This window comes from Eilatimonas milleporae (genome assembly GCF_003688555.1).
Lineage (GTDB): Bacteria > Pseudomonadota > Alphaproteobacteria > Sphingomonadales > Kordiimonadaceae > Eilatimonas > Eilatimonas milleporae.
In genome coordinates this window covers 1-113976 of sequence record NZ_REFR01000015.1, presented here as the reverse complement: position 1 = coordinate 113976, position 113976 = coordinate 1, and the positions used below count along the sequence as shown (strand labels likewise).

General features: G+C 62.1%; 106 protein-coding genes, 1 tRNA gene and 4 pseudogenes (1 of these 111 only partly in view). 66 read left to right on the top strand and 45 right to left on the bottom strand.

All coding sequences use genetic code 11. From position 1 onward, the window contains the following. From BXY39_RS16755 to BXY39_RS16725, 7 genes are all read left to right on the top strand, one after another. Positions 1–2425, top strand: the 3' portion of a protein-coding gene (locus tag BXY39_RS16755; RefSeq protein ID WP_121940044.1) for a [protein-PII] uridylyltransferase. 392 nt of this gene lie to the left of the window's left edge; 2425 of the gene's 2817 nt are visible here — the last part of the coding sequence; its start codon lies off the left edge, out of view; the stop codon is at positions 2423–2425. An 86-nt stretch (positions 2426–2511) separates the two neighbouring features. Next, on the top strand, positions 2512–4083 hold the full coding sequence (gene murJ / locus BXY39_RS16750; protein ID WP_211332309.1) for a murein biosynthesis integral membrane protein MurJ: 1572 nt from the start codon (positions 2512–2514) through the stop codon (positions 4081–4083). Between the two features lie 133 nt (positions 4084–4216). Then, entirely contained in the window at positions 4217–5215 is a 999-nt protein-coding gene (gene trpS / locus BXY39_RS16745) for a tryptophan--tRNA ligase (protein ID WP_121940043.1), read from the top strand. Between the two features lie 368 nt (positions 5216–5583). Further along, positions 5584–6297 carry a DUF4136 domain-containing protein gene (locus BXY39_RS16740; protein WP_170163908.1) on the top strand — a complete coding sequence of 238 codons (714 nt, stop codon included), beginning with the start codon at positions 5584–5586 and terminating at the stop codon, positions 6295–6297. Between the two features lie 309 nt (positions 6298–6606). Next, a complete protein-coding gene (locus BXY39_RS16735; RefSeq protein WP_121940041.1) occupies positions 6607–7830 on the top strand; it encodes a D-alanine--D-alanine ligase in 1224 nt (407 codons plus the stop codon). Positions 7831–7901: 71 nt separating this feature from the next. Then, a complete protein-coding gene (locus BXY39_RS16730) occupies positions 7902–8684 on the top strand; it encodes an alpha/beta fold hydrolase (RefSeq protein ID WP_170163907.1) in 783 nt (260 codons plus the stop codon). A 24-nt stretch (positions 8685–8708) separates the two neighbouring features. Next, positions 8709–10397, top strand: a complete 1689-nt coding sequence (locus tag BXY39_RS16725) for a Mur ligase family protein (protein WP_121940039.1) — start codon at positions 8709–8711, stop codon at positions 10395–10397. Between the two features lie 29 nt (positions 10398–10426). On the opposite strand, the gene BXY39_RS16720 is transcribed toward BXY39_RS16725, so the two are convergent. Further along, positions 10427–11248, bottom strand: coding sequence for a tetratricopeptide repeat protein (locus BXY39_RS16720; RefSeq protein WP_147453617.1), 822 nt, complete (start codon positions 11246–11248; stop codon positions 10427–10429). Between the two features lie 123 nt (positions 11249–11371). Between BXY39_RS16720 and BXY39_RS16715 the strand changes: the two genes are divergently transcribed. Continuing rightward, positions 11372–12310 carry an SDR family oxidoreductase gene (locus BXY39_RS16715; RefSeq protein ID WP_211332308.1) on the top strand — a complete coding sequence of 313 codons (939 nt, stop codon included), beginning with the start codon at positions 11372–11374 and terminating at the stop codon, positions 12308–12310. A 15-nt stretch (positions 12311–12325) separates the two neighbouring features. On the opposite strand, the gene BXY39_RS16710 is transcribed toward BXY39_RS16715, so the two are convergent. Beyond that, positions 12326–12880, bottom strand: coding sequence for a universal stress protein (locus tag BXY39_RS16710; protein WP_121940036.1), 555 nt, complete (start codon positions 12878–12880; stop codon positions 12326–12328). Between the two features lie 105 nt (positions 12881–12985). Continuing rightward, positions 12986–14008 carry a DUF2333 family protein gene (locus tag BXY39_RS16705; protein WP_121940035.1) on the bottom strand — a complete coding sequence of 341 codons (1023 nt, stop codon included), beginning with the start codon at positions 14006–14008 and terminating at the stop codon, positions 12986–12988. Between the two features lie 285 nt (positions 14009–14293). Between BXY39_RS16705 and BXY39_RS16700 the strand changes: the two genes are divergently transcribed. From BXY39_RS16700 to BXY39_RS16690, 3 genes are all read left to right on the top strand, one after another. Next, positions 14294–14797, top strand: a complete 504-nt coding sequence (locus tag BXY39_RS16700; protein WP_147453616.1) for a hypothetical protein — start codon at positions 14294–14296, stop codon at positions 14795–14797. Between the two features lie 112 nt (positions 14798–14909). Beyond that, a complete protein-coding gene (locus tag BXY39_RS16695; protein WP_121940196.1) occupies positions 14910–15338 on the top strand; it encodes a DUF952 domain-containing protein in 429 nt (142 codons plus the stop codon). Then, positions 15335–16444: a quinone-dependent dihydroorotate dehydrogenase gene (locus tag BXY39_RS16690; protein WP_121940033.1), complete on the top strand. Its 1110-nt coding sequence runs from the start codon at positions 15335–15337 to the stop codon at positions 16442–16444. The genes BXY39_RS16695 and BXY39_RS16690 overlap by 4 nt, the downstream gene beginning before the upstream one ends. A 38-nt stretch (positions 16445–16482) precedes the next feature. Here BXY39_RS16690 and BXY39_RS16685 read toward each other — a convergent pair whose 3' ends face one another. Next, positions 16483–17574, bottom strand: a complete 1092-nt coding sequence (locus tag BXY39_RS16685) for a putative metalloprotease CJM1_0395 family protein (RefSeq protein WP_121940032.1) — start codon at positions 17572–17574, stop codon at positions 16483–16485. Positions 17575–17893: 319 nt separating this feature from the next. Between BXY39_RS16685 and BXY39_RS16675 the strand changes: the two genes are divergently transcribed. Then, on the top strand, positions 17894–18442 hold the full coding sequence (locus BXY39_RS16675; protein ID WP_211332321.1) for a sigma-70 family RNA polymerase sigma factor: 549 nt from the start codon (positions 17894–17896) through the stop codon (positions 18440–18442). A gap of 3 nt (positions 18443–18445) precedes the next feature. After that, positions 18446–19129 carry a ChrR family anti-sigma-E factor gene (locus BXY39_RS16670; protein WP_121940029.1) on the top strand — a complete coding sequence of 228 codons (684 nt, stop codon included), beginning with the start codon at positions 18446–18448 and terminating at the stop codon, positions 19127–19129. 45 nt (positions 19130–19174) lie between these two features. Here the strand turns inward: BXY39_RS16670 and BXY39_RS16665 are convergent, their stop codons facing one another. The 3 genes from BXY39_RS16665 to BXY39_RS16655 form a co-directional block, all read right to left on the bottom strand. Next, the gene (locus BXY39_RS16665; protein WP_170163906.1) at positions 19175–19759 is read right to left on the bottom strand and encodes a periplasmic heavy metal sensor; all 585 of its coding nucleotides are present in this window, start codon (positions 19757–19759) and stop codon (positions 19175–19177) included. A gap of 73 nt (positions 19760–19832) precedes the next feature. After that, positions 19833–20366 carry a hypothetical protein gene (locus BXY39_RS16660; protein ID WP_121940027.1) on the bottom strand — a complete coding sequence of 178 codons (534 nt, stop codon included), beginning with the start codon at positions 20364–20366 and terminating at the stop codon, positions 19833–19835. A 39-nt stretch (positions 20367–20405) separates the two neighbouring features. Continuing rightward, positions 20406–20978 (bottom strand): sigma-70 family RNA polymerase sigma factor, encoded by a 573-nt coding sequence (locus BXY39_RS16655; protein WP_170163905.1) that lies wholly within the window; start codon positions 20976–20978, stop codon positions 20406–20408. Between the two features lie 322 nt (positions 20979–21300). Here BXY39_RS16655 and BXY39_RS16650 point away from each other — a divergent pair, with 322 nt between their 5' ends. Then, positions 21301–22605: a UDP-glucose dehydrogenase family protein gene (locus BXY39_RS16650; protein WP_121940025.1), complete on the top strand. Its 1305-nt coding sequence runs from the start codon at positions 21301–21303 to the stop codon at positions 22603–22605. 14 nt (positions 22606–22619) lie between these two features. Further along, the gene (locus BXY39_RS16645) at positions 22620–24005 is read left to right on the top strand and encodes an MATE family efflux transporter (protein WP_170163904.1); all 1386 of its coding nucleotides are present in this window, start codon (positions 22620–22622) and stop codon (positions 24003–24005) included. Positions 24006–24042: 37 nt separating this feature from the next. On the opposite strand, the gene arsC is transcribed toward BXY39_RS16645, so the two are convergent. Next, a complete protein-coding gene (gene arsC / locus BXY39_RS16640; RefSeq protein WP_121940023.1) occupies positions 24043–24387 on the bottom strand; it encodes an arsenate reductase (glutaredoxin) in 345 nt (114 codons plus the stop codon). Positions 24388–24447: 60 nt separating this feature from the next. Further along, a tRNA-Gly gene (locus tag BXY39_RS16635) sits at positions 24448–24522 on the bottom strand. Positions 24523–24793: 271 nt separating this feature from the next. Here BXY39_RS16635 and metZ point away from each other — a divergent pair. The 4 genes from metZ (at position 24794) to BXY39_RS16615 (ending at position 28924) form a co-directional block, all read left to right on the top strand. After that, positions 24794–26002 carry an O-succinylhomoserine sulfhydrylase gene (metZ, locus tag BXY39_RS16630; protein ID WP_121940022.1) on the top strand — a complete coding sequence of 403 codons (1209 nt, stop codon included), beginning with the start codon at positions 24794–24796 and terminating at the stop codon, positions 26000–26002. Positions 26003–26067: 65 nt separating this feature from the next. Further along, positions 26068–26487, top strand: coding sequence for a Co2+/Mg2+ efflux protein ApaG (apaG, locus tag BXY39_RS16625; RefSeq protein ID WP_211332307.1), 420 nt, complete (start codon positions 26068–26070; stop codon positions 26485–26487). 19 nt (positions 26488–26506) lie between these two features. Next, positions 26507–27988 carry a TrkH family potassium uptake protein gene (locus BXY39_RS16620; protein ID WP_121940021.1) on the top strand — a complete coding sequence of 494 codons (1482 nt, stop codon included), beginning with the start codon at positions 26507–26509 and terminating at the stop codon, positions 27986–27988. 105 nt (positions 27989–28093) lie between these two features. Continuing rightward, positions 28094–28924, top strand: coding sequence for a TRAP transporter TatT component family protein (locus BXY39_RS16615; protein WP_147453615.1), 831 nt, complete (start codon positions 28094–28096; stop codon positions 28922–28924). Between the two features lie 53 nt (positions 28925–28977). On the opposite strand, the gene BXY39_RS16610 is transcribed toward BXY39_RS16615, so the two are convergent. The 3 genes from BXY39_RS16610 to BXY39_RS16600 all read right to left on the bottom strand — a co-directional run bounded on the left by BXY39_RS16610 (position 28978) and on the right by BXY39_RS16600 (position 33497). After that, positions 28978–29400 (bottom strand): tellurite resistance TerB family protein, encoded by a 423-nt coding sequence (locus tag BXY39_RS16610; RefSeq protein ID WP_121940019.1) that lies wholly within the window; start codon positions 29398–29400, stop codon positions 28978–28980. Positions 29401–29498: 98 nt separating this feature from the next. Further along, positions 29499–30599, bottom strand: coding sequence for a DUF6492 family protein (locus BXY39_RS16605; protein WP_121940018.1), 1101 nt, complete (start codon positions 30597–30599; stop codon positions 29499–29501). Positions 30600–30629: 30 nt separating this feature from the next. Then, positions 30630–33497, bottom strand: coding sequence for an ATP-dependent DNA helicase (locus BXY39_RS16600; RefSeq protein ID WP_121940017.1), 2868 nt, complete (start codon positions 33495–33497; stop codon positions 30630–30632). Positions 33498–33740: 243 nt separating this feature from the next. Between BXY39_RS16600 and BXY39_RS16595 the strand changes: the two genes are divergently transcribed. Then, on the top strand, positions 33741–35327 hold the full coding sequence (locus tag BXY39_RS16595) for a lysine--tRNA ligase (protein WP_121940016.1): 1587 nt from the start codon (positions 33741–33743) through the stop codon (positions 35325–35327). 17 nt (positions 35328–35344) lie between these two features. On the opposite strand, the gene BXY39_RS16590 is transcribed toward BXY39_RS16595, so the two are convergent. From BXY39_RS16590 to hrcA, 3 genes are all read right to left on the bottom strand, one after another. Then, positions 35345–35872, bottom strand: coding sequence for a MotA/TolQ/ExbB proton channel family protein (locus tag BXY39_RS16590; RefSeq protein ID WP_121940015.1), 528 nt, complete (start codon positions 35870–35872; stop codon positions 35345–35347). A 149-nt stretch (positions 35873–36021) separates the two neighbouring features. Next, the gene (grpE, locus tag BXY39_RS16585; protein WP_121940014.1) at positions 36022–36657 is read right to left on the bottom strand and encodes a nucleotide exchange factor GrpE; all 636 of its coding nucleotides are present in this window, start codon (positions 36655–36657) and stop codon (positions 36022–36024) included. A gap of 62 nt (positions 36658–36719) precedes the next feature. Beyond that, positions 36720–37757 carry a heat-inducible transcriptional repressor HrcA gene (gene hrcA / locus BXY39_RS16580; protein ID WP_121940013.1) on the bottom strand — a complete coding sequence of 346 codons (1038 nt, stop codon included), beginning with the start codon at positions 37755–37757 and terminating at the stop codon, positions 36720–36722. Between the two features lie 218 nt (positions 37758–37975). On the opposite strand from hrcA, the gene rph reads away from it, so the two are divergent. From rph to hemW, 3 genes are read left to right on the top strand one after another with little or no spacing between them, the layout of a single operon-like run. Then, on the top strand, positions 37976–38701 hold the full coding sequence (rph, locus tag BXY39_RS16575) for a ribonuclease PH (protein WP_121940012.1): 726 nt from the start codon (positions 37976–37978) through the stop codon (positions 38699–38701). A 13-nt stretch (positions 38702–38714) separates the two neighbouring features. Beyond that, positions 38715–39314 carry an RdgB/HAM1 family non-canonical purine NTP pyrophosphatase gene (rdgB, locus tag BXY39_RS16570; RefSeq protein ID WP_121940011.1) on the top strand — a complete coding sequence of 200 codons (600 nt, stop codon included), beginning with the start codon at positions 38715–38717 and terminating at the stop codon, positions 39312–39314. Further along, on the top strand, positions 39311–40546 hold the full coding sequence (gene hemW / locus BXY39_RS16565) for a radical SAM family heme chaperone HemW (RefSeq protein WP_121940010.1): 1236 nt from the start codon (positions 39311–39313) through the stop codon (positions 40544–40546). The genes rdgB and hemW overlap by 4 nt, the downstream gene beginning before the upstream one ends. On the opposite strand, the gene BXY39_RS16560 is transcribed toward hemW, so the two are convergent. Beyond that, complete coding sequence (locus tag BXY39_RS16560; RefSeq protein WP_170163903.1) at positions 40515–41894, bottom strand: penicillin-binding protein activator; 1380 nt, start codon at positions 41892–41894, stop codon at positions 40515–40517. The two genes, hemW and BXY39_RS16560, sit on opposite strands and share 32 nt — an antisense overlap. A gap of 259 nt (positions 41895–42153) precedes the next feature. Between BXY39_RS16560 and rsmI the strand changes: the two genes are divergently transcribed. The 3 genes from rsmI to gshB are packed head-to-tail and all read left to right on the top strand — an operon-like array spanning position 42154 to position 44515. Then, positions 42154–43080: a 16S rRNA (cytidine(1402)-2'-O)-methyltransferase gene (gene rsmI, locus BXY39_RS16555; protein ID WP_121940008.1), complete on the top strand. Its 927-nt coding sequence runs from the start codon at positions 42154–42156 to the stop codon at positions 43078–43080. Beyond that, a complete protein-coding gene (locus BXY39_RS16550) occupies positions 43077–43490 on the top strand; it encodes a YraN family protein (protein WP_121940007.1) in 414 nt (137 codons plus the stop codon). Before rsmI ends, BXY39_RS16550 begins: the two co-directional genes overlap by 4 nt. A gap of 59 nt (positions 43491–43549) precedes the next feature. After that, positions 43550–44515 carry a glutathione synthase gene (gene gshB / locus BXY39_RS16545; RefSeq protein WP_121940006.1) on the top strand — a complete coding sequence of 322 codons (966 nt, stop codon included), beginning with the start codon at positions 43550–43552 and terminating at the stop codon, positions 44513–44515. 25 nt (positions 44516–44540) lie between these two features. Here gshB and BXY39_RS16540 read toward each other — a convergent pair whose 3' ends face one another. The 6 genes from BXY39_RS16540 to BXY39_RS16515 form a co-directional block, all read right to left on the bottom strand. Beyond that, positions 44541–45452, bottom strand: a complete 912-nt coding sequence (locus BXY39_RS16540; protein WP_121940005.1) for a ParB/RepB/Spo0J family partition protein — start codon at positions 45450–45452, stop codon at positions 44541–44543. A 75-nt stretch (positions 45453–45527) separates the two neighbouring features. After that, positions 45528–46337, bottom strand: a complete 810-nt coding sequence (locus BXY39_RS16535) for a ParA family protein (RefSeq protein ID WP_121940004.1) — start codon at positions 46335–46337, stop codon at positions 45528–45530. A 103-nt stretch (positions 46338–46440) separates the two neighbouring features. After that, positions 46441–47085 carry a 16S rRNA (guanine(527)-N(7))-methyltransferase RsmG gene (gene rsmG / locus BXY39_RS16530; RefSeq protein WP_211332306.1) on the bottom strand — a complete coding sequence of 215 codons (645 nt, stop codon included), beginning with the start codon at positions 47083–47085 and terminating at the stop codon, positions 46441–46443. An 18-nt stretch (positions 47086–47103) separates the two neighbouring features. Further along, positions 47104–48987 (bottom strand): tRNA uridine-5-carboxymethylaminomethyl(34) synthesis enzyme MnmG, encoded by a 1884-nt coding sequence (gene mnmG, locus BXY39_RS16525; protein WP_121940193.1) that lies wholly within the window; start codon positions 48985–48987, stop codon positions 47104–47106. A gap of 120 nt (positions 48988–49107) precedes the next feature. Further along, the gene (gene mnmE / locus BXY39_RS16520) at positions 49108–50472 is read right to left on the bottom strand and encodes a tRNA uridine-5-carboxymethylaminomethyl(34) synthesis GTPase MnmE (protein WP_121940003.1); all 1365 of its coding nucleotides are present in this window, start codon (positions 50470–50472) and stop codon (positions 49108–49110) included. 16 nt (positions 50473–50488) lie between these two features. Then, on the bottom strand, positions 50489–50752 hold the full coding sequence (locus tag BXY39_RS16515) for a DUF6489 family protein (protein WP_121940002.1): 264 nt from the start codon (positions 50750–50752) through the stop codon (positions 50489–50491). A gap of 119 nt (positions 50753–50871) precedes the next feature. On the opposite strand from BXY39_RS16515, the gene BXY39_RS16510 reads away from it, so the two are divergent. The 3 genes from BXY39_RS16510 to BXY39_RS16500 all read left to right on the top strand — a co-directional run bounded on the left by BXY39_RS16510 (position 50872) and on the right by BXY39_RS16500 (position 53093). Next, entirely contained in the window at positions 50872–51324 is a 453-nt protein-coding gene (locus BXY39_RS16510; RefSeq protein WP_121940001.1) for a methylated-DNA--[protein]-cysteine S-methyltransferase, read from the top strand. A gap of 68 nt (positions 51325–51392) precedes the next feature. Beyond that, complete coding sequence (locus tag BXY39_RS16505) at positions 51393–52109, top strand: dienelactone hydrolase family protein (protein WP_121940000.1); 717 nt, start codon at positions 51393–51395, stop codon at positions 52107–52109. Positions 52110–52112: 3 nt separating this feature from the next. Continuing rightward, positions 52113–53093: a quinone oxidoreductase family protein gene (locus BXY39_RS16500; protein ID WP_121939999.1), complete on the top strand. Its 981-nt coding sequence runs from the start codon at positions 52113–52115 to the stop codon at positions 53091–53093. A 108-nt stretch (positions 53094–53201) separates the two neighbouring features. On the opposite strand, the gene BXY39_RS16495 is transcribed toward BXY39_RS16500, so the two are convergent. The 6 genes from BXY39_RS16495 to hemE all read right to left on the bottom strand — a co-directional run bounded on the left by BXY39_RS16495 (position 53202) and on the right by hemE (position 60371). Beyond that, positions 53202–54563 carry an amidohydrolase gene (locus BXY39_RS16495; RefSeq protein WP_121939998.1) on the bottom strand — a complete coding sequence of 454 codons (1362 nt, stop codon included), beginning with the start codon at positions 54561–54563 and terminating at the stop codon, positions 53202–53204. Positions 54564–54746: 183 nt separating this feature from the next. Beyond that, the gene (locus BXY39_RS16490; protein ID WP_121939997.1) at positions 54747–55571 is read right to left on the bottom strand and encodes a slipin family protein; all 825 of its coding nucleotides are present in this window, start codon (positions 55569–55571) and stop codon (positions 54747–54749) included. Continuing rightward, on the bottom strand, positions 55564–57054 hold the full coding sequence (locus BXY39_RS16485) for an NfeD family protein (RefSeq protein ID WP_121939996.1): 1491 nt from the start codon (positions 57052–57054) through the stop codon (positions 55564–55566). Before BXY39_RS16485 ends, BXY39_RS16490 begins: the two co-directional genes overlap by 8 nt. A 211-nt stretch (positions 57055–57265) precedes the next feature. After that, positions 57266–58522, bottom strand: a complete 1257-nt coding sequence (rho, locus tag BXY39_RS16480; protein ID WP_121939995.1) for a transcription termination factor Rho — start codon at positions 58520–58522, stop codon at positions 57266–57268. 259 nt (positions 58523–58781) lie between these two features. Then, the gene (locus BXY39_RS16475; protein WP_211332305.1) at positions 58782–59225 is read right to left on the bottom strand and encodes a CopD family protein; all 444 of its coding nucleotides are present in this window, start codon (positions 59223–59225) and stop codon (positions 58782–58784) included. An 87-nt stretch (positions 59226–59312) separates the two neighbouring features. After that, a complete protein-coding gene (hemE, locus tag BXY39_RS16470) occupies positions 59313–60371 on the bottom strand; it encodes a uroporphyrinogen decarboxylase (RefSeq protein ID WP_121939994.1) in 1059 nt (352 codons plus the stop codon). 470 nt (positions 60372–60841) lie between these two features. Here hemE and BXY39_RS16465 point away from each other — a divergent pair, with 470 nt between their 5' ends. The 6 genes from BXY39_RS16465 (at position 60842) to BXY39_RS16440 (ending at position 65835) form a co-directional block, all read left to right on the top strand. Beyond that, positions 60842–62002 (top strand): pyruvate, water dikinase regulatory protein, encoded by a 1161-nt coding sequence (locus tag BXY39_RS16465; protein ID WP_245999387.1) that lies wholly within the window; start codon positions 60842–60844, stop codon positions 62000–62002. Between the two features lie 13 nt (positions 62003–62015). Beyond that, positions 62016–62645: a Maf family protein gene (locus BXY39_RS16460; RefSeq protein WP_121939993.1), complete on the top strand. Its 630-nt coding sequence runs from the start codon at positions 62016–62018 to the stop codon at positions 62643–62645. Then, positions 62642–63499 (top strand): shikimate dehydrogenase, encoded by an 858-nt coding sequence (locus BXY39_RS16455; RefSeq protein WP_121939992.1) that lies wholly within the window; start codon positions 62642–62644, stop codon positions 63497–63499. Before BXY39_RS16460 ends, BXY39_RS16455 begins: the two co-directional genes overlap by 4 nt. Continuing rightward, on the top strand, positions 63496–64158 hold the full coding sequence (gene coaE / locus BXY39_RS16450; protein WP_121939991.1) for a dephospho-CoA kinase: 663 nt from the start codon (positions 63496–63498) through the stop codon (positions 64156–64158). The genes BXY39_RS16455 and coaE overlap by 4 nt, the downstream gene beginning before the upstream one ends. Then, complete coding sequence (gene dnaQ / locus BXY39_RS16445; RefSeq protein ID WP_121939990.1) at positions 64155–64829, top strand: DNA polymerase III subunit epsilon; 675 nt, start codon at positions 64155–64157, stop codon at positions 64827–64829. The genes coaE and dnaQ overlap by 4 nt, the downstream gene beginning before the upstream one ends. Before the next feature lie 193 nt (positions 64830–65022). Beyond that, entirely contained in the window at positions 65023–65835 is an 813-nt protein-coding gene (locus tag BXY39_RS16440; RefSeq protein ID WP_121939989.1) for a DUF6338 family protein, read from the top strand. Between the two features lie 515 nt (positions 65836–66350). Here the strand turns inward: BXY39_RS16440 and BXY39_RS16435 are convergent. Further along, entirely contained in the window at positions 66351–67106 is a 756-nt protein-coding gene (locus BXY39_RS16435) for a CPBP family intramembrane glutamic endopeptidase (RefSeq protein WP_121939988.1), read from the bottom strand. An 884-nt stretch (positions 67107–67990) separates the two neighbouring features. On the opposite strand from BXY39_RS16435, the gene BXY39_RS16430 reads away from it, so the two are divergent. Beyond that, a complete protein-coding gene (locus BXY39_RS16430; protein WP_121940190.1) occupies positions 67991–68329 on the top strand; it encodes a winged helix-turn-helix transcriptional regulator in 339 nt (112 codons plus the stop codon). A gap of 88 nt (positions 68330–68417) precedes the next feature. On the opposite strand, the gene lepB is transcribed toward BXY39_RS16430, so the two are convergent. Further along, on the bottom strand, positions 68418–69146 hold the full coding sequence (gene lepB / locus BXY39_RS16425; RefSeq protein ID WP_121939987.1) for a signal peptidase I: 729 nt from the start codon (positions 69144–69146) through the stop codon (positions 68418–68420). A 489-nt stretch (positions 69147–69635) separates the two neighbouring features. On the opposite strand from lepB, the gene dnaK reads away from it, so the two are divergent. The 5 genes from dnaK (at position 69636) to dapB (ending at position 74465) form a co-directional block, all read left to right on the top strand. Continuing rightward, positions 69636–71573, top strand: coding sequence for a molecular chaperone DnaK (gene dnaK, locus BXY39_RS16420; protein ID WP_121940189.1), 1938 nt, complete (start codon positions 69636–69638; stop codon positions 71571–71573). 94 nt (positions 71574–71667) lie between these two features. Continuing rightward, positions 71668–72816, top strand: a complete 1149-nt coding sequence (dnaJ, locus tag BXY39_RS16415) for a molecular chaperone DnaJ (protein ID WP_121939986.1) — start codon at positions 71668–71670, stop codon at positions 72814–72816. A 142-nt stretch (positions 72817–72958) separates the two neighbouring features. Beyond that, a complete protein-coding gene (locus tag BXY39_RS16410) occupies positions 72959–73207 on the top strand; it encodes a type II toxin-antitoxin system ParD family antitoxin (RefSeq protein WP_121939985.1) in 249 nt (82 codons plus the stop codon). Continuing rightward, on the top strand, positions 73204–73512 hold the full coding sequence (locus BXY39_RS16405; protein ID WP_121939984.1) for a type II toxin-antitoxin system RelE/ParE family toxin: 309 nt from the start codon (positions 73204–73206) through the stop codon (positions 73510–73512). The genes BXY39_RS16410 and BXY39_RS16405 overlap by 4 nt, the downstream gene beginning before the upstream one ends. Positions 73513–73721: 209 nt before the next feature. Further along, on the top strand, positions 73722–74465 hold the full coding sequence (dapB, locus tag BXY39_RS16400; RefSeq protein WP_245999381.1) for a 4-hydroxy-tetrahydrodipicolinate reductase: 744 nt from the start codon (positions 73722–73724) through the stop codon (positions 74463–74465). Between the two features lie 45 nt (positions 74466–74510). Here dapB and BXY39_RS16395 read toward each other — a convergent pair whose 3' ends face one another. Beyond that, a complete protein-coding gene (locus tag BXY39_RS16395; protein WP_170163902.1) occupies positions 74511–75077 on the bottom strand; it encodes a DUF2244 domain-containing protein in 567 nt (188 codons plus the stop codon). Continuing rightward, positions 75074–76327 carry a UbiH/UbiF/VisC/COQ6 family ubiquinone biosynthesis hydroxylase gene (locus tag BXY39_RS16390; protein WP_121940188.1) on the bottom strand — a complete coding sequence of 418 codons (1254 nt, stop codon included), beginning with the start codon at positions 76325–76327 and terminating at the stop codon, positions 75074–75076. Before BXY39_RS16390 ends, BXY39_RS16395 begins: the two co-directional genes overlap by 4 nt. 417 nt (positions 76328–76744) lie before the next feature. On the opposite strand from BXY39_RS16390, the gene BXY39_RS16385 reads away from it, so the two are divergent. The 6 genes from BXY39_RS16385 to xth all read left to right on the top strand — a co-directional run bounded on the left by BXY39_RS16385 (position 76745) and on the right by xth (position 83223). Continuing rightward, on the top strand, positions 76745–79150 hold the full coding sequence (locus BXY39_RS16385; RefSeq protein ID WP_170163932.1) for an FtsK/SpoIIIE family DNA translocase: 2406 nt from the start codon (positions 76745–76747) through the stop codon (positions 79148–79150). A gap of 163 nt (positions 79151–79313) precedes the next feature. Then, positions 79314–80102 carry a LolA family protein gene (locus BXY39_RS16380; RefSeq protein WP_147453614.1) on the top strand — a complete coding sequence of 263 codons (789 nt, stop codon included), beginning with the start codon at positions 79314–79316 and terminating at the stop codon, positions 80100–80102. A gap of 486 nt (positions 80103–80588) precedes the next feature. After that, positions 80589–80996 (top strand): putative quinol monooxygenase, encoded by a 408-nt coding sequence (locus tag BXY39_RS16375; protein WP_211332304.1) that lies wholly within the window; start codon positions 80589–80591, stop codon positions 80994–80996. A 14-nt stretch (positions 80997–81010) separates the two neighbouring features. Beyond that, on the top strand, positions 81011–81586 hold the full coding sequence (locus BXY39_RS16370; protein WP_170163901.1) for a DUF1697 domain-containing protein: 576 nt from the start codon (positions 81011–81013) through the stop codon (positions 81584–81586). 175 nt (positions 81587–81761) lie between these two features. Then, positions 81762–82409: a hypothetical protein gene (locus BXY39_RS16365; protein WP_121939979.1), complete on the top strand. Its 648-nt coding sequence runs from the start codon at positions 81762–81764 to the stop codon at positions 82407–82409. 31 nt (positions 82410–82440) lie between these two features. Then, complete coding sequence (gene xth / locus BXY39_RS16360) at positions 82441–83223, top strand: exodeoxyribonuclease III (RefSeq protein ID WP_121939978.1); 783 nt, start codon at positions 82441–82443, stop codon at positions 83221–83223. Positions 83224–83469: 246 nt separating this feature from the next. Here xth and BXY39_RS16355 read toward each other — a convergent pair whose 3' ends face one another. Continuing rightward, positions 83470–84171: a response regulator transcription factor gene (locus BXY39_RS16355; protein ID WP_121939977.1), complete on the bottom strand. Its 702-nt coding sequence runs from the start codon at positions 84169–84171 to the stop codon at positions 83470–83472. Positions 84172–84775: 604 nt separating this feature from the next. Between BXY39_RS16355 and BXY39_RS16350 the strand changes: the two genes are divergently transcribed. Both BXY39_RS16350 and BXY39_RS16345 read left to right on the top strand, forming a co-directional pair. Next, entirely contained in the window at positions 84776–86014 is a 1239-nt protein-coding gene (locus BXY39_RS16350) for a GTP cyclohydrolase II (RefSeq protein WP_170163900.1), read from the top strand. Positions 86015–86026: 12 nt separating this feature from the next. Further along, positions 86027–86605 carry a L,D-transpeptidase family protein gene (locus BXY39_RS16345; protein WP_245999365.1) on the top strand — a complete coding sequence of 193 codons (579 nt, stop codon included), beginning with the start codon at positions 86027–86029 and terminating at the stop codon, positions 86603–86605. Positions 86606–87724: 1119 nt separating this feature from the next. On the opposite strand, the gene BXY39_RS16335 is transcribed toward BXY39_RS16345, so the two are convergent. Beyond that, on the bottom strand, positions 87725–88348 hold the full coding sequence (locus tag BXY39_RS16335) for a YggS family pyridoxal phosphate-dependent enzyme (RefSeq protein ID WP_425458914.1): 624 nt from the start codon (positions 88346–88348) through the stop codon (positions 87725–87727). Between the two features lie 212 nt (positions 88349–88560). Here BXY39_RS16335 and BXY39_RS16330 point away from each other — a divergent pair, with 212 nt between their 5' ends. Next, the gene (locus BXY39_RS16330; protein WP_121939974.1) at positions 88561–89190 is read left to right on the top strand and encodes a thiamine phosphate synthase; all 630 of its coding nucleotides are present in this window, start codon (positions 88561–88563) and stop codon (positions 89188–89190) included. 112 nt (positions 89191–89302) lie between these two features. Here BXY39_RS16330 and BXY39_RS16325 read toward each other — a convergent pair whose 3' ends face one another. Continuing rightward, positions 89303–90343 carry a hypothetical protein gene (locus tag BXY39_RS16325; protein ID WP_121939973.1) on the bottom strand — a complete coding sequence of 347 codons (1041 nt, stop codon included), beginning with the start codon at positions 90341–90343 and terminating at the stop codon, positions 89303–89305. Between the two features lie 469 nt (positions 90344–90812). On the opposite strand from BXY39_RS16325, the gene BXY39_RS16320 reads away from it, so the two are divergent. The 4 genes from BXY39_RS16320 (at position 90813) to holA (ending at position 95625) form a co-directional block, all read left to right on the top strand. Next, the gene (locus BXY39_RS16320) at positions 90813–91247 is read left to right on the top strand and encodes a DUF3576 domain-containing protein (RefSeq protein ID WP_121939972.1); all 435 of its coding nucleotides are present in this window, start codon (positions 90813–90815) and stop codon (positions 91245–91247) included. A gap of 135 nt (positions 91248–91382) precedes the next feature. Then, positions 91383–93950, top strand: coding sequence for a leucine--tRNA ligase (gene leuS, locus BXY39_RS16315; RefSeq protein ID WP_121939971.1), 2568 nt, complete (start codon positions 91383–91385; stop codon positions 93948–93950). A 12-nt stretch (positions 93951–93962) separates the two neighbouring features. After that, positions 93963–94511 carry an LPS assembly lipoprotein LptE gene (lptE, locus tag BXY39_RS16310; protein WP_121939970.1) on the top strand — a complete coding sequence of 183 codons (549 nt, stop codon included), beginning with the start codon at positions 93963–93965 and terminating at the stop codon, positions 94509–94511. A gap of 49 nt (positions 94512–94560) precedes the next feature. Further along, positions 94561–95625: a DNA polymerase III subunit delta gene (gene holA / locus BXY39_RS16305; RefSeq protein ID WP_121939969.1), complete on the top strand. Its 1065-nt coding sequence runs from the start codon at positions 94561–94563 to the stop codon at positions 95623–95625. A 131-nt stretch (positions 95626–95756) separates the two neighbouring features. Here the strand turns inward: holA and secB are convergent, their stop codons facing one another. Together secB and BXY39_RS16295 are read right to left on the bottom strand one after the other, a co-directional pair. Further along, positions 95757–96377 carry a protein-export chaperone SecB gene (secB, locus tag BXY39_RS16300; RefSeq protein WP_121940183.1) on the bottom strand — a complete coding sequence of 207 codons (621 nt, stop codon included), beginning with the start codon at positions 96375–96377 and terminating at the stop codon, positions 95757–95759. Positions 96378–96589: 212 nt separating this feature from the next. Continuing rightward, positions 96590–97066, bottom strand: a complete 477-nt coding sequence (locus BXY39_RS16295) for an FxsA family protein (protein WP_121939968.1) — start codon at positions 97064–97066, stop codon at positions 96590–96592. A gap of 138 nt (positions 97067–97204) precedes the next feature. Here BXY39_RS16295 and BXY39_RS16290 point away from each other — a divergent pair, with 138 nt between their 5' ends. The 6 genes and pseudogenes from BXY39_RS16290 to BXY39_RS20075 all read left to right on the top strand — a co-directional run. Continuing rightward, positions 97205–97888: a Tim44/TimA family putative adaptor protein gene (locus BXY39_RS16290; protein WP_211332303.1), complete on the top strand. Its 684-nt coding sequence runs from the start codon at positions 97205–97207 to the stop codon at positions 97886–97888. A 75-nt stretch (positions 97889–97963) separates the two neighbouring features. Then, positions 97964–99190 (top strand): murein transglycosylase A, encoded by a 1227-nt coding sequence (gene mltA, locus BXY39_RS16285; protein ID WP_121939967.1) that lies wholly within the window; start codon positions 97964–97966, stop codon positions 99188–99190. Further along, positions 99187–99876 carry a Smr/MutS family protein gene (locus tag BXY39_RS16280; protein WP_121939966.1) on the top strand — a complete coding sequence of 230 codons (690 nt, stop codon included), beginning with the start codon at positions 99187–99189 and terminating at the stop codon, positions 99874–99876. The genes mltA and BXY39_RS16280 overlap by 4 nt, the downstream gene beginning before the upstream one ends. Beyond that, positions 99873–100286, top strand: coding sequence for a helix-turn-helix domain-containing protein (locus BXY39_RS16275; RefSeq protein ID WP_121939965.1), 414 nt, complete (start codon positions 99873–99875; stop codon positions 100284–100286). Before BXY39_RS16280 ends, BXY39_RS16275 begins: the two co-directional genes overlap by 4 nt. A 48-nt stretch (positions 100287–100334) precedes the next feature. Beyond that, a complete protein-coding gene (locus BXY39_RS16270) occupies positions 100335–101885 on the top strand; it encodes an alpha/beta hydrolase family protein (protein WP_121939964.1) in 1551 nt (516 codons plus the stop codon). 256 nt (positions 101886–102141) lie between these two features. Beyond that, a pseudogene (locus BXY39_RS20075) lies at positions 102142–102267 on the top strand (IS630 family transposase); the annotation flags it as partial. 514 nt (positions 102268–102781) lie between these two features. On the opposite strand, the pseudogene BXY39_RS19820 reads toward BXY39_RS20075, so the two are convergent. Continuing rightward, positions 102782–103933 (bottom strand): annotated as a pseudogene (locus BXY39_RS19820) (serine hydrolase domain-containing protein). Between the two features lie 403 nt (positions 103934–104336). On the opposite strand from BXY39_RS19820, the pseudogene BXY39_RS20125 reads away from it, so the two are divergent. Together BXY39_RS20125 and BXY39_RS16255 are read left to right on the top strand one after the other, a co-directional pair. Beyond that, positions 104337–104545: pseudogene (locus BXY39_RS20125) on the top strand (hypothetical protein); the annotation flags it as partial. Between the two features lie 134 nt (positions 104546–104679). After that, complete coding sequence (locus BXY39_RS16255; protein ID WP_121939961.1) at positions 104680–106209, top strand: YifB family Mg chelatase-like AAA ATPase; 1530 nt, start codon at positions 104680–104682, stop codon at positions 106207–106209. Positions 106210–106267: 58 nt separating this feature from the next. Here BXY39_RS16255 and BXY39_RS16250 read toward each other — a convergent pair whose 3' ends face one another. Both BXY39_RS16250 and BXY39_RS16245 read right to left on the bottom strand, forming a co-directional pair. Then, positions 106268–106720, bottom strand: coding sequence for an SRPBCC family protein (locus BXY39_RS16250; RefSeq protein WP_170163899.1), 453 nt, complete (start codon positions 106718–106720; stop codon positions 106268–106270). Then, complete coding sequence (locus BXY39_RS16245; RefSeq protein WP_121939959.1) at positions 106689–107045, bottom strand: ArsR/SmtB family transcription factor; 357 nt, start codon at positions 107043–107045, stop codon at positions 106689–106691. The genes BXY39_RS16250 and BXY39_RS16245 overlap by 32 nt, the downstream gene beginning before the upstream one ends. 163 nt (positions 107046–107208) lie before the next feature. On the opposite strand from BXY39_RS16245, the gene BXY39_RS16240 reads away from it, so the two are divergent. Further along, positions 107209–107742, top strand: a complete 534-nt coding sequence (locus BXY39_RS16240; RefSeq protein ID WP_121939958.1) for a RidA family protein — start codon at positions 107209–107211, stop codon at positions 107740–107742. 27 nt (positions 107743–107769) lie between these two features. On the opposite strand, the gene BXY39_RS16235 is transcribed toward BXY39_RS16240, so the two are convergent. From BXY39_RS16235 to hisB, 5 genes and pseudogenes are all read right to left on the bottom strand, one after another. Continuing rightward, positions 107770–108102 carry a phosphoribosyl-ATP diphosphatase gene (locus tag BXY39_RS16235; protein ID WP_121939957.1) on the bottom strand — a complete coding sequence of 111 codons (333 nt, stop codon included), beginning with the start codon at positions 108100–108102 and terminating at the stop codon, positions 107770–107772. After that, complete coding sequence (hisF, locus tag BXY39_RS16230) at positions 108099–108932, bottom strand: imidazole glycerol phosphate synthase subunit HisF (protein ID WP_121939956.1); 834 nt, start codon at positions 108930–108932, stop codon at positions 108099–108101. The genes BXY39_RS16235 and hisF overlap by 4 nt, the downstream gene beginning before the upstream one ends. A gap of 89 nt (positions 108933–109021) precedes the next feature. Further along, positions 109022–109723 (bottom strand): annotated as a pseudogene (hisA, locus tag BXY39_RS16225) (1-(5-phosphoribosyl)-5-[(5-phosphoribosylamino)methylideneamino]imidazole-4-carboxamide isomerase); the annotation flags it as partial. A gap of 34 nt (positions 109724–109757) precedes the next feature. Beyond that, the gene (gene hisH, locus BXY39_RS16220) at positions 109758–110426 is read right to left on the bottom strand and encodes an imidazole glycerol phosphate synthase subunit HisH (RefSeq protein ID WP_121939955.1); all 669 of its coding nucleotides are present in this window, start codon (positions 110424–110426) and stop codon (positions 109758–109760) included. 60 nt (positions 110427–110486) lie between these two features. After that, complete coding sequence (gene hisB, locus BXY39_RS16215; protein ID WP_281270025.1) at positions 110487–111104, bottom strand: imidazoleglycerol-phosphate dehydratase HisB; 618 nt, start codon at positions 111102–111104, stop codon at positions 110487–110489. 208 nt (positions 111105–111312) lie between these two features. Between hisB and hslV the strand changes: the two genes are divergently transcribed. The 3 genes from hslV to BXY39_RS16200 all read left to right on the top strand — a co-directional run bounded on the left by hslV (position 111313) and on the right by BXY39_RS16200 (position 113758). Further along, the gene (gene hslV, locus BXY39_RS16210) at positions 111313–111885 is read left to right on the top strand and encodes an ATP-dependent protease subunit HslV (protein ID WP_121939954.1); all 573 of its coding nucleotides are present in this window, start codon (positions 111313–111315) and stop codon (positions 111883–111885) included. Positions 111886–111922: 37 nt separating this feature from the next. Further along, on the top strand, positions 111923–113230 hold the full coding sequence (gene hslU / locus BXY39_RS16205) for an ATP-dependent protease ATPase subunit HslU (RefSeq protein ID WP_121939953.1): 1308 nt from the start codon (positions 111923–111925) through the stop codon (positions 113228–113230). Positions 113231–113362: 132 nt separating this feature from the next. Then, positions 113363–113758 (top strand): histidine triad nucleotide-binding protein, encoded by a 396-nt coding sequence (locus tag BXY39_RS16200; RefSeq protein ID WP_121939952.1) that lies wholly within the window; start codon positions 113363–113365, stop codon positions 113756–113758. Positions 113759–113976: the final 218 nt, after the last annotated feature.

The following is a 113976-nucleotide window of genomic DNA, read 5'->3' as shown; positions in this document are numbered from 1 at the left end:
CCCCTGGGCGGAATCCGTTGTCGAGACGATCCTGTATGTTCTCTGGGACATCGGGCTGAAAGTGGGCTACGCCACACGCACGGCCGAGGATTGCGTCCGCCTCGCCCGTGAGGACCTGACCATCCGGACCGCTTTTCTGGAGGCGCGGTGTCTGTGCGGCGATGAGGGCCTGTACCGGACGGCCGCCAAACAGTTTGTCCGCCGTGTCATGGCCGGCAGCGGCGCCGACTTTGTCGAACAGAAACTGGCCGAACGGAATGCCCGGCATGCCCGCCTGGGTGACAGCCGCTATGTGGTGGAACCCAATGTGAAGGACGGCAAGGGGGGCCTACGCGATCTTCAGACCATGTGGTGGATCGCCCGGTATCTGTACGGCGGCGCGGACCGGTCCGCGGCCAAGGCCCGCGATGTCCTGACCGTCAGCGAAAACCGCCAGTTCCAGAAAGCCACCCGCTTTTTATGGTCCGTGCGCGTTGCCCTGCATTTCATCGCCGGGCGGGCGGAAGAAAGACTGACCTTCGGGTATCAGCGCCAGCTTGCCGACCTGCTCGGGTATCAGGACAGGCGCGGCACGCTCGGGGTCGAACGGTTCATGAAACATTACTTCCTGACGGCCAAGCAGGTGGGTGATCTGACACGCATTTTCTGCGCCGTCCTCGAAGCGCGCCAGCAGAAAAAAACCCTTCTGCAACGCTTTGCCCGCCGCAGGCACGTGCAGGGCTTTCTGACGGACGGCAACCGCCTGACCGTGACAGACGAAAACGACTTCGCGCAACAGCCGGCCAGAATGGTCAAAATCTTCGCCGTTGCCGACAAACACGGTCTGGATATCCACCCGGACGCGCTTAGACTGATCAAGCAGAATCTCAACCGCATCACCGGGCGGGTCCGCCGCGACCCGGAGGCAAATGCGGATTTCCTGTCCCTGCTGACATCCCGCCGGGCGGCGGAGGTCAATCTGCGCCGCATGAACGAAGCAGGGGTTTTCGGCCGTTTCGTGCCCGATTTCGGCCGCGTCGTGGCCCAGATGCAGTTCGACATGTATCACCATTACACGGTCGATGAGCATACGATTCGCGCCATCGGCCTTGTCACCCAGATCGAGGCCGGCACCCTGAAGGAAGACCATCCGCTGGCCACCGAAATCATCCATAAACTGGTCTCGCGCAGGGTGCTCTATGTGGCTGTGCTGCTGCATGACGTGGCCAAGGGCAGGGGCGGCGATCATTCCGTTCTCGGCGCCGGAGTGGCGGAAAAGCTCTGCCCCCGGCTGGGTATGACAGCGGCTGAAACGGAAATGGTCGCCTGGCTGGTACGCTGGCATCTGCTGATGTCGGCAACCGCCTTCAAACGCGATCTGGCCGACCCGAAGACGGTTCAGGACTTTTGCGAACGGGTCAAAAGCCCCGAAAGGCTGCGCCTGTTGCTGTGCCTGACGGTGGTCGATATCCGCGCCGTCGGACCGGGCGTCTGGAACGGATGGAAGGGACAGCTACTGCGCGACCTTTATTTTCTGGCGGAAGAGGTGCTGGTCGCAGGCCACGCCAATGTGGCCCGCGGCGAACGGGTGAAAGCCAAGAAAAAAGCCCTGCGCCACGCCCTGTCAGACTGGTCCGAAGGGGCCTTCGCCATTCATGCCGAACGCCTGTTTGACGCTTACTGGATCGCCGAAAGCGACGACATCCTTGCCGACAACGCCCGCCTGATCCGCCGGACCGAAGCCGAAGGCGGGCTGCTCGGCGTGGACATTCAGGTATCGCCGGCACAGGACATGACACGGCTGTCCGTCTTTACCGCGGATCATCCGGGCCTGTTCGCGCGCCTTGCAGGCGCCATCAGCGTGGCAGGCGCCAGCATCACAGGCGCCAAAATCCACACCACGGCGGACGGCATGGCAATGGACAATTTCATCGTGCAATCGACGGACGGCACCGCCTTCGATACAGCCGACCTGAAAACCAAGCTGACGGATCTGGTTTTGAAAACACTGAAAGGCAAGGTGCGGCCCAAGGAAAGGCTGGCACGGCAAAGCCTGTTCGGGGACCCGTCCAAAAGTTTTGAAATCGCGCCCGTCGTGCTGATCGACAACAAGGCATCCGGCCGGTCCACCGTCATTGAGGTCAATGCAAAGGACAGACCCGGCCTGCTCTATGATCTGGCCTATTGTCTGTACAGGCTGAAGCTGTCGATTTTTTCAGCCCATGTGGCCACTTACGGCGAACGGGCCGTGGATGTTTTCTATGTGCGGGATCTGGTGGGCCAGAAAATATCGAACAAGGTCCGCCTGAAAAATATCGAAGCCAAACTGCTGGCGGCGACCGTGGGCGAAACAGCGGGCACGGACAAAACGCCGCCAGGCGGTTCGCGGCACGGCAAACGCGGATCAAGGCCGGCTCAAAACCGCAAGACAGAGGCCGCCGAGTGAACACCGGCGGCAAAAAGTCCCCGCCATCGCCGAAGATCGCGGAATCGGACACAACCGGAGACGCAGCGCCAGAGACATCTGCTGGCGTGCCGCGCCGAAACACTCTGGCCCGCCGCTTGGGCACGGTCGGGGGCTGGACATTGCTCAGCCGGGTTTTCGGCTTTCTCCGCGATCTTCTCATGGCGCGCTATCTGGGCGCGGCGGCGGCGGCGGACGCTTTTTTCATCGCTTTCAAACTGCCGAATTTTTTCCGCAGGCTTTTTGCCGAAGGGGCTTTTTCCGCCGGTTTCATCCCCCTTTATGCGGAACGGCTCGGCACCCGCGCGGAGGAAGACGGCCGTGCCCGCGCGGACCGGTTTGCGGGTCGCGTGCTGTCCTGGTTTCTGCCGATCCTTCTTCTCTTTCTCATCCTCATGGAAGCCGCCATGGTGCCGGTGATGCTGGGTTTGACGGGCGGCTTTGCCGACAATCCTGAAAAATTCGCTCTGACGGTCACGTTGGGCCGGCTGACCTTTCCTTATCTGGTTACCATATCGCTTGTTTCCCTCTGGGCGGGCATGTTGAACGGGCTGGACCGCTATGCGGCCGCGGCCTTTGTGCCCGTCATCCTGAACATATTCATGATCGCCGCCCTGCTCGGCCTCGGCGAAACGGAAGAAGACAAGGCGCGCGCCCTTGCCGTTGCCGTATCGCTGTCCGGCCTTGGCCAGTTTCTCTGGCTGTTCGTGGCAGGCCGACGCGCGGGCATCCGCCTTCAACTGTCATGGCCGCGCCTTGATCCCGAAATACGCCGTCTCGGCGCCATTGTCGCACCGGCGGCCGTGGGGGCCGGTGTCATGCAGATCAACCTGCTGGTCGATATATTTCTGGCCGCGCGCTTTCTGCCTGAAGGGTCGGTTTCCTGGATGTTTTATGCGGATCGCCTGAATCAGCTGCCCGTCGGCGTGATCGGCGTCGGGCTCGGGACCGTGCTGCTGCCAACCATCAGCCGTCTGCTGGCGGGCGGACGGATACACGAGGCGATGGCCGAACAGAACCGCGCCCTTGTCCTCGGCCTTGGCCTGACACTGCCCGCGGCGGCGGCGCTCGCCGTTGTGGGCACCCCCATCATCCGCGGTCTTTTTGAACGCGCCGCCTTTACCGGCGCCGACAGTCTGGCAACCGGCGCGGCACTGGGCGCCTATGCCATCGGCCTGCCGGCGTATGTATTGGCCAAGGTCATGCTGCCCGGTTTTCATGCCCGACAGGACACCGTCACCCCGGTCCGTATCGCCCTGGTGGGCATGGGGGTCAATCTGGCCCTCAATCTGCTGCTGATCGGCCCGCTTGCCCATGTCGGCCTCGCCCTGGGCACGGCCGGGGCCGCATGGGTCAGCGTGGCGGCAATGATGGCGGTGCTGTACCGACGCGGGCATTTCCGCATGCTGGCGGGCACCCTGTCGCGCCTCGTACGCCTGATGGCAGCAACACTGCTGATGACAGGCCTGCTGTACGGGCTGAAAGATGTTCTGATGCCCTATTTCGTCACAGACGGTCCGGTGCGGATCGCGGCTCTGGCGGCTTTGATCCTGGCGGGCATGACAAGCTACGGACTTGCGGCTCTCGGCCTGAAGGCCCTCAGCCTGAAGGACGTGAAAAAACTGGGCGGATCACGATGACACACCGCGCGATACTCCTTCTATATCTCTGACGTCCGGCCCGGCTTCTTGACCCTGTGACCGGGCCTTGCCATAAGGCGACGCTGGGACCGAAGCGGGTCCCGCCGTCATACCATTCTCAGGAGCCATCTTCGTGACCAACCGCGTCTTTTCCGGGGCCCAGCCATCCGGCAACATGCATCTTGGCAATTATCTGGGCGCGTTCCGCAACTGGGTCCGTCTCCAGGACGATTACGAGTGTCTGTACTGCGTGGTCGATCTGCATGCCATAACCGTGTGGCAGGAACCGGCCGGACTGACGCACCAGATCCGCGAAGCGGCGGCGGCCTATATGGCGGCGGGCGTGGATCCCGCGCGGTCGATCCTGTTCAATCAAAGCCAGGTGCCGGCCCACAGCGAACTGGCCTGGATTTTCAATTGCGTCGCCCGTCTCGGCTGGCTCAACCGTATGACCCAGTTCAAGGACAAGGCCGGCAAGAACCGTGAAAAAGCCTCTGTCGGACTGTATATCTATCCAAATCTGATGGCCGCCGACATTCTCCTGTACAAGGCCACCCATGTACCGGTCGGTGAGGATCAGAAACAGCATCTGGAACTGACCCGCGATATCGCACAGAAATTCAATCATGATTTCGGGGCCGATCTTTTCCCGGAAGTGGAGCCCATCATTCAGGATGAAGGCGCACGCGTGATGTCACTGCGGGACGGCAGCAAGAAAATGTCAAAATCGGATCCGTCCGATTACAGCCGCATCAATCTGAATGACGATGCAGACACCATCGCGCAGAAAATCCGCAAGGCCCGAACGGATTCAGAACTGATTCCGGAAACCCCCGACGGCCTGACGGGCCGGGCCGAGGCAACCAATCTGATCGGCATATACGCCGCCCTTGCGGATATGGAGCGGACAGCCGTATGCGCCGACTTTGCCGGTAAGGATTTTGCCTCGTTCAAGGCCGCCCTGACCGATCTGGCCGTCGCCAAACTGGCACCCGTCACCGAGGAAATGACCCGTCTGATGAACGATCCGGCTGAAATCGACGCGGTACTCCGCAAGGGGGCGGAGCGGGCACAGGCCCTTGCTGCGCCCATTATGGCGGAAGTGCGTGCAGCCGTCGGCCTGCTGGGGTAAAAGAAAACGGAATGGGGTTTCCCGATAAAACGGGCGGGTCGGTATGACAAGCCTGTGAACAGGCTGCTCATTTTACTTTTTCGAATGTATCATTCAGCTAGGGTTCAGGCGTTTGTCCCTAAAGTGACAGTCATTAAAGTATTGAGTCTGTGGCCTTCGGGCCATGCGATAATGCACCCGGACAGCAAGGGGCATGCGTATCACGACCGGTCATGCCGAACCGTGGCGGCGCCATGCAGCCCGACAGGCAAGGGCCCTTGCAGTCCGGCCATATGAAGGGACCCGATGCGTTGTCCGGACATCCGTACACTTGACGGCCGACGCAAAAGGGCTGACGAATGGTTCGGAGAAATCAAGGAGTTGCCGAAATGCACGCCGCTCAAAGGCTTTTTCTCTGCGCTGGTCTGTTACTGCTGAGCGCCTGTACCAGTTATCTGCGCAGCGATGTTGCCACTTTTCACAAGTTGCCCCTGTCACAGGGTGAAACCATTGCTATCCAGCCTCTTGACCCTACACGGGCCGATAGCCTTGAATTTGCGCGCTACGCCGAAGACATCGCTCCCTTTTTGACACTTCAGGGGTACCGCGTCGTAGAAGGCACGGACGCGGATCTGATTGCCGGGTTTGACGTCGGCGTGTCCCAGGGCCGTGAAAAGACCTATGGCTTTGTCGGCGCGGCTTCACCCTTCTGGGTGGGCTATGGCGGTTTCGGCCCCTGGGGATATCCGTGGGGGTGGGGCGGTTTTGGCCGTTTCGGCGGCTTCGGACCGTGGTGGGATCCATGGTGGGGCGGTGGTGCCTGGGGACCGGGCTTTGGTGCATACGGCACCGGACGACCCCGCGTCTATACCGTCTATACGTCTGAGCTGTCTCTGGAAATCCGTCGCAACAATGGCGAAAAGCTCTATGAAGGGCGCGCCCAGGCGGAAACTCGTTCAAACGCGTTGACGACCATGGTGCCGCTTCTGGCGGAATCCCTGTTCCAGGATTTTCCGGGCACGGATGGTGAAACCCAGCGCGTGAAGATCGAACTGGAAAAACCGATCCGCCCCCCGAAGGAACGCAAAAAAGACGACGCCTGAAAACCGTCTTGGAATGACACAGGCCCGGCCACATGTGGCCGGGCATTGTATTGGCCGACTTTATTTCCGGTCTTCTCAAATCTTGTATTTTTAAAGCAGGGACCGCCATATTGCCGCCGAACTTGGCATGCAGGAAACCATAAAACCGTATTTAAGGCGCCACTGGCTCTGAAAAGGGGGCGCAAGGGGTCCGGTGACGCTTTTCTCTTGGCGGGTCGGGCCGGGATTGGCTAAACGAAAACATCATCCTTGCGGAAACGATACACGCCGGAACCGGTCAACAAGAAAGAAACGAAACGGGGGGTCCCGATGGCCGAAAAAAAGGTCATAGCCGTCATTTTCGGCGGCAGAAGCGTTGAGCACGATGTCAGTATCCTGACAGGCCTGCAGTTTCTGGAAGCGCTTGACCCGACACTCTATGCAGGACTGCCGGTCTATGTTGACCCGCTTGGACAATGGTGGACCGGCGACCGTTTGCGCGGGCGCGGCAACTATCCCCTGGCCGGTGAAAACGGCGATGCGGAAACGCTGACCCAGCTGCATCTCGATCTGGCGACCGGCGCCAGCGGCCGTCCGCGCCTGGTGGCGGACCGGAAAACCCTCATCGGCCTTAAGAGAGAACCGATTGAATTTGATCTGATGGTGCCGGCCATTCACGGTCCGAACGGTGAAGACGGTACCCTGCAGGGGCTTTTGGATTTTGCCGGCATTCCCTATGCCGGCTGTCGTATTCTCGGCGCCGCGGCGACCATGGATAAGGCATTCACAAAAAATGCCGCTGCTGCCCTGGGGTTGCCGGTACTGCCCGGATTGACATTGAAACGTCCCGCAGGCGGCGGATTTCTGGATCAAGCGACGCTGGAGACAGCCCTGTCGGACCGGTTTGGCACCGTTGCTTTCCCCTTTGTGGTCAAGCCCCGGCATCTGGGTTCCAGTGTCGGTGTCGGCAAGGCGGATACCATGGACGATCTCATCGCAGCGGTGATGACGGCCTTTCGCTTCGATGCCGAAGTGCTGGTTGAACCCTGCGTCACGCCGCTTGTGGAATATAATATAGCCGTCCGCCGTACCCGCGACGGCACCTATGTGGCCAGTGCCATAGAACGCCCAAAGAGCGAGGCGGAACTTCTTGATTTTTCAAACAAATACCGCGCAGGCGGTACAGGCGGCGCAAAACAGGCCGGTGGCAGCGAAGGCATGGCCAGCCTGAACCGGACGCTGAACCCCGGCGAGCTGGGGGAAGAGCGCTCCGAACTGATCAGGACCAGCGCCACCCGTATCGCGGAGCATTTTTCACTTGCCGGAAGCGTGCGGGTGGATTTCCTCTGCAATGGCCATACCGGGGAAATCTGGCTGAACGAAGTCAATACGATCCCGGGGTCCTTTGCCTATTTCCTGTGGGAAGCCGCAGAAGAACCGCTCAGCTTCCTTAATCTGACACAACACATGATCAAGGAAGGATTTGCGCTGTCTGCCGCACGGCTTGGCAACACCGATGCAGCGGCGGGCGGCGCCACCCTGTTCGGCGGATAATGGAACAGGCCGTGCCCGGTAACGAGACGCAAAGACAAAACCCGCCCTGTGATGCATGGGCAGGCGAACAGATGGGCGGCGGACCTCTCCCCTTTGTCTGGCTGCACGGCTGGGGCCATGACCGCACGTCCCTGCACCGTCTGAGCCGGCTGTTTCGCAATGACGGCCTGCACTGGCTGTTGGACCAGCCCGGTTTCGGGGCAACACCGCGCCTGTCCGACGGTGTGGACGGACAGGCCGCCGGCAGTGCCGAATACGCGGAAAACCTCGCGGCCATATGGAACAGGCTTTATTCCGACAGTACAGGTCAGGAAGGGGTGGTTCTCATCGGCCACAGCTTCGGCGCACGGGTCGCCATTCAGTTTGCCGCCCGCTATCCGGACAAGGTTGCGGCCCTTATCCTGATTTCAGGGGCCGGCATTCCGCCACGGCGCAGCGCCGCTTTTCGCATCCGGGCTTTTTTCCTGCGCCAGCTGGGACGCGTCGCCCGTTTTACCGACAGCATCGCCGGTACGGCACTGACCGATGCGTACCGGCAGCGCTTTGGCAGTGCCGACTATAGAATGGCTGAGGATATGCGCGGTACGCTGGTGCGCGTCATCCGCGAGGATCTGAGTGCCCGCGCCCGCGAAGTCCGCGCACCGACCCTGCTGTTGTACGGATCCGAAGACAGGGACACACCGCCGGAAATCGGGCGTCGCTATGAGGCCTGCCTGCCCATAGCCCGGTTTCACGAACTGGGGGGCTTTGGCCATCTGGACATATTGGACCGGGGCGCCTATCAGTGCGAAGCGCTGATCCGCGGTTTTCTCGACGATCTGGAGCTTGATCATACCGGGAAACACCGCCTGTAAAGACAGCGATCCGGGAGCTACGCCATGACCGACGCTTTTTCCGCCCTGCCGTCCACATTCTGGATCGTGGCGGGTCCCGCCATAGCCGCTTTTCTATGGCTCGGTATCGCACGCGGCCGTTTTTATCTGCGCTTTTTCCAGCAGGAAGAATATGACGGCCCGCGATTCCTGGCATGGATGGGCACCAACCGCGCTTTTGATGTCACCGCCAGCCTGTGTCTGATTGCAGCATTTGCGCTGCTTGCCGGTGGGGATGCATCCGGTCTGCCCTGGCTGGAGACCCTCGGGGCGATTTTCCTGCCGATTGGCGGGCTGACCGGCATTCTGCGGACACGGGCCTATCGCAATGCCAAAAAGCCTCTGATCATGACACAGCGTGCACGGCGCATCCTGAACGTCTATACCGTTCTGGCGGATCTGTTGCTTCTGGCCGGCACAGCCATGGTCATATATGCCTATGGAAGGATACCGGTATTTACAGGGCCGGCATGGGCCGCGCTGCTCGCTGTTGTCTGGGTCCAGTTTCTGCCCTTTCTGCTGGTACTGGCGAATGCACTGCTGTCGCCTGCGGAAAAACGGGTCAAGGCGGGTTTCCGCGCCGAGGCTGTGGAAAAACTGTCCAGGCTCAATCCGACGGTGATCGGGATCACCGGATCCTTCGGAAAAACATCAACCAAACATATTCTGGGGCATATCCTGTCAGCATATGCACCGACACTGATGACACCGGGCAGCGTGAACACGGAAATGGGAATCACCCGGATCATCCGGGAAAAGCTGACACCTGACATCCGCTACTTCATCGTGGAAATGGGCGCGTACGGACCCGGATCCATCGCCCGGCTTTGCCGGCTGGCGCCTCCGGATACCGCCATAATCACCGCTGTCGGCGACGCCCATTACGAGCGTTTCAAATCGTTGGCGGCCGTCGCCCAGACAAAGTTCGAGTTGGCTGAGGCAACATTTGAAAAAGGCGGAACCGTCACCGTCAACCGGGACGGTGTTCCCGCCTACCTTCTGGCGGAACAGACTGGCAGACGGCAGGGCCATTATCAGTTTGTCGGCCAAGGGCCCGCGCCGGAAAATGACATTACCCTGAAGGATATCGTCCTGACGGCGGACGGTCTCTGCCTTCATCTGATGGACGGGGATGAGGACATCACTCTGGACGTTCCCATTTATGGCCGCCCACAGGCGGGCAATATCGCCGCAGCCGCGGCCGCGGCACGCCGCCTAGGGATGCCGTGGGCGGCGATCAAGGCGGCGCTGAAGACCATGCCGCAGGTCAAGCACAGGCTGGATGTGACGAAAACCCCTGACGGAATCGCAATCATCGATGACGCCTATAATTCCAACCCCATCGGCTTTGCCGCAGGTCTGGAATGCCTTGATGCCCTGCGCAAGGAGGGCGGCCGGCGTATTCTGATCACCCCGGGTATGGTCGAACTCGGCGAACGGCACGACAGCGAGCATGAGCGCCTTGGGCACCTGGCGGCAAAACACTGCGATATTATCGCGGTGGTCACGCCGGAACGGATTCCAAGTTTTGTCGACGCACTGGCCGACGCCGGAAACAGCGGCGCGATTACCGTAAAGAGCTTTACCGAACAGGCGGACGCGGAAAACTGGGTCCGCTCCACTTGGGGCGCAGGGGACGCGGTGCTGTTTGAAAACAATCTGCCCGACCTGTACGAGACGAAAATCCGGCTTTAGCGGAAACCGCCGTCCGAAGCCCTTGGGCGTCAGCCTGCCGCCGCCACATCCGGGTCATTCAGCGTGACATCGAGCCGCTGTATGTTGGCCCGGGCCGCCTCACCGTCGGGACCGTCAGGCGCAAGGTTCAGCACTTTGAGCCATGCCGCGCGGGCGCCGGCAATATCACCCATGGCTTCAAGAAGATTGCCACGTTCCAGATAGCCCACAGGATCATCAGGGAAAATTGCCTGGTAGTCGTCCAGGACAACTAAAGCATCCGCATATGCACCCAGCTCGCGGGCCGCAGACGCGATTAGAATAAGGATATCTTTCCGCCCGGAATCCAGTAACTGAACCTGTTTCAGATCCTCCAGGGCAAGGCCGTAATCACCGTCGGCGGCCGCAATCCGGGCTCGGTCCAGAATCAGGGTGGCATAGAGCGGATCATCGCTTGCACAGATGGCAATGGCGCGGTCGATTGCCGCTTCGGCCCGCACGGTTTCCCCCTGAAGCAGCCAGGCGTTCGCCGCCTGGCTCCATGTGTCCGCAATCATCGTGGGCCCGGCGGCAAAAGCCTTGCCGTCACGTATGGGCATGTCCCGACCCAAACGCATATCCTCGGCCAGACTTTCCAGGCGGATGGCTGCCTCGCCAAATTCCTTACCGTAAAACAGCCCCAGCGCCTCACAATGCCGCGCCGGAACGCCCCCGCCCTGGCTCTGCCATTCCAATGCCAGGTTGATACCGCGATCAGGGGCTTTTTCAGCCATCTCCACGCATCTGCCATAACGGTGTTCCTGCGCCGCCGGGTCATCCATGTCATCGGGCGCGGCGGCTGAAACGACAGCGGCACCGGCAATAAAGGCCATGCCAAATATCGCACGGCTTGCTAATGTGCGGGCTGACAGGCCCTGTCCGTTTATGGTTCGGGCAAAAATCATAATGCGCCGGAGACTGGCGAAGGCGCACGGCAAAATCAAGGCAAACCCGGTATGTCTGATATCCCCTCTCCGCATACTGATACGCGCACGCAAGGGCAGAAGCCCCATCTCTTTGTTTTCGGACCGGGGTACAGCGCGACCGGTGTCATGGACAGGGCACTTGAGGCGGGATGGACCGTCAGCGCCACATGGCGCCGGCCGGAAGCCCGCGACGCCCTGGAAAAACAAGGCATCACCCCCGTTCGTATGGAAGACGGCCATTTTAACCCGTCGTCCCTGGCACCGGTCAGTCACATACTGACCACCATCGCACCTGAGCGGACCGGTGCCGGCGATGATCCGGTGCTGCGCATTGCCGGCGACTGGCTGAAAAGCCTGACCGGACCTGGCTGGATCGGCTATCTGTCCAGCACCAATGTTTACGGCGACCACGCCGGCGCCTGGGTGGATGAAACCAGCACGCTCAAACCGCATCTGGACCGCGGCAAACGACGGCTGAAAGCTGAACATGCCTGGCGCGGGCTGGCTGACAGTCTGGCGGCAAGGCTGCATGTTTTCCGCCTGGCGGGCATATACGGGCCGGGACGCAATGCGGTCAAAAGCCTCATGGCCGGCACCGCCCGCCGGATCATAAAGGAAAATCAGGTGTTCAGCCGCGTCCATGTGTCAGACATCGAACAGGCGCTTTGGGCCGGTATGACATCCACAGCCGGGCATGACATTTTCAATATGGCTGACGACAAACCCTTGCCACCGCAAACGGTTATCGAAATGGCGGCCGAAGCCCTTGGCATGGTACCGCCCCCGGCCATTCCATTCGAACAGGCGGACATCAGCCCGATGGCACGCAGTTTCTACACGGAAAGCAAACGGGTGAAAAACACCCGGGTAAAGGATGTGCTGGGCATACGCTTGCGGTATCCCACTTTTGAATCCGCACTGGACGAGCTTGTCGCGGCGGAAAAACAGGTCGCCGGTAAAGCAGGTTAGCCCATCGGCCCTTCATCAGGCCATGTCATCCACCTGTTCGTAACTCATGGTGCCGGGAATCAGGATAACAGGGCATGGCAGATCATTGACATGGTCGTGGGCAAAATAGTCGACAAGCGGACCGGGGTCCTTGCCTTCACCCGCACCGAGAACAAGGCAAAACAGATCGGGCGTGCGCTCGACAAAGGCTTTCAGCTCTTCCTTGGGATCGCCCTCGACAATGATTTTGTCGGGCTCTACACTCCATTGCTCATAAATACGCGTCGCCATATCGTCAAGCAGCGCTTGGGCTTCTTCGTGGGATTCTTCCCGCATCCGGTCGGCAACGGCAACCCAGTGCTGGAATTCGCCGGGGCGGATGCAATGAAACAGGATCAGACCCCCACCGGTGATATGCGCCGCGCGCGCCGCGGCGAAACGGATCGCCACCTTCGATTCCGGAGAGTCGTCCACCACCACCAGAAACTTGCGAAAACGTTTCTTGATCGGTTTCAGCGGCGAATGAACGACCGGGCTCCCGGAAGAGCCGCCGCCATTTTCCGAAGGCACGTTGTCCGTTTCTCCCAACATCACCGCCTTATCCTTCCCTCAACAGCCGAGAGTGACAGCGCACTTTGACGCTGGCAAGAGATTTGATTGCTCTCACCTGCCTCGGGTACGGCGTTTCGCATATCGTCATTTCAGAAGGATATTCGTCACCTCGCGCAATTGCGTCCGCGCCCTCAGAAGATAAAATCCCTGCATTGACAGATGATTGGCCATAAGACCATCAACCGCACCGTTGGAAACATAAATGGGCTCCAACATTGCTGCGGCACGCATGGACCGCACAAGTTCACCGTAAAGACCGCCCAGTTCACGCGATGACAATATCTCGGCGAAATCCTGTTCAAGGGCGGTCAGCAACAATGCGTAGGCATAAACCTGGCCTTTCACACGGTAGAACAGGTCATCCGACCCATAGTCGACAAACCAGCCGCCGCTGTTTTCGCGGATATAATCATCCAGTGCGGCGGACGACGCGCCCAGATCCAGCGCAATCCGGTCCAGTGTGGCCAGAAGATTGTCCGCGCGGCGTTCGAACACCGCATTTCCCAGGGCCAGACGACCGTTATAGACATGCAGCTGACGGGCCGCATCGCGGAAATACGTGTCGGACGGCGTGGTCGGAAGAAAGGATGTGGAAAAGTCCATCACCCATCGGTCCGGTTCCCGCGCCAGGTTGCCCGCGGCCTTTTCCAGGTCCGGGTCGACGACGCTGGATCCGCGGGTGCGTCCGATCTGATCGCGCAACTCAAAAGCAAAACGGCCAAGCGCTCCCATCATGCCGCGCTGATAATTCGGGGTATTGTCGATCCACCAGCCCGGCAGGAAAAAGGGATCGTTCGGCGTCCAATTGTGGGTTTTGGTCTCGCGTTCGACCAGATATGCCAGCACTGCCACCGTATGCGACCCGCCCGGTGGCACCGTTACAGTCTGGTCCATCCGGTCATCCACCCGTTGAATCACCGCCATACCGACAAGAATATACAGCATGAAGACAACAGGTAAGGTCGCGGCGGCCACACCCCATGTCCGTCCCGGGACGCCGCGCAGAAGACCGCGCGCATAGCGCCACAAAATCCCCAGGACCCTGCCCAGAAATGCCAGAAAAGCCGACAGCTTTTCCTTTATCCACAACCACAACTCGCCGGCCATCCTTATCCACCGCTCCTGTTTTTCAGGCCTTTGTCAGGCCATTTTCATCTGCGTCGCCTGTCCGGTATACCGTGACGGTGCACAGGACACGTGTCTTAATGTCGGAAGACCGGCGTCCCGGTACAAGGGGCCACTCTGCAAGACAGCCACGACAGGAACAGATACATGATCCGCAGTCACAAGGACACAGACAGACTTGCGCAACTATTCATGGTCCGTTCAGACTGCTGGCGCCATCTTCCGGCATATAAAAACCAATAAATACGGAAACTCTAAAGGGCTGGCATGTCAGATATTAGACGATACGATCGCCGCGAAAAAACCGCGTACCATGCGGCAATGGGGCTCTCCGCTTTTTGCACCTTGGCGGCATGCCTTGGCACCGTGGCCGCACAGGATGGACCGCGGGATGCCCCCATCGATCCCCCGCGCCCGGCAATGGTTCAGACACCGGTCATCATGGCGGACACGGCCCTTCAGGAAACGGGGACGGCCAACTGCCTCGACATGCGGCAGGTCGCATCCAGCAGCATCGACACTGCACGGCGTGTGATGTTCTATCTGAAAACCGGCGACAGCGTGCTTTTCGAGCTGGCCGAGGACTGCCCGCCGCTTCCCTTTCACGACTATTTCACATATGTCCCTGTCGGCAACATGCTGTGCGCAGGCCGTGATTCACTGATCAGCCGGACGGGAGAGCGCTGTCCCATTTCCAGGATCACTGTAATGCCATCGGAACAGCCGGAAATGACCGGTATCAGCATGCCTGAAAACGGTAGCGCTTTCTGACCGCAGGACGGGCGTCGGCACATGCCGGCACTGGATGGACCCCATCAGGCCGCATCGGATGGGCATCATGCTTTTCTGGACGCCTGGAAGACCAGGCGCTATGGAAAGCGTCATGACCGGACACGCCTCACGTCAGACAGAAACGGACCCGCAGACGCAGGTCGTTTTTAAAATCCTGCGCCCTCGGGAATGGACGGATTTTTGCACGTCCGGTCGTTTCGAAGGCTCACCGGACGACCAGCGGGACGGCTTTATCCATCTGTCCGCTCGCGATCAGGTGGCCGGCACACTCGCCAAATATTTCGCTGGGGAGGATGAATTGCGGTTGCTCGCAATATCGACCCACCATCTACCGGCAAACAGCCTGAAGTGGGAACCATCACGCGGTGGCGCCCTGTTTCCTCATCTTTACACTGTATTGTACAGCGATACCGTCATCGGCGAGTCCGCGATTGCGCGTCTGCCGGACGGACGGCATGACATACCGGACCATATCCTTTTGCTTGGGTGCGGCGACACGGGCGAGGATACCGGACGATGACCTTTTACGGCCTTCTGAAACCCCTGATCACCCGTCTGCCGGCTGAATTTGCCCACACTGTCAGCCTGCAATGCCTGTCATACTGCCCGGCACTGGCAGGCCCGGCCCGGCCCACGGACAAAATCGGGCCGTGCGGGGACGGCTCCCTTGCCATCAGCGTCTTCGGTTTGAATTTTCCCAGTCCCGTGGGATTGGCCGCAGGTTTTGACAAGGACGGTGTCGCCCTGGAGGCGCTCGGACGTCTGGGTTTCGGATTTGTTGAAGTCGGTACCGTCACGCCCCGTCCACAACCCGGCAACCCCAAACCCCGACTGTTCCGCCTTACCCGTGACCGTGCGGTGATCAACCGTATGGGTTTCAACAATGGCGGTGTCGCGGGACTGGCCGCCCGCCTGAACCGTTACAGGGATCGGCACGGCAGGGGCAGCGGCGGCGTGGTTGTGGGCGCCAACATCGGCGCCAACAAAGACAGTGAAAACCGCCTTGCCGATTACGGTATCGGCCTGACGGCCGTCAGCGCCTCGGCCGACTATATTACCATCAACATCTCCAGCCCCAATACGCCGGGCCTGCGCGATCTTCAGCAGGCCGACACGCTGAAAGACCTGATGGCCGATATCAGAACCGCACAGACGGACCTGAATATTCCGCGCAAACTGCCGCTGGTTGTCAAACTGGCGCCCGATCTCAACGATGAAAGTCTTGCGGATATTGCGGGCCTGGCCGCAAAAGGCGTTATGGACGGTGTCATTCTTGGCAACACCACTGTCACCCGCCCCGACGGGTTATCCCCGATTGCTTACCGTGAATCCGGAGGACTGTCGGGCAGACCGCTTTTTGACCTGTCGACGGACCGCCTCGCCGCTTTTTATCGTGCAACGCATGGGGCCATACCGCTGGTGGGTGTCGGAGGCATCTCCGGACCGGAAGAGGCTTATGCGAAAATTAGGGCCGGCGCCAGTCTGGTACAGCTGTACAGCGCCCTTGTTTTTGAAGGGCCGGAACTGGTCAAACGGATCACCACGGGGCTTGCGGAACGACTGAAGGCGGACGGTTTCACCGGAATTGCCGACGCTGTCGGTGCAGACCACCCCCAATCTTCCTGAAATACCAATCTTTTTGAAACATCGGCCTTTTTGAAATATCAGGCAATCAGGTCGAGCAGGGGCGCCGTCCGCAGACCGTCCGGACCATTCTCCGACCCAGTGACGGCAGAAGCAGGAACCCGACTAAGATCAGTATCGGTGAAAGGGTCACCCGTTTCAAAGACACCCGATGTCCGGGTCAGGGACGACCCGTCATTGGCCGCATTTTCGCCCTCGGCAAAACCGACAAATGTAGGATCGGCCCCATTTTCGGGGGATGATTCGGCCTCGGTGCCAACAGCGTCAGCGGCAACGGTGTTGGTGTCGGGGCTGTCCGAATCACCGCCATCCAGGGCCGCACGGCGTTCTTCAGCCTGCTGGCGGGCCAGTTCGGCGCGGGCTTCACGCTCTCTGGACGATGCTTCGGACGCAACAGCCCTGTCCTGGGCGGACGGCTCGGACGGCGCCAGGGCCGCACGGCGGACCACTTCCATTTTATCGGCCGTGGCTTCCGGGTCATTGGGCACTTCACTGACATCGATGGACACACTGCCGGATACCGCATAGCGGCGCCCGTCCGGTCCGGTAACGAAATCATATTGCGGGGCCCCCGCGTATTGGCCGCCAACGTTGGCGTGGGCCTGTTCATGGGCACGGACCTCGCGGTCCCGGCTTCTCAGTTCACTCACAACCTGACGCTCGCTGTCGGTCAGTTCACCGGCGGCGGAACTGTCCGTGCCGGACCTGCGGGAAACCGAATCAATCGCTGCCTGCGAGACGGACCCGCCTTCCAGCGGGGCGGAAGCAATGGCATTGACCACTGCGGTCCCGGCATTTTCAGTGGCTGTATCCCGGCTTTGGCCGGGTGAATCTGCTGTGGGGCTTGCGGTCAGGCCGCTTAACTGCGCCTGAAGGGCATTGCCGCCGCTGACGGAAAAAACAGCACCCCGTGCGGCAGAAGGGGCAGCCGCCGCATCTTCGGTGGCCGTTCCTGAAGACGTCTGCGAAGAAGAGCCTGTGGCTGCCGGGGCTACCGGTGACGGATCGGATTGCCGGGGCACCTGTACCGATGGCGCCGGCCCCGCCGGGGGCCGCGGCACAAATGGCAGGACACCGGCCCCGCCCGCCGAAAATGACGGACCGTCAAACATTGGGGCCACCTGCTTTAAAAGGCACCCGAACAATCAGCCTGGCGATCATGACTTTCAGTATAACAGGCCCAAAAGTCGGGGTCTGCGACAAAATTTCAATGATTTTGGCAAAATACAGCCCCCTGAACCGGGAAATCTGAAAAACGCAAAGAAAATATGATCCGGACCGCACATCGCATCCGTAAGATTTTTTGAATTTTGCGAAAGACTTGGGCGCATGCAGCTACAGACATTTCCACGGAGTGTGGTAAGACAAGCCGGATGGGGCGGGCGCAACATGCGCCGCGCCGGTAAAACCGGAAAGTCGTCATCCGTGGACATGGCCTTACAGGATGAACATGCCATATGGCTCGAAGCGATCGCCAAGGAGCGGGATCGTGCGGCGTTTGCCAAGCTGTTTCGTTACTATGCACCGCGCCTTAAGGCATTCGCGATGAAGGGTGGCCTCTCTGCGGAAGAAGCGGAAGAGATCATGCAGGAAGCCCTTGTGACCCTTTGGCGGAAAGCCGACCGCTTCGACCGGACCAAAGCAGCCGCATCCACTTGGATTTTTACCATCGTCCGCAATAAAAGGATTGATTACCTACGCAGGGAAAAGCGGCCTGATCTGAAAGCGGAAGATTTTCTGCATATGGAAACGGAAGAACCCGCCGCTGACATATCTTTTGCGGATCGCCAGCAGGCAAATACGATCCGTGACCGGATGACATCCCTGCCCGCGGACCAGTTGGTTGTGATACGCAAGGCCTTTTTCGAGGACAAATCGCACAGCGAAGTCGCTTCGGAACTGGGCTTGCCCCTTGGAACGGTAAAATCCCGCATTCGCCTGGCATTGGCGCGCATGCGGGGCATGATGGAGAAAGAGTAGGCGATGGTTGTCAATGACATCGCAAATGCACTGTTGATGGACCATGCATCGGGCTGTCTGCCCGAACCCATGGCCGTGCTCATGTCCACGCATGTGGCCATAAACCGTGAGGCCCGCGACAAGTATGAAGCGTTTTCCGATCTTGGCGGCGCTCTTCTTGCGGATATGGATCCGGAACAGCTTTCCGCGGATGCTCTCGAAAAAACGCTGCATGCACTGGACTTGCCGGCCGATGATGCCGTCGTTACTGAGAAAAACGGGACCGCATTGCGCCGGGATAACGGTTTCGATACGGAAACCATGGAAAAGGTACCGTCCGTGCTGAGGGCATATCTGCCCGCTTCGCTCGATAAACTGAAATGGCGCCGTCTTGGCGGCGGGGTCATGGAATACGCCCTGCCCATGAAGGTCAAAGGCTACAAGGCCAGCCTGCTGTCAATCGCGCCGGGAAAATCAATCCCCAGCCACACTCATAAAGGCCGGGAATATACCGTTGTTCTCGATGGGGCCTATGACGATAACGGCCTGCAGGTGCAAGCCGGTGATTTCGTCTGCAATGACAGCGAGGACACGCACCGTCCTCTCGCGGACCCCGATCATGGCTGCCTCTGTTTCGCGGTCATCAACGCCCCCCTTAAATTCAATGGGCCGTTTGGCTGGATGGTCAATCCTTTCCTGAAAGTCTGAAGCGGTAGGGGACAAAATTTGTCCCCTCTCACCGGAGGAGATTATTTAGGGGCCGCTCCCCTCTTGAAACTCTGTCGACCCTGTTTCCCCGTCCTTGGCTGGGTCAGCGTTGGGGGTATCTGCTTGCCGGTCACCCTTCGATTTTCTGATGCGCCGCCCCTCAAATGCGCCCATATGCGGGCCGGAAAAAAACAGACGCCCCGCCAGTCTGATACGGGTTTCACGGTCAAGACGGGGAATGACATCCGCCATGATATGCCGGATCGGTGTCTCCAGCTGTCCCCGTAGATCGGCATATTGCGCCATCAGCGCCGACAGTGCTTCAGGGTCGACCGTTTCCGCGGTTATGACGGCGTGCAGTTTTTCCTGCACACGGCGGCGTTCCCGGAAAACGTCTGCAAGCTTCCTGCGCTCAGTGCGAAACCGGGCGCGTAAGGCGTCGCGTTCGGCTTCAGGCAACACGGCCCCCATGCGCCGCAGGCTGAAATCCACGTCGGGACGCATGCCATGGAACGGTTTTGGTCCCCTGAGCAGCCCGCCGATAAAGACGCCGCCTGCAAATATATTCAGTGCCAGCGATACCGCCAGGGCAATCAACAAGGCTTTGGGCAGGGCGTTCCGCGTCCGCATTCGGCCGGGGGTTTCCCTGTCCGGCTTTGCCGGTCCGGCCCTTTCATCCGAGTGCTCACCGGTTGGAGGGTTTTCACTCATAAGTCTGCATGTCCTCCTCTAAACTCAATGTCTCGGTAAACACCATGACACTCAGGTCCACTTCCTCCGTATCCGGCAATGAGCCCGCCATACCGACCCAAAGACCCAAAACCAGAACGCCGCTGGCACAGGCCGCCTGGGCGGCCAGGCCCAATGGCGAGAAAACGCCCTTCGGCCACTCATATGCCGTATCGAACACCCCGGTCAGCTTCCGGTACAGGTGCCTTAGGGGCAGACAGTCGCGCATCGCCGCACCCGCAGGTCTGTAAGCTCTGTCAGGCGCCTGCAAAAGACGCTGCATATAGACATCGGCCCCGCTCGCGCATGCGGTTTCCGCCTGTGCACCGCCTACCGCCGAAAGGCGCGCAAAACTGGTCTCAAGCGCTTCCTCGGCTGCCAAAATAGCCCGTCCGGCAGGTGTCACGGCAAAATCAAGCGCACGGTCCCGTACAGCGTCAGGCCAGTGATCCATATCGGGACCAAAGCGTACGATCAGTTCTTCAAAATCTTCTTCCGTTATCGCCATTGCCCTACCCCATCCTTGCTCATACCCGTCAGTCCGCCTCTACACATGCGGCAACAGAAGGTCGTCCCGGTCATCGCACAAAGCATCGCGCAGGCGTCGCCGCGCCCGGACCAGAAGCGATTCCAGCGCCTTGAGATGCAGGCCGAGCATCTCGGCGGCGGCGGCATTGGACAGCCCTTCGAAATAGCACAACATCACGGCCATACGCTGCCGTTCCGGCAAAGTGTCAAGCACTGCCCTGACCTTTTCGTCCCGCCGGCTCAATGCCAGACCGGCCTCGGCCCCGGGGCGGTCGTCCTCCATGTCAAAACCCTCCGGCAGTGGATCGGCGCGTCTTATACGGCGCATATCCAGCACCCGGTTGACGACGACACGGTAAAACCAGGTGGAAAACCGCGCCTTGGCCGGGTCAAACCTGTCCGCCCTGTGCCATACCGTCGTCCAGGCATCCTGGGTCACATCGTCGGCCAGCGCCGCATCGCCCAGAATGCGGATGGCTAAGGCGCGGAATTTCAGGCCATGCCGGTGCACCAGCAGCGCATAGGCCGCCCTGTCCCCATCGGCAACGGCCGTCATGAGACTTTCGTCACTGCGCTCATCCGCCGTTTTCATTGACGCCTTCATTCGTGCCCGCTGTCATCCGCGTCCCGGTATCCGCATCACCGGACCAGTGGCCTGTTCTACCCGGTTTATCCGACCCGTGCTTTATTCATGATGATGATACGGACCGGCTCTTTTCAATCCTTCGCGTGGGGCAAAAGATTTCGGCGGCCCTGCGGGTGCGGCCAAGCCGCGCGCCTGCCAGGACTTTCCCTTTTGTCATAAAGTCTGTATGACGCGCACGAGACGGATGGATTCTCCAAGCCAGCGCCGGGACCCGGCAAACGGACGGACTAGGCAACGGACTCTAAAGGCGAATATAAAAGGACAGGGTATGAAAATTGCGGTTATCGGTACCGGGTATGTGGGGCTTGTCTCGGGAACCTGCTTTTCCGAGTTCGGTCATGACGTGACATGCGTTGACAAGGACGCAAACAAGATCGAGGCCCTGAAGCGCGGCGAGATTCCCATATATGAGCCGGGGCTTGAAAACATGGTGGCCCGGAACACCGAGGCCGGCCGCTTGTCCTTTACCACCGACCTGGGCGAAGCCATGCAGGGCGCCAAGGCCGCCTTCATCGCGGTCGGTACACCCAGCCGCCGGGGGGATGGACACGCGGACCTGCAATATGTCTTTGCCGCGGCGGAGGAAATCGCCGATCACATCCGCGACTATACCGTCGTTATCACCAAATCCACCGTGCCGGTGGGCACAGGTCTGAAAATCACGACCCTGCTTGGCAACAAACTGGACGACAGCCTGTTCGACGTGGCTTCAAACCCGGAGTTCCTGCGCGAGGGGGCCGCGATCGAGGATTTCATGCGTCCGGACCGCGTTGTTGCCGGCGCGGACACGGAAAAGGCACGCGACGTTCTGCGCGAACTGTACCGACCCCTCAATATCAACGAAACGCCGATCCTGTTCACCAACCGCGAAACGGCGGAAGTGATCAAATATGCGGCCAATGCGTTCCTGGCCACCAAGATCAGCTTCATCAATGAAATTGCCGACCTGTGCGAAAAGGTCGGCGGCGACGTTCAGGAAGTGGCCAAGGGGATCGGTCTGGACAAGCGGATCGGCAACAAATTCCTTCACGCCGGGCCCGGTTTCGGCGGCAGCTGCTTCCCGAAGGATACCCGTGCGCTGGTGGCAACCGCCGATGAAACCGGGGTGCCCATGCGCATTGTGCGATCGGTCGTCGAGGTCAACGAAACCCGCAAGCAGGCCATGGCGGACAAGGTCGTCGCCGCCTGCGGCGGGTCGGTCAGCGGCAAGCGCATAGCCGTTCTGGGCCTGACCTTCAAACCTAACACGGACGACATGCGGGAAAGCCCGTCCCTTGACATCATCCCCAGCCTGCAGGCCGCCGGCGCCGATATTCAGGCCTATGACCCCAAAGGCATGGACGAGGCCGCCAATTTGTTATCTGGCGTTACTTTTTGCGATGACCCGTATGATACCATGAAAGACGCGGACGCCCTGGTGATCGTAACCGAATGGAACCAGTTCCGCGCCCTTGATCTCGACCGCGCGAAATCCCTGATGCGCACGCCCGTGCTGGTGGACCTGCGCAACATCTACGGCCGGTCGGAGGCGCCGGTACGGTCCGGCTTCGCCTACACCGGCGTGGGCCGGTAATACGGCTCCGAATCTTGGGCGGTGCGGCACATAACGGTACCGGCATAGACGCCGAAGACAGCCGTCCACACCGCCGCATCTGGGCCATTGCCGGCCCGACCATCCTGGCCGGATCGGCCACGCCGCTTGTCGGCCTGATCGACACCTGGGCGATCGGGCAGACGGCCGATGCGACCGCCCTGGCGGCCATCGGTGTCGGTGCCACCCTGTTCAACTTTCTGTTTTGGGCCTTCGGGTTCCTGCGCATGGGCACGACCGGCCTGGTCGCCCAGGCCCGCGGCCGCGGCGACCGCAACGACATCGGCGCCGAAATCGTACGAGCCCTGGCGCTCGCCGCTGTCATCGGCTGTGTCCTGCTGCTGGCCCAGGATCCTATTCTGACTGCCGGCAGGGCTGCCCTGGCCCCCCCGCCTCCGGTGGGAGAGACGGTGGAGACCTATGCCAGCATCCGCATCTGGTCGGCCCCGGCAACACTGGCCGTCTATGTGATCCACGGCACGCTGATCGGTCTGGCGCGGGCCCAGGCGGCCCTGGTCGTTCTTGTCAGCCTGAATATTTTGAATGCCGGGTTCAATCTGCTGTTCGTCGTCGGCCTCGGCATGGGGGCCGCCGGCGTCGCCCTTGGCACGCTGATCGCCGAATGGGCCGCCGCCGGTATTGGTATCGTGCTTGTTGCCCTTGCCGTTGGTACAAAACCGCTGGCACTCGTCATCCGCCGACGAACCACATGGCACGTGCAGGCCCTGTTGAAACCGGTCAGGGTCAACGGGTTTCTGTTCCTGCGCACACTGTTTCTGATGGTGACGCTAAGCTGGGTCACACGCATCGCCGGCACATTGGGCGAGGCACCGCTGGCGGCCAGCCACGTACTGGCCACCTTTCTGATGCTGATCAGCCTGGGTCTGGACGGGTTCGCATATGCCGCCGAAAGCCTGGGCGGCGCGGCATGGGGGGCCGGCAACAGGGCCGCTTTTCGCCGCTGGATGTGGCGGACCAGCCTGTGGGCGGGCTTGGCCGCCCTTCTGTACAGCGCGGTCTTTCTGGTATTCGGCAACATGATCGCCGCCGTATTAACGGACCTGCCCGCCGTACGCGCGGCCATAGCGGACGTGATCCCGATACTCGGCCTGCTGCCGGTTCTGGCCGTGCCTGCCTATCAGATGGACGGCCTTTACATCGCGGCGACAGCCACCGGTTCCATGTGCGCGACCATGGCGCTGGCGTTCGGGGTGTTCGCCCTGACGGCGGGACCGCTGACCGATGCCCACGGACTGGCCGGTTTGTGGACGGCGCTCGGGGCGTTCCTGCTGGCACGCGGTCTCGCCCAGATCATCCATTATCCATGGCTGGAACGCGCATTACCGGCCGGCGAGAAAACAGCAGATTTCACCGCGCCATGATCCGTCATATCATGAAGACCGCCGGGACACCGCAGCGTCAAAGAATATCCAGAACCGCTTCCGGCGGACGGCCCAGGGCCGCCCTGTCCTCATGCAGCACAACAGGGCGCTCGATCAGTTTCGGCGTCGCGGCCATGGCGGCGATCAATGCCGCGTCATCGCTTACATCGCCTAAGGCCTGCTCCCTGTAGTCCGCTTCCTTGGTGCGCATCAGGGCCCGGGGCGTCAGCCCCAGCTTGGTCAGAACCGCGCGCAGTTCGTCCACGCTCGGCGCGTTGTCGAGATACAGGCGAATGTCGGGATCCAGCCCCTTGTCCTTCAGAAGCGCCAGTGTCTGCCGGGATTTGCTGCACCGGGGATTGTGCCAGATAACCGTTTTCATGGACGCCTCAACACTGTTTGGACTGTCTGGATATGGTCGCGCCCGTCGCGGGGTACGGCTTGGAGCGGGTGAAGGGAATCGAACCCTCGACACCGAGCTTGGGAAGCTCGTGCTCTACCACTGAGCTACACCCGCCTGGATCCTGTGCCATGCCGGTACCGCGCATGCCGGGCGGAACCAGCGGACGCTAACGCCCCCAAGGGTCAAAATCAAGCGGTGTGATACCGCCTCCAGTGATCAACCCGCTTAGATATCGTCATTACATATCGTCAGTCAGAAGGGTTCAGGGCTTGACGTCAGCCGCGCAGGACGACAACGTGAGCGGCCATATCCGCCCCGATACATCGGTCCGGGCCTTCCACCACCCGTACACCGCACGGTATTCACTATCAAAGAGACCCTCGCCATGAAACGCCAGACCCCGCAGAACCGTGACCTGACCGCCAGGTGGGCACCACAGACGCAAATGGTGCGCGCCGGAACCTATCGCTCGGAACTGGGCGAAATGGCCGAGGCCGTCTATCTGACGTCCGGCTTCGCCTATGAAACGGCGGAAGAGGCCGAGGCCCGTTTCGAGGGCACGGCGGAGGGGTTTACCTATTCCAGGCAAAGCAATCCCGGCCTCGCCATGCTGGAAGAGCGCATGGCCGTTCTGGAGGGGGCGGACATCGGCCGCGCCACCGCCACCGGCATGGCAGCGATGACGGCATCCCTTCTGTGCCAGTTGAAAGCCGGCGATCATGTGGTTGCAGCCCGCGCGCTTTTCGGGTCCTGCCGCTGGCTTGTGGATACGCTGCTGCCGCGCTTCGGAATTGAAACCACGGTGATTGACGGCACCGACGCGGGTGCGTGGGAACGGGCCGTAAAGCCGAACACACGCGTCTTCTTTACCGAAAGCCCGTCCAATCCAACCCTGGAAATCGTCGACCTGAAAACCGTTGCCGACATCGCCCACAGCCATGGCGCCCGGCTCGTGGTGGACAATGTGTTCGCCACGCCCGTCCTGCAAAAGCCGATGGATCTCGGCGCCGACGTGGTGACATATTCCACCACCAAGCATATCGACGGACAGGGCCGCTGTCTGGGCGGCATGGTGCTGGCCAGCCGTGATTTCGATGAGGACCATCTGTTCCCCTATTACCGCCATACCGGCTGCGCGATGTCGCCCTTCAATGCCTGGGTGATGCTCAAAGGGCTGGAAACCCTGTCACTGCGCGTCCATGCCATGTGCGACGGCGCGGAGGCCATCGCGGGTTTTCTGGACGGCCGCGTGCCCGGCGTGCGCCATCCGTCGCTGGCCTCCTTCCCGCAAAAAGCCCTGTCGGATGCACAGATGACCCGCGGCGGGACCATCGTCACCTTCACCCTGGACGGGGGTCGGGATCAGGCGTTCCGTTTTCTCAATGCATTGGAAATCATGGATATTTCCAACAATCTGGGAGATTCACGGTCCATCGCCACCCATCCGTGGAGCACGACGCACAAGGCCCTGGCCGAAGAGGACCGGCTGGCGCTGGGCATCACCCCGGGACTGATCCGCCTGTCAATCGGCCTTGAGGCGCCGCGGGATTTGATCAAGGATATCGACAGGGCCCTTGCCGCAGCGGGCCTTTGAGGCCGGCGGCCAAGGCAGCCCATGCACGCAAACGGTACTGCGGTACACAAGACCGGACAAACCTTATGGAAGATCTGATTGACGGTGTGATGACGTTCGAGGACCAGACGGACGGCGTGCGCGTCCAGGTTCAATCCTATTATCTGTCCGACCAGTCCGAGCCGGACGAAGGCCGCTATGTCTGGGCCTATCGCATCAAGATCAGCAATGACGGCAGCGACACCGTTCAACTGATCAACCGCCACTGGGTTATCACGGACGCCAACGGCAATGTGCAGGAAGTGCGCGGCGCCGGCGTGGTCGGAGAGCAGCCCGTTCTCGAACCCGGGGACCATTTCGTCTATACCAGCGGCACCCCGCTCGACACACCGACGGGCTTTATGACCGGATCCTATGAAATGCAGCGCCCCTCCGGCACCACGCTGACCGTGGCCATTCCGACATTTTCCCTGGACAGTCCGTTTTTTGACAACGGATTGAACTGAGGGTCCCGTGACACCGCGCATGCCGACCGCTTCTGCCACCGTTGCCCCCGCCGCCCTCGACCTGCGGCCCATTCTGTATGCGCTTGGCATTCTCGTTTCCATGTTAGGAACCGGCATGGCCGTGCCGGCCACGGTTGACCTGCTGTCCGGTCATCCGGGCTGGCCCGCCTTCGTCATCGCGCTGGCCGTCACCGTCACGGTGGGCGGCATGATGGCGCTGGCAGCGCGCGGCACGGGGGACAAGCTTACCCTGCGGCAGGCATTCCTGCTGACGGCACTGGCCTGGATCGTCCTGCCGGCTTTTGCCGCCATCCCGCTTGCCTTCTCGAAACTGGGCCTCAGCTATACCGACGCCTATTTCGAAGCCATGAGCGGGCTGACCACCACCGGGGCAACCGTCATTTCCGGGCTGGACGATGCACCGCCGGGCCTGCTGATGTGGCGGGCCATTCTGCAATGGCTGGGCGGGATCGGCATTGTCGTCATGGCCGTTGCGGTGCTGCCCATGCTGCAGGTGGGCGGCATGCAGCTTTTCCGCATGGAAAGCAGCGACACATCGGAGAAAATCCTGCCGCGCGCGGCACAGATTTCCGTCGCCATACTGGGATTGTATCTGGGTCTGACGGCATTGTGCACGCTCTGCCTCATCCTGGCGGGGCTGAATATTTTCGACGCCATCGCCCATGCCATGACCACGATCGCCACCGGCGGGTTTTCCACCCGCGACGGATCGGTCGGACATTTCGACAATGGCGCCGTCGATATGATCGTGCTGACCTTCATGATTGTCGGCTCCATGCCTTTTGTCCTGTATTTGCAGGCCCTGCGGGGACGGCCGCTGGCCCTGTGGCGGGATGAACAGGCACGCACCTTCCTCGCCGTGATCCTGTTTCTCACGGCGGGGACCTGCCTTTGGCTTGTCGTCTGGCTTGACTTTACCCCCTGGCAGGCCTTCCGCTTCGGCAGTTTCAACATCGTTTCCATCATGACCGGCACGGGCTATGCCACCACCGACTATGGCGCCTGGGGCAGCTTTTCGCTGACATTGTTTTTTCTGGTCATGCTGATCGGCGGATGCGCCGGCTCCACCAGTTGCGGCATCAAGATTTTCCGCTTTCAGGTTCTGTTCAAATCCCTCGGCTGCTGGTTGCGGGCCATGGTGCATCCGAACGGCGTTTTCATTCCCCGCTATAATGGCCGGCCCATCGCCGAGGATGTTCAGACCTCGGTCATGACCTTTCTGGTGTTTTTTCTCGGCTGCATGGTCATATTGGCCTTCGCGCTCGCGCTGACCGGACTGGACTGGATGACGGCCTTTTCAGGCGCCGCCACCGCCATGGCCAATGTCGGCCCCGGCCTGGGGGAGACCATCGGCCCCGCCGGCAATTTCGAAACCCTGCCCGACAGCGCCAAATGGTTGCTGTCCTTCGGCATGCTTCTCGGACGGCTGGAACTGTTCACCGTTCTTGTCATGTTGATGCCGTCCTTCTGGCGGGGATAACATGAAAGGCCGCCGAGAACATCGGCTGGCAGATAGTCCGGGGTGCCGGCCGGTACAATCACCGGCCAGTGATGCAAATAGTGCAAGGCCGATAAAATGGGCATCATGAAATCTGTCTGTGTTTCCATGCTCACCGCGCTGGTGATGGTTGCCACCGCGCCGCTCTTTGCGGATGACACCCTGGAGGATGCGGCAGCATCCTTTGCCCTTGGCCATTATGAGGCAGCCATCGGCGCCGGGCGGACGGCAGGCGGCATCGCAGGACTGACCATCGCCTGCCGCGCCGGTCTGACCCTTGGCGGTCTTGTTGAAAACGGCATCGGTGCGGTGGCCCGGCTGCATGATGCCCTGGGCGACTGCATCGCCGCCCACCGGACTGATCCGGACAATGTGGTGGCGCGGGTCAGCCTCGCCCTTGCCATCGGGTTTGAGGGCAAGCGGCTGAAACGCCCCTCCTATGCCCACGCGGCCCGGCGTTTGATCGAAACCGGGCTTGAGCGGAACGGCGACAGCATGCTGCTGCACGGCGCGCTGGCGGGATGGCACGGCGAGGTCAGCGCCGCCGGTGCACTGGCCCGTATGGTCCTGGGCGCCCGGTCAAGTCGTGCGGCCCATCATTTTCAGCAAGCCCTGGCACTGGACGGGAACAACGATCTGCCGCTGCGGTATCAGTATGCCCGCTTTCTTGCCCGGCGCGGCGGCGACGCAGAAACGCGTCAGGCCCGTGCGCTCCTGGAAACGATCATCGCGCAAGTCCCCGCCGACCATCTGGAACGCCTGCTGCAAGACCGCGCCCGCAGCCTTTTACAGGCGCTGGACAGCGGCAAAAAACGCCGGCTTTCCCGCGCACTCAAATCCAGTGGCGCCTTTGTCGGCATTGAAAAGCATCGTGATATCGCAAAAGCGGATATCGACCCCGACGATTTCGGCGCCTGAACCCACACCGGTTGACCCGGCAACACAGGCCCCTTTTTCAGGATCAGGGGCGATTAAATATCGCTGGGCAGGGTTTTCTGCCGCGCGGCAATGCCCCGTTCAATCGCCGCCGCCGTCAGCCGGTCAATCGCGAAATAATGACGGAACATTTCCAGAAGGCGCAATTCCTCCTGGCTGAGGGCACCGTCGGACGCGGCAACCTCGCACGCAATGGCATAAATCAGATCGAAATGGCTTTCCGACACCGATTCCTCGATCAGGCCGAACACCGCGTCCAGGCCTTCTTCGCTGGACAGGATTTCGATACAGCTTTCCGTGTCCGCCCGCAGCCGTTCCACATTGTAATTCTTGAACGCCGGCAAATACCCGACAAGGCCGGTCATCCGGGTCAGTTCGCTATCGGTCATTTCCTCGTCCGAGGCGGCAACAATAACCATGGTGTAAACAAGCGCGGTTTCCGGACTGATGGTCGACATGGAATACGGTCTCCAGAACAGGGGGGAGGGAACGGAAAGCCACCCTATGAGGGGGCGGCACGGTCTTCAAGCCCTTTTGAAATCGGCAGGGGAACCCCTTACCGGAAGAGCCGGGGGCGCCAGCCGAAAAATGATCCGGCAAGGCTGTTGCGGACCGGGGGCACGCTTTGAAAATAACGCACTTCCTCCGCACCATCGACCAGCCCGGCATCCCGCCATATGTCGGCAAAACGGTCAAGAATGGTCCCGTCCCGTGTTTCCAGACGCCGGCGATGCAGGCCCAGACAGTATAAATCCGGCTCCTCAATCCAGGACAGAACCATGCGCTCGTCCTCACCGGGGGCGGGAAAGCGGTGAAAGGCCGTCACCGTCGCGCGCGGACCGGTCACATAATGATCTTCCACCGTGTCATAACGGCCAAGCAGAAACGCGTAATAAAGATAGAATTCAAGAAGATTCAGCGCCCTGTAGGTCCGCACAGTCAAAGGACATCCGATAACCACTTCAAGCGCGGTGGTCATCGCCAGCATTTCATCGGTATGGACAAGAAACGGGGTTGCCGTCGGCAGGGCCCCGTCCAGGCGGCGGTCGGGATCGGACGCACCGAACAGACGGCAGGCCCGATCGAAGTAGCGCCTGTACTGGTCAATGATCCGGTACCGGTGGGTTATCAGCCGGCCGTCATCGGCGAAAAACCGGCTCGCCGTGACCGGGCGGAAAAAATGGTTCTTCGCGTCCAGCAACAGATACTGCGGCTGGCTGACAAATCCGGCGGCCCGGATCTTCAGATATTGCTGGGACCACCAGCCATGCCGCGCGGTGCGCTGCCCCAATGATCCGCCCAGTGACCGGCCCAGCGGTCGGCCCAGTGACCGGGCCAGGGAGCGCGGGTTCAGAAGCGTCACTTTTTCACGAAACAGCCCATAGTCGTCCAGAACAACTTCATTAAAGGCACGCTCAAACCGCTTTGGCTGCGGGTCATTATTGATCACCCAGATCCGCGACACCGCATCGGGCGCCAGAAACCGGGCGAGAGACCGCGCCTGCAATTGCAGCAGACGAATTTCCGGCATGAAGGCGATGGTGACCACATCCAGCTGTCTGGACGCTTGGGCGATGGTTTCGTTTCCGCCATGAAGGGGCGATTGAACTGCCCCTTTACCCTGCTGCCGCAATATCGAATTTGCCTGATGAAACATGGTTGTTATGCAATACCACCAAGCGCTTGCTCAAGCAATTGAAGATTGCGTAATATCAACCGCCTGTTTTAGTCCGACACGCTCGACAGGGACCACCTCGGGCAGTGCCGTCAACAGGCGGCTTGGCGTCTGGCCGTCCAGAATCACGAAAACACCCCGATCGTCCGCCCGGCGGACCAGACGGCCAAAAGCCTGGGCCAGTTTCAGCCGCGTCAGCGTTTCGTCATAGCTTCGCCCGCCAAACGCCGCGCGGCGGGCCCGGTGCAGCAGTGTGGGCCGCGGCCAGGGAACACGGTCCATGACAATCAGGCGAAGGGACCGGCCCGGTACGTCAACCCCGTCGCGCACCGCATCGGTACCCAGAAGACAGCTGTTTTCATCCGCGCGGAACATATCGACCAGTGTCGCGGTATCGATCGGGTCCACATGCTGGCCGTGCAGGGCGATACCGTTCTGTTCAAGCGGTTCGGCCAGACCGGCATGGACGGCACGCAAACGGCGGATGGCCGTGAACAGGCCAAGCGCGCCGCCGCCCGCCGCCAGAAACAACACGCGGTAAGCTGCCGCGATCCGGGCATTGTCGGCCTTGTTCACATCATTGACGACCAGCACCCTGGTCAGGCTGCCATAGTCGAACGCGGACGGCAGATGCAGGCGTTTCGGCGGCACCGCAAGATGCGAGGCACCGACACGCATGTCCGCGCTGCTCCAGTCGTCTTCTCCGGCCCCGTGGTCGCGCAATGTCGCCGAGGTAATGACAATACCGTGTGCCGGTTTCAACACACTGTCGGCAAGCGGGGCGGTCGGGTCCAGAAAATGACGGTGCATGCCCACGTCGATCTCGCGCCCCTCGATCCGGTCGAGGGCAAGCCAGCTCACCGTTTCCAGTTTTTCCGGGATTTCGACGCCCGGCAGGTCCCCGGCGGACGTCTCCGACGTCGCGCCAAGCTCCGACACCATGGCAAGCCAGCCGCGCACAAGGTCGGCGCGCAGGCTCAGGGCGCGGGCGGCCGCATCCAGCCGTCCCCGCGTCTGACTGTCCAGCGTTTCCGCCTCTTCATCCAGAAAATCCACCAGACGCGCGGCAAGGGCCGCCATTGGACGCATCAGTGCGTCAAGCGTGCCGGCCACAGCCTCTGCCCCGGCGAGTAGGCCCTCGCCCGGCCGGTGAGCAGGGGCCTCCAGACCGTAAGGGCCGTCCGCCCCGCTGCGGGCCAGAACGTGCGCCCGCACCGAGGCAAGGAATCGTTCAAACGGTCCGTAAGCGGCAGCCGTCTGCACACGGCCCAGCCAGCCGTCCGACGGCAGATGAAAGGCGGCGTCGATACAGGCATCAAGCTGCTGGCGCGCGGATGTATCGTCACCGATCAGGTCCTCCAGCCTTTGGGCAAGACCGCGTGCCCGCGTGGACCCGCCTGACTCCTTGCCGCGGAGCCAGCGCCGCAACTCGGCCCCTTCCATGCCTGTCAGATGCAGGGCAAAGGCGCTGTCCGCGGCATCGAACAGATGATGGCCCTCATCGAAAACAAACCGCCGCGGCGTTTCGGGGTCATCGCCGCGATTGACCGTCTGCGCCATCACCAGCGCGTGATTGGCCACGACCAGATCGGCATGCCGCGATTTGCGCGCCGCCTTTTCTATGAAACAGCGGCGGTAGTGGGCACAGGCCGCATACAGGCATTCCCCGCGCCGGTCCGTCAGCCCGGCAATGCGGTTGCGGCCGAAATGCGGGCCAAGCCAGCTTGGAAAATCGCCGCCGATCATATCCCCGTCGCGGGTAAAACGCAGCCAGCGCAGCACCAGGCCGATCAGCACGCGGTCCCGGTCCTCGGCTCTGTTGCCGGGCGCGCGACCGATGGCGTCCTGCCGGGACAGTACGGCCCGGGTCGTTTCCTCAATATTCAGAAGGCAGGCATAATTCTCGCGCCCCTTGCGGATGACGGCACGGGCGGCCTTGACACGCGGGTCCGGGTAAAGCCGCGACAATTCCTGATCCAGCTGGCGCTGCAAATTCTTGGTATAGGTTGCCAGCCAGACGGGTCCGCCGTTTTTTTCCGCCCACAGGCTGGACGGGGCGATATACCCCAGTGTCTTTCCCGTGCCCGTGCCGGCTTCAAGCAGATGCAGATTGGGGCCGTCCGCCAGTTCGCGCGGAGCAAAGGCATGGGTGGCGGCACGGGCAAACCGGTCCTGGGTGGCCCGGTCTTCGGCCCCGTCGCCCAGCATGGCTTTCAGGCGGGCGGCCGCTTCATCCGGCAGAACCGGCCGGTCGTCCGGTGGCGGCAGGGGGCCGTGGTCTTCCCATTCATCCAGCTCGTCCCAGACCTGGATGCCGCCCGCGCTTTTTTTTCGCGGCGGACCGTTTTTTCCGGACAGGCCGGCCCCTTCCCGGGGTCCGTGGCCAAACGCATCGATGACATGGGGCCCCCACAGCCAGCCGGCCCGGGCCATCATCGTCGCCGCGGCGCCGGCACCGGCACGGTACCGGTAGGTTTCCGCCGACAGATCCGCCAGCAGACGGGCGGCGCAGGCGCGGATGCGGATGCTTTCCGCTCCCTCGTCGGGTCCCTCTGCGGAAACGCCGAGCGCAGCGGCCAGCCCCGCGCCGGTCGGCAGGCAGAACCGCCCCGGCCGTACAAAGGCAAACAGCTCCAGAAGATCATAGGCACGCAGGCCTTTCAGCCCCAGACGCCGCGCCGTGACCACGCGTGAGATCATCAGGTGCGGCTCGGTGCTGGCGGCCTCCGCGGCAGCGTCCAGGTTCAGCATTGCCGGCGGGGTCTCGCCGTCCCAGCGTTCGGCGGAAGCGGCCCCGACCACAAGCACCGGAAGAGTGTCGAGTCGCGCCGCCGCCGCTTCCGCCGCCAACACCAGATCGTCTGTCGGCGCCTGTGTCATAGGATGGGCGGTATCCCGGGATGTTGGTTGTTTTGCCATGCAGACACACTAGCCCTCTGCCTTCAAAACGCCAGCACCGCTTGACGCGGCGCGGCGATTTGCATAGCGTCCGCCAGCCTGCCGCAGGCAGTCGCGGGTCTTTGAACAGGATCAGGGCCCGAATGGGCCGACCGCATCACAAGGACCCGGCCGCATCGTCTTTAAACCCATACAGATAGTCAGGACGCCCCCATGACAGTGCCGATGACCGACATGGCAGAACTGGCCCTTTCTTCCAAGGCATGGCCCTTTCAGGAAGCCGAAAAACTTTTGAAACGGCTGAAAGGCGGCGCACCGGAAAAAGGCTATGTGCTGTTCGAAACAGGCTATGGCCCGTCCGGTCTCCCGCACATCGGCACCTTTAACGAAGTGGCGCGGACCTCCATGGTCCGCCGCGCCTTCGAGGAGCTGACGGGCCTGCCGACAAAGCTGATCTGTTTTTCCGACGATATGGACGGCCTGCGCAAGGTGCCCGACAATGTTCCGAACAAGGATATGCTTGCCGCCAATCTGGGAAAACCGCTGACAGCGGTGCCGGACCCCTTTGGCACCCATGACAGTTTCGGCGCCCACAACAATGCCCGGCTGAAGGCTTTTCTCGACACGTTCGGCTTCGACTATGATTTCTACTCCGCGACAGACTGCTACAAAAGCGGGCGGTTCGACAGCACCCTGCTGAAACTGGCGGGTGTCTATGACAAGGTCATCAATGTCATCCTGCCGACCCTTGGCGAGGAACGGCGCAAAACCTACAGCCCGTTCCTGCCCGTCTGCCCGAAAACCGGTGTTGTTCTTCAGGTTCCCGTCACCGTTCTGGACGGGGCCGAAGGTCTGATCGCCTTCGAGGACAGCGAAGGGGAACGCCAGGAAGTGCGCGTGACCGGCGGGACCGTGAAATGCCAGTGGAAAGTGGACTGGGCGATGCGCTGGGATGCGCTCGATGTCGATTATGAGATGGCGGGCAAGGATCTGATCGAAAGCGTCAAACTGTCTTCCATCATTCGCCGTATTCTGGGCGGCCAACCGCCCGAAGGCTTCAATTACGAACTGTTTCTCGATGAAAAGGGCGAGAAAATCTCAAAATCCAAGGGCAACGGTCTCAGCATCGAGGAATGGCTGCGGTACGCCAGCCCCGAAAGCCTTGCCTTTTATATTTTCCAGTCCCCCAAAAAGGCCAAGCGCCTGTATTTCGACATCATCCCGAAAGCCGTGGACGACTATTACACGGCCCTTGAAAAATACACGGGCGAGGACAGCGCGGCCCGCTACAAAAGCGCGGTCTGGCATATTCACGGCGGCCATGTCCCATCGGACACACTGCCGGTCAGTTTCGCCCTGCTTCTCAATCTGGTGTCAGCCGCCCACGCCGAGGATAAAGCCAAGCTGTGGAGCTTCGTCTCCCGCTATGCGCCCGGCGCAACGGCCGCAGCTTACCCCGCCCTCGACAGGCTGATGGACTATGCGCTGAAATATTACGAGGATTTCGTCCGTCCCAACAAGGCATACCGTCTGCCGGACACGGAAACCGAGCTGTCCGCCTTTGCCGCCCTGAAACACCGGCTGGAAGCCCTGGACCCCGGCGAACACGATGCCGAAACCATCATGACCGAGGTTTATTCCGCCGGGAAGGACGCAGGTTTTGAAAACCTGCGCGACTGGTTCAAGGCCTGTTACGAAGTGCTTCTGGGCCAACCGCAGGGGCCGCGCATGGGCGGCTTTATCGCTCTTTACGGCATTCCGGAAACGCTGTCCCTGATCGATACGGTCCTCGCGGGTAAAGCACTGGACTGAAAGCCGTCAGGGCGGGTTTAGTTGTCCAGGACGATTTGTTTTTCAGCCTGTTTCAATTTGTTCCGCGCCTGCCGTTCAACCATGTTGGCGATAAACAGACCGGACAGTGCACCGACCATGCCGGCCATGGTCGTGATAGTGGCCTGACTGACGCCGGCGGCTATCGACCGGCTGTCATTGCTGCCGGTCGCGTTCAGCACGTCAAACACATCGATCATGCCGACAACGGTCCCAAGCAGGCCGCATAACGGACAGATCGCCACCAGCGCCTTGATGATACCGATATTCTTTTCCGTCTGCATCTTCAGGTCGCTCAGCATCGCCCGACGGATCTGGTAGGCATACCAGGACCGGCGTTCTTCCCGGGCCTGCCAGTTACTTTTCAGACCGGACAGCTTTTTGTCAAAGGCCGCCCGGAAGAACAGAAACCGGTCCACGCTGAGAGACCAGAACAGAAGAATGACGAAAAACAGGGTCCACATCATCGGACCGCCGCGTTCCATCAAAATACCAAGGCTGGTGAAACTTTCCTGAATGACAAGCATGACCGACCGCCCCCTGTACGGATATGTCTCTGTATCCGGGAAAATGGGCGGCGGCGGATGAACCGGCCTTGATTGGAGTCAAAATTTGTGCGGCGCAACAAAAACTTCATATAAAGTTCATGCCGGACCCCGGCAATTCCCGGGTCCTGTCAGGCCTGTGTGTCGACCTTGGGCGCCTCTCCCTCGGCCTTGGCAACGCCGACCATGGCTGGACGCAGCAGACGATCCTTGATGCGGTAGCCGGCGGCCACCACCTGAACAATCGTCCCCGTCGGGTGATCGTTCGAGGGAACCTCGAACATGGCCTGATGGGCATTGGGGTCGAATTTTTCCCCTATCTCGGGCTCCACCAGGACAATGCCGTGTCCCGACAGGGTATTTTGCAGTTCGCGCTCCGTCATGGAAACGCCATCGGCAAAGGCCTGGACATCATCGCCAAGGGTTTCCGGCAGACTGTCCAGCGCCCGTTTCAGATTGTCGGCCACCGTCAGGATATCGCGGGCAAAACGGGTCACCGCATAGGCACTGGCATCCGCCTTGTCCTTTTCACCGCGCCGGCGCACATTCTCGGTTTCAGCTTTCTGACGCAGCAGCGCATCTTTCAGTTCAGCGATTTCGTCCTGAAGACTGCCGGCAGGGTCCTCGCCGTGGCCTTCCGCTGCGGCGAACGCCTCCTGGTCTTCCGCGATCGGCGGCGTGTTGTCCTCGACAGTCATATCCCCGTCACTGTCGTCTGCCTCAGGCTGCTGGTGCGGGTCGTTTTCTTTCAACTGCTCGTCACTCATATGTCTTTATCCGTTCTCAGTCTTCATTCCGGTCCGGCCGATGCAGCCGTCTTCACACTATGTCAAAGCTGGCCGCTGATGACCTGCGCCGTATAATCCACCATGGGAATGATACGGGCATAATTCAGCCGTGTCGGCCCGATCACACCGATCACGCCGACAACATTGTTCGCGCCCTTCATATAAGGAGAGACGATCAGAGAGGAACCCGAAAGGGAAAATAAATTTGTCTCCGACCCGATATAAAGCCTGACCCCTTCACCCTGGCGCGCCAGTTCCAGCAGACGCACCAGATCCCGTTTGCGCTCCAGATCCTCGAACAGACGGCGCAGTCTTTCCAGGTCTTCGGATGCAGTCACATCGTCAATCAGATTGGCCTGCCCCGATATGATCAGCGAGGCTTTGTCCTCATCCGCGCCGGACCAGACGGCAAGGCCCTTTTCAACCACGTCCGCCGCCAAAACATCCAGCGCGGTTTTGTGATTGGCCAGATCCTCCTCGATCATGGCGCGTGCCTCTGTCAGCGTCCGGCCCGCCAGACGCTGGTTCAGATAATTGCCCGCCTGTATCAGCGCCGTTGCCGGCAGGCCGGGCGGCAGATCGATCAGCCGGTTTTCCACATGGCCGTTTTCACTGACAATGATGACCAGCGCCCTGTCCGGCGCCAGGGGCACAAACTCGATGTGGCGCACGCCGTCATCTTCCTTCGGTACCAGCACGACGGACGCACAGTGCGACAGACCGGACAGCTTGCGCGTCGCCTGCGCCAGCAGATCTTCCGTCGTCAGGCCGCTTTCCTCGGCCCTGGCTTCCAGACTGGCGCGTTCCGCCGTCGTCAGATTGCCGACCTGCATCAGGCCGTCGACAAAAATACGCATGCCCAGATCCGTCGGCACCCTGCCCGCGGACGTATGCGGTGCCTCCAGAAGGCCGGCCTCCTCCATATCCGCCATCACATTGCGGATGGTGGCGGGCGATACATGAATGCCGTCGGCCCGGCTGATGGTGCGCGATCCGACGGGCTCCCCCGTTTCCAGATAGGTTTCGACGATCTGGCGGAAAATCTGCCTGGACCGGTCGTTCAGAGCCTGCAACGACATGACTACCCGTTTCTTATGAACCCTGCCGATAAAATCTAGAAAGCGGGATGACATCCGTCAATCGGTGACAGCGGCCCTGTAATCACCTCACACCCTGCCTGCGATCACCCTATGGCTTTGACGCGCGCCGGGCTTGCCGCTAAAAGCGGGCAGGCCCGTCACCCGCTTGCGCTTTCGGCGGCTGTGCCGGCACCACATCTGACAGGAAAGGCAAAGGCATGCGAGCAAGCGGCCGCGCGGCGGATGAAATGCGCCCCATCGAAATGATCCCCGGTTTTTCAAAACACGCCGAAGGCAGCTGCCTGGTCAAATTCGGCGATACCCATGTGCTGGTGACGGCCACCTTCGAAGACCGGGGGCCGCCATGGCTGCGCGACAGCGGTAAGGGCTGGATCACCGCCGAATACGGCATGCTGCCCCGTGCGACCCATGACCGCACGGGTCGCGAGGCCGCGCGCGGCAAACAAACGGGACGTACGCAGGAAATCCAGCGCCTGATCGGACGGTCTCTGCGTGCGATTGCCGACCTGTCGGCCCTGGGCGAACGGCAGATCCGCGTGGACTGCGATGTTCTCCAGGCGGACGGAGGCACGCGGACCGCATCGATTTCCGGCGCCTATGTGGCCCTGCACCAATGTGCCCACTGGATGTATAATGAGGGTTGGCTGGAACGCAAACCGCTGTCGGACAGTGTCGCCGCCGTATCTTGCGGGCTGGTGGACGGCCAACCGGCGCTCGACCTTGACTATGTCGAGGACTCCGGCGCGTCGACAGACGCCAACTTCGTACTGACGGGCCAGGGCGGCATCGTGGAAATTCAGAGCACGGCCGAGGAAGACCCCTTCACGGAAGAGGAATTTCTGCGCCTGCTGCGTCTGGCCCGGATCGGCTGCGACACAATCCGGCAGGCACAGGATACCGCAATCCGCTCCTACGCCGGGTAGGAAAGGGCAGGACATGGCACGCCTTTTCGATGGCGAAAAACTGGTGATCGCCAGCCACAACAGCGGCAAGGTGCGCGAGATCGGCGACCTGCTCGCGCCTTTCGGCGTGACAACCGTTTCCGCCGGCGATCTGAACCTGCCCGAACCCATGGAAGACGGCGACACCTTCATTGCCAACGCCGAACTGAAAGCACGGGCGGCGGCACAGGCGGCCGGTCTGCCGGCACTGGCCGATGACAGCGGTCTTTGCGTTCACGCACTGGACGGGGCCCCGGGCATTTACAGTGCCCGGTGGGCAGGTTCGCCGCGCGATTTCACGGCGGCAATGCGCACGGTCGAGGACAGGTTGAACGGCGCCAGGGACCGCAGCGCCCATTTCACCTGCGCCCTCACGCTGGCCTGGCCGGACGGCCATGCGGAAAGTTTCGAGGGTGAGGTCCATGGCAACCTTGTCTGGCCCGTGCGCGGCGAGCGGGGCTTTGGATACGACCCCATGTTCCAGCCCGACGGACACAGCATCACCTTCGGTGAAATGGAACCGTCCAGAAAGCACGCCATGAGCCACCGTGCCCGTGCGTTCGAACAGTTGATCGCGGCCTGTTTCAGAAAATGACGGCACGGCCGGCGGGAAACGGATCATCCACGGCATTGCCGAAGGCAAGGACACTGCCCGCGACACCGGCCTTTGACGCCGCGATTTATATACACTGGCCGTTTTGCGCGGCCAAATGCCCCTATTGCGATTTCAACAGCCATGTGCGCGAACGGATCGATCAGGACTGCTGGCGTGACGGCCTTCTCAGCGAGATTGACGGCTTTGCCGACAGGTATCCGGGGCTGAGGCCGCTGTCGGTTTTTTTCGGCGGCGGGACACCCAGCCTGATGCCGGATGAAACCGTTGCGGCGGTTCTTGCCCATCTGCGCACCCGCTGGCCGCATGCCGACTGGCCCGCCCTTGAAGTCACTCTGGAAGCAAATCCAACCAGTGTTGATGCGCAGCGATTTCGCGGTTACGCGCATGCGGGGGTCAACCGTCTTTCCATGGGCATTCAGGCCCTGAATGACACGGACCTGAAACTCCTGGGGCGCTGGCATTCCGTGGCCGAGGCATTGAGGGCTCTTGATGTTGCGCGAGATAACTTTAAAAGAATCAGCTTCGATCTGATCTATGCCCGGCCCGGACAGTCGCTGGCGACCTGGCGCCGCGAACTGGGCCGTGCCCTTGCTTTCTCGCCGTCCCATCTGTCGCTGTACCAGTTGACCATCGAAGAGGGCACGGCGTTTTACCAGCGCCACCGGCGCGGTGAATTCACCCTGCCGGACGAAGACCAGTCCCACGCCCTCTTCATGGAGACGCAAAGCCTGTGCGGATCAGCCGGACTTCCGGCTTATGAAATATCCAATCATGCGGCAAAGGGCCAGGAAAGCCGCCACAATCTTGCCTACTGGCGCGGAGATTTTTACGTCGGCATCGGCCCGGGTGCGCATGGCCGCCTTCCCGGTGATCAGCCGGGTGCGGCACTCGCTCACAGTCAGGTCCGCCGGCCGGAAGGCTGGCTGGACGCCGTTGTCGCAGACGGCATCGCGCTTTTCGAGGCAACGACGGTCACCCCCCGCGACCGTTTTGAAGAAATGCTGATGATGGGACTACGCCTGAAGGGCGGCATCGATCTGGCGGATCTGGGACAGCGGACGGCATTAGGGCCTCAGGACTGGCCGGTGAACCGCCCGGCGCTGGAAGCCATGATTGCCAGCGGACACCTCCGCCGTGAAGGATCGCGGCTGGCGGCAACAGAACTGGGCTGGCCTCTTATCAATCACCTTGTGACGCGGTTGATCGTTTAAAACCGGCCTCAGAGCGGTCGGGCAGCGGGGAAAGCCGCTCGCCGAAACGGGGAAAGGCCTCAATGGGCGGGGCTGCGACACGAACTCCGTCACGGACAATTTCCAGAACCGCAAGGGCACGTTCATTCGTTCCGTCAGGCAACAGACGAAACAAACCGTCCAGGCCTGAAAATCCCCGTTCATCCGTCAGGCGTTCGGGCGAAAGCGCTTGCCCGATAAGGCTTTCCATGAATGCCGGATCCGTGCCCGCAGGCAGTGTGGGCGGCAGATCGCGTATCATCGCGGCCAGCAGCGCAACCGCATCATAGGACAAGGTCGCAATCCGGGGCGGACGATCCCCGAAGGCCGTCTCGAAGCGCTGTGCCCAGGCGGCACGGGGGCCGGGCAGCGGCGCGGCGTACCATGCCCCTTGCAGGGGCGGTTCACCGCGCAGGTCCGGATCATCCCACAGGCCGGTGCCCATCAATTTCACCTCGGCCGGATCAATTTCATAAAAGGGCAGCAGCGGTGCGATGGTGCGCAGCAGGGCCCCGCCTTCGGGAACCAGAACCGCCTCGAAAGGTGGCGGGCCCAGGACTTCCCTGGCCTCAAGGCTGTCGGCAATTTCGTCGGTCATATCGTCACCCAGATCACGCAGGGTCCGCACCTCCAACCGCAAGGCGTCGCGGCGACGTTCATAATCACCAAGCCGCTGTATGGGACCCGCCAGGGCATCCGCGTCCGGGGGATAGCGTTCCAGCGCGGTGACACGGCCCACCACCGCCACCGCATCGCCGAAAGCCGTACGGACCCTGTCGCCGTAACGGCCTTCGGAAAACAGGCCGCCAAACCTGTTATAGCCGCTGTCAGACGCATGTTCGACAACACGGCGGACCTCGTTTTCAGGCAAAAACCCAAGAATGTAACGCCGTGGTGCAGCCACACGGGCATCGTTGGAAAACCCCAGGGTCATCAGACCTGCGGCGGCTGCCACGTCGCCGGCGGCGGCAACATTGTCGGCCAGAAGCGGGCCGACAAAAATATGGACGCCCTTCTCCACGGCCATTCGGGCGGCCGCTTCCGCGCCGTCGGGGGTGCCGGCGGTATCGAACGGCAACAGGCGGATACGCGGATCATAGGCATCCATCAGGGCCATGGTCGCGGCGTCCAGAAGGGCCTGCCCGGTTTCGCCCTCCGTTCCTGACAGGGGCAAAAGCATGGCGACGCGGATCTCAACCGCCACCTCTTCGGCCACGGCCTCATCCTCGGGGGGCGCTGCTTCCGCCACCGGCGAGGGCGGTGCCGGGGCTGTCGGCTCAGGCCGGGGCGCGGGCGTCGCACACGCCGCAAGGCAGAGCAGAACGGCCATCGCACGGAACGGCATCCGCCTCACAGGCAACGGCTTATGCTCGAAACAGGTCTGCAAGACAGGCACCCCTGACTGTTTCACGGTTTCATGGGTATTGTCGAAAATACAGTCTAATATCCTGACATGACTGAGTAAATCCCGGCCAAACCCACCGGTTGAAAAGCCGGACAGGCTTGGCAGGTCCCATATGCACTATTAGGCTGCACCCCTTCTGACCAAAAGCCCTATAGAATAAAGGCCCCGGAATAAAGGCAGAACCATGGCCGAGGACACATCCGCTCCGAACGCATCATCCGATAATGGCAGCAAGGGCACACTTGCCGTCGGGCTCTATCTGGTGGCAACACCCATCGGCAATCTGGAAGATATCGGCGCACGGGCCGCACGGATTCTCGCCGACGCGGATCTCGTGGCATGCGAGGATACCCGGGTCAGCACCAGGCTGATGGCGGCTGTCGACGCCCGCACGCCGCTGATCGCGTATCATGACCATAACGCGGACCGCGTGCGACCGAAATTGCTGCAAAAACTGGCTGAAGGCCAGGCTATCGCCCTTATCAGCGATGCGGGCACACCCCTTGTCTCCGACCCGGGATACGGCCTTGTCCAGGCGGTCCGGGCCGCCGGCCACATGGTCACGGCCGTACCGGGGCCCAGCGCGGTTCCGACCGCGCTCAGCCTGTCGGGACTGCCCAGTGACAGATTTCTCTTCCTCGGGTTTCCGCCATCGAAATCGGCGGCCAGGAAACGCTGGTTTGAAGAGGTCGCCACTGTCCCCGCAACACTGATTTTCTTTGAAAGTGCAAAGCGCCTGGCAGCAAGTCTTGAAGATGCGTGTCAGGTTCTGGGCGACAGGTCCGCCGCCATATGCCGCGAACTGACAAAACGCTACGAAGAAGTTGTCTCGGACAGAATTTTGTCCCTGTCGCAGCGCTATCACCGGGATGGAGCGCCCCGAGGGGAAATCGTCGTCGTCGTCGGTCCGCCGGAAGACGGAAAGACAGCCGGACTTTCCGCGGATGGAACACTGGATGCCAAGGTTGAAACGGCCTTGCAGCAGGCCGTCGGCGACATGGGCGCGCGCGGCGCCGCACAGCTTGTCGCGGATCTGACCGGCCTGCCGCGCAAACGTCTCTATGAGCGTGCCGTCATCCTCAGAAACAGCCGGAAACAAGGCGCGCAATGACAGGGACACGCCGTTTCCACCGTCAGGCCAGCGGCAGACGCGCCGACCACAGGGGCCGGCGGGCCGAACTGTGGGCGCGGGTTTGGCTTGTGTTGAAAGGCTATCGGATCCTGGCACACCGCTTCAAAAGTCCGCGAGGAGAGGTGGACATCGTCGCGCAAAAGCGCAACACCATCATTTTTGCCGAAGTAAAGGCCAGGGGCAGCCTACAAGACGCCAAGGAAGCCCTGCGGTTCCGGCAGCGCGTACGGATCGAAGGGGCAGCGGATCATTTCATGAAAACCCTCCGGCAACGGCCGGGACGGGAAAAGAGTGGAGACTATACCGTTCGCTTTGATCTGATAGCCATTGTTCCCCGCCGCCTGCCGAGGCATATGAAAGGGGTGTGGCGCACGGGGCCTTACGCATAACCCCGGTGCCGGCCGTTAGGACGTCAGTCCGTTACCCGTGTCGTAGCAAGGATACGTTTATGAGCACCGTAAAACGCCGTATCGCCTTCCAGATGGATGCCATGGAAGGCATCAACATCACCGGCGACAGCAGCTTCGTTCTGGCGCTGGAAGCACAGGCGCGCGGACATGACCTGTATCATTATCTGCCGGATGATCTCAGCTACCGTGACGGACGCGTGACAGCCCACGCCCACCCGATGACCGTCAGGCGTGAAAACGGCAATCATTTCACCTTCGGGCCGCCCCAATCGCTCGACCTGAACGATATGGATGTGATCTGGATGCGTCAGGATCCGCCCTTTGACATGGCCTATATCACCGCAACGCACCTTTTGGACCTGATTCACCCGGATACACTGGTGGTCAATGACCCGCGGGCCGTCCGCAATGCACCGGAAAAACTGTTCGTCACGCAATTCGCCGACCTGATGCCCCCCACGCTCATCACACGACGCGAAGAAGACATCCGCGCTTTTCGGGCCGATCACGGCGACATCATCGTCAAACCCCTGTTCGGCAAGGGCGGTGAAGGTGTTTTCCATCTGCGCCCCGAAGATCCGAACCTGCCCAGCCTGCTGGAACTGTTCCTGGAAAACAGTCGTGAAGCCGTCATGGTCCAGCGTTTCCTGCCCGAAGTCCGCAACGGCGACAAGCGGATCGTCCTTGTGGACGGCGACGCCGCAGGCGCCATCAACCGGGTCCCGGCGGAGGGATCCGTACGCTCCAACATGGTGGTCGGCGGCCGCGCGGAGGCCGCCAGGCTCACCCCGCGGGAAGAGGAAATCTGCGCCCGACTGAAACCGGTGCTTCAGGAACAGGGACTGATTTTCGTCGGTATTGACGTCATCGGCGACTGGCTGACGGAAATCAATGTGACCTCACCGACCGGGCTGCAGGCCATCAATGCCTATGACGGCGTACAGCTGGAAAGCCGCATCTGGGATGCAATCGAGACCAGACTGACACGCCGCGACGCCGCCTGAACCCCGGCTGCGTCCAATCTGCCGCTTAATACGCCCCGCCGCGCAAGCGGGCACACAAGCTGTCCAGATCGTCAAGGCTGGCGTAACGGATACTGATGGTGCCGCCGTCGCCCCGGTGGTCGATTGTCACCGCCGTGCCGGTTGCGGCCGACAGATCGCGTTCCAGGGCCTTTGTGTCCGCATCCTTGGCCCCGGACACCGATCGCAGCGCGGTTTTGCGTGGTACCTGTTTGGGTTTGGACGCCAACGCCTCAACCGCCCGCACGCTAAGCCCCTCATCAACAACACGCCGGGCAAGGGCTGTGGGGTCTTCGGCGGCCAGAAGGGCACGTCCGTGCCCCATGCTGATACGACCATCCGCCAGCATGGTCTGGACAGTATCCGGCAGACCCAAAAGCCGCAGCAGATTGGCCACATGACTGCGGCTCTTCGATACAAGGCCCGCCACATCCTCCTGCCGGTGCCCGAAATCGTCCATCAGCCGACGATAAGCCCGTGCCTCCTCGATCGGAGACAGGTCAGCACGCTGAATGTTTTCAATAATCGCAATCTGTAGAATAGTTGGCTCATCCAACTCCCTGACAATGACGGGCACATCGTGCACACCGGCCTGTTGTGCCGCGCGCCAGCGCCGTTCGCCGGCAACAATCTCATAGCGGTCTTCGCCGACCGGACGGACGAGGATGGGCTGCAAAAGGCCGCGTTCACGGATGGACGCGGCAAGCTCGGCCAGGGCATCTTCGGCAAAATGCTGGCGCGGCTGGTTGGGGTTTGCTTCCAGAAAAGCAACCGGCAGGCTAACCATACCGGCACCGTCCACCGCCCCCGGGCCACTGTTTCCGGAACCGGTGGCCGGTAACGGGTCCAGGGCCGGCCGCGCGTCGCCCAGCAGGGCTGAAAGCCCCTTGCCCAATCCCTTTTTCTTTTGCGCCGTCATTTACGTTTCCTCGGTAAGTCTTTCATTTTTGACACTGGCGGTCTTTGATATTGGCACTCTTTGAAACCGGGCGTGTCAGGCAGCCCGTGCACGGTCACGCCCCAGCACTTCACGGGCCAGTTTTATATAGGCCTGACTGCCGCTGCAGCGATGATCGTACAACAGGGCCGGTTTGCCGTGGCTGGGCGCCTCCGAGACACGGACATTGCGCGGGATCATCGTGTTGTAAACCTTGTCCCCCAGATAGGCCCGCACATCATCAGCCACCTGCTCGGACAGATTGTTGCGGCGGTCGAACATGGTCAGAACCACCCCATTGATGGCCAGGCGGGGGTTAAGACTTGCCCGCACCTGTTCAATCGTCTTCAACAACAGGCTTAAGCCCTCCAGCGCGAAAAATTCGCATTGCAACGGCACCATGACCGAATCCGCCGCCACCAGTGCATTGATGGTCAGCAGCGACAGGGACGGCGGGCAGTCGATCAGCACAAAATCATAGCGCTCGCGCAACTTTGCGGTCGAAAGTGATTCTCTCAGGCGGAAATTACGCTGCGGCAGGTCGGCCAACTCCACATCCGCCCCTGAAAGGTCGACCGTGGACGGTACAAGCCCCAGACCGGGAACACTGCTGTCCATCAGGGCGTCGTCCACATGCGCCGCACCAAGGATCACATCGTAGGAGGTGATTTCACGGGCCGCCCGGTCCACACCGAAACCGGTGCTGGCATTGCCCTGCGGGTCCAGATCGAAAACAAGTACTTTCTTCTTAGCCGCCGCCATTGCCGTGGCCAGATTGATGGCCGTGGTGGTTTTACCAACCCCGCCCTTTTGATTGGCAATGGCGATAATCTGCCCGGACTTTCGGGTCTGTTGATCTCTGCCCATAACCGCCCCTTCCTGGAAATCCTTTTATAACAGCGCTTTGGTATATGTTTCCCGAACAGAAACCTTAAAGAAAATCGTTCAAAACAACTTGTTTACCAGCGCTTCAGGACCGGGGTGATATATGCTGCAAACGCAGGATAACCCCGCGCGGATCGCTGACACTGTCAAACCGGTCGACGGACATCTTCCACATGGCGGCGGCTTCGGTCAATTCCTCGTCCGCCTTTTCCCCCTTTAAAAACCAGGCTTGCGTTTCATCATGGCAAAATGGCCACGCCCAGCCGAGAAGCTGGGTCACACTGGCGCATGCCCGCGCTGTCACAATATCCACCGGAAAAGCCGCCAGGTCTTCGATACGCTGGTCGTAAATGGTGACATTTGTCGATGTTTCGCGGGCGACGGTCCGCAGGAACGCAGCCTTGCGCTGATTTGCTTCCACCATATGCACATCGGCAACGCCCAGAATCGCAAGGACAAGGGCCGGAAAGCCCGCGCCGGAACCTATATCCAGCAAAACGGGGGCCTGATCCGAACGATATCGGACAATCAATGGCGCCAATTGCGCCGAATCCAGAAAATGCCGCCGCCACATCTCCTGTAATGTTGCACCGGCAACGAGATTTTGCGCCGGCTGCCACTTTTCCAGCAGGCCGGCATAGCGGGCCAGACGATCCCGTGTTTCACGTGAAACATCAAAGGACGGGGCCAGCGCGGCGCACAGATCGTCCAGGGAAAAACGGGATGTCACCGCGAACGGACCGTTATTCTACGCCGCTTTTCGGCGTTTGATATGGGCGAGAAGCAGTGTCAGTGCCGCCGGGGTGACGCCGGCGATCCGCGCCGCCGATCCCAGGGTGGCGGGCCTGGCCGTATTGAATTTTTCCCGCATTTCGTTTGACAAGCCAGGGATGGCGGCAAAATCAACATTGTCCGGAATCGCCAGCGCTTCGTCCTTCCGGAATGCGTCGATGTCCTTTTGCTGTCGCTCCAGATAATTCCTGTAAAGCGCATCGGTGGCCAATTGTTGCGCAACAGCGGCATCAAGACCGCCAATCTCCGCCGGCCAGACACTTGCAAGCGTTTCAAGCGTGATATCCGGAAAGGACAACAGGGTCTCGGCCGAACGTCTCACACCGTCCTGATTCAATTTGATACCATGTGTCGCGGCCTCATTCGGTGTCAGCGACAGGCGTTGCAATTGCGCGCGACCCTTTTCGAGCGCTGTCAGTTTGGCAGTAAAGACCGCCGCGCGCTCGGCACCGACCAGACCAAGGTCGATGCCTTTGCCGGTCAGGCGCTGGTCCGCATTGTCCGCGCGCAGATGCAGCCGGTATTCCGCCCGGCTGGTAAACATGCGGTATGGCTCACGCGTGCCTTGTGTGACAAGATCGTCCAGCATGACACCGATATAGGCATCGACACGGTCAAGAACAAAGCGGTCTTCGCCGCCACCCGCTTTCAGGGCTGCGTTGACACCGGCCATCAGACCCTGGGCGGCTGCTTCTTCATATCCGGTGGTGCCGTTGATCTGCCCTGCCAGAAACAGACCCTCCGCCCGCCGGGTTTCCAGCGTCGGCCTCAATTCGCGCGGATCGATGAAATCATATTCAATGGCATAGCCAGGCCGCAGAATGACCGCCTTTTCCAATCCCGGAATGCTGTGGACCAGCGCCGTCTGCACCTCCTCGGGCAGGCTGGTGGAAATGCCGTTGGGATAGACCGTGTCATCGTCCAGACCCTCCGGCTCCAGGAAAATCTGGTGGCTGGCCTTGTCCCGGAACCGGACGATCTTATCCTCGATCGATGGACAGTAACGGGGACCGCTGCTTTCAATCTGGCCGGAATACATCGGCGAGCGGTGCAGATTATCCTCAATGATTTTGTGTGTGTCCGCACTGGTCCGGGTAATGTAACAGTCCAATTGCGGCACGGTGATGTCACGCGTCAGAAAGGAAAACGGCACCGGCGGCTTGTCCCCGGGCTGCGGATCGCAGACAGACCAGTCGATGGTGCGGCCGTCCAGGCGCGGCGGCGTTCCGGTTTTCAGGCGGCCCAGTGCAAATCCCAAATCCGTCAGTGTATCCGACAACCCCAGCGACGGCGCTTCGCCGGCCCGGCCTGCGGGAATCTTCTTTTCCCCCAGATGAATGAGACCGCGCAAAAAAGTGCCCGTGGTCAGGATAACCGCTCCCGCTGTCAGGCGACGGCCATCGGCGGTGATCACTCCGGTTACACGGGCGCTTGTGTCCGCGCCGAAACCGGTTCTGTCAACGATCAGATCCTCAACGGCAGCACCCAGTATGGTCAGATTGGGGTAATCCGTAAGCATCGCCTGCATGGCGGTGCGGTACAGTTTGCGGTCGGACTGTGCCCGTGGCCCCTGTACCGCCGGGCCCTTGCGACGGTTCAACAGACGGAACTGAATACCCGATGCATCCGCAACCCGCCCCATAATGCCTTCAAGCGCGTCAATCTCGCGCACCAGGTGGCCCTTGCCCAAGCCGCCGATTGCCGGATTGCAGGACATTTCACCGATCGTCTCGGGCTTATGGGTGACAAGCAGGGTCTTCGCACCCATGCGGGCGGAAGCCGCCGCCGCTTCCGCGCCGGCATGCCCACCGCCTATCACAATGACATCCGCGTCTGCCATGTCCGCATCCGGCACTTAGGAGCACCGCCTTTGATCATCCATGAAATCCAGGGAGTTCTATATAAGAAATGATCGCGTCCTGTCAAAGCGCCAGGATCCTCGCAAAGGATCGCCTGTCACTTATTTGCCGATGCAGAAATCGGCAAAAACCAGATCCAGCATATCCTCGACGCCGACGCGCCCGGTAATCCGGCCAAGCGCCCGTGCCGCCTGACGCACATCTTCGGCGGCCAGAACAGGGTCAATCCCCGCATTTATGTCAAACCGGGCCAGATGTTCAGTGACATCAATCAGGGCTTCTCGGTGGCGTGCCCGTGTCAGGGCCGGTGCGTCACGCAGCGCCATCGCCGTGGAAACCGTATTGCCGACGGTCTCAAGAAGCACATCCAGTCCGCCCTCGCCTATGGCCGAAACCGGGAGCGGGCCAGCGGTTTCCGGTTTGATATTGGCGGGCAAACTTTCATGTTCCACGTGAAACACCGGAATACGGTCGACCTGCGACACGACCAGCAAACTGTTCGGCCCGCTCCAGCGCGCAACATCGTCGGGCACATGCGGCCATGCATCGGCACGCACCAGCAACAAACGTAAATCCGCTTCTTCCGCGCGGGCAACGGCGCGTCGGATACCCTCCGCTTCAACCTTGCCGCCGGCCGTGCGCAAACCCGCCGTGTCGACAAGGCGGACGGGATATCCGGACAGATCAAGCGGCACATCCAGCACATCGCGCGTGGTTCCGGCCTCATCCGAGACAATCGCCACGTCCGAGCGTGCCAAAGCATTCAGCAATGTGGATTTTCCCGCATTCGGCGCGCCCAGGATCACGATGCGGTAACCGTCGCGCATGGCTTCACCCCGCCGTCCGTCGCGCAGATGTGTGTCCACATCCCGCTTCAAAGCGGCGATATCCGGCCTGACGGCACCGGCCACCCCGTCGGGCAAATCCTCATCCGGAAAATCGATATCCGCCTCCAAATGGGCCAGATGCCGCATCAGCCGACCCCGCCAGTCCTCATACAAACGACGCAGCGATCCATCAAGTTGCCGCAGCGCCTGAACCCGCTGCATTTCCGTATCCGCATTGATCAGATCGGCCAAACCCTCGATTTCCGTCAGGTCCAGTTTTCCGGCTTCGAACGCACGGCGCGAAAACTCGCCCGCTTCCGCCAGCCGGCATCCCGGCTGTGACGACAGTGTTTCAAGCACACCGTCAACCACTGCCCTGCCGCCATGCAGATGCAATTCCACAACATCTTCGCCGGTAAAACTGTTTGGCGCCGGGAAATACAGAACCAGGGCCTGATCCAGCAACAATCCGCTTGCCGGATCATGCAATCGGCGCAGCACCGCCTTTCGCGGCATCGGCAGGGATTTGCCGGTCAAATCAGCAAGAACGGCACCGGCCCGCACGCCAGACAGACGCACCACCGCAACGCCGGCACGCCCCCCGCCACTGGACAGGGCATAAATCGTCTCGGTATCCATTGATGGAATATCCGGGCTATTCAGCGCCCTGCGTCGGATCGGTGGGGCCAACCGCCCCTTTCATCGCCGCCCAGAACGCTTTCTGCCATTCCCCCAGGCCCGCGCTGGCGCCCGACATCCAGGCGCGGACGGCCTGATCCACTTCCTGCGGGTCCAGGCCCTTTTCAAGGCGCATCTGCATCTGTGAGACCATGGCATCATTCAACGCCGTCACATCCGGAAGGCCGAAAAATGTCCGCGCCTCAATCGGCGTACAATCGATATTGATGGTGATCTTCATGCGCTTTCCATTCCCCGTCCCAAGGAAGATATGCGGCAATGACTTGAACCGCCGTCCGCATCGCCTGTAGGGTGACATCCGATCCGCAAACCCACCATACTGTAGACGGGATAAAGGCCATGCCGCAACTGTCACTCCACACACCGATCTCCGATCTGACAGTGACCGAAATCGGCGGTGAACTGGTGGCTTTGGACTGGGGCTGGGCCATGGAACAGACCAGAACCCCCCTTCTTGTGGAAGCCAAACGCCAACTGGACGCCTATTTCGACGGCGACCTGACCGAATTCGACCTGCCGCTTGCACCCGGAGGATCCGGTTTCCAGGACCGTGTATGGTCAAAAATGTGCGAAATTCCATATGGAAGAACAATGACTTATGGTGATGTTGCGAAACAGCTAAACAGTAGCGCCCGGGCTGTCGGTACGGCCTGCGGGCGCAATCCGCTGCCCATCCTCATCCCCTGTCACCGGATCACCGCGGCAAACGGCCTTGGCGGCTATTCCGGCGACGGCGGCCTGTGGACCAAAGAAGCCCTGCTGGTTCTTGAGGGCGTCCTTTTGCCGCAGTAAGGTCGCACGCGATATATCAATTCCGTTGATCCATTTCCCATCCATTCTTGCAAAACGAGGGTCCGCCCATGTCACAGATCACCACCGAGACAGTCACCATTGCGGCCAAGGACGGCAGCGGCGATTTTTCCGCTTATCTTTCAAAGCCCGAAAGCGGAAACGGGCCCGCCATTGTCGTCATTCAGGAGATTTTCGGGGTCAATGCCGGTCTGCGCACCATGTGCGACCGCTGGGCCGCCGCCGGCTATGTCGCCATCTGTCCGGACCTGTTCTGGCGCCAGGAACCCGGCGTGGACCTGACCGACCAGACGGAAGAGGAATGGCAAAAGGCCTTTGCCCTTTATAACGGTTTCGATGTGGACAAGGGGATCGAGGACATCGCCGCCACCATCGATTTTATCCGCGGTCATGGCAGAAGCACCGGCAAGGTCGGTGCGGTGGGCTACTGCCTCGGCGGGCTTCTGGCCTATCTGACGGCAACCCGCACGGATGCGGACGCCAACGTCTCCTATTACGGTGTCGGCATTCAGGACAAACTGGATGAAGCCGCGAAAATCACCCGACCCCTCATGCTGCACATCGCCGGCAAGGATGAATTTGTCGATGCCGCCGCACAGGCCGCCATCCATGACGGACTGGATGGTCATGCTCAGAGCACACTTTACGATTATCCAGAAGCCGACCATGCGTTTTCCCGTATCAACGGGCAGCATTACCGCGAGGATGACGCAACACGCGCCAATGAACGCACAGCCGCCTTTTTTGCCGATCATCTCAAGGGCTGATCCATGACCACAGCACAGATCATTCAGGTCGCGGCCCCCGGCGGGGCGGAGACCCTGGCGTTTACGGACAGTACGCTGCCTGCATTGAAGGAGAATGAAGTCCGCGTGCGTCACAACGCCATCGGATTGAATTTCATCGATGTCTATCATCGCACCGGCCTGTACCCCGTGCCGGCACCCTTTACGCCGGGCCTGGAAGCCGCCGGCGTGATCGAGGATGTGAGCGCTGGCGTGGACGGCTTTGTCGCCGGTGACAGGGTCGCCTATTGCACCGGGCCGATCGGTGCCTATTCCAGCCACCGCAACATGCCTACCGACACGCTGGTTAAACTGCCGGACGCGGTGTCCGATGAAGCCGCCGCCGCTCTCATGTTGAAAGCAACAACAGTCGCCTTTCTGATCCACGAAACGTTTCACGTGAAACATGGACAGACGGTTCTGTGGCACGCGGCCGCCGGCGGCGTCGGACTGATTGCCTGCCAGTGGCTGAAAGCCAAGGGCGTCACGGTCATCGGCACGGTGGGCGGCGCGGACAAGGCCGCGCTTGCCAGGGATCATGGCTGTACCCACACCATCGATTACACATCGGAAAACTTCACCGACCGGGTGCGCGAGATCACCGGCGGTGCCGGCGTTCCGGTTGTCTATGACAGTGTGGGAAAGGCCACATTCGATGGGTCGTTGGACTGCCTGGCCCCGCGCGGCATGATGGTCAGCTTCGGCAATGCCACCGGCGCCGTGGATCCCATGGCACCCGGCATACTGGGGCAGAAAGGATCGCTTTTCCTGACCCGGCCGTCATTGCTGCATTATGCCAGCGCCCGCGACGATCTGGTGCGTTTGACCGGTCTTGTCTTCGACGCCGTCGCAGACGGTCACATCACGCCCACCATCAACCAGCGTTTCGCCCTGCGTGATGCCGGCACCGCGCACCGGGCGCTGGAGGGCCGCGAAACCACGGGTCAGTCCATCCTGCTGCCCTGAAGATCGAAGCGCGTTATAGAGAAAATCGAAGACACGTCATGGAAAAGGGGGACGGTTTATCCGTCCCCTTTTGTGTTCCAAACCGTATGCCCGGCCCACGGCAGGGCGTCAGTCTTTCGGCATCAGATCCATCAGTGCCACCACCGTGGCCTCGACCCCGCTGACGACCGACGGCTGCGGCACGATCTTGAACAGGGGCGAATGGTGCGACGGGATGGGCGGACCGCCCGCCTCGGCCCGTTCAAAATCCGCGGCCGGGGTACCGCCGACAGCAAAATAGACACTGGGGATAATCGGCTCATAGGTTTCAAGATCCGTCACCAGAAAGGGGAAATCCTCCGCCCCCATGGTTTTCGGCTTATAGTCGGCAAAGGCTTCCGCCCCCATGCTGTCCCGCCAGGCGGCCTTCAGCCGGCGCGCCAGCGACGGGTCATTCCGCGTTGGCGGATAGGTTTCGGTTTCCAACACCTCGACCGTCGGCAGCATGTCGTCCGGCAGACCGCTGGCACGGCCGAGGTTCTCGGCAATGCGCCGGATGCCCGACAGCAGTGTTTCCCGGGTTTCGGAATCGTCGGAGCGCACCGTGATCTGCAATTTCGCCTCATCCGGGATGATATTGTGCTTGGTGCCGCCGTGGAAGCTGCCGACGGTGACAACGCCGGGCACGCGCGGGCTCAATTCACGGCTGATCAGGGTCTGCAATGTGGTGACGATCTGCGCGCCGAGCACGATCGGGTCCTTGCCCGCATGGGGTGCGGCGCCGTGGGCGCCCAAACCGTGGACGGTGATGTTGACGCTGTCCACCCCGGCATAGGCCGCTTCGTCCGCCGCCCAGATCTTGCCGGCCTCCATCAGGGAATTGACGTGAAACGCCAGGCCGTAGTCCGGCTTGCCGAAACGCTCATAAAGCCTGTCCTCGCGCATGATGCGCGCACCCCCGAAGCGTTCCTCGGCCGGCTGGCCGATCAGCATCAGCGTACCGGACCATGTGTCGCGCATGGCGGCCATCCGCCGTGCCGTGCCCACCAGCGCGGTGATGTGGACGTCATGACCGCAGGCATGCATGACCGGCACCTCGATCCCGTTCGGGTCGGTCTGCATCGCGGTGGAGGCATAGTCCAGTCCGGATTTTTCGAGAACCGGCAGGCCGTCCATGTCGGCGCGCATCATCACGCGCGGCCCCGGCCCGTTTTCCATGATGGCGACAAGGCCGGTCTGGCCGATGCCTTCCGTCACCTCGAACCCGGCGTCGCGCAACTCCGCCGCCAGGCGGGCGGCGGTCTTGTGTTCCTGCAGGGACAATTCCGGATTGGCATGAAAATGCTTGAACAGGGCCTCGAGATGATCGTCATAATCTTTCGCGATGACGGCGCGCAGATCATCCACGGCCACCGCACCGGCAACCGGCACTGTCAGCGGCAATACGGCCATGGCACCGGCCAAAAGCGCGGATTTCAAATCTTTCCACATGTGATCGTCCCCCCAAAGTCCGGCCCGCTGTTCTGACACGGCAGGCAAAAAGAAAGGCTAGCGGCGCGGTCCGGGCCATGCAAGGGGACAGCGGGGAAAATCGCCGCACTCACTGCCCCAAGACACTCAGCCTCGCCCAGCGGTGTCAGCGTGTATCCATAGGCGCTTCAGGACATGACCGCTTCAAGAGTTGCCGGATATGTCATTGTCCCCTGAAGAAGAGGATGGGGAAGAGGACGCGCCCGCCGTGCCGCTGAGGGACCCGATCAGGTCGATCGGCAGCGGGAAGACGATGGTCGATGTGCGCTCGCCCGCCATGTCGTGCAATGCTGTCAGATAGCGGATCTGCATGGCTTCCGGCAGTTCGTGCAGGACGCGGGCGGCTTCCATGATCTTGTCGGCGGCCTGGGCCTCCCCTTGGGCCGAGATCACCTTGGCACGGCGCAGACGCTCGGCCTCGGCTTCCTTGGCGATGGCGCGGACCATGCTCTGGTCCAGGTCCACATGTTTCAGTTCCACATTCGACACCTTGATGCCCCAGGCGTCGGTCTGGGAGTCGAGAATGGTGCGGATATCGTCGTTCAGCCGCTCGCGCTCGGCCAGCATTTCGTCCAGCTGGTGCTGGCCGAGGACGGACCTGAGCGTGGTCTGCGCCAACTGGCTGACCGCCCATTTGAAATCCTCCACCGCGATGATGGCGCGCTGCGGGTCGATCACCCGGTAATAGACCACGGCATTGACCCGCACCGACACATTGTCGCGCGAAATCACGTCCTGTTCCGGCACGTCCATCACCATGGTGCGCAGGTCGACCCGCACCATGCTCTGGATTATGGGGATGACGATGATCAGGCCCGGTCCCTTGACCTTCCAGAAACGGCCGAGCGTGAAGATCACGCCGCGCTCATATTCCCGCAGGATCTTGATCGCCGACAGGACGACGGCCAGCGCCAGGAAAATCAGCAGATACACCGAATAAAACAGGTCCAGAAACTCTATCTCAGGCATGTGTTCCCTCCTCGGTTTTCAGGGCAGGATGCGCCCCCGCCCTGGCGACCACCAGTGTCAGGCCCCTGACCGCCCTGATTTCCAGCGCCGTCCCGGGGGTGAGGCCTGTCTCGCCCGTTGCCGCCCAGACCTCGCCGCGGGCGGAAACCTCGCCCGTGTCGCCCGACCAGGCGATCACCCGGGCCGGGGCGCCGATCATCTCATGCACGCCGCTGACCACGGGCTGGCGCCACGCCCGCGCGGCAAAGGTAAGGACAAGCACGAAGATCGCCGCAGTCGCCAGCGACACCGTGCCAATCAGAATGGGCGAAATCTCAAAGCCCGGCATGTCCGTGTCGATCAGGAAAATCGAGCCGAGGGCAAAACACACCGCCCCGCCGATGCCGAGCGCGCCGAAGGCGGGCACGAAGGCTTCCGTCACCATCAGCGCCACGCCGAGAGCCATCAGCGCCAGACCGGCATAGTTGAGGGGCAGCAGATGCAGCGCATAGAGCCCGACGATCAGGCAGGTGGCGCCAGTGATGCCCGCCACCAGAATGCCGGGGTTCGTCGCCTCCAGCACAAGACCGTACAGGCCCACCATCAGCAGCAGATAGGCGATGTTGGGATTGGTGATCAGGCCGAGAAACCGGTCGCGCCATGTGGGCGCGAAGGTCTCCACATCCATCAGATCGGTCTTCAGCACCGTTTTGGTGCCGTCGACATCCACCTCGAGCCCGCTGGATTTGACCAGCACTTCGCGCACAGAACCGGCGATCATGTCGACGAGCCCGCGCGCCAGCGCCTCCGCCGCGGTCAGATTGGTCGCCTCGCTGACGAAACGCTCGGCCTCGTCCGCCGGGCGGCCGCGCAAATCGGCCAGCCCGCGCATATAGGCACGGGCGTCATTGACGATCTTGTCCTGCAGTGTCGGCGGTGTGCCGCGCGCGCCGACTGTGCCCCCATCGCCCGCCGCATCGCTTTCGCCGTCACCCGGCGCGTCCCCGTCCGGGGGCTCCGCGCCCTGTTGCGGCGTTTGCGGGGACGGCGGTTGTTGCTGCGGCATACCGCCGCCGAGCTGTACCGGCGTGGCCGAGCCCACGGTGGTGCCGGGCGCCATCGCCGCCACATGACAGGCCATCAGGATATAGGCCCCGGCACTGGCCGCCCGTGCGCCCGACGGGGCGACAAAGCCGATCACCGGCCGGTCGGAGGCCAGAATGGCCTTGATGATGCCACGGGTGGACTGGTCCAGGCCGCCGGGCGTGTCGATGCGCAGGATAACGGCGGAAGCGCCGCGTGCGCCCGCCTCCTCCAGGCCGCGCACCACATAGCTTTCCACCGCCGGGCCGATCGGCCCCTGAATGTCGATGAGAAGCGCGCTGTCCGCCGCCAGCACAGGCGTCGGCACCAGCAGGAAGACCAGCGCCAGCAGGACGGCGGCAAGGCCGTGGATACCCCGCTGTCCCGCTCTCAACCGTCCCGGCGATCCACCGCTGCCCATACCCTTTTCCCATCTCCCGAAGGGGTGAGTATTGCAGGAAAGAGAACGGCAAACATTGATTTAATACAAAACTGCCGCCGGACGTGCGTCCGGCGGCAGGGCGGAAAAAGCGGATAAACCGGTCCCCGACAGACAGGGCCAAGGATACAGCAGAGATAAACTCGGGGATAAGGCCCGGATAAATTCCGGGATAAAGCGGTTTTGCCCGGCCCTAATTGTTCATCTGGGAGAAGAATTCCTCGTTGTTCTTGGTGTCCTTCAGCTTGGACAGCAGGAACTCCATCGCATCCACCGTGCCCATGGGGGTAAGGATACGGCGCAGCACCCACATTTTCGACAGGGTGCCCTGGTCGACCAGCAGCTCTTCCTTGCGGGTGCCGGACTTGAGGATATCGATCGCCGGGAAGACGCGCTTGTCCGCCACCTTGCGGTCCAGCACGATTTCCGAGTTGCCGGTGCCCTTGAATTCCTCGAAAATCACCTCGTCCATGCGGCTGCCGGTCTCGATCAGCGCGGTGGCGATGATGGACAGCGACCCGCCCTCCTCGATGTTGCGGGCGGCCCCGAAAAAGCGTTTCGGGCGCTGCAGCGCGTTGGCGTCGACACCGCCGGTCAGCACCTTGCCCGATGACGGCACCACCGTGTTGTAGGCCCGCGCCAGACGGGTGATGGAATCAAGCAAAATCACCACATCCTTCTTGTGCTCGACCAGGCGCTTGGCCTTTTCGATCACCATTTCCGCCACCTGCACGTGGCGGCTGGCCGGCTCGTCAAAGGTGGACGAAATCACCTCGCCATTGACCGAGCGCTGCATGTCGGTCACTTCCTCCGGCCGTTCGTCGATCAGAAGGACGATCAGATAGCATTCCGGATGGTTGCGGGTGATCGACTGGGCGATATTCTGCAACAGCACGGTTTTCCCGGTGCGCGGCGGCGCCACGATCAGTGCGCGCTGGCCCTTGCCGATGGGTGCGACCAGGTCGATGACGCGCGGGCTTTTGTCCTTCACCGTCGGATTGTCCGGGTCCAGCTTCAGCTTTTCATCCGGATACAGCGGCGTCAGATTGTCGAAATGAACCTTGTGGCGCGCGGCCTCCGGCTCCTCGAAATTAATGTTGGAAACTTTCAGCAGGGCGAAATAGCGCTCGCCGTCCTTGGGCGCGCGGATCTGGCCTTCCACCGTGTCGCCGGTGCGCAGGCTGAACCGGCGGATCTGGCTCGGGCTGACATAGATGTCATCGGGTCCGGGCAGATAATTGGCCTCGGGACTGCGCAGGAAACCGAACCCGTCCGACAGGATTTCGATGACCCCGCCGCCCATGATTTCCACATCGTCCTCGGCCAGGTTCTTGAGGATGGCGAACATCATGTCCTGCTTGCGCATGGTCGAGGCGTTTTCGACCCCGACCTCTTCGGCCAGCGCGAGAAGATCGGCGGGTGATTTCTGTTTCAGATCCTGAAGTTGCATTGAGACATCCGACACTACAAAAAGACCGCGACGGTCGTTATGGGGGGGAAGGGCATTGCAGAAACGCTGTGGGGCCAAACGCCCCGTCGATACGGTGCCGCCCACACTTATCGAGACGGATAAGACAAAGGGGCGATCTAATGGAAAATTTGATGATGATCCGATTACGCCTAAACCAAGGCTGGATGGGCTGAGCGTACCATCACCGCAGCCCAAGTCAAGGCAAATGGGCCGTCAGGCTATCGCTTTTGGCGAAAATTCAAAAGGGTTTGACGATCGCCAGAATCACAATGGCAATGATGAACAGCGACGGCAGCTCGTTGATCAGCCGGAACTGCCGCGACGACAGCCGGCGCTCGCCGGCGGCCAGGCGTTTGCGCGCGGCCGACAGCCAGCCGTGAAAACCGCTGAGCAGGACGACGAGCAGCAGCTTGGTGTGCAGCCATCCGCCGGCGCCAAGGCCCACATGCGCCACCAGGCTGAGGCCGAGGATCCAGGCGATGATCATCGCCGGGTTGATGATGATGCGCATCAGCCGGCGCTCGCGTTCCTGCCACAGGGCATCCTCGGGGCCGCCGGCCTCACACTCCACATGATAGGCGAAAAAGCGCGGCAGCATGAACATGCCGGCCATCCAGAAAATGACAAAGATGATATGAACCGCCTTCACCCACGGATAGGCGGCGCCAAGCATCCCTTCCATTGTGTTTCTCCCCCCTGGAAAATCATAGCAATCTGAAAATAATCGCAACCGGCGCCACCTGGGGCACCGGCCTCGTGTGTGCGCAACTCAGCGCCTGAATGCGCGGATCTGGTCGCTCAGCGCGGCCACATGCTCCACCGGCGTTTGCGGCACGAACCCGTGCCCCAGATTGAAAATATGCGCGCCGCCGTTCAGCGTGTCCAGGATGCGCGCGGCTTCCGCATGCATGGCCGGGCCGCCGGCCACCACCAGATGCGGGTCCAGATTGCCCTGCACCGGCATTTTCGTCTGCAACGTATCGGCCGCCCATGACAGGGAGACCCCGGTGTCCAGCGACAGGGCGTCCACACCGGTCTCGGCGGCGTACAGCGCCGTCAGGCTGCCGGCCAGACGCGGAAAGCCGATGATCGGCGTCTCACCGTGCACGGCTTTGACCCGCTCGACAATGGCGCGCGTCGGCTCGATCACCCAGGCCCTGAAATAGGGCTCGGGCAGGGCCGCCGCCCAGCTGTCGAAAATCTGCACCGCATCGGCGCCGGCGTCGATCTGCGCGATCAGATAGGCGCTTGTCGCCTCCACCAGCATGTCGAGAAGCCGGCCGAACAGATCCGCCTGCCCGTATCCCATCTGCCGCGCCGCCGCGTGGTCGCGGCTGCCCTGCCCCTCGACCATATAGGTCGCCACCGTCCACGGCGCCCCGGCAAATCCCAGAAGCGTCACACTGTCCGGCAGGCCGGCGCGCACCCGCCGCACCGTTTCATAGACCGCGCCGACCCGGTCGTGAAAACCGGCCATGTCCGGTCCGCCGGTGGTCAGGGCTGAAAAACCGGCCTCATCGCTGACAGCGGTCAGTTGCGGGCCCTTGCCGGGCTCGAACCACACTTTCTGTCCCAGTCCGTCCGGCACCACCAGAATGTCGGCGAACAGGATCGCCCCGTCGGTGGCGAAGCGGCGCACCGGCTGCAATGTCACCTCCGCCGCCTTGTCCGGACTGTAGCAGAACTCCATGAAGGAGGACGTGGTCGCCCGCACCTCGCGGTATTCGCTCAGATACCGGCCGGCCTGACGCATGAACCAGAAAGGCACGCGCTCACCGGGCTGTCCCTTGAGGGTGTTCAGCAGAAGCCGCTTCGATCTGTCGGGCATGGGCTTTGAACTCTCCTTATGCACAGCCCCATATTTCTATAATAAATAAAATATATAAAAGGGTTGTGGTGGTAGTAGGGCCTGTGAATCCTGCGGACAAGTTTTTATCCACAGCCTTGTTCACAGTCGCCGGATGGTGACGAATTTCATGAACACCCCTGTGCATAAATCGCGTCTCTCTTTCATGCAAGCGTGCCGCCACCGTTCTTTCATGGGGCTTTTTATATTTTCCACCTTTGCGAGACATGGGGAAAACCTCGCAATCCGGGCGGGTATGCCCTTGGGTTTTCCACCTTTTCAACGTCATGGGGACAAAATGCATGACTGTGTGAACAAATCCTTGAGACCGGTGCATCGCCCGCTTTACTCTGGTTGGACAAAATTTGGTCACAGACTTATCCACAGGCGGGGCGGCGTGCCCGGTGCCCGTCTGCCGGAGGAACGCCGCGTGACCGTGAGACTGGGTATCTATGTCCGACACATTATTTTCCGCGCTCCACATGCATGACGGCGAAGACGGCGAGCAGATTTTCCACCTGCATCTGGTCTCGGATTCCACCGGCGAAACGCTGGAGGCGATCATCGCCGCCGCGCTGGTCCAGTTCGAGGGCGTGCGTGTGGAAAAGCATTACTGGCCCCTGATCCGCAGCGCCCTTCAGATGGAACGTCTGATGGACGACATCCGCGAACTGCCGGGTCTGGTCATGTACACGCTGGTCAATCCCGATATCCGCGCCACCCTGGAAGAAGGCTGCAAGACCGCCCAGCTGCCGGTGCTGTCCATTCTGGACCCGGTGATCAATCTGCTCGGCTCCTATTTCGGCCAGCGTCCGACGCAGCGTCCCGGCCGCCAGCACATCATGGACGCCCATTATTTCGACCGCGTCGACGCCATCCATTTCACCATGGCCCATGATGACGGCCAGTTGACGGAGGAACTGCCCCACGCCGACATCATCCTTGTCGGCGTGTCGCGCACGTCCAAAACCCCCACCAGCATCTATCTCGCCAACAAGGGGTACAAGACCGCCAACATCCCCTTCGTACCCAATGTCCCCATGCCGGAGGCGCTGGATTATCTCAACAACACCTTTATCATCGGCCTCACCACCAGCCCCGAACGCCTGGCCCAGATCCGCACCAACCGCCTGCGCTCCCTCAATGAAACCGAGGACGGCGACTATACCGACATTCAGCAGATCCGCGAGGAAGTGGCGGCCTGCCGCCGCTATTGCGGCGAACGCGGCTGGAGCACGCTGGACGTCACCCGCCGCTCGATCGAGGAATCCGCCGCCGCCATTCTCAACAAATATCACGCCTGGCTTGACGCCCGCAGCGTCAAACCGGCGAAAGACGGCGCTCCCTCCGATCCGGCGGCCCCAATGGCCCCAACGGCCCCGACGGCCCCGGCGGATGATGCCGGGTGGCCGTCATCCGATACCGGTCCTGACATCCATGCCGGCACCCATACCGGCACTCCTACTGTTAGTGGGAGTGCCACCAGCGGGCATGGCGACACCGACATGGTCTGCGGCAGCCCCGATGACCCTGATGACGCGGGCGACCCGGATGACGCTGGCGACCTTGGGGCCCCTGGCGGCAGCCGGCCCGGCGGCGGCGTTCTGACATGAGGGGCACGGGCCGATGACCGCCACTGAAACACCCTTAAGCGATGCATCCCCATCGCTGATCCTTGCCTCCGGCAGCAGGACCCGCGCCAAGATGCTTGCCGACGCCGGGCTGCATGTCCGCGTTCAGCCGGCCGCCGTGGACGAGACCCCGGTCAAGGACGGCCTGTTGGGCGAGGGGGCGCCGCCCCGCGACATCGCCGACAGCCTGGCGGAACTGAAAGCCCGCAACATCTCCGCCCTCTATCCCGAAGCCCTTGTCATCGGGGCCGATCAGGTGCTGGCCGTCGACGGGACGGTTATGTCCAAATCGGCTTCGCGCGGCGATGCCGCCGAACAGCTCGCCAGCCTGGCCGGCCGCACGCACCGCCTTGTCTCGGCCGTGGTGCTGATGCGGGGCTATCAGGTGCTGTGGCGCTTTGTCGACACCGCCACGCTCGCCATGCGCCCCCTGGATGCGTCTGAAATCGACACCTATCTGGACCGCGCCGGCGACGCCGTTCTTGACAGTGTCGGCGCCTATCAGCTCGAGGGTCTCGGCGCCCAGTTGTTCGACCGTGTCTCGGGTGATTTCTTCACCATACTCGGCCTGCCGCTGCTGCCGCTTCTCGCCCAGTTGCGCCTGATGGGGGTCCGCGTTCTGTGACCGGTTCCGGCACCAGATGCGTGGCCGCCGTGATCGGGCATCCGGTGGCCCATTCCCTGTCGCCGCGCATTCACAATCACTGGCTGGCGGCGGCGGGCATTGACGGCTGTTACCGCGCCATCGACGTCCCCCCGGACCGTTTGGGCGAGGCGGTGGCCGCTCTGCGCGCTGACGGCTTGCAGGGCTGGAACGTCACCGTCCCCCACAAGACCGCCATCCTGCCCCTGATGGACAGGCTCAGCCCGGCGGCGCGCACCATGGGCGCCGTCAACACGGTTCTGTGCAAGGCGGACGGCACCCTGTCGGGTTTCAACACCGACGGCATCGGCTTTCTGAAACATCTGAACGCCACCGTTCCCCACTGGCCGAAGGACCGCGCCGCCCTTGTCATCGGCGCCGGCGGCGCGGCGCGGGCCGCTGCCGCCGCCCTGATCGATACGGATATTCCCTTTTTGATGCTGGCCAACCGTACGGAGGAAAAGGCCCGCGGCCTCGCCGCCGACATCGGCCGCCAGCGCATCACCACGGTGGCGTGGGATGCCCTGTCGTCCGCCGTGACCGCCGCCGGTCTGATCGTCAACACCACCACGCTCGGCATGACCGGCCAGCCGCCCCTGCCGCTGGACCTGTCGGCGGCGGCTCCCGACTGCGTGGTCTATGACATTGTCTATGCGCCGCTGGAAACACCGCTGTTGCGGGATGCCGCCGCGCGCGGCCTTGCCGTGGTCGACGGTCTTGGCATGCTGGTCCATCAGGCGGCCGCCGCCTTTGAGCTCTGGTTCGGGGCCGCCCCGGTGTATGACGACGCCCTGAAATCCGTCCTGAAATCCGACCTGCACAAGGCACTGGCATGACCGCCGGTCCCTCGCGGAAACAGCCGCACGCCCCGGATCGCCCAAACCATCCGGATCGCCCCCTTATTCTGGGCCTGACCGGCTCCATCGGCATGGGCAAGTCCGAGACCGCGCGCATGTTCGCCGATCTCGGCGTTCCCGTCTTTGACGCCGACGCCAGCGTGCAGGCCCTTCAGGCGCCGGGCGGGCGGGCCCTTGCTGCGATTGGCGCCATGTTTCCGGGCACCGTCACCGATGGTGTTCTTGACCGGCGGAAACTCGGCGCCGCGGTGTTCGCCGACCGGGACGCCCTGCGCCGGCTGGAGGCCCTGATGCACCCCATGGTGGCCGAGGACCGGCGGGTCTTTCTGCGGGCAGCGGCGGACAGCGGCGCCGCCCTCGTGGTGTTCGACGTGCCGCTCCTGTTCGAGACCGGCGGCGACAAGGGCTGCGACCATGTGCTTGTCGTCTCCGCCCCGGCGGCGGTGCAGCGCACCCGCGTTCTCGCCCGTTCCGGCATGACAGAGGAAAAATTCGCCGATATTGTCAAAACCCAGATGCCGGACGCGGACAAAAGGGCCCGCGCCGATTTCATCATTGAAACCGACCGCGGCCTTGACCACGCCAGGGCCCGCGTCCGCGCCATCGTCCGCCAGCTCACAGGAGATGCCACACCATGAGGGAAATCCTCTTCGATACGGAAACCACCGGCTTCGACCCCTTTTCCGGGGACCGTGTCATCGAAATCGGCTGTGTGGAAATGATCAACAAGGTGCTGCACAAGGACAGCACCTTTCACGTCTATATCAATCCCGAACGCGACGTGCCCGCCGCCGCCGTCGAGGTCCACGGCCTGACCGGCGATTTCCTCGCCGACAAGCCGGTGTTCACGGACGTGGTCGACGGCTTTCTCGACTTTGTCGGCGATGACGGCATTCTGGTCGCCCACAATGCCGAATTCGACATGAAATTCATCAATTTCGAGCTGGAAAAGGCCGGCTATCCCGTCCTTGGCAGCGACCGGTTTGTCGATACCCTGGCCATTGCCCGCACCAAATATCCCGGCCAGCCCAATTCGCTCGACGCCCTGTGCCGCCGGCTGGAAATCGACAACAGCCACCGCTCCCTCCACGGTGCGCTGCTCGATGCTGAAATCCTGGCCGAGGTTTATCTGGAACTGACGGTGGGCCGTCAGGCCGGTCTCGACCTGTCGCTGATGACCGGCGCCGGCGCCATCGACGTCGAGCGCAAAAGCTGGCCGAAACGCAGCTTTCCCGTCTCCGACAGCGAACGCGCCGCCCATGACGCCTTTGTCAGGAACAGTGTTGAGAACGCCGTCTGGCTGAAATAGGCGCGGTGCGCCGATCCGGTTTGGTATTGTCGAGCGTCTATACGAAACAGGCGAACCTTCCGCGATTGGCCATGGTTGCTTGACCAGGATCTGCGGTGCTCGGTATGGTTGGATTTTGGCAGTGTCGGTTTCGGATGGTGTGCCAGTCCGCCGACAGCCCATGATTGATTGCTGTTCCCTGGAGGCGGCCTAGGTGACATTTGATGTTTTCTCGGCTCCGTCGGCGGTCGTCCTGCTGCTCAATCTGGTACTGCCGGGGTATGTCTGTTTTGCCGTTCTACGCAGCCGCCTGCATCCCGCGCTCCTCAAACGGGACTCTTATACGTGGATCGTCTATCTGCTGCTGACCATGGTCCTTTTGTTCGGTGCCACTTTCACAACGGATTATCTGGTTGTCTGGGGCTGGCCGGACCGGCCCTTTTCCGACATGTTCGTGTTGACGCTCGAAGACGGCGGAAAGCTCCTCAATCCCATTGACGACGGTCTGACCTGGTTATTCTACATGCTGCCATATCCGGCTTTGCTCGGATATCTCCTTGGCTTCGTGTCCAACCGCTTGTTCAAATGGCCCTCCAAGTTTCAGTCGTATCTCGGCATATACAATCCCATCGAGACCGCATGGCAGAACGCTTTTGACCGCAAGGAAGCCGGCTGGGTGATTGTCACCTACGAGGTGGCGGGCAAGGAAGTGAACATTCTCGGATCTTTTGACGAAACGGCGATTGCATCTCATTCAGCGCAATATCACGACCTGTATTTCAGCGAGGCCTACGGGTATGATGATGAAGGCAATATCGATGATACCCCCATGCCGGGCTCGGTTTACATCGCCAAGGAGGCGATCAGAAGCGTTGTCTTTCTAAACCCCACCAAAAGCCGAAAATCGGTGTCGGAACGGACAGGGGCCGCTGATGAGCCAGCGGATAGTGTGGGCATGCTGCTTGGCATGGCGCTTCTCGTCATTATATTCCTGGTAGCAGTACTTATATCAAACGGAGGATTGTGATCGCAGAAGAGACGGTAAAAAATCAGACTTTGGCGGAAGCTTTCAGCCCCACTGGGAAGAATAAGCAGCCCAAACCGAATGTGAAACCTCCCTCGGTCGGGAACAAATCTCCGTCTGCCACGAATAAACCGTCGGCGAAAAAGTAACCGATAATCTTGTCGGATATGGTATGGTTTGAAGCATGAGTGAAAAAGTAACATCTGGAACGGACAGACCGAAGACGCAGTCTCACGGGAAGTCCTTGCATATACGCAAGGAGACCCGTCCCGTTTTTACCTGGTCCGGCGGCTTGACCGTTCGTAACACGGCCCATCCTGAATTGACGCGTAATGCTCCCCTTGAGGGCGACGAAAAAGCGGAAGTATCCGCAATGGCAAAGCGCGTGCGGTCAAGCATGCGCGGATCGTAATTCTATCGGCGCTCCGGTTGTTTCCGTTTCTTGAAATCCGGTGCGGGAAACGGTCCAGGCGCCGATATATACTTCATGATCAGCCCAATATGATCCCCCGCTTCCCTCAGGGTATGATCACCAAGGCCACTGTATTGTTCACGACGTGCAGCGCCATGCTCGGCCACAGGGCGCCGGTTCTCTCGCGCACCGCGCCCAGCGCCAGCCCCAGGAAAAACAGCGGCACCCAGTTGGCGATATCGAAATGGATGCTGGCGAACAGGGCGGCGGTGATGGTCATGGACAGCACGGGCGACAGGCGCGATTTCAGGCTGTTTTGCAGATAGCCGCGAAACACCGCTTCCTCGACCACGGGCGCGATAACCAGAAGCAGCGCATAGATCCAGACCGCATGCGGCAGCCACAGCCCGTCCGTGGCCGGCACATTGCTGGGTGCCGGCGCGCCTGTGTATTCGGTGAATACCGCGAAATACGCGGCCTGTGCCGCCCGAAGGACCACGAAAGCCAGAAACACCCGAAACAGTGTGTTCGCTATGCCGTCACGCGCCGGCCGCCAGCCGATCATATGCGCGCGGCCCGGATGGTGACGGCCCATGTCAAACCCGATCCAGAGCGATACGGCCGCCACACCGCCGGCGCCGGACACAATCGTCATGATCGCGGTCACATTCCAGGGGCCTACAGCCTGGAAATCCGCTCCCACGAAACCGAATGCGAACCCCAACGCAAAGCCCAGGGCGAATTCGATCACAAACCACAGGATCAGCGGCTTGAAACCACCCCAAAACACGCTTTGCCCATGGGCTTGGGTTTCCATATTTTCCGCATCTATTGAAGCTTGATTGATAATCGCATCTGACATTTCAGGCTCCTCGGAAATAATAAAATTAAGCCTTTTTCTTAGTTGTGTTAGCCAAAATATTAGATAGTATTATTGAGAAGATTGATATTGCCATAGTTTCATATGATATATATACAAAATTACCTCCATACATAAGATAATCAATCAGTTGTATAATTGAATATACTACCAATATTTCTGCAAAATATTTCCACATAATCCTATTTCTTTATCTAATATCTGTGGTATTGATTGCATATCTTGTTATTTGATAAAATGGTTTCGGTCTCCACTTTCCGTCATAGACAGCCTACGCGCCGGGAGCGGTATATTGTTATCCGTCTTGCCGGGCTCCCTTTTGCGGGCATGGTCTGACAACGGTGATCCGGGTTGTTGCACCAGCTCGGATCACCACCTTTGAGAGTAATTTTGTCTTCAGACAAAACCGCTCCCGCTCCGCCACACGCACGCCCTGAAAGACATGGACACTGGCGGAATTCTAAAATGATGACTATGATTCTGAAAAGCTAACCCACTAATAAATAAGTATTTTTATTCTTTTATGAAATCTCCCAGCATATGAGAACGCCTGTAATTCAGTGCATTTTTGATAAATGTTCTTCTTTATCAATGGAACTTTTCAACAGGATTAATTTCCCGTCAAGGCTGTTTTTTGACCGACTGGTCCGCTCCTGCGCCACCCTTGGGGTAGTCGCTTGATTCCCCTGATCTATTCAGAATTTAAGAATTTCTAATTTTACGTGTTTTGGTATTCGGGCAGGGCATGGATATGATCGGTCTGGCCGGCAATGGGACATTTCTGTACCCTTTTAGTCTGTACAGTCTAAAAGGAGACTGTGATCGTGAAGACACACTCTGAACTAGGCAATCCGGTGCACATCGCCATGTCCCTGATCGGCGGGCGGTGGAAGGGCGAAATCCTCTTTCAGCTCATGGACCACGGCATGCTGCGCTTCGCCGAAATGCAGCGCCTGATCCCGGGTATCAGCCAGAAAATGCTGACCAGACAGCTGCGCGCGTTGGAGCATGACGGCCTTGTCCGCCGCCTGGTCTATCCCCAGGTGCCGCCGAAAGTGGAATACAGTCTGACGGATACCGGCCGCACATTGCAGCCGGTCCTCACCGCCCTGCGCGACTGGGGCAAGGACCACGGCGCCCCGCGTGTCGGAAAAATCCTGTCCGCTGAAAATCCGTTATCGGGTGAAACTCCGAACCCGGAGTGACGGTCCCCGCGCCTTGGGCCCGCGCCCGCCCCGATGCTCTCTGATGTTCTCTGACGCTTTCTGGCGCTCTCAGACGCTCTCTGGCGCCCTAGCGGATGGCGGTGAAAAACCGCCCGTACGGAATGCCGAAGGCGCAGTCGATTTCCTTGCCCTGGTCGCAGTCATACAGGCTGAAGGTGGTCACGTCCGCGCGGCCCACCAGGCTGGCATGGGGCACGAAGCCCATATCGTGCATGTCGCGGCTGTCGCTGGACCCGTCGCGGTTGTCGCCCATCATGAAATAATGGCCCTCCGGCACCACATAGGCCGGGGTGTTGTCCAGCCGCCCCCGGTCGGTACGCTCGTAAATGCGGTGTTTGACGCCGCCCGGCAGCTCTTCGATATATTCCTTCACCCGTAAGGGATAGCCGCTGTAATTGGTGTAATCCACATCCCGCACATAGGTGCGCGGCACCAGCGTGCCGTTGATATACACCCGCCCTTCCTGAAGCCGGATGCGGTCGCCGGGCAGGCCCACCACCCGCTTGATGAAATCGGTATAGTCCCGGTGCGGCAGGGTAAAGACCACCACATCGCCCCGCTCCGGCGCCCCGTCCAGAACCCGCGTCTCGAATATGGGCGGGTCGAAGGGCACGGAAAACCGGTTGTAGCCGAAGGGAAACTTGGACACGAAAATACGGTCGCCCACCTCCAGCGTCGGTTCCATGCTGCCGGATGGAATGTGGAAACTGGCATAGCCGAACGTGGTGAATATCAGGTAGAAAACCGCCAGGCCCAGCAGGTCTTTCACAAAGGCTTTAACGTGTTCGATCATCATGCATCCATTCCGGGGGCTGCCGCGCCGCCAGGGCTATCCTTAAGTTCAGGACTATCCTCAAGTCAGGGCCACCCCTGAATTTTAGGGTCGTCCTGAAGCGGGTTCGCCCATCGGGGGCACCGGCCTGTCCCGTGTCGCTGTCGTTGTGTTCCCTTTATCGACCGGTTGTTGTCCCCGGTCCTTGGTTCCCCTTTCAAATGCCCTTTCGACGTGCTTTCCGCAAGCCGGAAAATCCTGCCCGTCCTCATCCCTGCCGGTTATGCCCTGCAAACATGGGGCCGCAAACCGGGGAATTTTCTCAGGCTTCCTTGGTCTTTCTTGCGTGCCACGTCTTGCAGCCGGTCGGCGCCCTCCTTATATAGCTGCTGAACTTGGGCGGGCATCGTCCCGTCTGGAATTTCAAATACGGCCTTGGAGGCCGGCGCGGATGCCGATGTATCGCGGGTCCTGCCGGTCGGCCACGCGAAAAAGGCAAGAAGGACATATCTGATGGGTAAAGTAATCGGGATCGATCTGGGCACGACCAATTCCTGTGTCGCGATCATGGACGGCGCCAAGCCGAAAGTCATCGAAAACGCCGAAGGCGGACGGACCACCCCGTCCATGGTCGCCTTCACCGGCGACGGCGAACGCCTTGTCGGCCAGAGCGCCAAGCGCCAGGCGGTGACAAACCCCACCGATACGCTTTTCGCCATCAAGCGTCTGATCGGCCGCACCTTCGACGACCCGACGACGAAAAAAGACATCGACATGGTGCCCTATTCCATCGTCAAGGCCGACAATGGCGACGCCTGGGTCGAAGCCAGCGGTGAAAAATACAGCCCCAGCCAGATCTCGGCCATGATCCTGCAGAAAATGAAGGAAACCGCCGAAAGCTATCTCGGCGAAACCGTGACCGAGGCCGTCATCACCGTGCCGGCCTATTTCAACGACGCCCAGCGTCAGGCCACCAAGGACGCCGGCAAGATCGCCGGTCTCGACGTGCTGCGCATCATCAACGAGCCCACAGCGGCCGCCCTGTCCTACGGTCTGGAAAGGGAAGACGGCCACACCATCGCGGTCTATGACCTCGGCGGCGGCACCTTCGACGTGTCCATCCTGGAAATCGGCGACGGCGTATTCGAGGTGAAATCCACCAATGGCGACACCTTCCTCGGCGGTGAGGATTTCGACCTGCGCCTTGTCGATTATCTCGCCGACGAATTCAAAAAGGAAAACGGCATCGACCTGCGCGGCGACCGCATGGCCCTGCAACGCCTGAAGGAAGCCGCCGAAAAAGCCAAGATCGAGCTGTCCTCGAGCCAGCAGACCGAAATCAACCTGCCCTTCATCACCGCCGATGCCTCCGGGCCGAAACACCTTCAGCTCAAACTGACCCGCGCCAAGCTGGAAAGCCTGGTCGACGATCTGGTCAAGCGCACGCTGGAGCCCTGCAAGAAAGCCCTCAAGGATGCCGGCCTCGCCGCCGGTGAAATCGACGATGTGGTTCTGGTCGGCGGCATGACCCGCATGCCGAAAATCCAGGAACTGGTGAAGGACTTCTTCGGTAAGGAGCCCCACAAGGGCGTCAATCCGGACGAAGTGGTCGCCATGGGCGCCGCCATTCAGGCCGGCGTTCTTCAGGGCGACGTCAAGGACGTGCTGCTCCTCGACGTCACGCCCCTGTCGCTCGGCATCGAGACGCTGGGCGGTGTCTTCACCCGGCTGATCGACCGCAACACCACCATCCCGACCAAGAAAAGCCAGGTCTTCTCCACCGCCGAGGACAATCAGAATGCGGTCACCATCCGCGTGTTCCAGGGCGAACGGGAAATGGCCGCCGACAACAAGCTGCTCGGCCAGTTCGATCTGGTCGGCATTCCGCCCGCGCCGCGCGGCATCCCGCAGGTCGAGGTGACCTTTGACATCGACGCCAACGGCATCGTCAATGTCTCCGCCAAGGACAAGGGCACCGGCAAGGAACAGCAGATCCGCATCCAGGCCTCGGGCGGGCTTAGCGACGCCGACATCGATCAGATGGTCAAGGACGCCGAAGCCCACGCCGAAGAGGACAAGAAGCGCAAGGAACTGGTCGAAGCCAAGAACCAGTCCGAAGCCCTCATCCACACCTCCGAGAAAACTCTGGAAGAGCATAAGGACAAATTGTCGGACGAGGACACATCCTCCGTCGAGACCGCCGTGGCCGAGCTGAAAACCGCGCTCGAAGGCGACGACCTTGACGCCATCAAGGCCAAGTCCGAAGCCCTCAGCCAGGTGACGATGAAACTGGGCGAAAAAATCTACAAGGCCGGCGAAGGCGCACCCGAGGGTGCCGCCGGCATGGCCGGTGACGAGGCCGCTTCCGCCGGCGCCGGCAGTGCCGACGACGCGAAGGAAGATGTTGTCGACGTTGACTTCGAGGAAGTCGACGAAGACGATAAAAAATAACATCATGCCTGCCCCGTCTGCCGGCGGCCGCTTCGTGCGGTCCCAATAGCAGGCGGGGCATTGCCTTTTTCCCCGGCCGGCGGACAGGTCTTCCATGGCGAAACAAGATTATTATGAACTGTTGGGGGTGGACCGCGAGGTGGATGCGGCGGCGCTGAAAAAGGCGTTCCGCAAGCTCGCCATGCAATACCACCCCGACCGCAATCCCGACAATGCCGAGGCCGAGCAGAAGTTCAAGGAACTGAACGAAGCCTATGACGTTCTGAAGGACCCGGAAAAGCGCGCGGCCTATGACCGCTTCGGCCACGCCGCTTTTGAAGGCGGCATGGGCGGACCCGGCGGCGGTGCGGGGCCGGGCGGCGGCTTCGATTTCTCCGACGTGTTCGAGGAATTTTTCGGCGATTTCATGGGCGGCGGCGGTCGCGGCCGTGGCGGCCGACAGCGCGGCGGTGCCGGGCGCGGGGCCGACCTGCGCTTCAATCTCGAAATCAGCCTCGAAGACGCCTATCACGGCAAAACCGAGAAAATCACCGTTCCCACCAGCGTGGTCTGCGAAACCTGTAACGGCTCCGGCGCCGAACCCGGCACCAGCCCCGAGGTCTGCGACACCTGTGGCGGCACCGGCAAGATCCGCACCTCGCAGGGCTTCTTCATGGTGGAACGCACCTGCCCGAAATGTCGCGGGGCCGGCCATATCATCGTCAACCCCTGCAAAACCTGCGGTGGCGCCGGCCGGGTGCAGAAAACCCAGAACCTTCAGGTCAAAATCCCGCAAGGGGTCGAGGACGGCACCCGCATCCGTCTCGCCGGCAAGGGCGAAGCCGGCCTGCACGGCGGCCCGTCCGGCGATCTCTATGTCTTCCTGACCGTGCGGCCGCACGCCATTTTCCAGCGCGACGCCGACATGCTTTATTGTCAGGTGCCCATCCCCATGACCACCGCCGCCCTCGGCGGTCAGATCGACGTGCCCACCATCGCCGGCGCCCGCGTCCGGGTCAAAATCCCGCCCGGCACCCAGTCCGGCAAGCAGTTCCGCCTGCGCGGCAAGGGCATGCCGGAACTGAATGGCGGCTACACCGGCGACATGCTGATCGAGGCCAGCGTCGAAACCCCGGTCAATCTGTCGAAAAAACAGAAGGACCTGTTGCAGGAATTCGCCGAAGAAGGCGGCGACAGTGTCTCGCCCCGCTCCGAAGGGTTCTTCCAGAAGGTCAAGGACCTGTGGGACGATCTGACCGAATGACCCGTCCCCCTGCCAGCGCCCGGTCTGTCCGAAACGCTTTGGAGCGTTGCGTCTGTTAAACGGCAGGCCACCTGATTGTATTGTCTTGGCAAGTCATATATATTCATACCGAGTATATATGAATATATTTGGGAAGATTGCCATGGCATCCACAAGCCTCACGCTCGGGGAACATTGGGAAACCTTTATCAGGAATGAAGTTGCCAGCGGGCGTTATGGCTCGGCCAGTGAAGTGGTTCGGGATGCCCTCAGGTCTCTGGAAGAACGCAAGAGCAAACTCGCCACCCTTCGGGCGCACCTGGCCGAAGGGGCGGATCAGGCGCGGCGCGGCGAATTCGTCGATGACTATTCCATCGAAACTTTTCTTGAAAGTGCGGACACCCGCGCGTGAGCGCCGCATTCAGGCTTACAGCCCGTGCCTATACCGACTTGCAGGCCATTGCCCGTTACACGCTGAAAACATGGGGTCGGCAGCATCGCGACCGTTATCTGCGTGAGATCGATGCCCGTTTTCAATGGCTGGCCGACAACCCCCGCCATGGCCGGCCTCGTTATGACATCGCGCCCGGTTACCACAGTTTCCATCACCGCGAACACATCGTTTTCTATCTGATGCGGGATGGATCCGATAATGGCGGCATCGATATCATCGGGATTCCCCATCGGGCCATGGATATCCATGCCTATTTCTCATGACGTGGCTGTGCCGGCATGTATTTCGGCCGGTCCCGCCCCTGTCATCCATTTTGCCATGCCATTCGCCTTCGCCCCTTCGTCGCCCTCTTGCGGATTGTGTCCATTTGTGCCTCCTTGGGGGCCGGACGTCGGACCCGTCCGAGATGAACGGCAACTGCCCGCCTGCACGCCATAGCGTTTGCCGGCGCGGCACAGGATGGGAACGGCACGTGGCGGATATCAGGGTTGGATTGCTGGGGTCCGAGGGGCGCATGGGCCGCGCGGTGACGGACGCTCTGACGGACACCGTCGGCATGGTCGCGGGACCCGCCGCCGACCGGGACGGCGACGCCGCCGCCGTGTTCGCCGGCAGCGATGTGGTGATCGATTTCACCCCGCCGGGCCACACGGCGCGCCACGCCGGACTGGCCGCCGCCCATGGCACGGCCTGTGTGGTCGGCACCACCGGTCTGGCCGCCGCCGATCACGCCGCCATGGATGCGGCCGCCATGGACGTGGCTCTGGTTCAGGCGGGCAATTTTTCCCTCGGTGTCAATCTGCTGACCGCCTTCACCCGCCGCGCCGCCGCCATTCTGGATGACGGCTGGGATATTGAAATCCTTGAAATGCACCACCGCCACAAGGTGGACGCACCCTCCGGCACCGCCACCCTGCTCGGCGAGGCCGCCGCCCATGGGCGCGGCGTGGCGCTGGACGATGTCGCCAGACGCAGCCGCGACGGCGTCATCGGCGAACGTCCGGCGGGCGAAATCGGCTTTGCCACCCTGCGCGGCGGGTCCGTTATCGGCGAGCATGAGGTTATCTTTGCCGCCGGGTCCGAGCGGCTCGTCCTCGCCCACAGGGCCGAGGATCGCGGCCTGTTCGCGCGCGGCGCCCTGACGGCGGCGCGCTGGGCCGCCACGGCGGCGCCCGGCCGCTACGACATGCTGGACGTACTCGGCCTCAAGGACTGACGGGGTCCTGATTGATTTTGGGCCGAACCGGCCCTGCATTCGGGCTTAGCGTGCCCGCCAGGCGGCCAGCGCCGCGTCGATCTCGGCCGCCACCTCGCGCCGTTCCGGTACGCTCAGAAACGCGCCCAGCCGCAACTCCCGCCCGTGGCTTTTCAGGATCAGCGCACTTTCCGTGCCGGGCCTGTCCTCGCTTTGCACCTGCATCCAGTAGGGCTCCAGATGCCAGTGATCGCGCCGCCCGCCCGGATGCCGCCGTGTCACCGTCATGTCCGTCGTCGTCAGGCGCACCCGCTCGCGGACCTTGCCGGACCGGTAATTCAGGTAAAAGGCCAGCCAGATGGCGGCCACGTCCACCGCCACGAAGATCACCACCGGCCAGGCTCCCAGGGTGAAAAACCGCAGGGCCGCCAGCAGGCAGATGGCCGCGATGGTCCCGATCAGAAGGCGAAAGCCCTTTCGCCGCAGCGACCGGTGCGGATAAAGGGTGATGTCCAGAAACACCCGCGCGCCGTCCGCCGGTTCGGCGCCGGTTGCCTCTGTGTCTCCGGTGACAGTTTCACCAGGGGCCGTTTCTCCGCTGGTTCCGGCGCTGGGCGGCGGCGGTACGCTCACGCGGGCGTCTCCCCCGTCAGCAGTTTCGGCAGGGTGCCGACGGTGCCGCGCGCGTGGGATATGAAAAATCGTTTCAGGGGCGGTATGCGGTCCACCACGCTGAGACCGATGCCGCGCGCCAGCCGCAGGCTCTTGCTGTCGTTTGAAAACAGACGGGTCAGCCCGTCCATGATCCCGGCCAGCACGACGGTGTCGCTGCGTCGCCACGTCTGATAGCGTTTCAGCGTCTCGGCCCCGCCGGGGTCAAGGCCCAGCCGGTGCGCCTCCGCCAGCACTTCGATCAGCGCGGCGGCGTCGCGCAGTCCCAGATTGAGGCCCTGTCCCGCGATGGGGTGAATGCCGTGGGCGCTGTCGCCCACCAGTGCGGTGCGTTCGGCGATGAAGTCATGGGCCACATGCATCGACAGCGGATAGGACCAGCGGCCCCCCGTCACCCGCACATCGCCGAGGAAATCGCCGACCCGGCGCCGCACCTCCGCCTCGAAGGCGCGCTCGGACAGGCCCATGATGGTCTCGGCCAGCCGCGCCTTTTCCGACCAGACGAGCGAGGCGCGCCTGTCCTTCAGCGGCAGGATGGCAAACGGGCCCGATGGCAGGAATTTTTCGTGCGCGATGCCCAGATGGTCGCATTCGTGCGCGATCGCGCACACAATTCCCGTCTGCTTGTAGGAACAGCCGCTGGACGGGATGCCCGCATGGGCGCGCACCTGGCTCTGACGTCCGTCAATGCCCAGAAGCAGCGCCGCCTCCACCCGCTGGCCGCTTCCCAGCGTCAGGGCCGTGCCCGTCTTGTCGGTGTGAATGGTCTCCACCGTGTCCGGCGCGATCAGCCGCACATTCGGCGTTTCATCCAACGCTTTGAACAGCGCGATGCGGGTGAAGCGGTTTTCCACCATATGGCCCAGCGGCCCGTCAGGGTCGCTGCCCGCCATTTTCATGTCGCGGTGGTCGAAATGCAGATGCAGCAGGCCCGGACCCCGGCTCACCGTGCCGTCCGACACGCGGATTTCCAGAATGGGCTGCGCGTGCGGGGCCATATGCTGCCAGATGCCCAGCGCCTCCAGCATGCGCACGGACGCATAGGCAATGGCGCTGGCACGCCCGTCAAACGCCGGCGCCGTGGTCTCCGGCGCGTCCAGCCTGTCAACCACCGTCACGCTCATACCGGCGCGTCCCAGGCCGATGGCGGTGCTCAGGCCCACCATGCCGCCGCCGACAATGGCCACATCGCTTTGCAGGACTTTGCTCATAATCCGGACACCGCTTGCTTTCGGGGTTTCGGGACCGGCGGATACCGCTTGCAGGCCGCCACAAATCTGACCCATATATCTGCCACATACCGACAAACCGGACAGTCGGCAAACAGGGACCCGGCACCGTGCCGGTTACTCACAATATGGACGGCGCGGGCGCGCTGTCCAGTGTCAAGCGGTCGCATCGCACGTGGGCGGGCCAGGGGCGGTACCGGATTGCGCCGGAGCAGGCGCCGGTTTCTGCCTGCCCCTTGTGAGACCCGCGCGAAAAACGGTACAGTGATGCCGGCGCGAACAGGACGGGAACAAACCATTCTGCCGCGTCACAGGGATCACGATGACAACAGGGCAAAACGGAACGAAAACGTGGCAGGTCGCAAGCAAACCGCGGTGGCGGACCCGAAACCGGGCACAATGCCGGGCACACTGAATGGAGACGGACGGCTGCTGCCTGAATCCGCCGTACTGTTTTTGAAAAACACGGGCTGGCGGCTTCTGGGTCTGGTGGTGCTGGCCCTGGTGGCCGGCCTGCTGGCCGCGCTTGTCACCTATGACCCCGCCGACCCGGCCCTCAATGCCGCCACCGACCGTCTGCCGGCCAATGCGCTCGGTGCGCCCGGTGCCATTGTCGCCGACCTGCTGATGCAGACGCTGGGCCTCGGCGCCTTTTTGCTGTTGCTGCCCCTCTGTCTCTGGGCGATGAAGGTGCTGCGGCTGAAATGGCTGCCGCATTTCTGGCTGCACCTGACGCTGCTGCCCATCGCCCTGATGCTGCTGGCCGTGGCCTTCAGCGTGCCGGCGCCGCATCCGGATTTTGATGTTCAGGCCGGGTATGGCGGTGCCCTCGGGCAGGTGCTCTACCGCTCGCTCGCCACCCTGACCGCGTCTTTTGCCATTGTGCCGGGATGGGTCACCATTCTGGTCTTTGTCGGGCTCGGCCTGCCGGCTTATGTGGCGACATTCGGCCTGAACAGGGATGAATGGGCCGTTCTCGGCCGGGGCGTTGCCGGCTTTCTCGCCTTTCTGTGGCGCCTTTTGCGCGGTCTTGGCGCCTGGGTCGCGGCGGTGCCCGGCCTGTTCCGTACCGCCCGCACCGATGCGGGGCCTGAGGGCATGGACGGGGATATGGACGAGGGCGCGGGGCCCGCGCCGCGCCGCGCCCGCAAACGCAAGGCCGCCGCCCCGGATGCCGGCGGCAAATCCGGCGGCACGGCCAAGGTCAAGCCGCCGAAAAAAACCGCCGCCGGCAAACGCGCCGCGGCGGCCGCCCAGATCACCCTCGATCTCGGCGACGTCAACGGCTTTCGCCTGCCCGGTCTGGACCTGCTGACCCCGCCGCCGCCGGTCTCGGCCGATGCCGCCCTGTCGAAGGATGCGCTGGAAAACAACGCCCGCATGCTCGAAGGCGTTCTGGAGGATTTCGGCGTTCAGGGCGATATCCGCGATGTGCGGCCCGGCCCCGTCGTCACCCTGTATGAGCTCGAACCCGCGCGCGGCACCAAATCGGCCCGCGTCATCGGCCTCGCCGATGACATCGCGCGGTCCATGAGCGCGGTGTCCGCCCGTGTCGCCGTGGTGGCCGGACGCAACGCCATCGGCATCGAACTGCCCAATGCCCAGCGCGAAACCGTCTATCTGCATGAACTTCTGGCCTCGCGCGATTTCGAGACCACGCGCGCCCGCCTGCCCATCATCCTGGGCAAGGACATCGGCGGCGCGCCCGTGGTGGCCGATCTGGCCTCCATGCCGCACCTTCTGGTCGCCGGCACCACCGGCTCGGGCAAATCCGTCGGCATCAATACGATGATTCTGTCGCTCCTCTACCGTCACAGCCCGGAAACCCTGAAGCTGATCATGGTCGACCCGAAAATGCTGGAACTGTCGGTCTATGACGGCATTCCGCATCTGCTCACCCCGGTGGTGACGGAACCGAAAAAGGCCGTCGTCGCCCTGAAATGGGCCGTCCGCGAGATGGAGGAACGCTATCGCAACATGTCGAAACTGGGCGTGCGCAATCTGGCCGCCTTCAACAAGCGCGTGCGCGAGGCCCAGGCCGGCGGCGAACAGCTGACCCGGCAGGTGCAGACCGGCTTCGACAAGGACAGCGGTCAGCCCATCGTCGAGGAACAGTCCTTCGATTTCACGCCCCTGCCCTATATCGTCGTCGTCATCGACGAAATGGCCGACCTGATGCTGGTCGCCGGCAAGGATGTGGAGGCCACCGTCCAGCGTCTGGCGCAGATGGCGCGGGCCGCCGGCATTCACCTGATCATGGCGACCCAGCGCCCCTCGGTCGACGTGATCACCGGCACCATCAAGGCAAACTTCCCCACCCGCATCAGTTTTCAGGTCACCTCCAAAATCGACAGCCGTACCATTCTCGGCGAACAGGGCGCGGAACAGCTGCTCGGCATGGGCGACATGCTGTTCATGGCCGGCGGCGGCCGCATCGCCCGCGTGCACGGTGCCTTCGTCTCCGACGGCGAGGTCGAGTCCGTCGTCACCCATCTGTCGGCGCAGGCCGCGCCCGACTATCTGGCCGAGGTGACGGAAGAACCGGAAGAAGGGTTTGACAGCCCGTTCATCCCCGGTCCATCCGCCAGCGGCGAGGATAAGGACAAAAGCCTCTATGATCAGGCGGTGGACATTGTCATCCGCGATCGGCGCCCGACCACAAGCTATATCCAGCGCCGCTTGAAGATCGGCTACAACAAGGCCGCCTCCCTGATCGAGGAAATGGAGGAACAGGGTGTCATCAGCGCCCCCAACCACAAGGGCCAGCGCGAGGTGCTCGTCCCCGACCGCGAGGAAGAGCTGTAAGCGGCACCCAGACCGGCCTTTGCCGGAAAACCAGACCGGCCTTTGCCGGAAAACCAGACCGGCCTTTGCCGGACCCGGAAAACCGGCTTCTGCCGGACCCGGAAAGCCGGCTTCTGCCGGACAACGACCAAAAAACGAAACCGACAGCAGGACCGAAAACACCATGATCCCCATCCGCACCGCCCTGATGACCGCGTTGTTATGCCTTGGCGCCGCGCCGGCGGGCCTCGCCCAAAACACGCCCCAAAATATACAAAACGCCCAGGACACCGAAACCCTCGCCCAATCAGCCCCGCAATCGCCCCCCGCCGGCGATCAGGCCGATACGGGCCGGCAGGACGCCCTGCCGCCGCTGGATACCGTCGATGTGGCCATGGATGCCCGGCTCGATGCCCTGACCCGTGTCAGGGAACATCTGTCCGGTGTCGAAACCCTGACCGCCGATTTCACCCAGCAGGCCCCGGACGGCACCCGCTCGACAGGGCGGCTCTATATGGAACGCCCCGGCAAGGTCCGCTTCGACTATACCGATGAAACCCCTTTCCTCATCGTCGCCGACGGTCAGGTGTTGAGCTTCATCGACTATGAAGTCGGCCAGGTGACGCGCTGGCCCATCGCCGATACGCCGCTCAGACTGGTTCTGGACCGTCAGCCCGATCTCGCCGCCCTCGGCGCCAGCATCGAGGTGGCGCCCGGCGGCATAGACAGCCTGATCGCCCTGTCCGCCGCCGACCCGGACCGGCCCGAACTGGGCCGCATCACTCTCTATTTCCGCCGTGATGAAGCCGCCCCCGGCGGGTTGGCGCTGGACAGCTGGGTGGTGCGCGATGCCCAGGACGGTCTGACCATTGTCGACCTTGACAATGCCCGCCGCAACGACGGGCCGCTCACCGCTTCCCTCTGGCAGTTCGAGGATCCGCGCGGCCTCGCCCGGCGCCGCCGTACGCGCTGATCTTCGCCGCCGATCTTCGTCCTGGCGGGCGTCCCGCCGGGCTCACGGCCTCCCCGGACCGCCCACTGTAACGCCTTTGTGAACCGCGCTGGCCGCCCCGGTTCCCCGTGCCGTGTGATCCGCCTGCCCGCCCCGTGCGTAGATAAGACCATGGCAGGCGCCTCACGACCCCCGTTTTTCGCCTGCCGCCGCCTGTCTGGGTTTTTCCTCCGGATTGGGCAATGCCAGTGCACTTCATCCCGGCCCGGACAATGGTCCCTGAGGCCGGGATTTTTTTGCCCCCCGGTTTTGTCTCCGCATGTCTGCCGTTCGGATTTCAGGGCCGAATTCAGTCATTTCAGCCTCCTCGATGGTTCGGTGACGCGGGCGCCCCCGTGCCGCCCGCTGTCAACAGGACGAACCACGTCTTCCGAACTTGACACCCATGCGAAAAAAAATCCGATTTTCCCCATGGTTCCCGCGCCGCGAACATGCTTAGTGTACGCCATGCATATTAACAGACGCACCTTTGTTGCCGGCACGGTCGCGGCCCTCTGGGCGCCGAACGGTGTTGCCGGCAACGTCGGGTCAGGCGAAAAAACGATACGAAAGGACGAATCGCCCATGTTCGGACTGATCGGAAAAATCACCGTTGTCGACGGTCAGCGCGACACACTGATGTCCATCCTGCTTGAAGGCACGACGGGCATGCCAGGCTGCCTCAGCTATGTCATCGCCGCCGACAGCGGGGACGACAATGTCCTGTGGGTGACCGAGGTCTGGGACAATTCCGAAAGCCACGCCGCCTCCCTGCAACTGCCGGCCGTGCGCGACGCCATCGCCAAGGGGCGGCCCCTCATTGCCGGCATGACACCGGTGGCCACCACGGCGCCGGCCGGCGGACACGGGCTTTAGGGGCGCCCGTGCCCATGCCTATGCGTACCTGGGTCGCGCTCCTCAGGGGGATCAATGTGGGCGGTCGCAATATCCTGCCCATGGCGGATTTGCGCGCCTGTCTCACCACGCTCGGCTACAGCGACGTCAAAACCTATATCCAAAGCGGAAACTGCGTGTTCCGCACGGATGCGGGCAGGGGGGACCCGTCCGAAGGCGCCGCCGCTATCTCCCGCGATATCGCCGCCGCGATCGAAACGGCGGCCGGTTTCCGCCCCCGGGTCTTCGTGCTGACGGCGGACGCGCTGCACGCCGCCATTGCCGCCAATCCCTACCCGCGCCAGGGTCTGGACGACCCGAAAAGCGTCCATTTCTATTTCCTGTCCGACCCGTCCGCGACTGTGGATATGGATGCGCTCGCCCCCTTGCGCGCCGGGTTCGAGGATGTCACCCGCACCGGCGGTATTGTCTATCTATATGCCCCGGACGGCATTGGCCGCTCGAAACTGGCGGAACACATCGACCGCCGTATCGGCACGCCCGTGACCGCCCGCAATCTGCGCACCGCGATGAAACTCACCGACATGGCGCGGGCCCTGAGCGAAGCCTGACCTTTCCGGCCTTGCGGCCTCATATCCTCTGCGTCGCGGCAATTTCTGTTGCCAACGCCCTCGCGCGCCGTTAGGCGTGGAAACCGGTCATGCCCGACAGCAAAGCAGGTCAACACCCCATGCAGTCCCCTTGCAGCGTCCCGTCACGGTTTCAGGCACAGTGCGGAGCCGGCTCATGAGCCCGGTCGATGATCCGGGCGCCCTGAATGACGCCCTGGGTGACGCTCTGAACGGTACCCTTGATGATGCTCTGGACGACGATGCCCTGTTCGAGTCCTATCCCGAGCTGGCGGCGGTCGCCCCCTTTGTCACCATGGCCTCCGGCCTGCCGTGGTTCCGCGCCGTGGGCGAGGCCGCGGCGCCCGCGCTTCGGGACGCCGCGCGGGACTTTGCCGACGGCCTCGGCTTCCCCGATGCCGCGCCGGCTTTCCTCACCGACTGGGAGGATGTGGCCGATGCCGCCGCCACGCTGGACCTGAACAGCCCGGCGTGGGAGGCCGAGGAACAGCTGCGCGCCGGCCTCATCACCCGGCTTGCCGGGTATATCGACGAAGAACTGCTGTCCATGGTCTTCACCCATGTGGCCGCCACGCTCGCCGAACCGGTGCAGCAGGCCGTCGCCGACCTTCAGGCGGAACTGCGCATCCAGGATGACGACCTGATGCAGGCGGCGCTCGGCAGCGCCCTTCAGGCCGCCCATGTGGCGCTTCTGGTCGTCCTGGCCGGCGAAGACAGCGACCACCCCTTTGCCGCGCGCTTCCACCTGTTTGAAAAGGGGCGTTGGCCCATCGGCATCGTCGGCACCAGTTTCCTCATTTACTGATTTCCATCATCGCCTTGCGGAAGGGTTTGTCATGCGTCTCGCCACCTGGAACATCAACAGCGTCCGTGCCCGGCTGCCCATTGTGGACCAGCTGATCACCACCCAGGCCCCCGACGTCCTGTGCCTTCAGGAAACCAAGGTGCAGGACCAGTTGTTCCCCCGCGATTTTTTCCGCGAACGCGGCTATGTCCACATGGCCATTCGCGGGCAAAAGGGCCATCACGGCGTCGCCACCCTGTCCCGCGTGCCGTTCGAGGGCAGCGGCCATATCGACTGGTGCGGCAAGGGCGATGCCCGCCATGTCTCCATCCGCCTGTCCGGCGGGGCGGCGGTGCACAATTTTTACGTCCCCGCCGGCGGCGATGAACCCGACCCGGCGGTGAACGAAAAATTCGCCCACAAACTGTCCTTTCTCGATGAAATGATCGCCTGGTCGAAAGACCTCAAGGACCCCAGCATCATGGTCGGCGACCTCAACGTCGCGCCCGCGCCCGAGGATGTGTGGAGCCACAAGCAGCTTCTGAAGGTGGTCAGCCACACCCCGGTGGAAACCGACGCCATGGGCCGCCTTCAGGCCGCCCACGGCTGGGTCGACGCCGTCCGCACCCACCACCCCCTGCCGGAAAAGCTTTACAGCTGGTGGTCCTACCGGGCGCGCGACTGGTCCGCCTCCGACCGGGGCCGGCGTCTCGACCATGTGTGGATCAGCCCGGCGCTCGACGGCAAAACCACCGGCCTGACCATCCTGCGCGACGCGCGCGGCTGGGAAAAACCGTCGGACCATGTGCCGATCCTGGTGGATCTGGATATGTAGGGTTTGAGTTTTGAACGAGGGCTCGGTGATGCCCTGTTGTTGATTTTTGTTTGAGACAGAGCCTGGCCGGTCCGCTCCTGATTTTTATCGGGCAGGGCTTAGCCGTCCCGCTCCCCCACCCGGCCACCCACGGGATTGTACGCTATGGGTGGCCGGGTGGGGGAGCGGGACGGCTAAGCCCTTCGGACAATCATCCTGTGGGGAGTGGGATGGCTAAGCTCTTCAAGCCATTAAAGCCAAAAAACCTTACCCGTTCAGCCCCTGCAGGCTGTATCCGCCCGGCTCGGTGATCAGCAGGCGGGTGACGCCCTGTTCCGGCTCGATCTTCTGGCGCAGGCGGTAAACATGGGTTTCCAGCGTGTGCGTGGTCACGCCGGAATTATAGCCCCACACCTCCGCCAGCAGTTCGTCCCGGCCCACCGGTTTGCCGCTGGCACGGTACAGATATTTCAGGATGGACGTTTCCTTCTCCGTCAGGCGGATCTTCTTGCCGTCGGCGCGGGTTTCCAGCAGCTTGGCCGACGGGCGGAAATGATAGGGTCCGATTTCGAACGTGGCGTCCTCGCTTTGTTCATACTGGCGGAACTGGGCGCGGATGCGGGCCAGCAGCACGGTAAAGCTGAACGGCTTGGTCACATAGTCGTTCGCCCCGGAATCCAGGCCCAGCACCGTGTCGGCGTCGGAGTCCATGCCCGTCAGCATGATGACGGGCACGCTGATGCCCATCTTGCGCACGCGCTTGCACAGCTCGCGACCGTCCATGTCCGGCAGGCCCACATCCAGGATCAGCATGTCGGCCTTGCCGCCGCTGTCCGCCAGATAGTCGAGGGCGCTGGCGGCGTTTTCCTTCTGGACGGTATCGAACTCCTCATGAAGGGCAAGCTGGTCGGCCAGCGCTTCCCGAAGGTCCGTGTCATCGTCGACAAGCAATAATGTCCGTACAGCCATGGAGCCGGCCTCCTCCTCCTGACATTGGGGATGTCCCAATGGGTACCTCTTTTTCGGTTCGGTCGCAATCGGCGGCACGCGGGCGCCGCGACGGCCTCCGCATAACGCGCCGACTGTGGCGGGCGCCACCGCCTCGCGGCCCTTTCAAGCGCTTGTGAAGGCTCGTGACCATAAGGACCTCCGGCCATATCGCACGATCACGGTGGCGTCATGTCGCAGGGTCTCCCGACCTCTCCGTGTTCATTCCGGGGTGCCCGGCTCCCGTGACCCCCATGACCCCCATGACCCTCTGTCAATATGCCGCACCATGCGCTTCGGCAATCCACCGGCCGCCCTGTGCCGGCTTGCGTTCCGACATCGCGGGTGACCGGCCGCGCTCCGGTGGCGGTTGTCCGGTCACTCTCTGGCGCCCGGTCCGGCATGGTCGTCGCCTGCGCGCCGGACCGCCGGTCGGCCGTTTTACCGCCCCGCCCGTGCAGGAAGCATTTGCACCCCGCCCGCGCCCGTGACAGAAAATGATGGTATAACGTCGCGCGCTTAAGGGGCGCACCCCTGCCGCCGGCCTGACACTGGATGTATCTGTTTGACAATGACGCCCGATCCCATGACCCATTCAAACGACCCGCAAACCGGCCACCGGTTGGTCCTGCGCGCGGCGGACGATCTGCGCCGCGGCTGGCCCGTCACGGTGACGGGGGACGGCCGGGCGCTCCTCGTCCTGCCGCTGGAACGGGCCGACGATGCCGCGCTGGCCGATTTCGACGCCCGCCTCGCCCGTCTTGGCGGCACGGAAAGCTGCCTGCTGCTGACCGACCAGCGCGCCCTGACGCTGAAGGTCGCGGCCAAGGGCTGGCCGGTGGTGCGCCTGGCGCGTGCGCCGTGGCTGACGGCGGCCGACATGACCGCCATCGCCGACCCGACGCTGGACCTCGGCAGCCCGATGAAGGGGCCGTTCCGGCGCCTGGACGTGGCCCCGGCGGTGCCGGAACGCGCGGCCGTCAAACTGATCAAGATCGCCCGCCTGCTGCCCGCCGCGCTGATCGCCGACCTGCCCGGACAGGCGCTCAACGGCGACGATGCCGCTGCGGGGGGCATGGCCGGCGAGGGCGATGCGCCCGGCCCTGATGCATCCGGGGCTGAGGCGTTCGGCCCTGTGTCAGACCGATCTGAAGATGCCGCTCCTGGCAATACGGGTCTGGGCGGCCTCATGGCCGTGGACGGCGACGCCGTGCTCGCCCATGACATGGCCGCCTCGGACAGCCTTGTCCAGGTGGCGCGCGCCCATGTGCCGCTGGTCGATGCGGTGGACACCACCCTCATCGCCTTCCGCCCGCGTGCCGGCGGGCCGGAACATATCGCCATTCTGGTCGGCGATCCGCCGCGTGGCGCCCCCGTGCTCGCCCGCCTGCACAGCGAATGCTTCACCGGCGACCTGCTCGGCTCGCTCAAATGCGACTGCGGCCCCCAGCTCAAGGGCGCGCTGAAAACCATCGGGGACGCCGGTGGCGGCGTCATCCTCTATCTGGCGCAGGAAGGGCGCGGCATCGGCCTGATTTCCAAGCTCAAGGCCTACAGCCTTCAGGATCAGGGTTTCGACACGGTGGACGCCAACACCCGTCTCGGCTTCGACGTGGATGAACGCCTGTTCGCCCCGGCGGCGCGGATGCTGAAATCGCTCGGCTTTTCCTCCGTGCGGCTGCTCACCAACAATCCGGAAAAGGTGGCGGCGCTGACCCGCTTCGGCATCGACGTGGCCGAGCGGGTCGCCCACAGCTTTCCGCCCAATCCGCACAATGAAGCCTATCTTGCCGTCAAAAAGGCCCGCACGGGCCATCTGCTCTAGGGGCGGGGACCTGTGGCGTTGTGGCAGGTCACGCCCGATGCGGGCGACAGCCGCGCGGGGCGCCTCGCCGGGCCCCTGATCGATGCGGCCTGCGCGCTCGGGCGCGGCGGGGTCGTCAATGCCGCCCGCAAGTGCGAGGGCGACGGCGCCACGCCGGCGGGCACCTATCCGGTGCGCCGGGTCTTCTACCGCCCGGACCGGCAGCCGCCGCCCGTCACCGCCCTGCCCGTCGCCCCGCTGGACCCCGGTATGGGCTGGTGCGACGCGCCCGACGACCCGCGCTATAACCGTCTTGTCCGCCTGCCCTTCGGTCCCTCGCACGAGATCCTGTGGCGCGACGACGGCCTGTATGACCTCATTCTGGTCATCGGCCACAATGACGCCCCCGTGGTACCGGGCGCCGGCAGCGCCATCTTTGTCCATGTGGCGGGCCAACCTGTGGCTGGCGTGCCTGTGACGGGCGGACCTGTAACGGACGGGCCCTCTCTCCCCCCGACCGAGGGCTGCGTCGCCCTTGCCGCCGCCGATCTGCGCGCGGTGCTGCGCGCCATGACCCCCGCCTGCCGCCTCACCGTCGCCAGCCCGCTATAGCCGGGCGGCCTCATGCCCCCTGGCGGTGTCCCGGATCACCCCGGTCAAACCGACACCCCTCTGATCACCGGCCCGTATCACCCGCACGGGGGTCATCTCATCAGCCCACCGCCTGTGTCGGTGCCCGGAACACGCTCCGCCCTCAATCGCACATACCTCAACCATCGGCCCGTATCGCCGCACGGGATCACTCTATCGGCCTGCCGCCTGTGCCCGCCGGCGCCAGGACACCCCCCGCCCTCAACCGTATGCCCCTCACCCATCGGCCGATATCGCTACTCAACGATACCCCATCGGCCCACCGAATGGGGCCGCCTGCGCCCCGGACGTCCTCCACCCTCAACCGCATGCCCCTCACCCATCGGTCCGTATCGCCGCCTGGGGGGCGCCTCATCTGCCCACCGCCTTCCTCCCCTCTCAACCGCACGTCCCTCACCCATCGGTCCGTATCGCCGCACGGGGTGGCGCCTCATCTGCCCGCCGCCTGTGCCTGTCTCTGCCCCGCCGACTGGCCGGCCGCTGCTTCCCCGACTGTCTCCGCCGGCTTCTGCGCGCCTGCGCGCCGTTGGCCATCACTGCTGCTTATGGGGTCCATTGCCGGCTGACGGCTCTTTAACAGCCTGCTGTGCGGTCTCCTTGTCCGCCGCCTGCGCCGCCCGTTGCGAGGGCCCGTTTTGCCCCGGCAGGGTCTTTGCACGCGTCGCCTCCACGCGCCGCACCGTGATCCGGTGACGGCCCGCGCACGCTCAGGCGCGCTTTCCGGACGGCAGGGATGACGGCATCGTGCGGGTGGCACCGCTGTTGGTGCGCCACATCGGCGACTGGCCCGCCTTCCTGCGCGGGTCCTGTGGACGCGACGGTCTCCCGGCGGCTGGAAACCCATATGGCCGGCCGGGCCACTGGGCTCCGACGCCCTTGTCACCGCGTTGGAGGCCCGGTTTCACCGCCCCTTGCGCCCGCGCCCGCCGGGCCGGAAGGGCATGTGCGGAAAGGGCGTGGGGCTTTGCTCTCCGTTGTCGGTTTTGCCGGCAGGCAGCGCCGCGTGTATGGGGTTCCGGCGCATGCATGCCTTGCTGCCCTGTGGGGAGGGGGGCGCCTGCGCTTAAAACCCGGCCGGGGTCATGATGTGCGGCGGCCGAAAATCGCGGTGCCGACGCGCACGTCCGTCGCGCCCATGGCGGCGGCCACGTCGTAGTCGCCGCTCATGCCCATGGACAGGCGCGTCAGTCCGTGTCGCTCCGCCAGCTTTTTCAGCAGGGCGAAATGAAGCGCCGGGTCCTCGTCCGCCGGCGGGATGACCATCAGCCCCACCACCGTCAATTTCAGCGCCCCGGACAGGGCCAGCAGCTCCGGCAGATCCGCCGGCAGGCAGCCGCTCTTTTGCGGCTCGGCGCCCGTATTGACCTGGATATACAGGGGCAACGCCTTGTTCTGCTTGTCCATTTCACGCCGCAGTGCGCGCGCCAGCTTGGGCCGGTCCAGCGTCTGGATACAGTCGAACAGGGCAACCGCCCGGGCCGCTTTATTGGTCTGCAGCCCGCCGATCAGATGCAGCTCCACATCGCCGCAGTCCGCCTTCAACGGCGTCCAGCGTTCCTCCGCCTCCTGCACCAGATTTTCCCCGAACAGCCGGTGCCCCGCTTCCAGCGCCGCCCGCACCCGCGCCACCGGCTGCCGCTTCGAGACCGCGATCACCCGCGGCACATTTTCCGCCACCATGAATTTCCGGCAGGACTGTCGCATCGTGTCGCATACTGCGGCCAGCGCATCCGCGATCTCACGGCTGTCGTCTCCGCCGTCTTCCCTGCCGCTGGGCGCAGCAGCGTCCGGGCTGTTGTCCGCATGGGTCGGCTGTGTCGGCGATGTCGGATCGGTGCTGGACATGGTTGCCCCTTGTATTCGGTGGCTATTGCGGCGGGATGGACAGGCTTTCTCCTATGGTCTAGGACGCCGGTATGGTCAAGCCGCGCGCATCGTCCTCAAAGCTTTTTGCCGCCGTGCGTCCCGTGCGGCACCGGCTGGCACGCCAGGCCGGTGCGGACGGGGTGGTTTTCATGACCGATCGTGCGCGGGTGCCGGATCCGTGCGCGGTGGCCGCGCGTCTGCCGCGCGGCAGCTGGGTGATTGTGCGCGATTACGGCTGGGACCAAAGGGCCGCGCTCGCCCGCAGTCTGCGCGCTATCACGCGGGAGCGCCGTCAGTGCCTGCTTGTGGCCGGCGACCCCCTGCTGGCGCACCGCGTCGCCGCGGACGGTCTGCATTTGCCGCGGTGGGCGCTGGCGGACAGCCGCACCCGCCGCGCGGTCCGCCATTTTCCGCTGGTGACAGCAGCTTGTCACGACGTCCATGCGCTGACCCAAGCGGCGCGGCTGGGTGTGTCTGCCGTGTTGATCTCGCCGGTGTTCGCAACCGGCAGCCACCCGGGCGCTGCGACGCTGGGCGTGCACCGCTTTGCCCGGCTGGCGCATCGCAGCCCGGTGCCGGTCGTCGCGCTTGGCGGTATCGATGCCCGCACGGCTGTCCGGCTGGCCGGTCTGCCGGTGGCCGCCATTGCCGCCATCGGCGCGCTTGCGGACGGGGACTGACGGCAGGCGCTTCACGCCCAGGCGAATACCCGGCAGCGGGTGGCTTTTTGGCAGGACAGCGCCAAACTGTGCCGAATATTCGATGAAAACCCGGTAAGGAGAGGAGGCCGGTTTAGAACCGCAGGCGGCCGCCGAGGAAGATCATCTGGCTGCGCTCGCCCTTTTCCGGGTTCAGCAGCAGGCGGCTGCCATAGTCGTAATAGCGCAGGCCACCGGTCAGTCCGGCCCAGTCGGTCAGCCGCACATTGGCGCCCAGTTCGACCGAAATCAGATTGCGGGCCTCATTCTCGATGCCGAACAGGTCGGCCCCTTGGGTGTATTCGGTCATGGACAGACGGGCCGACCAGACGGATGTGGAATAGGACAGGCCCACATTGGTGCCGCTGCCGTCAATGCCGAAGACCGCATCCCGGTTCAGGACGGACGCATCCAGCGCGAAACCGGCATAGCCGAAGCTGAGGCCGAGGCTCGTCTCCTGATCCACCAGACCCTGAGAGAAGGGCATGATGTCCGCGCCGCCGCCGGCAACACCGGTGAGCACACCGCCGGCCTGCAGGGCGTCCGTCATGCGGAAGGCGCTTTCAAGGGCGATCTGGAAGCCGGGATCATTGGGGTCCAGTGGATCGGCGCCGAAGGACAGAAGACCGAGCCGCGACGATCCGGCAAAGCCGGTTTGCCCCTCAATGCCGCGCACCGCGCCTTCCGGTGTGTACAGACTTGAAAAATCGGGCCGGGCCGACAGGCCGGCGGCCGCGTCCATCCCGCCCGCCGGTGCCGCGTCCTCCAGATAGAGAAATCCGTTTTCCCGGACCGGCGATGTTTCGCGCAGGCTGAGGATCAGGTCACCGCCCGGATCGGCCGCCGCCGTCCCGCCGGCGCGGGTGCGTTTCTGCTCCGTGATCAGCAGATCGAGCGATTTCATGAAACCGGTGGAATCAAACCGTGCCTTGCCGGCGCCGCCATCAGCCCCATCACCGCCGCCGTTTCGGTCGGTGCTTTGACCGGCCTTGTCGTCCTGAGACGTGTCTTGCCCATCGGCCCTATCGGCGGCGGAAGCCGCACCGGCTGTGGTCAGGACCCCGGACGGCAAAGCAAAACCGCCCCCGAGAGCATAAGCCCCCCCGAGGAGAAGTAGCGCGATCCTTACTGCCATGCCCTGTTTCATGGTCGTCCTGACGGGTTACAGACTTGGTTCACTACAATATCGTCATATCGCCGTGTATCACAGTACAGTATCCTGTACGCGCGAAGCGCCGAAATCCCTTCGGCCGCAAGGCTTTTCATGGGGAGAGTCGGCTTTTCGAGTCGCACGGTCCTATAGGATACCAATATTAACCTAGAATGGCAGGGGGGTCCCTTCAAGGTGACGTGAGGATCATTTGCCGTATTTTAGCGGGTGATGTGGCACAGCCGACACGATTCTTTCGCGTTTCGCGGGCGCAAACACGCGGGAATTCTGACTGGTCAGGCTGCGGTCAGCCCGTTATATAGCCGTGTGCCGCTTTTGATTAAGGCGACTCGGCTGCCGCACAATTCACACCCCGTGACCCCGCAACACGTACCGGGGTCCCTGGAAAATACAGGTCAGCCGTCGTGTAGGATTATTGAGGAAGTTTCAAGATATGACCAGTGTCTGCCGCTTGTTCTTGATTGCCGGGTTGAGCCTGGCGCTGGGTGCCTGCAGCATTTTCGGCGGCGGCGATGACGAAGCGCGCGAGCTGGAGCCGAGAACGACGGCCATCGGCGTCAACGGCTATCTGTGGCAGGCAACGCTGGACACCCTGTCCTTCATGCCGATCACAGCCGCCGATCCGGCGGCGGCCGTGATCGTGACCGACTGGTTTTCCGATCCGGAGGTGCTGAACGAGCGGGTCAAGCTGACCGTCCGCTTTCTGTCCGAGGCGCTGCGCTCGGACGGTTTGAAGGTGACGGTTGTCCGTCAGGTGCGCCGCGATGACACCTGGGTGGCCGCCCCGGTTCAAGCGGCGACCGCCCTTCAGATCGAGGAAGCGATCCTGACGCGCGCCCGCACCCTGCGCATCGATACCAACACCTGACGGGCCGCCAGCCCCGGACCGGGCCGAAATCTGTCCAGGGCGCAGATGTATCTGATTTTCAAGGCCGGCCGGGTGATCCCCTGAGCATCCGGGCCGTAAACCGACCAGAAAAGACCACGCAAAACCGAGAAAGCCATGTCGCGCTACAATCCCAAGGCTACTGAATCCAAATGGCAGCAGGTCTGGACGGAAACCCGGACGTTTTCGACCGATATCCGGTCCGAAAAGCCGAAATACTATGTCCTGGAGATGTTTCCCTATCCGTCCGGGCGCATTCATATGGGCCATGTGCGCAACTACACAATGGGCGATGTGGTCGCGCGCTATCGCCGGGCCAGCGGGTACGAGGTGCTGCATCCCATGGGCTGGGACGCGTTCGGCATGCCGGCGGAAAACGCGGCCATGGAGCACAAGGTCCATCCCGCCGACTGGACCTATGACAATATCGCCAATATGCGCGCCCAGTTGAAGCAGGTGGGCCTTGCCATCGACTGGACGCGTGAATTCGCCACCTGCGACCCCGACTATTACGGGCAGGAACAGCGCCTGTTTCTGGATTTCTTCAAGGCTGGTCTGGTTTACCGCAAGGAGAGCTGGGTCAACTGGGATCCGGTGGACAATACGGTCCTGGCCAATGAACAGGTGATCGACGGTCGCGGCTGGCGGTCCGGTGCCGAGGTCGAACGCCGCAATCTGAGCCAGTGGTTCCTGAAAATCACCGATTATGCCCAGGACCTTCTGGATGGCCTGGACAGTCTGGACAAATGGCCGGACAAGGTGCGCCTGATGCAGGAAAACTGGATCGGCCGGTCCGATGGGTTGACCTTTGATTTCATCGTACAGGACACGGGCGACACCATTACGGTTTACACCACGCGGCCCGATACGATCTTCGGCGCCAGTTTCTGCGCCATTGCCGCCGACCATCCGCTGGCCGCCAAACTGGCCGTCGACAATGAGGCACTGGAGGCCTTTATCAAGGACTGCCGGTCCAGCGGCACCAGCGAGGAAGAGATCGAAAAGGCCGAGAAGCGCGGTTTCGATACGGGGTTGAAGGTGGATCATCCCTTTGTGGAAGGGCAGAGCCTGCCGGTTTACGTGGCCAATTTCGTGCTGATGGATTACGGCACCGGCGCCATTTTCGGCTGTCCCGCCCATGACCAGCGCGATCTGGATTTTGCCCGCAAATACGGCCTGAAAGTGCCGCCCGTGGTGGTGCCGGAGGATGAAGACCCGGCGCGGTTCACTGTGGGGGATGAGGCCTATACCGGGCCGGGGCGGCTGGCCAATTCGGCCTTTCTGGACGGCATGGACGTGTACAGCGCCAAGGCCGCCGTCATCGCCCGCGCCGAGGACGGCGGCTGGGGCCGGCGCACGGTCAATTACCGGCTGCGCGACTGGGGCATTTCGCGCCAGCGTTATTGGGGCACGCCGATCCCGATCATCCACTGCGATACCTGCGGACCGGTGGCCGTGCCGGTGGAAGACCTGCCCGTCACCCTGCCGGAGGACGTGTCCTTCGACAGGCCCGGCAATCCGCTGGACCATCACCCGACCTGGAAGGACTGCGCCTGCCCGTCCTGCGGTGCACCGGCCCGGCGCGAAACCGACACCATGGACACATTTGTCGATTCATCCTGGTATTTCCTGCGGTTTTGCAGTCCGGGCGCGGATGAACCGTTTGAAAGCGACGTGGTCAATGACTGGCTGCCGGTCAACCAGTATATCGGCGGTGTCGAGCATGCCATCCTGCACCTGTTGTATGCCCGTTTTTTCACCCGTGCGCTGAAACAGGTGGGGCGTCTGGATTTCGATGAGCCCTTCGAGCGCATGTTCACCCAGGGCATGGTCAATCATGTCACCTACCGCGACAGTCAGGGCGAGTGGACCCTGCCGGACCTGGTGCGACGGCGTGAAGACGGCGGCCTGTACCGCGCCGATAGTGGCCTTGAGGTCGCGGAAGGTCGCATCGAGAAAATGTCCAAGTCCAAGAAAAATGTTGTCGACCCCGACGACATCATCGATCAGTACGGCGCGGACACGGCGCGGTGGTTCATGCTGTCCGACAGTCCGCCCGAACGCGACCTGCAATGGACGGAGGCGGGCATCGAGGGCGCCTGGCGCTTTACCCAGCGACTGTACCGCATGGTGCAGGACGGTCTGGACGCGCTGGCGCCGGTCGGAACCGCTGTACCCGTCGATCTGTCCGAGAGTGCCCTTGACCTGCGCCGTGCCACGCACAAGACCATCAAGGTTGTCACCGGCGATATCGAGGAACTGCATTTCAACAAGGCGGTGGCCCGCCTGTATGAATTCGCCAACGCCGTCACCGCCGGTGCCGAAGGGGCGGGCGCGCCCGAAGTCCTGAGGGAAGCGCTGGAAACCCTTGTCCTTCTTGTCGGTCCGATGATGCCGCATCTGGCGGAGGAATTGTGGCGGGCGCTCGGACATGAACGGCTGGTCGTCGACATACCGTGGCCGGTTGCCGATCATGGTCTGACGGTGGATGATACCGTCACCATTGCCGTGCAGGTTAACGGCAAGGTGCGTGACACCATTGATGTGCCGCGTGATATGGGCCGTGCCGATCTGGAAAAAATGGCGCTGGAAAACGGCAAGGCACTGAAATTCATCGACGGGAAGGCGGTGCGTAAGGTGATTGTCGTGCCGGGCCGGATCGTCAATATCGTCGCAGCCGGATAAGGGGTCGCGGTCATGGGCCGACACATCCGCCGATATATCCGCCGGATACAGTATATCCGCCTGGCACAGGGGTTTCCGCTTCTGTTTCTGGCGGCCGCCACCGTGGCCGCATGCGGGTTCCAACCCCTGTATCAGGCGGAGGACTCCACCCCCGCCATGCGGGCGGCCCTTGCCGAGGTGGAGGTGAGTCCCATCGGCAATGACCGCCTGGGTCAGGTCATGCGCAACAGCCTGATACAAAAACTGGGCGGTGCCGGGGATCGCTACCGTCTGGATATCGTGCTGGAGGAAGCGCGCGAACTGTACGGTATCCGGCCCGATGCCGCCGCCCAGCAGGAAGAGCTGAAGCTGACCGCCACCATGGTGCTGACTCCGGCAGGCGGTGAAGGCGCCGTGATCGACGAGCGTATGACCGCGCGGATGTCTTATGATCTTGTCCAGTCGGACTTTGCCATTGTGACCCAGCGCGAGGATGCCGCCCGCCGTCTGGCCCTGGACCTGGCGGAGCGGATTCACCGCCGCCTGGCGCTGTATTTCAGCAAGCGTGAGGAGGCATCGTGACGCTGTCCTTGCGCGCAGTCCGCCGATGTGCCAATGAAAGCGCGGCCGGATGAAGGTGAAGCCGCGCGACATTCCCGGTGTGCTGAAGGCACTCGACCCCGGGGTGCGCATGGTGCTTGTCTACGGGCCGGATGAAGGCCTTGTCCGCGAGCGGGCAACAGCCATCGGCAAACAGATTGCCCCCGATCTCGGCGATCCTTTTCAGGTGGTCAAGCCCGGCCCGGCGGATCTGAAGGAGACGCCGTCCCTGCTGCTGGACGAGATAGCGTCTCTGTCGATGATGGGAGGGCGCCGGCTTGTCTGGCTGGACCGGGCCGAAACGTCAAGCGCCGCCGCCATTGACCTGGTGCTGTCAAGCGATGCCGGCGAGGGCCTGCTGCTGGTCACGGCGGGCGACCTGAAGCCCAGCTCCGCCATCCGCAAGGCAGCGGAAAAAGCCCGCAATGCCCTGGCAATCGCCTGTTATGAAGACAGTGCCGGCGATGTCCGCACACTGGTGACATCGACCCTGAGCGCGGCGGGCCTGCGCGCCAGCCCGGATGCCGTCGCCTATCTGGTGGCCAATCTGGGCAGCGATCGCGGAGTGTCGCGTTCGGAACTGGACAAGCTGGTTCTGTATATGACCGACACCAGCCCGGACCGGAATCCAGACCAGGCACCGGGCGAAGGTGGAACCGTCACTCTGGAGGATGCCAAGGCCGTTGTCGGCGATACGGGGGCCTTCGACATTGCCGGTCTGGTGGATTATGCCATTGCGGGTGACATGGCCCGTCTGGATCAGGCCATGGAACGGGCGCGCATTGCCGGGGAAAGCCCGGTGGCCCTGATCCGTGTGGCGCAAAGCCGCCTGCACCGCCTGCTGGCCGGTGCCGGGGAAATGACCAAGGGCGCCACGGCCGCCGAGGCCGTGCAGCGTTTGCGTCCCCCGGTTTTCTGGGCGGACCGCGATGCCGTCACCAATGCCCTGCACCGGTGGCCCGCGCCCCGAATCCTGTCGGCCCTGAACCGCCTGATGGACGCCGAAATTGCCGCAAAGACCACCGGCAATCCGGACAGGGCCATTGCCGAGCGGGCATTGCTGGCCCTTGCCCGCATGGCGGGACGGCGCCGCTGAGGCTTTCAAAGGCGGTTCTGCAAACGGCACCGGCCCGCGCCCTTGATGCCCCATGGCACAAATGCCTGGGGGCGCCAGGGATCGCGGGCCGGTCGTGTTTCAGACTGTCGGACGCCCCGGTCAGTTGACAGTCAGTTGAGGTTGATCGGCTGAGGCGCGTCGGCGGCACCATTGCTGGCTGGAGCGTCCGCGGCGTTGCCGGCGGATTGCTGGGCGGCCTGGGCCATCTGGGTGCGATACAGGGCTTCGAAATTGATCGGTTCCAGCATCAGGGGCGGGAAACCGCCGTCCCGCGTCGCGTCCGCGATGATCCGGCGCGCAAAGGGGAACATCAGGGTCGGTGCCTGGACCAGAAGGAAGGGACGCAGCGCGTCTTCCGGCAGGTTGCGCACGCCGAACAGGGTTCCGTAAGCCAGTTCGCAGACGAAAGCGGCCTGCTTGGTCTGGTCTTCCTTGACTTGGGAGGCGGTGGCCGACAGCTTCAATTCGACCTCGTACACCTCGTCATTCAGCTTGGCCACGTTCACATTGACGTTGACGTCGATGGCTGGCTTTGTGTTGGACTGCGCCTGAAGGCTGGCCGGTGCGTTGGGGTTTTCGAAGGACAGGTCCTTGATGTACTGGCCCAGAACTCCGGCCTGCGGTGCCGCCTGCTGGTCGGCCGCCGGGGCGCCGCCGACAATATTGGCCGGCCCGTCAATGGTACCGCTGGCGGCGGCTGGTTGATCGTTATCGTTGTCTTTGTCTGCCATGATATCACTCATTTTCCGAGATTGTGCCGCCTGTCCGTCCTGTCCGCTTATGCGGGAACGCCCTTAACACACCCGTATATGCCGATCCTTGCCGGCATTCGGACGGCGGCTGAAAAACCGCGTCACCGCTACCATGCTTTGTCGTGGGGAACAAGCGCCATTCTGACACCCCATTACGCCGGGTTCCGCTTGATGCCGGGCGGAGTTCCTATCTAAGGGCGACGGCGGGGCGGCAGGATTTCCGTCTCGCCCTCTGCCGGCTCGGATTTCGGTCCGGTGCTGCTTTCATAGACCTCGCCGTCAATGATGATCACCGTATGGCTGCGCCCGCCGCTGCGGGCCAGCCCTGTAACCAGGCCACGCCCCATCCACAGGCGGACAGGCGGGATCAATAACAGGGCGCCCAGAGTGTCCGTCATGAAACCGGGCACCAGCAGCAGCAGCCCGGCGAATGCCAGGAAAAAGCCGTGGACGAGGGAAACACCCAGACGGTCGGCCGTGCGGGCCTCGCGTTGCAGGCGCGCGAGGATGCCGAGGCCCTGACGGCGTACGAGCGTAATGCCCAGCGCGGCCGTTACCAGAGACAGCAAAATGGTCTGTGCCGCCCCGATCACACTGCCGATTTCGATCAGAAGATACAGTTCGATCAGTGGCAGGCCCACAAGAATAAACAGGATAAGCCAAGGCATTCCTTGTCCTCTCAGTATTTTCTTCCTATCTAGATATCTGATGTATCCGCCGTCCCTTCAACCGCGGAGTATGATAAAGTACCCGCACATACGCGGGAACGGGTCTCAGTTTTGAGGATTGCCCCAAGGATCGGACCGATGGAAATTTTCGACATCATACTGCTTGCCATGATCGCAGGCTTCATCTTCCTGCGGCTGCGCGCCGAACTGGGTAACCGCACGGGGAACGAGCCCCTGCCGCCGGCGGCGGGACGCGGCGCGCCCGGTGGACACACCGGCGACGGTGCCGTTGATTCCTACGGCCGGCCCGTGGACATGCGGGATGAGGTGTCCGCCTCCGACGATACGGTTGTGGACCTGGAGGAGGATCCGGCGCTGCGCCGTGCCTACGCGGACATTCGCCGTGCCGATCCCGATTTTGATCTGGCCCGTTTCATCGAGGGCGCGCGGTCCGCGTATCCGATGATACTGGAGGCCTTCTGGCAGGGGGACAAGGACACGCTGCGCACATTTTTGTCCGATGATGTGTACGGCCAGTTCGCCGGCGCGGTCGAGGCCCGCGAAGAGCGCGGCGAAACCCTTGAAAACAAAATTCTGGATGTGAGCGATGCCCAGATTACGGCCGCCCGCATGGCCGGAGACACGGCGGAGCTGACCGTCCGTTTCACCGCCGAGCTTGTCGCCGTAACCCGCAACAGCGACGGCGATATCGTTGACGGTACCCTTTCGGATGCCGTGACCGTGCACGACAAATGGACCTTTGCCCGCGATACGGCGAGTAGGGATCCGAACTGGATTCTGGTGGCGACCCGCGCGGGCTGAGGCCATGGCGCACACGCGATGACCGGGCCTCGTCGGACCATGCCTGCAAGGGTGTTTTCAAGATCATATGCCGGTATGGTGCTGGCCGTGCTTGTCCTTGTCGGGCTGCCGGTGTGGCTGGCCCTGCGTCTGCAACCCATCCCGCCCGGCCTGCAATTTTCACCCGCTGCCTTTTCCAGTCTGCCCGGCTGGCGCAGCGCCGATCTGACGGCGGCCCGCCTGGCGGTTACCGAGAGCTGCGGGCGCATCCTTGACTGGCCTGATGACAGGCCCCTGCCGGGAGCACTGGTCAGCGGTATCGGCGGTCGTGTGCGGGACTGGCGCGAAGCCTGTCTGGCCATTGTCTCCGCACCCGACGGCAACGATGCCCTGCGGCAGGCGTTTGAGCGGTATTTCCGGCCCTATGCCGTCAGCCGTGCCGGGTCGCATACAGGTCTTTTCACAGGCTATTACGAGGCCTTTCTGGACGGCAGTTTTGAGCGCGGCGGTCCCTATCAGGTCCCGCTTTATGGGCGTCCGGGTGATCTGATCAGCGTCAATCTGGGTGATTTCCGCACCGACCTGAAAGGCCGGCGCATTGCCGGGCGCCTGAACGGTACGCGCCTTGTCCCCTATGACGACCGCCGGGCGATCCGCGACGGGGCGCTGGCGGGCCGGGACCTGGAGCTTGTCTGGGTGGACGATCCCGTCGATGCCTTTTTCCTGCATATTCAGGGGTCCGGGCGGGTCCGTCTGCCCGATGGCCGCATCGTCCGTGTCGGCTATGCCGGTCAGAACGGCCATGCCTACAGGGGGATCGGCCGTTTGCTTGTCGATCGCGGCGAAATCCCGCCGGATGCCCTGTCCATGCAGACCATCCGGGCATGGTTGCGGGACAATGGCGACAAGGCCGAAGCGCTGATGGCGGAAAACGCCTCCTTCGTGTTTTTCCATATGCCCCGCCCGCAAGAAGGAGCGGCGCCGCCGGCGGGCCCGTACGGGTCGGCCGGCGTGCCGCTGACAGCGGGGCATTCGCTGGCGGTGGACCGCCGGCATCTGCCCCTGCATGTGCCCCTGTGGCTGGACACCAGCCACCCGGATCCGGATGACCGTGCCGCCCCGCCGGTCCCGATGCGGCGTCTGATGGTGGCACAGGATACGGGCGGGGCGATCCGGGGTGAAATCCGCGGCGACGTGTTTTGGGGATTCGGCGACCGGGCCGAGGAAATCGCCGGCCGCATGGCCAATCGCGGACGGTACTGGCTGCTGCTGCCCGCGCGGCTCGATCCGTCGGCACCGGACACAGCGCAGTCCGGCCCATGAGCAAGCGGCATCCAAAGACGGGGTTGAGCCCCGAGGATGCCGCCCTTTGGGCCCGTGTGACCGAAACGGTGACCCCGATGCAGGCCGGCCGGCAAAACCGTGCCCTGTCCGACACCGCCACACCCTCGTCAAGATCGAAGGCGGGATCGTCCGCGCAGCCCGACACCGCGTCCGGCCGGCAGCGTCTGGCCGCGCCGTTTGCCCGCCAGCCGTCGCCCCCCGATCGGCCCTTGCCTGGCAATCTGTCCGCGCCCGCCACCGATACCCGCGTTGGCCAGCGCCCCCTGCCGGGTGTGGATGCGCGCACCCGCCGCCGGCTGGCGCGCGGGCGGCGCCCGATCGACCGGACGCTGGACCTGCACGGCCTGACACAGGTGGCGGCACACCGTCTGCTTGTCAGTACGGTCACGCGGGCGGTGGCGGACGGGCAGCGGACCCTTCTGGTCATTACCGGCAAGGGCGGTCAGCGGTTCAGTCAGACCGATCCGCGGCCCGCCGCCTTTCGCCGGCGGGCGGATTTCGGCCCCGAGGGCGGCGGCGTGCTGCGCCGGATGGTGCCCCTGTGGCTGTCGGACGCGCCGTTGAAGGCGCATGTGTCTTCTGTCAGTGCGGCCGCACCCGGCCATGGTGGCGACGGTGCGCTTTATGTCCTGCTGAAACGCCAGCGGGAGAAAGGGGGCTCGTGACACCCTTTGGCGAAAAAATCCGCGCCCTGCGCCGGGACAGGAATGTTTCCCAGGCGGATATGGCCGCCGCGCTCGGCGTGTCGGCGGCCTATCTGTCGGCCTTGGAACATGGCAAGCGCGGCGCGCCGCCCTGGCCGATGGTGCAGAAGGTCATCCATTATTTCGGCCTGATCTGGGATGAGGCCGAGGCGCTGGAGGCGCTGGCCCGGCTGTCGCGACCGAAAGTGACCATCGACACCGCCGGCCTGTCGCCGGCGGCCACCCGCGCCGTCAATATCATGGAAGCCCGCATCGCCCGCCTGAGCCCGGTAGAGATCGACGCCCTTCTCGCCGTTCTGGACCCGAACGCGTCCGCCACGGCGCCCGAACAGACCGCCCACAGGCTGGACGGCGGCGCGGACACGTCCTAGGTTCGCCCTGCAGGGCTGTATGATACACGCCGCATATGGGAAAATGCCATGGTCGCTGAAATTCGCATGGTCGCCTTTGAAGGGGGCGAGATCCGGCCCCTTGATATGCAAATCCGCCGGAGGGTGGAAACTGAGTACGGATTTTTGGATTTCGGTCGCATGAACAGACAAAGAATAAGGCATTGTTCAGCATGGGCCGGGCTGATCGCATTAAAAATCATCAGGATAATTCTCCTGCCCATAGCCGGATTATGGGCCTTTGCGGTGCCTGTGTTATCCGATGGATGCAGCTATGGTGTCCTTGAGGGCAGATGGCAATCTGTTTTAGAGGTGGGAAGTGCCAGACTGCCGCTCGTGCTTACCGTGCGGAACATTTGCCGGGACGACCCGCTGATAACGGTCGACAGCCCGTCCCAGGGCGCTTATGGCATTGCTGGAAATCCGGTTCACTCGGAGAAACAACCGACACTCTTCTTCCCCTCGATAGGTGCGTACCTTTTCATTCAAAGCGTGACAACGGAAGCGCAAGATACACTGTCCGGACGATGGTTGCAGGGCGGCCTGAGCACTCCGTTACAGTGGACCCCCAATCCTGAAGAGAAAAAGGACGCCGAACCGTCGGCCAATGTGGGGACTATCGAGCGGATAAACCGACTGCCCTTAACGGTAAAATCGTCCGACGGGGTGCTTCTTGAAGGCGAAATAACGCTGCCTGCCGGATATGACAGAGTTCAGACAGGTGTTGTGCTGATCTCGGGTACGGGGCCGCAGGATCTCGATGGACGCATGTTCGAGTATACGCCTTTCAAATCATTGGCATCGGCCTTCGCGCGACAAGGCATAGCAACGGTCCGGTTTAATGACAGAGGTGTAAACGGATCGGAAGGCGATTATTGGCACACACACCTGGAACAGCTTGCCGACGACGTTCTTTCTGCAAAGTCGCGCTTGTTGGACCACGCGGACCGGATATTTTTCGTCGGTCACAGTGAGGGTGGCCTGGTCGGCGCCCTCGCAGCCAACAAAGACCAAGCACCGGATTTGGCCGGTTTGGTCCTGCTGGCGACACCACCCTTTGATTATGAAACAACACTGGTCACACAGGTCAAAAATATTTTGGCGAGCGCAAATTCAAACGAACACCAGATCGATGAAGCGGTGGCTGCGCAACGTGAGGCGGTTGATATTATTCGCAAAATTTCAGATGCGGATCAGAGAGAGACGGAAATAACGAAGCTTCTTATCGACAAAGGTGGAAAGTCACCGAGTGCCGCCCAGCTTGAAGCACGTGTTGCTGCCAGTGAAGGATTCCGTTCCAGAATTGAGAGCGATCCACCGGAAATATTCAGGACCTTGAAAAAGCCGACATTGATTATTCTTGGTCTGGAAGACCGGCAAATACCCGTCTCGGATTCCATGGGGTTCTACAGCGATTTGATCGGGTCAGACCCGTCAAAAGACGGTTGGACACTATGCTCTTTTGGCGGATTGAATCACTTTCTGAAATCCAGCCCGACCCATGCATCAAAAGTCGAGGATATAGACGGCGATGTTGTCCGGGTCGTTCTGGGTTGGATCATGGAAGAGACCGTGTGTTGATGGTATTCTTCGGTCGTGGCGATACCTAGAGCAGATTCCGATCTGGCTGAGACATTTGGGCTCCCCAATCGGAATGATTTGTGGTTCATGATTATGGCTGGTGAAGGAAGCCAGCCATCATGCTCCGAGCCTTTTCAGATGATCTTGGCACACGTACTGTGGGCGCGGTTTCCCAAGGTAAGTCCTGCCGCTTAGCGCCCCGCACCTTTGGTATTTCTGATAGCACGATGATCCGTTGGGTCGCGTAGTGGCGCAAGACGGGACGGGCGCTTCCACCAAGATGGCTAAGCTGTATGGTCGTGCGCCCAAGGCGGAGCGATGTCGGTTCCCTGTTCCTTATGGTCATTGGAAGACTAATATTTTCGTCGGTGCGCTCAGACTGTAGGGGATGACCGCTCTCATGGTGCTGGACGGTGGCACGAACCAAAGACGACCTCTGGGATGCCATCGCAAAAGCCATCGAAACCCTCAGCCAACCGAATGCGAAAATTACTTCGCTGCCGCCGACTATGACTTGGATTGACCGGAATTTGATCTCGCATTCAGCCGGATTGGCCAGACAGAGTTCAAAATTTGAACTTTCCGATGTCAGTCGGAAAATCTAATGCCGACCTGAAAAGTGCCGAAAAACAGTACATTATTTTGCACACAGTGTGGAAGTACCCGTGTGTGACTCCTAATTCTCCCAGCTGATTTTTCGACGAATTGACGCTGAGAACCACGCCTCAACACATTGTAACATACAAATTCGGCCCGGAATCCTCTGCTAGAGTACTGGGTTTTAGCCAGAAACTCTCTTGGAAAGAGCCAATTTTCGGTGAACTGGCGCTTCAAAATCCATTCTCTGAACATTTTGTGGCCTCAGGACTGCTCGCCGCCTGCAAAGGCGTCATTTCTTACCAGCCAAACAGCCCCGATAGGCCCCGAAAGATTTCATGCTGTAATGGGCCGCCGTTTTCGCCATTTGTCATCAAAACAACAGCCTCTCCTCTTGCCGGCCAGGAGCCAAGGAAGGCTTTAAAGCCTTTGTTCGACCCTCCGTGAGTGAGGCGCAATAAATCCCCCTCACCATCTACAGCAAATCCGAGACCCATGCCTTCCACATCTTCGCGCATGAGGATTTGTGCAGATGTCTGAGATAAGACGCCAGTGTCATGGCGATAAGACGCATGCAGGTTTTTCAAAAGCTTAATGAGATCGGTTGGTGTCGTCCATAAACCGGACGCTGCGAGAGTAGGATAGATATGAGTGGGCCTGAGTTTACCCTCCTCGTCGAATGCATGCGCGGCAAGTGCTTGATCCTCCCCGGCGAGCGGCTGGTCAAAGGTGCTGTTCCTCATGTCAAACGGCTTCAGGATCAGGCCTTGCATGAGTTGAGGAAACGGTATGCCGGTTACGTCCTCCATCAAGACCTGAAGGACCGTATAGGCGCCCCCAGAATAGCGCTATTCCGTCCCGGGCGCAGTTTCGACCACAACGGCCTTGGAATATTCGGGCGCCGCGCCGTTCAAAATGTCGACCGCAGTGGGTATGGTTTCATTGGGGCCGAAGCCGGGAAAACCGTGCGCATTAAATCCAGCCGTATGGGACAGAATTGCACGAATGGTCACTGGTTTTTCGTCACTGTGGGCGCCTTTTGGTAAAGCCCAGGATGTCAAATAGGTTTGAATATCCTCATCAAGGTCGAGAGCCCCCTGCTCCACCAATCGCATCACCGCCATAGCAGTAATCGGTTTGGAAAGTGAGGCTGACTGAAACAGGGACGTCGGGCCGACAGGTGTCCCCTCGCGGGCAATCCCATATTCTGCTGTCCATATACAGTCGGTATCGTGCAAAACAGCGATACTGAGACCTGGAACATCATAGTGTCCCATTCGGTCTTTTAAGTTCGCGATTTCACCGTCTTGTTCGCCAAACAAGGCTAGGCCTGCTTCAACTTGGCGAGATATTGAGTCAGATGGACACGCACCGCTCTTTTCTTCACCATAGCCGGGAGTTGAGAAAAAGAATGGTAAAATAAGAGCGCATCCCAGTACCAATCTGAACATTCAATTCTCTCCTTAGGATCAACGCCGATCAGGGCCGGTATTCATCAATGGTCGGCCTCTCAATCGGTTTGAAGCCGTTCGATTGCGAAGCGCAGAGACACGGTAATCGTGCCCGGATCGGCGCCAGCTTACGAGGAAGATTGTCGATACTCCCTGAGCACTCAGATATTTCGCGCAATTCAGAAACGCTTGCGGGAGACGGACATTCTGACGAAAGAGTCAATGTAAACGTGTGTAGCGGTATATCAATGAAACCATCCTCATACTATTTGATAATCAGAGAGTCTTTTCCGATCGATAGGAATGGTCTGGGATTCCCAAAGAGGTGACTGTCTGATTCAAGAGATGGGCTGGTTATCGAGGCCAACCCTTATGCGTAAACCTCTTTCGGATGACTTGGGAGCGAGGCTGTACCTATAAAAAAACCGCCCATGCCGCTGAACAACAACGCGCCGATGGGGCTGGACGGCGCAGCCTTATGCGGAACAGGTGCTCGCGCCGACTTTGAAGACCGGCGACATTGTCATGATGGACAACTTGCCAGGGCACAAACCAATCGCCATCCGCCACGCCATCGAAGCCCCAGGCGCCGACCCGAGCTTCCTGCCCCCTTGTCCGGTCGTACTGTCCGATCCGTATATTATTGAAGTTGTCCTTGGATTATGAGCCCGCTGGACGGCGGCGCGGACACGCCCTAGGTTTGCTCCTCAGGGCTGTATGATACACGCCGCACACGGGGAAATGCCATGGTCGCTGAAATTCGCACGGTCGCTTTTGAAGGGGTCGAGGCCCGCCCTGTCGATGTGCAGGTGCAGATCACCGGTGGACTGCCGGCCTTTACCATTGTCGGCCTGCCGGACAAGGCGGTCACGGAAGCGCGTGAGCGGGTGCGCGCGGCGCTGACGGCCATCGGTCTTGCCCTGCCGGCGGAGCGCATCACCGTCAACCTGTCGCCCGCCGATCTGCCCAAGGAAGGCAGTCATTACGACCTGCCCATTGCGCTGGGCCTACTGGTGGCCATGGGGGCGCTGGGCGAGGATATGGTGGACGGTCATATCGTCATGGGGGAGCTGGGACTGGACGCATCCGTCCGTCCCGTCGCCGGGGTGTTGCCGGCGGCCATTCGCGCGGCGGCCGAGGACCGGGGTATTATCTGCCCGGCCGAATGCGGGCCGGAAGCCGCCTGGGCCGGGAGTGCGGCTGTTGTGGCGCCGGCCGGACTGATGCCGCTGGTCAGCCATCTGCGCGGCAGTCAGGTGATCGCCCCGCCAGAGACCATGCCGGTCGCGGAGGAGGCGGACGGTCCCGACCTGGCCGAGATCAAGGGGCAGGAAAGCGCCAAACGCGCGCTGGAGGTGGCGGCGGCAGGCGGCCACAATATGCTGATGAGCGGGCCGCCGGGGGCGGGCAAATCCATGCTGGCCGCACGGTTGCCCGGTATCCTGCCGCCCCTGAGCCCGGCGGAAGCGTTGGAAGTGTCCATGATTGCCTCTGTCGCCGGGCTGCTGGACGGGGGGATGGTCCGGCGGCGCCGTCCGTTCCGCAGTCCCCACCATTCCGCCAGCCAGCCGGCCCTGATCGGCGGTGGTGCACGGGCCAAACCGGGGGAAGTGTCCCTCGCCCATCGCGGCGTGCTGTTCCTGGACGAACTGCCGGAATTTTCGCGTGCCACGCTGGAAGCCCTGCGCCAGCCGATGGAAACAGGCAAGGCCGTGATCGCCCGTGCGGCGGTGCATGTGACCTATCCGGCGCGGTTTCAACTGGTGGCGGCGATGAATCCGTGCCGCTGCGGCTATCTGGGCGATGAAACGCTGGCCTGCAACAGGGCGCCCAAATGCGCCGTGGATTATCAAGCGCGGATTTCCGGCCCGCTTTACGACCGCATCGATCTGCATGTGGATGTGCCGGCGGTGTCCGCCGCAGACCTCGGCCTGCCGCCGCCGGCCGAGACATCGGCGGACGTGGCGGCCCGGGTGCTGGCGGCCCGTGAGCGTCAGGCTGAGCGCTATAAGGATACGGATATCCGCACCAATGCGGAAGCCGACGGCGCCCTTCTGGAAAAAGCGGTCACGCCGACGGCGGCGGGTCGGGCGCTGATGCAGGACGCTGTCGGACGGCTGCGTCTGTCGGCACGGGGGTATCACCGGGTGCTGCGCGTCGCGCGTACGCTGGCGGACCTGTCCGGCAGCGACGCTGTGGGCGACGTCCATATAGCCGAGGCGCTGAGCTATCGCAGAATAAGCCCCGGGGCGGTGCCGGTTGCCGCCCTGGGGTGACAGGCCGCCCGGGTCGCGTCCCCACGTTCGGCGCCACCCGGGCCCTTTGCCGTGCCGGTCAGGTGTCGAGAAAGGCGGTCAGCCTGTCGAGACAGCCGGCCCAGCCCTCGGTGTGTTTTTCCACCGCATCCGTATCGGGCAGGCCGCTGTGGACCAGCGTCATACGGGTCTGCGGGCCGTTGTCGTCAAAGGTCAGCGTCACCTCGCTTTCGTGACCCGGAACGCCGTCGGTTTCCCATGCCCAGGAAAAAACCAGCCTGTGGTCCGGTTCGACCGCGATGAACCGGCCGACGAGGATATAGGTCCCCTCCTGCCCGCGCATGACGACGCGGAAATCATCGCCGGGCGTTGCCGTCCAGATGGCTTCATCCACGCTGACGCCGGGAGGCCCCCACCAGCGGATGAATCTGCTTTTGTCGGCAAAGGCCGCGAAGACACGGGATCGCGGCGCGCTGAACGTCCGGGTGATGACCAGATCGTCAGTCCCGGTCACGGGGTTTTGTGTGTTCATCCTGTTCCTCCTCATCCGTCAGAAAGGCATCCAGCCTGTCGAAACTGGCGTGCCAGAAACGCTCCACATCCGCGATCCAGCTTTTCAGGGGCGTCAGGGCCTGCGGGTTCAGCCGGATGATACGGGCCTGGGCCCTGACTTCCCGTTCGATCAGGGCGGCGTTTTCCAGCACTTTCAAATGCCGTGAAATTGCCGGGGCCGAAATATCGAACGGCTGGCGTAACTGGCCGACGGTGGCCGGGCCCTGTGCCAGGCGGGTAACGATGGCGAAGCGTGTCGGGTCACCCAGCGCCTGAAAGCGGTCCACAAGGGAAGCGGTCTTCATGAGATTAACCTAAATATTAATTAACTATAAAGTTAAATAAAGGATACACCCTCATCCGTCAAGGGCTTTTCCCTTGCCCCGATGTGTGGCGACGCCATACTGGCCTCTTATCCGCTGCCGGGCGTGGATCTGTGCGCGGCTATATCGGTCAAGGGAGCGAGCGATGACGAAAGGATTTCTGGCTGGAGCGTTTTTCGCCGTACTGCTTTCAGCTGTCAGTGTCCCGGTGCAAGCGGACGGTGACGGCGCGGAGGCCAGACTGAAAACCCTGGGGCTGAGCCTGCCGCCCGTGTCCAAACCGATGGCCAATTATGTCAAGGCGGTGCGGGCGGGCAATCTGGTCTTTCTGGCCGGGCATGGCGAATGCGGCCCGGAATTCACCACCGGAAAGGTGGGCCGCGACCGCACGATTGAGGATGGATATGCATCCGCCCGCAATGTGGGCCTGTGCCTGCTGGCCAGCCTGAAGGCCGAAATCGGTGACCTGGACAAGGTTACGCGGATCGTGCGTGTTGTCGGCATGGTGAATGCGACGGAGGATTTCACAGACCATCCGAAAGTGGTCAATGGCTGTTCCGACCTGTTGGTGGAGGTGTTCGGCGACAAGGGCCGTCATACCCGCGCCGCCGTGGGCATGGCATCCCTGCCGTCGAATATCACGGTGGAAATCACCATGATTGCCGAAGTGGCCGACTGACGGTTCGACAGCTGCTGTTCCCCGTCGTTACGGGGTGCGGCGGCGCTTTTCCTCAAGGCCGGAAAGGTTTTCGCGCGCGGCCAGTTCCGCCGCCACGTCGTCAAGGCCGAGATCGGCATCTTCCAAAAGCACCATCAGGTGAAACAGAAGGTCGGCGGCCTCGCCCCTGATGTCGTCCCTGTCGCCTTGCACCGCGGCGATGGCCAGTTCAACGGCCTCCTCACCGACTTTCTGCGCGATTTTCGCCGTTCCCCTGGAATACAGGCGTGCCACATAGCTTTTTTCCGGATCGGCGGTGCGCCGCTGTTTCAACAGATCGCTCAGCCGGTGCAGAACCGTCAGTGTGTCCGTATCGCTCATGCCTGTTCTCCCTGCGCTGTCTGTGCAGCACGCCGGGGGGCGGTTTCGGCATTTGGGGCCTCAAGCCGGACCGGGACGCCGGCGGCGGCCATATGGGCCTTGGCCTCACGGATGCTGTATTCACCGAAATGAAAGATGGATGCCGCCAGGACGGCACTAGCGTGACCGTCCCGTACCCCTTCCACCAGATGGTCCAGCGTGCCGACACCGCCCGAGGCAATGACGGGAACGGGAACGGCGTCGGCGATGGTCCGTGTCAGGGCGATGTCGAAGCCTTCGCGCGTGCCGTCGCGGTCCATGCTGGTCAGCAGGATTTCACCGGCGCCGAGCCTTGCGGCTTCGCGGGCGTAGGCTACGGCATCGATTCCGGTCGGCGTGCGCCCGCCATGGGTGAACACCTCCCATCTGTCCCCATTGTTGTCTGACCCGACTTTCTTGGCGTCAATGGCGACGACGATACATTGCGCCCCGAATTTTTCGCTAAGCTCGGCGATAAGCGGCGGATTTTTGACGGCGGCGGTCATCACGGACACCTTGTCGGCACCGGCCAGCAAAAGTTTGCGCACATCGTCGACCGTCCGCACCCCGCCGCCGACCGTGAGCGGCATGAAGCAGGCATCCGCCGTGCGGTTGACCACATCGAGAAGAATGTCCCGGCGTTCGTGGCTGGCGGTGATGTCGAGAAAGGTCAGCTCATCGGCGCCGGCGGCGTCATAGATCCTGGCCTGTTCCACCGGGTCGCCGGCATCGATCAGGTCGACGAAATTGACGCCCTTTACGACGCGGCCGTCCTTGACATCCAGACAGGGAATGATGCGGGCCTTCAGCATGCGGTGTCTCCCGCGTTTGTCCCGCCTTCCTGGGTTTTGTTTGGCTGAGTTTTGTCTGGCTGTGTCCTGTCTGGCTGGGCCGCCAGCGTCAAGGCGGCGGCCAGATCGAGACTGCCGTCATAAAGGGCGCGGCCGGTGATCACCCCGTCCAGCGACCCGGCATCCATCACCGCCTGAATGTCGGACAGGTCCCTGACCCCGCCGGACGCGATCACGGGGATGGAAACGGCCGTGGCCAGCGCGCTGCTGGCGGCGGCATTGACCCCGGCGCCGGTCCCGTCCCGGTCGATATCCGTATGGATAAGGGCGGCGACGCCCGCGTCCTCAAACCGTCTGGCCAGCGTTACGGTTTCAAGCTCGGACGTTTCCGCCCAGCCTTCAACCGCCACCCGGCCGCCGCGTGCATCGATGCCGACGGCGATCCGGCCGGGAAATTCCCTACAGGCCCGGTGAACCATATCGGGATTTTTCACCGCCAAAGTGCCGAGGATCAGGCGGCTGACGCCGGCTTCGAACCATGCGGCCATGGTGGCCAGGTCGCGGATGCCGCCGCCAAGCTGAACGGGAATAGTGACGGCCTTCAGAATGGCCTCGACCGCGGCACGGTTGACGGGTGCGCCCGCGAAAGCGCCGTTCAGGTCGACGATGTGCAGCCAGCGGCAGCCGCTGTCCTGAAATGCGCGGGCCTGCGCCGCCGGGTCGTCATTGAAAACGGTGGCCGCGTCCATGTCGCCCTTGTACAGACGGACGCACTGGCCGTCCTTCAGGTCGATGGCGGGATAAATGGTGATCATGTCCATGGGTCCTTTGCCCTGCCGGCGTCCGTCACGGCCGCCATTTGAGAAAGGCGGCAAGCAGGGCCTGTCCCGCCTTCTGGCTTTTTTCCGGGTGGAACTGGGTGCCGATAAAGGTATCGCGCCCGACAAGAGCGGTGACCGGCCCGCCATAGTCCGTCGTCGCCAGAAGGGCGCCGTCCTCTTCCGTCACCATATGGTAGCTGTGCACGAAATAGACATGGTCGCCGTGGTCCAGCACCCCGGCCACGGGATGGGCACGGCCGGTGTCCGTCAGTGTCAGGGCGTTCCAGCCCATATGCGGGACCTTCAGGGGCGGCTGGCCGTCGGCCGAAGCCGGGTCGATGGCATCCACATGGCCCGCCAGCCAGCCAAAACCCGGATGGGTGCCGTGTTCGCGCCCCTCGCGCGCCATCAGCTGCATGCCGACGCAAATACCGAGAAACGGACGCCCCTTCCGGTGCGCTGTGTCCTCGATGGCGTCGACCATGCCGGGAACCGCGTCCAGACCCCGGCGGCAGTCGCCAAAGGCACCGACACCGGGCAGGACAATCCGGTCGGCCCGTGCCACCGTGTCGGCATCGCCGGTCACGGTGATACGGACCGTCAATCCGCTGTCGGCGGCCGCGCGGGCCAAAGCCTTTTCCGCCGAGCGCAAATTGCCCGAGCCATAATCCACAATGGCAATCGTTTCCGCCACCTGTTCAATCCTTATCCTGATTGCGGCCTGTTGACTGCCGGCCGGACCCGCCGGCGCGACCTAAAGGCTGCCGCCAAGGGTGCCCTTGGTGCTGGGAATGGCATCGGCCTTGCGGGGGTCGATTTCAACCGCGTCGCGCAGCGACCGGGCCACGCCCTTGAAGGTGCTTTCAATCATGTGGTGGCTGTTGACGCCGTACAGATTTTCCACATGCAGGGTGATGCCGGCGGCAAAGGCGAAGGCACGGAAAAATTCCTCGAACAGTTCGGTGTCGTAGTCGCCGATTTTTTCACGCGGGAACGGCACCTTCCAGACCAGAAAAGGGCGGCCGGAAATGTCCAGCGCCACGCGGGTCAGGGTTTCGTCCATGGGCAGAAGGCAGTGCCCGTAGCGCCGGATGCCCTTCATATCGCCCAGGGCTTTTTTAAACGCCGTGCCAAGGGTGATGCCGCAGTCTTCCGTCGTATGGTGGCCGTCGATATGCAGGTCGCCCCGTGCCTTCAGCGTCAGATCGAACAGACCGTGCCGCGCCAGCTGTTCCAGCATATGGTCCAGAAAGCCGATCCCGGTCGAGACATCGTACTGGCCCGTGCCGTCCAGCGTCAGCGTGACGGCAATGTCGGTTTCCCTGGTTTTGCGCTCCACGCTTGCGGTGCGCACGTCGGCGTCTTCTGCCATTGGTCTTCTCCGGCTCGAAATTGCGTGCCTTCATGTAGCACCTGACCCGGCGAAACGCCAGCCTGTCCGCCGGCCTGTCTCGGGGGCGTTCTTGGGAGCCGTCCGCGTATCGTCCGGCCCCGCTGGATATCCCACGTCTTGTATCCATGGGACCGGCTGCATATATCGGGGCCAAGACCTGACACGCCAATCAAGGATTCCATGTCTTATGAGCGAGAACAACGCCGGCTTTCCCGGCTGGCACGCCACAACCATTTGCGCGGTGAAGAAGGACGGCAAGACCGTCATCGCCGGTGACGGCCAGGTGTCCGTGGGCGAAACGGTGATGAAGGCGTCGGCCCGCAAGGTGCGGCGTCTGGGCGGCGGCACGGTACTGGCCGGTTTTGCCGGGGCCACGGCCGATGCCTTTACCCTGTTTGAACGGCTGGAAGCCAAGCTGGAACGCCACCCGGGCCAGTTGGCGCGCGCGGCGGTGGAACTGGCCAAGGACTGGCGGACGGACAAATATCTGCGCCAGTTGCAGGCGATGATGATCGTTGCCGACAAAACCGCCTTGCTGGTTGTGACCGGGACGGGCGACGTGCTGGAACCGGACGGCGGCGTGACCGCCATCGGGTCCGGCGGCAACTATGCGCTTGCCGCGGCGCGCGCCCTGTACGACCAGCCGCTCAGCGCCGAGGATATCGCCCTTAAGGCCATGTCCATTGCCGCCGATATCTGCATTTACACCAATGACAATTTTGTCGTCGATCAGATCGACAGCGACACCGGCGACGCGTGACCCCTGAGCGTTATCGCCGGCCGTTCCGGAGTTTTTTATGACCAGTTTTTCCCCGCGTGAGATCGTCTCGGAGCTTGACCGTTTCATCATCGGCCAGAAGGACGCCAAGCGTGCCGTTGCCGTGGCGCTCAGAAACCGCTGGCGCCGTCAGCAGCTTGACGGCGGCCTGCGTGAAGAGGTGCTGCCGAAAAATATCCTGATGATCGGCCCCACCGGTGTCGGCAAGACGGAAATTTCACGCCGCCTGGCCAAACTGGCCGAGGCCCCCTTCATCAAGGTGGAGGCGACCAAATTCACCGAAGTGGGTTATGTGGGCCGTGACGTGGAGCAGATTGTCCGCGATCTGGTGGAAACCGCGCTTTTGATCGTGCGGGAGAAAAAGCGTAAGGAAGTGGCGGCGAAGGCCGAACTTCAGGCCGAGGAGCGGGTTCTGGCCGCCCTGGTCGGTGACGGGGCCAGCGACGCCACCAAACAGAAATTCCGCAAGATGCTGCGCGAAGGCGATCTGGCCGACCGCGAGATCGAACTGGAAATCGCCGAGACGTCCAACCCGTTTCCCCAGTTCGATCTGCCGGGCATGCCGGGCGCCAGTGTCGGCATGATCAATCTCGGCGATATGATGGGCAAGGCGTTCGGCGAGCGGCAGGTGAAGAAAACCATGACCGTGGCGGACGCTTACGAGGTTCTAATGGGCGAGGAGGCCGACAAGCTGGTCGATGAGGAATCCGTCACCCGCGAGGCGTTGGACCGCGTGGAAAACCACGGCATCGTTTTTATCGACGAAATCGACAAAATCTGCGCGCGTCAGGATGTGCGCGGCGGCGATGTCAGCCGCGAGGGCGTGCAGCGCGATCTGTTGCCCCTGATCGAGGGGACGACCGTTTCCACAAAGCACGGCGCGGTGAAGACGGACCATATTCTTTTCATCGCGTCCGGGGCCTTTCATCTGGCCAAGCCCGCCGACCTGCTGCCGGAATTGCAGGGCCGCCTGCCCATCCGGGTTGAGCTCGACCCGTTGACGGAGGGGGATTTCCGACGGATTTTGACGGAGCCCGACTATAATCTGATCCGCCAGTACACGGCGCTGATGGAAACGGAAAAGGTCACGCTGGCGGTGACGGACGACGGCATTGACGAAATCGCCCGCCTGTCCGCCCATTTCAACGAAACGGTTGAAAATATCGGTGCGCGGCGCCTGCACACCATCCTGGAAAAGGTGCTGGAGGACATCAGCTTCACCGCCAGCGACCAGCCGGAGACCACAGTCACGGTGAATGCGGATTATGTACGCACGCATGTGGGTGACATGGCGAAAACCGACGATTTGGCCAAATTCATCCTGTAGGGTGCACGGCTATCGCGTTCACGGGCGGGCCCGGTTTTCCCCGGCAGGCATGGCCGGGTTGGTTTTTGCGGTCAGCTGGCCTTATGGTGGCGTCGGTCACTGTTTTCAACGCTGAAAAGGACGGACACCGCCATGGGTCAGGACACCGCCGAAGCCGGCACGCCCGCGTACGACGACGGCAATATCTTTGCCAGAATCCTGCGCGGGGAGTTGCCCTGCAACAAAGTGTATGAGGACGATCACGCGCTGGCCTTTCACGACATCAATCCCCAGGCGCCGGTGCATGTTCTTGTCATTCCCAAGGGGCCTTATGTGTCCATGGCGGATTTCACCGCCCATGCGCCGGCGGATCTGATCGCCGGATTTTTCCGTGCCGTGGGCACGGTGGCGGCGCAACTGGACTTGGTTGCGCCCGGATACCGCATTCTGGCCAATGCGGGGGACCACGCCCATCAGGAAGTGCCCCACCTGCATATCCATATTTTCGGCGGCCGGCCCTTGGGGCCGATGCTGACGTCTTTTGGCTGAGGGCGTTTCTCAGGGCGCCACTGTCCTGCGCCCTCCGCACGGCTGACCCGTCCGGTTTTGTGGACCGGTTTTCTGGCCTGACTGCTTTTCCAGCCGGTCTGTTCTTCCAGTCGGCTTGTTTGTCTAGGTTGTGGGCTCATAATTTCTGAGCCAAAGGCGTGTTGAAGCGATTGCGATTGCGGCGAGGAAATTTCTTGCGAGCTTGTCGAAGCGGGTTG

Excerpts from the sequence above, each read along its gene's own strand:
- BXY39_RS16740 (WP_170163908.1), top strand. The coding sequence starts at position 5,584 with ATGCACGCCGCTCAAAGGCTTTTTCTCTGCGCTGGTCTGTTACTGCTG.
- BXY39_RS16735 (WP_121940041.1), top strand. The coding sequence starts at position 6,607 with ATGGCCGAAAAAAAGGTCATAGCCGTCATTTTCGGCGGCAGAAGCGTT.
- BXY39_RS16730 (WP_170163907.1), top strand. The coding sequence starts at position 7,902 with ATGGGCGGCGGACCTCTCCCCTTTGTCTGGCTGCACGGCTGGGGCCAT.
- BXY39_RS16725 (WP_121940039.1), top strand. The coding sequence starts at position 8,709 with ATGACCGACGCTTTTTCCGCCCTGCCGTCCACATTCTGGATCGTGGCG.
- BXY39_RS16720 (WP_147453617.1), bottom strand. The coding sequence starts at position 11,248 with ATGGCCTTTATTGCCGGTGCCGCTGTCGTTTCAGCCGCCGCGCCCGAT.
- BXY39_RS16715 (WP_211332308.1), top strand. The coding sequence starts at position 11,372 with ATGTCTGATATCCCCTCTCCGCATACTGATACGCGCACGCAAGGGCAG.
- BXY39_RS16710 (WP_121940036.1), bottom strand. The coding sequence starts at position 12,880 with ATGTTGGGAGAAACGGACAACGTGCCTTCGGAAAATGGCGGCGGCTCT.
- BXY39_RS16705 (WP_121940035.1), bottom strand. The coding sequence starts at position 14,008 with ATGGCCGGCGAGTTGTGGTTGTGGATAAAGGAAAAGCTGTCGGCTTTT.
- BXY39_RS16700 (WP_147453616.1), top strand. The coding sequence starts at position 14,294 with ATGTCAGATATTAGACGATACGATCGCCGCGAAAAAACCGCGTACCAT.
- BXY39_RS16695 (WP_121940196.1), top strand. The coding sequence starts at position 14,910 with ATGACCGGACACGCCTCACGTCAGACAGAAACGGACCCGCAGACGCAG.
- BXY39_RS16690 (WP_121940033.1), top strand. The coding sequence starts at position 15,335 with ATGACCTTTTACGGCCTTCTGAAACCCCTGATCACCCGTCTGCCGGCT.
- BXY39_RS16685 (WP_121940032.1), bottom strand. The coding sequence starts at position 17,574 with ATGTTTGACGGTCCGTCATTTTCGGCGGGCGGGGCCGGTGTCCTGCCA.
- BXY39_RS16675 (WP_211332321.1), top strand. The coding sequence starts at position 17,894 with ATGGCCTTACAGGATGAACATGCCATATGGCTCGAAGCGATCGCCAAG.
- BXY39_RS16670 (WP_121940029.1), top strand. The coding sequence starts at position 18,446 with ATGGTTGTCAATGACATCGCAAATGCACTGTTGATGGACCATGCATCG.
- BXY39_RS16665 (WP_170163906.1), bottom strand. The coding sequence starts at position 19,759 with ATGCGGACGCGGAACGCCCTGCCCAAAGCCTTGTTGATTGCCCTGGCG.
- BXY39_RS16660 (WP_121940027.1), bottom strand. The coding sequence starts at position 20,366 with ATGGCGATAACGGAAGAAGATTTTGAAGAACTGATCGTACGCTTTGGT.
- BXY39_RS16655 (WP_170163905.1), bottom strand. The coding sequence starts at position 20,978 with ATGAAAACGGCGGATGAGCGCAGTGACGAAAGTCTCATGACGGCCGTT.
- BXY39_RS16650 (WP_121940025.1), top strand. The coding sequence starts at position 21,301 with ATGAAAATTGCGGTTATCGGTACCGGGTATGTGGGGCTTGTCTCGGGA.
- arsC (WP_121940023.1), bottom strand. The coding sequence starts at position 24,387 with ATGAAAACGGTTATCTGGCACAATCCCCGGTGCAGCAAATCCCGGCAG.
- metZ (WP_121940022.1), top strand. The coding sequence starts at position 24,794 with ATGAAACGCCAGACCCCGCAGAACCGTGACCTGACCGCCAGGTGGGCA.
- apaG (WP_211332307.1), top strand. The coding sequence starts at position 26,068 with ATGGAAGATCTGATTGACGGTGTGATGACGTTCGAGGACCAGACGGAC.
- BXY39_RS16620 (WP_121940021.1), top strand. The coding sequence starts at position 26,507 with ATGCCGACCGCTTCTGCCACCGTTGCCCCCGCCGCCCTCGACCTGCGG.
- BXY39_RS16615 (WP_147453615.1), top strand. The coding sequence starts at position 28,094 with ATGAAATCTGTCTGTGTTTCCATGCTCACCGCGCTGGTGATGGTTGCC.
- BXY39_RS16610 (WP_121940019.1), bottom strand. The coding sequence starts at position 29,400 with ATGTCGACCATCAGTCCGGAAACCGCGCTTGTTTACACCATGGTTATT.
- BXY39_RS16605 (WP_121940018.1), bottom strand. The coding sequence starts at position 30,599 with ATGTTTCATCAGGCAAATTCGATATTGCGGCAGCAGGGTAAAGGGGCA.
- BXY39_RS16600 (WP_121940017.1), bottom strand. The coding sequence starts at position 33,497 with ATGACACAGGCGCCGACAGACGATCTGGTGTTGGCGGCGGAAGCGGCG.
- BXY39_RS16595 (WP_121940016.1), top strand. The coding sequence starts at position 33,741 with ATGACCGACATGGCAGAACTGGCCCTTTCTTCCAAGGCATGGCCCTTT.
- BXY39_RS16590 (WP_121940015.1), bottom strand. The coding sequence starts at position 35,872 with ATGCTTGTCATTCAGGAAAGTTTCACCAGCCTTGGTATTTTGATGGAA.
- grpE (WP_121940014.1), bottom strand. The coding sequence starts at position 36,657 with ATGAGTGACGAGCAGTTGAAAGAAAACGACCCGCACCAGCAGCCTGAG.
- hrcA (WP_121940013.1), bottom strand. The coding sequence starts at position 37,757 with ATGTCGTTGCAGGCTCTGAACGACCGGTCCAGGCAGATTTTCCGCCAG.
- rph (WP_121940012.1), top strand. The coding sequence starts at position 37,976 with ATGCGAGCAAGCGGCCGCGCGGCGGATGAAATGCGCCCCATCGAAATG.
- rdgB (WP_121940011.1), top strand. The coding sequence starts at position 38,715 with ATGGCACGCCTTTTCGATGGCGAAAAACTGGTGATCGCCAGCCACAAC.
- hemW (WP_121940010.1), top strand. The coding sequence starts at position 39,311 with ATGACGGCACGGCCGGCGGGAAACGGATCATCCACGGCATTGCCGAAG.
- BXY39_RS16560 (WP_170163903.1), bottom strand. The coding sequence starts at position 41,894 with ATGGCCGTTCTGCTCTGCCTTGCGGCGTGTGCGACGCCCGCGCCCCGG.
- rsmI (WP_121940008.1), top strand. The coding sequence starts at position 42,154 with ATGGCCGAGGACACATCCGCTCCGAACGCATCATCCGATAATGGCAGC.
- BXY39_RS16550 (WP_121940007.1), top strand. The coding sequence starts at position 43,077 with ATGACAGGGACACGCCGTTTCCACCGTCAGGCCAGCGGCAGACGCGCC.
- gshB (WP_121940006.1), top strand. The coding sequence starts at position 43,550 with ATGAGCACCGTAAAACGCCGTATCGCCTTCCAGATGGATGCCATGGAA.
- BXY39_RS16540 (WP_121940005.1), bottom strand. The coding sequence starts at position 45,452 with ATGACGGCGCAAAAGAAAAAGGGATTGGGCAAGGGGCTTTCAGCCCTG.
- BXY39_RS16535 (WP_121940004.1), bottom strand. The coding sequence starts at position 46,337 with ATGGGCAGAGATCAACAGACCCGAAAGTCCGGGCAGATTATCGCCATT.
- mnmG (WP_121940193.1), bottom strand. The coding sequence starts at position 48,987 with ATGGCAGACGCGGATGTCATTGTGATAGGCGGTGGGCATGCCGGCGCG.
- mnmE (WP_121940003.1), bottom strand. The coding sequence starts at position 50,472 with ATGGATACCGAGACGATTTATGCCCTGTCCAGTGGCGGGGGGCGTGCC.
- BXY39_RS16515 (WP_121940002.1), bottom strand. The coding sequence starts at position 50,752 with ATGAAGATCACCATCAATATCGATTGTACGCCGATTGAGGCGCGGACA.
- BXY39_RS16510 (WP_121940001.1), top strand. The coding sequence starts at position 50,872 with ATGCCGCAACTGTCACTCCACACACCGATCTCCGATCTGACAGTGACC.
- BXY39_RS16505 (WP_121940000.1), top strand. The coding sequence starts at position 51,393 with ATGTCACAGATCACCACCGAGACAGTCACCATTGCGGCCAAGGACGGC.
- BXY39_RS16500 (WP_121939999.1), top strand. The coding sequence starts at position 52,113 with ATGACCACAGCACAGATCATTCAGGTCGCGGCCCCCGGCGGGGCGGAG.
- BXY39_RS16495 (WP_121939998.1), bottom strand. The coding sequence starts at position 54,563 with ATGTGGAAAGATTTGAAATCCGCGCTTTTGGCCGGTGCCATGGCCGTA.
- BXY39_RS16490 (WP_121939997.1), bottom strand. The coding sequence starts at position 55,571 with ATGCCTGAGATAGAGTTTCTGGACCTGTTTTATTCGGTGTATCTGCTG.
- BXY39_RS16485 (WP_121939996.1), bottom strand. The coding sequence starts at position 57,054 with ATGGGCAGCGGTGGATCGCCGGGACGGTTGAGAGCGGGACAGCGGGGT.
- rho (WP_121939995.1), bottom strand. The coding sequence starts at position 58,522 with ATGCAACTTCAGGATCTGAAACAGAAATCACCCGCCGATCTTCTCGCG.
- BXY39_RS16475 (WP_211332305.1), bottom strand. The coding sequence starts at position 59,225 with ATGGAAGGGATGCTTGGCGCCGCCTATCCGTGGGTGAAGGCGGTTCAT.
- hemE (WP_121939994.1), bottom strand. The coding sequence starts at position 60,371 with ATGCCCGACAGATCGAAGCGGCTTCTGCTGAACACCCTCAAGGGACAG.
- BXY39_RS16465 (WP_245999387.1), top strand. The coding sequence starts at position 60,842 with ATGTCCGACACATTATTTTCCGCGCTCCACATGCATGACGGCGAAGAC.
- BXY39_RS16460 (WP_121939993.1), top strand. The coding sequence starts at position 62,016 with ATGACCGCCACTGAAACACCCTTAAGCGATGCATCCCCATCGCTGATC.
- coaE (WP_121939991.1), top strand. The coding sequence starts at position 63,496 with ATGACCGCCGGTCCCTCGCGGAAACAGCCGCACGCCCCGGATCGCCCA.
- dnaQ (WP_121939990.1), top strand. The coding sequence starts at position 64,155 with ATGAGGGAAATCCTCTTCGATACGGAAACCACCGGCTTCGACCCCTTT.
- BXY39_RS16435 (WP_121939988.1), bottom strand. The coding sequence starts at position 67,106 with ATGTCAGATGCGATTATCAATCAAGCTTCAATAGATGCGGAAAATATG.
- BXY39_RS16430 (WP_121940190.1), top strand. The coding sequence starts at position 67,991 with ATGTCCCTGATCGGCGGGCGGTGGAAGGGCGAAATCCTCTTTCAGCTC.
- lepB (WP_121939987.1), bottom strand. The coding sequence starts at position 69,146 with ATGATGATCGAACACGTTAAAGCCTTTGTGAAAGACCTGCTGGGCCTG.
- dnaK (WP_121940189.1), top strand. The coding sequence starts at position 69,636 with ATGGGTAAAGTAATCGGGATCGATCTGGGCACGACCAATTCCTGTGTC.
- dnaJ (WP_121939986.1), top strand. The coding sequence starts at position 71,668 with ATGGCGAAACAAGATTATTATGAACTGTTGGGGGTGGACCGCGAGGTG.
- BXY39_RS16410 (WP_121939985.1), top strand. The coding sequence starts at position 72,959 with ATGGCATCCACAAGCCTCACGCTCGGGGAACATTGGGAAACCTTTATC.
- BXY39_RS16390 (WP_121940188.1), bottom strand. The coding sequence starts at position 76,327 with ATGAGCAAAGTCCTGCAAAGCGATGTGGCCATTGTCGGCGGCGGCATG.
- BXY39_RS16385 (WP_170163932.1), top strand. The coding sequence starts at position 76,745 with ATGCCGGGCACACTGAATGGAGACGGACGGCTGCTGCCTGAATCCGCC.
- BXY39_RS16380 (WP_147453614.1), top strand. The coding sequence starts at position 79,314 with ATGATCCCCATCCGCACCGCCCTGATGACCGCGTTGTTATGCCTTGGC.
- BXY39_RS16375 (WP_211332304.1), top strand. The coding sequence starts at position 80,589 with ATGCATATTAACAGACGCACCTTTGTTGCCGGCACGGTCGCGGCCCTC.
- BXY39_RS16370 (WP_170163901.1), top strand. The coding sequence starts at position 81,011 with ATGCCTATGCGTACCTGGGTCGCGCTCCTCAGGGGGATCAATGTGGGC.
- BXY39_RS16365 (WP_121939979.1), top strand. The coding sequence starts at position 81,762 with ATGAGCCCGGTCGATGATCCGGGCGCCCTGAATGACGCCCTGGGTGAC.
- xth (WP_121939978.1), top strand. The coding sequence starts at position 82,441 with ATGCGTCTCGCCACCTGGAACATCAACAGCGTCCGTGCCCGGCTGCCC.
- BXY39_RS16355 (WP_121939977.1), bottom strand. The coding sequence starts at position 84,171 with ATGGCTGTACGGACATTATTGCTTGTCGACGATGACACGGACCTTCGG.
- BXY39_RS16350 (WP_170163900.1), top strand. The coding sequence starts at position 84,776 with ATGACCCATTCAAACGACCCGCAAACCGGCCACCGGTTGGTCCTGCGC.
- BXY39_RS16335 (WP_425458914.1), bottom strand. The coding sequence starts at position 88,348 with ATGCGACAGTCCTGCCGGAAATTCATGGTGGCGGAAAATGTGCCGCGG.
- BXY39_RS16330 (WP_121939974.1), top strand. The coding sequence starts at position 88,561 with ATGGTCAAGCCGCGCGCATCGTCCTCAAAGCTTTTTGCCGCCGTGCGT.
- BXY39_RS16325 (WP_121939973.1), bottom strand. The coding sequence starts at position 90,343 with ATGGCAGTAAGGATCGCGCTACTTCTCCTCGGGGGGGCTTATGCTCTC.
- BXY39_RS16320 (WP_121939972.1), top strand. The coding sequence starts at position 90,813 with ATGACCAGTGTCTGCCGCTTGTTCTTGATTGCCGGGTTGAGCCTGGCG.
- leuS (WP_121939971.1), top strand. The coding sequence starts at position 91,383 with ATGTCGCGCTACAATCCCAAGGCTACTGAATCCAAATGGCAGCAGGTC.
- lptE (WP_121939970.1), top strand. The coding sequence starts at position 93,963 with ATGGGCCGACACATCCGCCGATATATCCGCCGGATACAGTATATCCGC.
- holA (WP_121939969.1), top strand. The coding sequence starts at position 94,561 with ATGAAGGTGAAGCCGCGCGACATTCCCGGTGTGCTGAAGGCACTCGAC.
- secB (WP_121940183.1), bottom strand. The coding sequence starts at position 96,377 with ATGGCAGACAAAGACAACGATAACGATCAACCAGCCGCCGCCAGCGGT.
- BXY39_RS16295 (WP_121939968.1), bottom strand. The coding sequence starts at position 97,066 with ATGCCTTGGCTTATCCTGTTTATTCTTGTGGGCCTGCCACTGATCGAA.
- BXY39_RS16290 (WP_211332303.1), top strand. The coding sequence starts at position 97,205 with ATGGAAATTTTCGACATCATACTGCTTGCCATGATCGCAGGCTTCATC.
- mltA (WP_121939967.1), top strand. The coding sequence starts at position 97,964 with ATGGTGCTGGCCGTGCTTGTCCTTGTCGGGCTGCCGGTGTGGCTGGCC.
- BXY39_RS16280 (WP_121939966.1), top strand. The coding sequence starts at position 99,187 with ATGAGCAAGCGGCATCCAAAGACGGGGTTGAGCCCCGAGGATGCCGCC.
- BXY39_RS16270 (WP_121939964.1), top strand. The coding sequence starts at position 100,335 with ATGGTCGCTGAAATTCGCATGGTCGCCTTTGAAGGGGGCGAGATCCGG.
- BXY39_RS16255 (WP_121939961.1), top strand. The coding sequence starts at position 104,680 with ATGGTCGCTGAAATTCGCACGGTCGCTTTTGAAGGGGTCGAGGCCCGC.
- BXY39_RS16250 (WP_170163899.1), bottom strand. The coding sequence starts at position 106,720 with ATGAACACACAAAACCCCGTGACCGGGACTGACGATCTGGTCATCACC.
- BXY39_RS16245 (WP_121939959.1), bottom strand. The coding sequence starts at position 107,045 with ATGAAGACCGCTTCCCTTGTGGACCGCTTTCAGGCGCTGGGTGACCCG.
- BXY39_RS16240 (WP_121939958.1), top strand. The coding sequence starts at position 107,209 with ATGACGAAAGGATTTCTGGCTGGAGCGTTTTTCGCCGTACTGCTTTCA.
- BXY39_RS16235 (WP_121939957.1), bottom strand. The coding sequence starts at position 108,102 with ATGAGCGATACGGACACACTGACGGTTCTGCACCGGCTGAGCGATCTG.
- hisF (WP_121939956.1), bottom strand. The coding sequence starts at position 108,932 with ATGCTGAAGGCCCGCATCATTCCCTGTCTGGATGTCAAGGACGGCCGC.
- hisB (WP_281270025.1), bottom strand. The coding sequence starts at position 111,104 with ATGGCAGAAGACGCCGACGTGCGCACCGCAAGCGTGGAGCGCAAAACC.
- hslV (WP_121939954.1), top strand. The coding sequence starts at position 111,313 with ATGAGCGAGAACAACGCCGGCTTTCCCGGCTGGCACGCCACAACCATT.
- hslU (WP_121939953.1), top strand. The coding sequence starts at position 111,923 with ATGACCAGTTTTTCCCCGCGTGAGATCGTCTCGGAGCTTGACCGTTTC.
- BXY39_RS16200 (WP_121939952.1), top strand. The coding sequence starts at position 113,363 with ATGGGTCAGGACACCGCCGAAGCCGGCACGCCCGCGTACGACGACGGC.